The sequence below is a fragment of the Mesorhizobium sp. M1088 genome (assembly GCF_040318575.1).
Classification (GTDB): Bacteria; Pseudomonadota; Alphaproteobacteria; order Rhizobiales; family Rhizobiaceae; genus Mesorhizobium.
Genome location: NZ_JAMYMO010000014.1, coordinates 1 through 104,572 on the forward strand (window position 1 = coordinate 1; position 104,572 = coordinate 104,572).

At 60.4% G+C, this 104,572-nt stretch carries 94 protein-coding genes and 11 pseudogenes; 51 read left to right on the forward strand and 54 right to left on the reverse strand.

The window, feature by feature from the left end; genetic code table 11:
* Positions 1–495: 495 nt before the first annotated feature.
* The 13 genes and pseudogenes from NKH49_RS18190 to NKH49_RS18250 all read right to left on the reverse strand — a co-directional run bounded on the left by NKH49_RS18190 (position 496) and on the right by NKH49_RS18250 (position 14,394).
* Positions 496–852 carry a GYD domain-containing protein gene (locus NKH49_RS18190; protein WP_352473837.1) on the reverse strand — a complete coding sequence of 119 codons (357 nt, stop codon included), beginning with the start codon at positions 850–852 and terminating at the stop codon, positions 496–498.
* A 75-nt stretch (positions 853–927) separates the two neighbouring features.
* Positions 928–3,228: an AGE family epimerase/isomerase gene (locus NKH49_RS18195; RefSeq protein ID WP_352927125.1), complete on the reverse strand. Its 2,301-nt coding sequence runs from the start codon at positions 3,226–3,228 to the stop codon at positions 928–930.
* Between the two features lie 12 nt (positions 3,229–3,240).
* Positions 3,241–3,369, reverse strand: a complete 129-nt coding sequence (locus NKH49_RS18200; protein ID WP_352927129.1) for a hypothetical protein — start codon at positions 3,367–3,369, stop codon at positions 3,241–3,243.
* 683 nt (positions 3,370–4,052) lie between these two features.
* A pseudogene (locus tag NKH49_RS18205) lies at positions 4,053–4,496 on the reverse strand (NAD-dependent epimerase/dehydratase family protein); the annotation flags it as partial.
* Positions 4,497–4,511: 15 nt separating this feature from the next.
* Positions 4,512–5,582 carry a GDP-mannose 4,6-dehydratase gene (gene gmd / locus NKH49_RS18210; RefSeq protein ID WP_352927132.1) on the reverse strand — a complete coding sequence of 357 codons (1,071 nt, stop codon included), beginning with the start codon at positions 5,580–5,582 and terminating at the stop codon, positions 4,512–4,514.
* A gap of 464 nt (positions 5,583–6,046) precedes the next feature.
* Positions 6,047–6,745: an FkbM family methyltransferase gene (locus NKH49_RS18215; protein ID WP_352927135.1), complete on the reverse strand. Its 699-nt coding sequence runs from the start codon at positions 6,743–6,745 to the stop codon at positions 6,047–6,049.
* A gap of 721 nt (positions 6,746–7,466) precedes the next feature.
* Positions 7,467–8,243: a phosphatase PAP2 family protein gene (locus tag NKH49_RS18220; RefSeq protein ID WP_352927138.1), complete on the reverse strand. Its 777-nt coding sequence runs from the start codon at positions 8,241–8,243 to the stop codon at positions 7,467–7,469.
* A gap of 45 nt (positions 8,244–8,288) precedes the next feature.
* Entirely contained in the window at positions 8,289–9,626 is a 1,338-nt protein-coding gene (locus NKH49_RS18225) for an NAD(P)H-dependent oxidoreductase (RefSeq protein WP_352473830.1), read from the reverse strand.
* 45 nt (positions 9,627–9,671) lie between these two features.
* Positions 9,672–10,205, reverse strand: a complete 534-nt coding sequence (gene rfbC, locus NKH49_RS18230; protein WP_352473828.1) for a dTDP-4-dehydrorhamnose 3,5-epimerase — start codon at positions 10,203–10,205, stop codon at positions 9,672–9,674.
* Between the two features lie 106 nt (positions 10,206–10,311).
* Positions 10,312–11,394 carry a GHMP family kinase ATP-binding protein gene (locus tag NKH49_RS18235; RefSeq protein ID WP_352819748.1) on the reverse strand — a complete coding sequence of 361 codons (1,083 nt, stop codon included), beginning with the start codon at positions 11,392–11,394 and terminating at the stop codon, positions 10,312–10,314.
* A 33-nt stretch (positions 11,395–11,427) separates the two neighbouring features.
* Complete coding sequence (locus NKH49_RS18240) at positions 11,428–12,483, reverse strand: NAD-dependent epimerase/dehydratase family protein (protein ID WP_352927143.1); 1,056 nt, start codon at positions 12,481–12,483, stop codon at positions 11,428–11,430.
* Complete coding sequence (locus NKH49_RS18245) at positions 12,476–13,744, reverse strand: HAD-IIIA family hydrolase (RefSeq protein WP_352473824.1); 1,269 nt, start codon at positions 13,742–13,744, stop codon at positions 12,476–12,478. Before NKH49_RS18245 ends, NKH49_RS18240 begins: the two co-directional genes overlap by 8 nt.
* Positions 13,741–14,394: an SIS domain-containing protein gene (locus tag NKH49_RS18250; RefSeq protein WP_352542506.1), complete on the reverse strand. Its 654-nt coding sequence runs from the start codon at positions 14,392–14,394 to the stop codon at positions 13,741–13,743. The genes NKH49_RS18245 and NKH49_RS18250 overlap by 4 nt, the downstream gene beginning before the upstream one ends.
* 138 nt (positions 14,395–14,532) lie before the next feature.
* Between NKH49_RS18250 and NKH49_RS18255 the strand changes: the two are divergent.
* A pseudogene (locus NKH49_RS18255) lies at positions 14,533–14,652 on the forward strand (bifunctional Delta(1)-pyrroline-2-carboxylate/Delta(1)-piperideine-2-carboxylate reductase); the annotation flags it as partial.
* A 202-nt stretch (positions 14,653–14,854) separates the two neighbouring features.
* On the opposite strand, the pseudogene NKH49_RS18260 reads toward NKH49_RS18255, so the two are convergent.
* Positions 14,855–14,980, reverse strand: a pseudogene (locus tag NKH49_RS18260) (helix-turn-helix domain-containing protein); the annotation flags it as partial.
* 271 nt (positions 14,981–15,251) lie between these two features.
* Between NKH49_RS18260 and NKH49_RS18265 the strand changes: the two are divergent.
* The 8 genes from NKH49_RS18265 to NKH49_RS18300 all read left to right on the forward strand — a co-directional run bounded on the left by NKH49_RS18265 (position 15,252) and on the right by NKH49_RS18300 (position 25,184).
* A complete protein-coding gene (locus NKH49_RS18265) occupies positions 15,252–16,040 on the forward strand; it encodes a WecB/TagA/CpsF family glycosyltransferase (protein ID WP_352473821.1) in 789 nt (262 codons plus the stop codon).
* Positions 16,041–16,202: 162 nt separating this feature from the next.
* On the forward strand, positions 16,203–17,522 hold the full coding sequence (locus tag NKH49_RS18270; protein ID WP_352473820.1) for an oligosaccharide flippase family protein: 1,320 nt from the start codon (positions 16,203–16,205) through the stop codon (positions 17,520–17,522).
* A 10-nt stretch (positions 17,523–17,532) separates the two neighbouring features.
* A complete protein-coding gene (locus NKH49_RS18275) occupies positions 17,533–19,257 on the forward strand; it encodes a GumC family protein (RefSeq protein WP_352927147.1) in 1,725 nt (574 codons plus the stop codon).
* Positions 19,254–20,594, forward strand: coding sequence for a hypothetical protein (locus NKH49_RS18280; RefSeq protein ID WP_352473817.1), 1,341 nt, complete (start codon positions 19,254–19,256; stop codon positions 20,592–20,594). Before NKH49_RS18275 ends, NKH49_RS18280 begins: the two co-directional genes overlap by 4 nt.
* A gap of 274 nt (positions 20,595–20,868) precedes the next feature.
* On the forward strand, positions 20,869–22,167 hold the full coding sequence (locus tag NKH49_RS18285) for a polysaccharide biosynthesis/export family protein (protein ID WP_352927150.1): 1,299 nt from the start codon (positions 20,869–20,871) through the stop codon (positions 22,165–22,167).
* The gene (locus NKH49_RS18290; protein WP_352473815.1) at positions 22,073–23,371 is read left to right on the forward strand and encodes a glycosyltransferase family 4 protein; all 1,299 of its coding nucleotides are present in this window, start codon (positions 22,073–22,075) and stop codon (positions 23,369–23,371) included. Before NKH49_RS18285 ends, NKH49_RS18290 begins: the two co-directional genes overlap by 95 nt.
* Positions 23,372–23,648: 277 nt before the next feature.
* A complete protein-coding gene (locus NKH49_RS18295) occupies positions 23,649–24,674 on the forward strand; it encodes a glycosyltransferase family 4 protein (RefSeq protein ID WP_352542502.1) in 1,026 nt (341 codons plus the stop codon).
* A 105-nt stretch (positions 24,675–24,779) separates the two neighbouring features.
* Positions 24,780–25,184 (forward strand): recombinase family protein, encoded by a 405-nt coding sequence (locus NKH49_RS18300; RefSeq protein WP_352927153.1) that lies wholly within the window; start codon positions 24,780–24,782, stop codon positions 25,182–25,184.
* A 19-nt stretch (positions 25,185–25,203) separates the two neighbouring features.
* Here NKH49_RS18300 and NKH49_RS18305 read toward each other — a convergent pair whose 3' ends face one another.
* Positions 25,204–26,325, reverse strand: coding sequence for a right-handed parallel beta-helix repeat-containing protein (locus NKH49_RS18305; protein WP_352927156.1), 1,122 nt, complete (start codon positions 26,323–26,325; stop codon positions 25,204–25,206).
* 310 nt (positions 26,326–26,635) lie between these two features.
* Here NKH49_RS18305 and NKH49_RS18310 point away from each other — a divergent pair, with 310 nt between their 5' ends.
* The 6 genes from NKH49_RS18310 to NKH49_RS18335 all read left to right on the forward strand — a co-directional run bounded on the left by NKH49_RS18310 (position 26,636) and on the right by NKH49_RS18335 (position 34,287).
* Positions 26,636–28,297 carry a GMC family oxidoreductase gene (locus tag NKH49_RS18310; RefSeq protein WP_352473810.1) on the forward strand — a complete coding sequence of 554 codons (1,662 nt, stop codon included), beginning with the start codon at positions 26,636–26,638 and terminating at the stop codon, positions 28,295–28,297.
* 34 nt (positions 28,298–28,331) lie between these two features.
* Positions 28,332–29,492 (forward strand): glycosyltransferase, encoded by a 1,161-nt coding sequence (locus tag NKH49_RS18315; RefSeq protein WP_352927159.1) that lies wholly within the window; start codon positions 28,332–28,334, stop codon positions 29,490–29,492.
* A 435-nt stretch (positions 29,493–29,927) separates the two neighbouring features.
* Positions 29,928–31,373, forward strand: coding sequence for an undecaprenyl-phosphate glucose phosphotransferase (locus tag NKH49_RS18320; RefSeq protein WP_352542499.1), 1,446 nt, complete (start codon positions 29,928–29,930; stop codon positions 31,371–31,373).
* A gap of 398 nt (positions 31,374–31,771) precedes the next feature.
* Positions 31,772–32,944 carry a PqqD family peptide modification chaperone gene (locus NKH49_RS18325; RefSeq protein WP_352927162.1) on the forward strand — a complete coding sequence of 391 codons (1,173 nt, stop codon included), beginning with the start codon at positions 31,772–31,774 and terminating at the stop codon, positions 32,942–32,944.
* A complete protein-coding gene (locus NKH49_RS18330) occupies positions 32,941–33,942 on the forward strand; it encodes a nucleotidyltransferase family protein (RefSeq protein ID WP_352927165.1) in 1,002 nt (333 codons plus the stop codon). Before NKH49_RS18325 ends, NKH49_RS18330 begins: the two co-directional genes overlap by 4 nt.
* A gap of 105 nt (positions 33,943–34,047) precedes the next feature.
* Entirely contained in the window at positions 34,048–34,287 is a 240-nt protein-coding gene (locus NKH49_RS18335; protein ID WP_352542497.1) for a hypothetical protein, read from the forward strand.
* A 967-nt stretch (positions 34,288–35,254) separates the two neighbouring features.
* Here NKH49_RS18335 and NKH49_RS18340 read toward each other — a convergent pair.
* The 4 genes and pseudogenes from NKH49_RS18340 to istA form a co-directional block, all read right to left on the reverse strand.
* The gene (locus tag NKH49_RS18340) at positions 35,255–35,668 is read right to left on the reverse strand and encodes a hypothetical protein (protein WP_352542519.1); all 414 of its coding nucleotides are present in this window, start codon (positions 35,666–35,668) and stop codon (positions 35,255–35,257) included.
* Positions 35,669–36,059: 391 nt separating this feature from the next.
* On the reverse strand, positions 36,060–37,802 hold the full coding sequence (locus tag NKH49_RS18345) for a right-handed parallel beta-helix repeat-containing protein (protein ID WP_352927168.1): 1,743 nt from the start codon (positions 37,800–37,802) through the stop codon (positions 36,060–36,062).
* 1,058 nt (positions 37,803–38,860) lie between these two features.
* The gene (gene istB, locus NKH49_RS18350) at positions 38,861–39,637 is read right to left on the reverse strand and encodes an IS21-like element helper ATPase IstB (RefSeq protein ID WP_352927171.1); all 777 of its coding nucleotides are present in this window, start codon (positions 39,635–39,637) and stop codon (positions 38,861–38,863) included.
* 16 nt (positions 39,638–39,653) lie between these two features.
* Positions 39,654–41,205 (reverse strand): annotated as a pseudogene (istA, locus tag NKH49_RS18355) (IS21 family transposase).
* A gap of 189 nt (positions 41,206–41,394) precedes the next feature.
* Here istA and NKH49_RS18360 point away from each other — a divergent pair.
* Entirely contained in the window at positions 41,395–42,216 is an 822-nt protein-coding gene (locus tag NKH49_RS18360) for a LuxR C-terminal-related transcriptional regulator (protein WP_352542495.1), read from the forward strand.
* Between the two features lie 205 nt (positions 42,217–42,421).
* On the opposite strand, the gene NKH49_RS18365 is transcribed toward NKH49_RS18360, so the two are convergent.
* The 6 genes and pseudogenes from NKH49_RS18365 to NKH49_RS18395 all read right to left on the reverse strand — a co-directional run bounded on the left by NKH49_RS18365 (position 42,422) and on the right by NKH49_RS18395 (position 48,920).
* A complete protein-coding gene (locus NKH49_RS18365) occupies positions 42,422–43,177 on the reverse strand; it encodes a LuxR C-terminal-related transcriptional regulator (protein ID WP_352818814.1) in 756 nt (251 codons plus the stop codon).
* Positions 43,178–43,904: 727 nt separating this feature from the next.
* On the reverse strand, positions 43,905–44,561 hold the full coding sequence (locus tag NKH49_RS18370; protein ID WP_352473800.1) for a Crp/Fnr family transcriptional regulator: 657 nt from the start codon (positions 44,559–44,561) through the stop codon (positions 43,905–43,907).
* Positions 44,562–45,148: 587 nt separating this feature from the next.
* On the reverse strand, positions 45,149–45,823 hold the full coding sequence (locus tag NKH49_RS18375; RefSeq protein WP_352927252.1) for a protein-L-isoaspartate(D-aspartate) O-methyltransferase: 675 nt from the start codon (positions 45,821–45,823) through the stop codon (positions 45,149–45,151).
* Positions 45,824–46,533: 710 nt separating this feature from the next.
* Positions 46,534–47,306, reverse strand: a pseudogene (locus NKH49_RS18385) (tyrosine-type recombinase/integrase); the annotation flags it as partial.
* A 152-nt stretch (positions 47,307–47,458) separates the two neighbouring features.
* Positions 47,459–48,142: an RES family NAD+ phosphorylase gene (locus NKH49_RS18390; protein WP_352927174.1), complete on the reverse strand. Its 684-nt coding sequence runs from the start codon at positions 48,140–48,142 to the stop codon at positions 47,459–47,461.
* On the reverse strand, positions 48,135–48,920 hold the full coding sequence (locus NKH49_RS18395) for a hypothetical protein (RefSeq protein ID WP_352685452.1): 786 nt from the start codon (positions 48,918–48,920) through the stop codon (positions 48,135–48,137). The genes NKH49_RS18390 and NKH49_RS18395 overlap by 8 nt, the downstream gene beginning before the upstream one ends.
* Between NKH49_RS18395 and NKH49_RS18400 the strand changes: the two genes are divergently transcribed.
* The 3 genes from NKH49_RS18400 (at position 48,895) to NKH49_RS18410 (ending at position 49,879) form a co-directional block, all read left to right on the forward strand.
* The gene (locus tag NKH49_RS18400; protein ID WP_352502796.1) at positions 48,895–49,044 is read left to right on the forward strand and encodes a DUF1612 domain-containing protein; all 150 of its coding nucleotides are present in this window, start codon (positions 48,895–48,897) and stop codon (positions 49,042–49,044) included. The two genes, NKH49_RS18395 and NKH49_RS18400, sit on opposite strands and share 26 nt — an antisense overlap.
* On the forward strand, positions 49,034–49,366 hold the full coding sequence (locus NKH49_RS18405) for a DUF1612 domain-containing protein (RefSeq protein ID WP_352927255.1): 333 nt from the start codon (positions 49,034–49,036) through the stop codon (positions 49,364–49,366). The genes NKH49_RS18400 and NKH49_RS18405 overlap by 11 nt, the downstream gene beginning before the upstream one ends.
* A gap of 261 nt (positions 49,367–49,627) precedes the next feature.
* Positions 49,628–49,879, forward strand: a complete 252-nt coding sequence (locus NKH49_RS18410; protein WP_352927177.1) for a DUF982 domain-containing protein — start codon at positions 49,628–49,630, stop codon at positions 49,877–49,879.
* A 528-nt stretch (positions 49,880–50,407) separates the two neighbouring features.
* On the opposite strand, the gene NKH49_RS18415 is transcribed toward NKH49_RS18410, so the two are convergent.
* A complete protein-coding gene (locus NKH49_RS18415) occupies positions 50,408–50,779 on the reverse strand; it encodes a hypothetical protein (protein WP_352927179.1) in 372 nt (123 codons plus the stop codon).
* Between the two features lie 110 nt (positions 50,780–50,889).
* Here NKH49_RS18415 and NKH49_RS18420 point away from each other — a divergent pair, with 110 nt between their 5' ends.
* Positions 50,890–51,087, forward strand: a complete 198-nt coding sequence (locus NKH49_RS18420) for a hypothetical protein (protein WP_352922085.1) — start codon at positions 50,890–50,892, stop codon at positions 51,085–51,087.
* Between the two features lie 241 nt (positions 51,088–51,328).
* On the opposite strand, the gene NKH49_RS18425 is transcribed toward NKH49_RS18420, so the two are convergent.
* From NKH49_RS18425 to NKH49_RS18450, 6 genes and pseudogenes are all read right to left on the reverse strand, one after another.
* Positions 51,329–51,874 carry a nitrogen regulation protein NR(II) gene (locus tag NKH49_RS18425; RefSeq protein WP_352927182.1) on the reverse strand — a complete coding sequence of 182 codons (546 nt, stop codon included), beginning with the start codon at positions 51,872–51,874 and terminating at the stop codon, positions 51,329–51,331.
* 133 nt (positions 51,875–52,007) lie between these two features.
* Positions 52,008–52,214: pseudogene (locus tag NKH49_RS18430) on the reverse strand (hypothetical protein); the annotation flags it as partial.
* A pseudogene (locus NKH49_RS18435) lies at positions 52,177–52,872 on the reverse strand (ATPase domain-containing protein); the annotation flags it as partial. The pseudogenes NKH49_RS18435 and NKH49_RS18430, both read right to left, overlap by 38 nt.
* A 53-nt stretch (positions 52,873–52,925) precedes the next feature.
* Positions 52,926–53,198, reverse strand: a complete 273-nt coding sequence (locus tag NKH49_RS18440) for a BrnA antitoxin family protein (RefSeq protein ID WP_352474883.1) — start codon at positions 53,196–53,198, stop codon at positions 52,926–52,928.
* The gene (locus NKH49_RS18445; RefSeq protein ID WP_352474884.1) at positions 53,182–53,484 is read right to left on the reverse strand and encodes a BrnT family toxin; all 303 of its coding nucleotides are present in this window, start codon (positions 53,482–53,484) and stop codon (positions 53,182–53,184) included. Before NKH49_RS18445 ends, NKH49_RS18440 begins: the two co-directional genes overlap by 17 nt.
* 370 nt (positions 53,485–53,854) lie before the next feature.
* Complete coding sequence (locus NKH49_RS18450) at positions 53,855–54,220, reverse strand: hypothetical protein (RefSeq protein WP_352474899.1); 366 nt, start codon at positions 54,218–54,220, stop codon at positions 53,855–53,857.
* A 25-nt stretch (positions 54,221–54,245) separates the two neighbouring features.
* Between NKH49_RS18450 and NKH49_RS18455 the strand changes: the two genes are divergently transcribed.
* The 4 genes and pseudogenes from NKH49_RS18455 (at position 54,246) to NKH49_RS34930 (ending at position 57,139) form a co-directional block, all read left to right on the forward strand.
* Positions 54,246–54,908 (forward strand): sensor histidine kinase, encoded by a 663-nt coding sequence (locus NKH49_RS18455; protein WP_352927186.1) that lies wholly within the window; start codon positions 54,246–54,248, stop codon positions 54,906–54,908.
* Positions 54,905–55,027 (forward strand): annotated as a pseudogene (locus NKH49_RS18460) (DNA-binding response regulator); the annotation flags it as partial. The gene NKH49_RS18455 and the pseudogene NKH49_RS18460, both read left to right, overlap by 4 nt.
* Before the next feature lie 615 nt (positions 55,028–55,642).
* The gene (locus NKH49_RS18465; protein WP_352474894.1) at positions 55,643–56,635 is read left to right on the forward strand and encodes a LacI family DNA-binding transcriptional regulator; all 993 of its coding nucleotides are present in this window, start codon (positions 55,643–55,645) and stop codon (positions 56,633–56,635) included.
* Positions 56,636–56,809: 174 nt separating this feature from the next.
* The gene (locus NKH49_RS34930) at positions 56,810–57,139 is read left to right on the forward strand and encodes a hypothetical protein (RefSeq protein WP_502907909.1); all 330 of its coding nucleotides are present in this window, start codon (positions 56,810–56,812) and stop codon (positions 57,137–57,139) included.
* On the opposite strand, the gene NKH49_RS18480 is transcribed toward NKH49_RS34930, so the two are convergent.
* Entirely contained in the window at positions 57,124–58,155 is a 1,032-nt protein-coding gene (locus NKH49_RS18480) for an L-idonate 5-dehydrogenase (protein WP_352618595.1), read from the reverse strand. The two genes, NKH49_RS34930 and NKH49_RS18480, sit on opposite strands and share 16 nt — an antisense overlap.
* Positions 58,156–58,169: 14 nt before the next feature.
* Complete coding sequence (locus NKH49_RS18485) at positions 58,170–59,090, reverse strand: 2-hydroxyacid dehydrogenase (protein WP_352927261.1); 921 nt, start codon at positions 59,088–59,090, stop codon at positions 58,170–58,172.
* A 172-nt stretch (positions 59,091–59,262) separates the two neighbouring features.
* On the opposite strand from NKH49_RS18485, the gene NKH49_RS18490 reads away from it, so the two are divergent.
* The 8 genes from NKH49_RS18490 (at position 59,263) to NKH49_RS18525 (ending at position 66,705) form a co-directional block, all read left to right on the forward strand.
* On the forward strand, positions 59,263–60,000 hold the full coding sequence (locus tag NKH49_RS18490) for an SDR family oxidoreductase (RefSeq protein ID WP_352927264.1): 738 nt from the start codon (positions 59,263–59,265) through the stop codon (positions 59,998–60,000).
* Positions 59,969–60,547 (forward strand): gluconokinase, encoded by a 579-nt coding sequence (locus NKH49_RS18495; protein ID WP_352927189.1) that lies wholly within the window; start codon positions 59,969–59,971, stop codon positions 60,545–60,547. The genes NKH49_RS18490 and NKH49_RS18495 overlap by 32 nt, the downstream gene beginning before the upstream one ends.
* On the forward strand, positions 60,544–61,428 hold the full coding sequence (locus NKH49_RS18500; RefSeq protein WP_352927192.1) for an NAD(P)-dependent oxidoreductase: 885 nt from the start codon (positions 60,544–60,546) through the stop codon (positions 61,426–61,428). Before NKH49_RS18495 ends, NKH49_RS18500 begins: the two co-directional genes overlap by 4 nt.
* 37 nt (positions 61,429–61,465) lie before the next feature.
* Positions 61,466–63,007 carry a sugar ABC transporter ATP-binding protein gene (locus tag NKH49_RS18505; protein WP_502907908.1) on the forward strand — a complete coding sequence of 514 codons (1,542 nt, stop codon included), beginning with the start codon at positions 61,466–61,468 and terminating at the stop codon, positions 63,005–63,007.
* 19 nt (positions 63,008–63,026) lie between these two features.
* Entirely contained in the window at positions 63,027–64,082 is a 1,056-nt protein-coding gene (locus NKH49_RS18510) for an ABC transporter permease (protein ID WP_352927198.1), read from the forward strand.
* 29 nt (positions 64,083–64,111) lie between these two features.
* Entirely contained in the window at positions 64,112–65,047 is a 936-nt protein-coding gene (locus tag NKH49_RS18515; RefSeq protein WP_352927201.1) for an SMP-30/gluconolactonase/LRE family protein, read from the forward strand.
* Between the two features lie 74 nt (positions 65,048–65,121).
* Positions 65,122–66,237 carry an ABC transporter substrate-binding protein gene (locus tag NKH49_RS18520; protein WP_352927204.1) on the forward strand — a complete coding sequence of 372 codons (1,116 nt, stop codon included), beginning with the start codon at positions 65,122–65,124 and terminating at the stop codon, positions 66,235–66,237.
* 132 nt (positions 66,238–66,369) lie between these two features.
* Positions 66,370–66,705, forward strand: a complete 336-nt coding sequence (locus NKH49_RS18525) for a hypothetical protein (protein ID WP_352474892.1) — start codon at positions 66,370–66,372, stop codon at positions 66,703–66,705.
* Positions 66,706–66,769: 64 nt separating this feature from the next.
* Here the strand turns inward: NKH49_RS18525 and NKH49_RS18530 are convergent, their stop codons facing one another.
* The 3 genes from NKH49_RS18530 to NKH49_RS18540 are packed head-to-tail and all read right to left on the reverse strand — an operon-like array spanning position 66,770 to position 68,056.
* Positions 66,770–67,411 carry a sensor histidine kinase gene (locus NKH49_RS18530; protein WP_352927206.1) on the reverse strand — a complete coding sequence of 214 codons (642 nt, stop codon included), beginning with the start codon at positions 67,409–67,411 and terminating at the stop codon, positions 66,770–66,772.
* Positions 67,383–67,811: a type II toxin-antitoxin system VapC family toxin gene (locus NKH49_RS18535; RefSeq protein WP_352927209.1), complete on the reverse strand. Its 429-nt coding sequence runs from the start codon at positions 67,809–67,811 to the stop codon at positions 67,383–67,385. The genes NKH49_RS18530 and NKH49_RS18535 overlap by 29 nt, the downstream gene beginning before the upstream one ends.
* Positions 67,811–68,056, reverse strand: coding sequence for a type II toxin-antitoxin system VapB family antitoxin (locus tag NKH49_RS18540; RefSeq protein WP_352927212.1), 246 nt, complete (start codon positions 68,054–68,056; stop codon positions 67,811–67,813). The genes NKH49_RS18535 and NKH49_RS18540 overlap by 1 nt, the downstream gene beginning before the upstream one ends.
* Before the next feature lie 626 nt (positions 68,057–68,682).
* On the opposite strand from NKH49_RS18540, the gene NKH49_RS18545 reads away from it, so the two are divergent.
* The 5 genes from NKH49_RS18545 to NKH49_RS18570 all read left to right on the forward strand — a co-directional run bounded on the left by NKH49_RS18545 (position 68,683) and on the right by NKH49_RS18570 (position 71,859).
* A complete protein-coding gene (locus NKH49_RS18545; protein ID WP_352474372.1) occupies positions 68,683–69,897 on the forward strand; it encodes a pilus assembly protein TadG-related protein in 1,215 nt (404 codons plus the stop codon).
* 26 nt (positions 69,898–69,923) lie between these two features.
* Positions 69,924–70,343, forward strand: coding sequence for a TadE/TadG family type IV pilus assembly protein (locus tag NKH49_RS18550; protein WP_352474371.1), 420 nt, complete (start codon positions 69,924–69,926; stop codon positions 70,341–70,343).
* On the forward strand, positions 70,333–70,737 hold the full coding sequence (locus NKH49_RS34935; RefSeq protein WP_502898563.1) for a TadE/TadG family type IV pilus assembly protein: 405 nt from the start codon (positions 70,333–70,335) through the stop codon (positions 70,735–70,737). Before NKH49_RS18550 ends, NKH49_RS34935 begins: the two co-directional genes overlap by 11 nt.
* Positions 70,738–71,366: 629 nt before the next feature.
* Positions 71,367–71,654, forward strand: a complete 288-nt coding sequence (locus NKH49_RS18565) for a PilZ domain-containing protein (RefSeq protein ID WP_352474370.1) — start codon at positions 71,367–71,369, stop codon at positions 71,652–71,654.
* A complete protein-coding gene (locus NKH49_RS18570; protein ID WP_352873714.1) occupies positions 71,647–71,859 on the forward strand; it encodes a hypothetical protein in 213 nt (70 codons plus the stop codon). Before NKH49_RS18565 ends, NKH49_RS18570 begins: the two co-directional genes overlap by 8 nt.
* Before the next feature lie 97 nt (positions 71,860–71,956).
* Here the strand turns inward: NKH49_RS18570 and NKH49_RS18575 are convergent, their stop codons facing one another.
* Positions 71,957–72,124, reverse strand: a complete 168-nt coding sequence (locus tag NKH49_RS18575) for a hypothetical protein (RefSeq protein ID WP_352474376.1) — start codon at positions 72,122–72,124, stop codon at positions 71,957–71,959.
* A gap of 368 nt (positions 72,125–72,492) precedes the next feature.
* Here NKH49_RS18575 and ligD point away from each other — a divergent pair, with 368 nt between their 5' ends.
* Complete coding sequence (gene ligD / locus NKH49_RS18580) at positions 72,493–74,271, forward strand: DNA ligase D (protein WP_352927215.1); 1,779 nt, start codon at positions 72,493–72,495, stop codon at positions 74,269–74,271.
* Between the two features lie 74 nt (positions 74,272–74,345).
* Here the strand turns inward: ligD and xth are convergent, their stop codons facing one another.
* From xth to NKH49_RS18595, 3 genes are all read right to left on the reverse strand, one after another.
* Positions 74,346–75,134, reverse strand: coding sequence for an exodeoxyribonuclease III (gene xth / locus NKH49_RS18585; protein WP_352927218.1), 789 nt, complete (start codon positions 75,132–75,134; stop codon positions 74,346–74,348).
* Between the two features lie 603 nt (positions 75,135–75,737).
* Positions 75,738–76,106, reverse strand: a complete 369-nt coding sequence (locus tag NKH49_RS18590; protein WP_352771258.1) for a hypothetical protein — start codon at positions 76,104–76,106, stop codon at positions 75,738–75,740.
* A 968-nt stretch (positions 76,107–77,074) separates the two neighbouring features.
* Positions 77,075–77,497, reverse strand: coding sequence for a KTSC domain-containing protein (locus tag NKH49_RS18595; protein WP_352483816.1), 423 nt, complete (start codon positions 77,495–77,497; stop codon positions 77,075–77,077).
* Between the two features lie 538 nt (positions 77,498–78,035).
* Here NKH49_RS18595 and NKH49_RS18600 point away from each other — a divergent pair.
* Together NKH49_RS18600 and NKH49_RS18605 are read left to right on the forward strand one after the other, a co-directional pair.
* Positions 78,036–78,254, forward strand: a pseudogene (locus tag NKH49_RS18600) (aminoglycoside phosphotransferase); the annotation flags it as partial.
* Between the two features lie 2 nt (positions 78,255–78,256).
* Positions 78,257–78,337, forward strand: a pseudogene (locus tag NKH49_RS18605) (carboxyl transferase domain-containing protein); the annotation flags it as partial.
* A 362-nt stretch (positions 78,338–78,699) separates the two neighbouring features.
* Here NKH49_RS18605 and NKH49_RS18610 read toward each other — a convergent pair.
* Both NKH49_RS18610 and NKH49_RS18615 read right to left on the reverse strand, forming a co-directional pair.
* Entirely contained in the window at positions 78,700–79,926 is a 1,227-nt protein-coding gene (locus NKH49_RS18610) for a pilus assembly protein TadG-related protein (protein ID WP_352927221.1), read from the reverse strand.
* Positions 79,927–80,796: 870 nt separating this feature from the next.
* Complete coding sequence (locus NKH49_RS18615; RefSeq protein WP_352474360.1) at positions 80,797–81,009, reverse strand: hypothetical protein; 213 nt, start codon at positions 81,007–81,009, stop codon at positions 80,797–80,799.
* A 159-nt stretch (positions 81,010–81,168) separates the two neighbouring features.
* Here NKH49_RS18615 and NKH49_RS18620 point away from each other — a divergent pair, with 159 nt between their 5' ends.
* The 5 genes from NKH49_RS18620 to NKH49_RS18640 all read left to right on the forward strand — a co-directional run bounded on the left by NKH49_RS18620 (position 81,169) and on the right by NKH49_RS18640 (position 86,005).
* Entirely contained in the window at positions 81,169–81,630 is a 462-nt protein-coding gene (locus NKH49_RS18620; protein ID WP_352927224.1) for a cupin domain-containing protein, read from the forward strand.
* Positions 81,631–82,463: 833 nt separating this feature from the next.
* A complete protein-coding gene (locus NKH49_RS18625) occupies positions 82,464–83,606 on the forward strand; it encodes a Fic family protein (protein ID WP_352927227.1) in 1,143 nt (380 codons plus the stop codon).
* A 422-nt stretch (positions 83,607–84,028) separates the two neighbouring features.
* Positions 84,029–84,277 (forward strand): plasmid stabilization protein, encoded by a 249-nt coding sequence (locus NKH49_RS18630; RefSeq protein WP_352455498.1) that lies wholly within the window; start codon positions 84,029–84,031, stop codon positions 84,275–84,277.
* Positions 84,274–84,687, forward strand: coding sequence for a type II toxin-antitoxin system VapC family toxin (locus tag NKH49_RS18635; RefSeq protein WP_352541844.1), 414 nt, complete (start codon positions 84,274–84,276; stop codon positions 84,685–84,687). The genes NKH49_RS18630 and NKH49_RS18635 overlap by 4 nt, the downstream gene beginning before the upstream one ends.
* A gap of 226 nt (positions 84,688–84,913) precedes the next feature.
* Positions 84,914–86,005, forward strand: a complete 1,092-nt coding sequence (locus tag NKH49_RS18640; protein WP_352927230.1) for an AI-2E family transporter — start codon at positions 84,914–84,916, stop codon at positions 86,003–86,005.
* Between the two features lie 86 nt (positions 86,006–86,091).
* Here NKH49_RS18640 and NKH49_RS18645 read toward each other — a convergent pair whose 3' ends face one another.
* Entirely contained in the window at positions 86,092–87,081 is a 990-nt protein-coding gene (locus NKH49_RS18645) for a Tim44 domain-containing protein (protein WP_352873736.1), read from the reverse strand.
* A gap of 353 nt (positions 87,082–87,434) precedes the next feature.
* Between NKH49_RS18645 and NKH49_RS18650 the strand changes: the two genes are divergently transcribed.
* The 5 genes from NKH49_RS18650 (at position 87,435) to NKH49_RS18670 (ending at position 92,306) form a co-directional block, all read left to right on the forward strand.
* Positions 87,435–88,154: a FadR/GntR family transcriptional regulator gene (locus NKH49_RS18650; RefSeq protein ID WP_352474355.1), complete on the forward strand. Its 720-nt coding sequence runs from the start codon at positions 87,435–87,437 to the stop codon at positions 88,152–88,154.
* Positions 88,155–88,168: 14 nt separating this feature from the next.
* On the forward strand, positions 88,169–89,374 hold the full coding sequence (locus tag NKH49_RS18655; RefSeq protein ID WP_352503248.1) for a mandelate racemase/muconate lactonizing enzyme family protein: 1,206 nt from the start codon (positions 88,169–88,171) through the stop codon (positions 89,372–89,374).
* A gap of 39 nt (positions 89,375–89,413) precedes the next feature.
* Positions 89,414–90,397 carry a sugar ABC transporter substrate-binding protein gene (locus NKH49_RS18660; protein ID WP_502895713.1) on the forward strand — a complete coding sequence of 328 codons (984 nt, stop codon included), beginning with the start codon at positions 89,414–89,416 and terminating at the stop codon, positions 90,395–90,397.
* A gap of 194 nt (positions 90,398–90,591) precedes the next feature.
* Entirely contained in the window at positions 90,592–91,572 is a 981-nt protein-coding gene (locus tag NKH49_RS18665) for an ABC transporter permease (RefSeq protein WP_352873695.1), read from the forward strand.
* A 2-nt stretch (positions 91,573–91,574) separates the two neighbouring features.
* On the forward strand, positions 91,575–92,306 hold the full coding sequence (locus tag NKH49_RS18670; RefSeq protein ID WP_254819755.1) for an ATP-binding cassette domain-containing protein: 732 nt from the start codon (positions 91,575–91,577) through the stop codon (positions 92,304–92,306).
* A 52-nt stretch (positions 92,307–92,358) separates the two neighbouring features.
* Here NKH49_RS18670 and NKH49_RS18675 read toward each other — a convergent pair whose 3' ends face one another.
* The 8 genes from NKH49_RS18675 to NKH49_RS18710 form a co-directional block, all read right to left on the reverse strand.
* The gene (locus NKH49_RS18675; RefSeq protein WP_352927233.1) at positions 92,359–93,357 is read right to left on the reverse strand and encodes a sugar-binding transcriptional regulator; all 999 of its coding nucleotides are present in this window, start codon (positions 93,355–93,357) and stop codon (positions 92,359–92,361) included.
* 97 nt (positions 93,358–93,454) lie between these two features.
* A complete protein-coding gene (locus NKH49_RS18680) occupies positions 93,455–94,510 on the reverse strand; it encodes a hypothetical protein (RefSeq protein WP_352927236.1) in 1,056 nt (351 codons plus the stop codon).
* Entirely contained in the window at positions 94,511–95,593 is a 1,083-nt protein-coding gene (locus NKH49_RS18685; protein ID WP_352541850.1) for an ABC transporter ATP-binding protein, read from the reverse strand.
* Positions 95,594–95,670: 77 nt separating this feature from the next.
* Entirely contained in the window at positions 95,671–96,996 is a 1,326-nt protein-coding gene (locus NKH49_RS18690) for an iron-containing alcohol dehydrogenase (RefSeq protein WP_352927239.1), read from the reverse strand.
* Positions 96,989–98,518 (reverse strand): xylulokinase, encoded by a 1,530-nt coding sequence (locus NKH49_RS18695; RefSeq protein ID WP_352927242.1) that lies wholly within the window; start codon positions 98,516–98,518, stop codon positions 96,989–96,991. Before NKH49_RS18695 ends, NKH49_RS18690 begins: the two co-directional genes overlap by 8 nt.
* Before the next feature lie 65 nt (positions 98,519–98,583).
* Positions 98,584–100,113, reverse strand: a complete 1,530-nt coding sequence (locus NKH49_RS18700; protein WP_352927245.1) for an ABC transporter substrate-binding protein — start codon at positions 100,111–100,113, stop codon at positions 98,584–98,586.
* 47 nt (positions 100,114–100,160) lie between these two features.
* A complete protein-coding gene (locus NKH49_RS18705) occupies positions 100,161–101,060 on the reverse strand; it encodes a carbohydrate ABC transporter permease (protein ID WP_352771234.1) in 900 nt (299 codons plus the stop codon).
* Positions 101,060–101,971, reverse strand: a complete 912-nt coding sequence (locus NKH49_RS18710) for a carbohydrate ABC transporter permease (protein ID WP_352779654.1) — start codon at positions 101,969–101,971, stop codon at positions 101,060–101,062. Before NKH49_RS18710 ends, NKH49_RS18705 begins: the two co-directional genes overlap by 1 nt.
* A 417-nt stretch (positions 101,972–102,388) precedes the next feature.
* On the opposite strand from NKH49_RS18710, the pseudogene NKH49_RS18715 reads away from it, so the two are divergent.
* Positions 102,389–102,514, forward strand: a pseudogene (locus NKH49_RS18715) (major capsid family protein); the annotation flags it as partial.
* Between the two features lie 45 nt (positions 102,515–102,559).
* Here the strand turns inward: NKH49_RS18715 and NKH49_RS18720 are convergent.
* The gene (locus tag NKH49_RS18720) at positions 102,560–102,769 is read right to left on the reverse strand and encodes a hypothetical protein (RefSeq protein ID WP_352927249.1); all 210 of its coding nucleotides are present in this window, start codon (positions 102,767–102,769) and stop codon (positions 102,560–102,562) included.
* Between the two features lie 708 nt (positions 102,770–103,477).
* The gene (locus NKH49_RS18725; protein WP_353016357.1) at positions 103,478–103,870 is read right to left on the reverse strand and encodes a hypothetical protein; all 393 of its coding nucleotides are present in this window, start codon (positions 103,868–103,870) and stop codon (positions 103,478–103,480) included.
* Positions 103,871–104,572 lie beyond the last annotated feature (702 nt).

The window sequence follows — 104,572 nt, forward strand, 5'->3', positions numbered from 1 at the left end:
TGGCTCATGCTGTGCTGCTAACTTCGCTCGTAAGGGCGACCTTAAGAGCGCAGCCTCGCTACCGTGCCGTCCTCTCGCAAGGCGGCCTTCGCCGGAGGGTATCGGACCATAGGTATCCTGGAAAGTCGTAAAGTCCGAGCACCCTTAGGGACGGTGATCATGAGAACGCCGCCCGAGCGGCCAATTTTTGCTGATGCTGTTCGAGCTACCTGAAACAGATACTGACAATGTGATCTCGATTGACTTGTCGCGCTCCGATTAGAAGCGCTCCGAGAAGAAACCTCTACAAAACCGGACCTCGCCGGTCCGTCAAGCGCACCTTCTAGGGTGTACATTCGTACATTCCAAAATTAACTCGGCATGACCTCCGTTTCTGACCCCTGAGCCGGGCGCGTTCGCTGTCGGCGCGGTATCAAAGCAGAACCAATGCCGCGCCTGCTTCGGCTTTCCGAAACCGCAGCGTGTCTTTCCTTGAGACTTGGCAGCACGGCGCGTTCAACGGAACCGTGCTGCCTTCAATGTACAGCCAGTTATCCAATCAGCCGGCGGGCTTGTAAACGCGGCAGCCTTTTTGGCGGCTGCGAGCGCCGCCTTCATGTCGAGTTCTTCCAGGACAACTAGCTCGTTTATCCAGCCGCTTGCCTGGACCGCCAGTGCTAGGTCCATCCCATCGGCCTGGTCCGGAACCTCAGCATTGATGACAATATCATAGGCGCCGCGAGTAAACATCATACCGGATACCTTGCCACCAACGCTTTCCAAAACCGCCTTGATTGCAGCTTCTCGGTCTGAGCCTTGCATCAATCCCTTGTAGGCATGGGGCGGACAGTTTCCCAGGATTGTCACTTTCATGGGTATTCCTCCCGATCTTGTACTAGTTTCGTTATTGGTCGTTTGACCAACACGGAGCTATGGCGGACGGTTGGGTCAGCCGTAACCCTGCATCGCAACGTTTTTGCTCACATCCAAAGCTGGCAGCGGGAAAGGTTCGACTTGCCCTGCGGTCTTGTCCAGATACTGCATCAACGCCGTCACGAGGTGGTAGAAAATGCTCGCGGGCACCTCCGTCGCCAGTGACCTTCCGCGCTCGTCAATTCTGTCGATCCACAAGCCTAGCGGTGCGGGATCGATATGCCATTTGAAGAGGCGGGCGACACGAGCTTCGATCTCAGGTTTCAGATCAGGCCCGCCGATGCCGTCCAGGGCGACGGCCGCCTTGACGGCTTCGCATTGCGGCCAGCTGCGGGAGAGCCGGTCGAAGGGAATTCCCTGCCGCGACACGGCTGCATAAGCCAGGCCCGTGGACCGGTTCAATCCGCTTGCGATCGCCGACGAATAGAGCTTCCTTGCATAGGCTGCCAAGTCTTTCTGCCCGCTTGCCCGCGCGAAATCGATGAGGAGCGAGGCCCATTCGAAATGGTGCCCTGGTTCGGTCCACTGTCCCTCCTCTCCCGACAACGGTAGCCAATCGACATCGAAATGTTCCCCAAGCGTCCAGCTCTCCTGATCGAAGAAATGGCACCGGAAGAGATCGACGACACGTGCCGCCCGACGGAGATATGCACGCTCGCCGGTGACGCGATGCCAGGCAAGGAAGGATTCCAGCATGTGCATGTGCGGGTTCGAGAACCGCACCCCCTTCCAGCCGGGGGTCTCGAGGAAGCCGTTCAGGCTGACGTCCTCGAGATGGGTGTCGATGAAATGGAACGTCTCTTGTGCCAGCTGCAGGGCATCCTGATGGCCGCATCGGTGAGCATGGGCAAGCGCCAGGAGCACGCAGGAATGGTCGTAGGCGTCCTCCGTCGGGTCAGCCACGCTGCCGTTGGAATTAAGGATGCGCACCCAGCCACCGCGTTCGGTGCGGCCGTGTTTGGCGATAAACTCGATGCCGTGGTCGATGAGCTTGTCGGCCGGTCCAACCCAGCCGCGTTCTTTGGCCACCGCGAACGCGTAAATCTGGCGAGCCATCGTCCGCATGCGCTTGGGTTTGCCCAACGGCCTTGCATCGAAACCGAGCGCCTCGTGGAAGCCGCCATACGCATCGTCGACACCTGCAGTGGACCACAGCGGCAGGGTTTCGTTGAAGAGCCAGTGCTCGACCCGCTTGCGCCATGACCCGCTGATGATGACCCGGTCGTCCGACCCCGTGAACTTCGTTTCAAGGCGTCCGCTCTTCTCGAGTTGTTCGACGACTTTCTTCGCGTTCTGGCTGTGGCTGACAGGAGCGACGAATACCGCGTCCGGTGTCGTCACCACCGCCACATGCTTCATTCCAATGACTGTCAGCAGTCTGCCCTGGCTTCTGAGATAGGAGTTGCCGCAATCCATGGCGACAACGTCGCCCATTACGACATTGCCGTCGCGGTCCGTCGGGCTGGCTTCCAGCAGCGATTGCCACGATCCAAGGTCGTTCCAGCGGAAGGAAGCCGTAACCATCGCAATACCGCGTGCATGCTCCATGACTGCGTAGTCGATCGACGTCGACGGGACAGCCGAATAGAAGCCCTGGGGCAGGTAGATGCCCAAGACGTCGGTCCGTGCAGCCTTATGGGCCCGTTCCGCGGTGTCCCAGATGTCTGGCCGGAACTCGAGAAACGCCTTCCGCATCGTGTCGGCACGAAACAGGAAGATGCCGGCGTTCCAGTAGAATCTTCCCGAAGCCACATATTTGCGGGCCGTCTCGGCATTGGGCTTTTCGACAAAATGTGAAACGGCGGCCCCGCCGTCACCATTTGCCGTAACCTCGATGTAGCCGTACCCGGTTTCGGGATGGGTCGGCCTGATGCCGAATACGACAATGCTTCCTGAATCGGCGGCAGGCATGCCAGCCTCGACGGTTTGCCAGAATTGCATTTCGGTCGATATCTGATGGTCGGAGGGCACCACGAGCACAAGCGCGTCACCGCCATATTCGGAGATCGTCTGCAACGTGGCTATGGCCACTGCAGCGGCGGTATTGCGGCCGACGGGCTCGAAAATCGGTCTGCCGCCGTTCAGGCCGAGCGGACCGATGTCCGAGATAACGCGGTCGGCATGCCGTTCGGATGCTATCAGATAGATCGGCGTCTCGCCGTCCGAGCGCGCCTTGAGGCGCCGGACAGTCTTCGCAAGCATCGAGCCGTCGCCCGAAAGGTCGTGGAATTGCTTGGGATTGTCTTCGCGCGACAGCGGCCACAGCCGCGAGCCGACGCCCCCGCTCATCACAAAACTGACGATCCGCTCCGGCATGATCCAGTCCTCTCAAATTTTCTGGTTGTAGGCTCCGACCTCTGGATTGCGGCGCAGCACGGCATCGACAGCCTCGAACATCTCGCGACGAAGACGAATGTGTTCGGCCTGGCTTGTCCGACTGTGTGCTGGGTCACGCATTTTGCTCGGCTCTCGCGCAGACAGGCGTAGCACGCTGCCGGGCGGGAGGCTCCTTCATGAATTGGGGTAGCCCTAACGCCCCGATTGGCACCCCCTAGTCCAATAGGAGCATGCCTGTCGGCGACCGAAAGGATGTCTCGTGCGTGCTGCTCGGGCTGACGACAAGGGTGGGCTGGGCTGCAACATGCCGGTGACCGCGTTCAAGTTCCGGTTCCGCGAGAATGGCGACGAAAGGCATTTCGGAGGCTGGCTCGCCTTCTCACGCCTTTCAAGGAATCAGCGGAACGTCGTCTGTTCAGAGAAGGAATGACGGATTAGGCCGCGCTCTCATTGGACCGACGCAAACGGCGAGTACCCGAACGCACGTCCGCGAGATCGATACCTCACGCGGAACCTGGCGTTCAACCGCCGATGGCAGGTCTCGCCGGAATGAGAGATGTCATTCGTGGACAGGACGAGAGCGGCTGCCGCCCACTCTGCCAAGGGCGCAGGCCCATAGGTCCAGAATTGGCGGCGTCTATCTTTCGTGAAGTTGCAGGCACGCCTAGGCCGAAATACTCCCAAAGCGAGGTGAAGCAAGCGCTTTTCTGGAGCCGGAGAACTTCAACTGGGGACGCTGACCGGCAACTCCCGGCGTGCCAAGTCGATTTTCCGGAACGGCCCCGAGGGCGGCAAGCGGATCAACCGGCGATCTTGGCGATAGCGTACCACTCGTTGGTGGGTTCCAAGGGGCCTGTGAGAAGCGCGTCTTCCGGGATCGGCTGTGGCGCCAGATTCGGATAGATGCAGGATGAGCCCAAGAACAACAGTCGGCCAACGTCACACTGGAACGCGGCGTGGATGACATTCGTTTCGATCAGCAAGTTGTCTCGCAGGAATTCGGCCGGATAACGATCGTTGGCGAGAATCCCGCCGACCTTTGCGGCTGCAAGGACCACGGCGTCGGGCCTGGTTTCTGTCATCCAGCGATGCACGGCGTCCTGATTTCGAAGGTCGAGAACGTCGCGCGGTGCCATTAGGACCTCGCAGTTTTCCTCCTCCAATCGCCGCGCCACAGCCGAGCCGACCATGCCGCGGTGGCCAGCCACGAATATCCGTTTTGCGTCGAGCCGGTAAGCGTTGTTCATGACCGGTGGCGCTTTCTAGACGCTACTGTCCATATGCCAGCTCTCTCGCTCCAGACGTTTCAGATCGGCGGCCACCATTTCCGCCACGAGGTCGCTGAACGTCGTCTTAGGCGACCAGCCGAGCTTTGAGCGGGCTTTCGCCGGATTTCCCATCAGGAGATCGACCTCCGTTGGACGGAAATGGCGTGGGTCGATTCGGACGAGGATCTCTCCTGTCTTGCCATCCCGGCCGATCTCGTTCACCCCCTTACCTTCCCAGACGATGACACGGCCGACTGCCCGAAAGGCACGCTCTACGAACTCTCGAACCGAGTGGGTTTCGCCCGTGGCGAGGACGAAGTCGTCTGGCTCGGCGTGCTGAAGAATCCGCCACATGCCCTCCACATAGTCGCGAGCATGCCCCCAGTCGCGTTTCGCATCCAGATTTCCAAGATAGAGGGCGGACTGAAAGCCTCGCTCGATACCTGCAACCGCACGTGTGATCTTGCGGGTCACAAACGTCTCGCCGCGCGTGGGGCCTTCATGATTAAACAGTATGCCATTGGAAGCGAACATTCCGTACGCTTCACGGTAGTTGATCGTGATCCAATAGGCATAGAGTTTGGCCGCCGCATAGGGAGAGCGCGGGTAGAACGGCGTCTTCTCCGTCTGGGGCACCTCCTGGACTTTGCCGAACAGCTCGGAGGTTGATGCCTGATAAAAGCGCACCCGCTCTCCCATCTTCAGGATGCGGATGGCTTCAAGCAGCCTGAGTGTGCCAAGGGCATCGGCGTTGCCGGTATATTCAGGCGTCTCGAAGCTTACCTGGACATGGCTTTGGGCCGCCAGATTGTAGATTTCGGTAGGGCGCGTCTCCTGAACGATGCGAATGAGATTGGTCGCATCGGTCAGGTCGGCGTAGTGGAGAAAAAAGCGTGCGCCCGGTTCGTGCTGATCGACGTAGATGTCGTCGATGCGGTCGGTATTGAAGGAGGAGGATCTGCGTTTCAGTCCGTGGACAATATAGCCGTTCTCCAGCAGCAGTCTGGCAAGGTAGGCACCGTCCTGACCGGTCACACCAGTTATGAGCGCAATGCGATCTGTCATCGGGTCCCATCCAATTCTTGAGGGCTGTGGTGGCGCCGTCGACCGACGGTCTGCCCCACACTCCTCTAACGAAAGGCGAAAGTGCCTTGTTCTGCCAGAGTGTCATTGTGGGAGGCACGCCAGCAAAAGGAGGTAATCCCCACCGCTCGATGCCCGTCCCAGCTACTTCCCGTGCGTCCCCTTTCTGGTTGGCTAGCCTCTTCAGCCTATGCTCCTATGGCATGGACGTAGCCGCCCTGCCGCGAGCCGTCACTTCACAAACGCTTGCGCCACCGCTTCTCCGGGAGCTGCATGCCGGCCATGCTGCCGTCGGCAATGCCGAACATGTGGGTCGGCTGATCAGTGCGGCGCGGGCGATGCCTGCCGAGAAACGGTTCTCGGGTCACCTGGCAAGCGTGGCGTCAGGTTGTTGCCGACAATCCCCGCCACCGACGGCGGCTTGTCGAAAGTTCTCGTAAGGCTTGCTATCGCGTCAGCAAAAATGACAATTCGTGGCCCGCAGGAGAAACATGGAACAGGGTGTAACCCTGGCCCTTTATCGCTTCCACTGTTCGGTAGGTTTGCTCCACGGGAGTGCGATGCCACCAGTGGTGAAACTCGACGAGAATCTGTCTCGGTAGGACATCAGATCCAAGCACCTCTGGAAGGACGTCGTGCTCTGCCCCCTCGACGTCGAGTTTCAGCACATCGACAGTTGCCAGTCCGAGCATATCCAGGATAGTAGAATAACGCCTCACGTTGCAGACAATGCTCTTGCCTGTAACCAACTTCGTGGAAAAATTGCTGCGTGTGTCATCTTCGGACACAGCAAACGTTTGCTCCCCGTCGAAATTAGATATTCCCAAGGGGTAGATCCGCACAGTGGGGGGTAATTCCTGAGCGGCAATCCAGTCAAGACTGGCAGGAGTCGGATCAAACCCAAAGACCTTTGCACCGAATACTTTGCTGACTTCCAGATCAAATGAAATATCGTCCCCTAAGCCAAAGGAAAGAACAATAGGGGAGGGAGCAGCTAGAAGAGGCTCGACCGCAACGACCCAACCTCCATATGCGGAGCCGAGTTTTTGTGTAGGAATAGAGCATTCGGGCCGGAGAAGATGATCGAATCCGAAGGCCGCTCTTACAACTCGCTTACAATACCGGAGCCCATCTGGATTGTACATCAATGGTTGCCTTTGGCTTATTCCTAGCAGCTGTTCCGCTTGACTGCGCCGTCCTCACTGTGTCCGCCGTCCTCACTGTGTCCAAAATAGACAACAGCGCCAGATGGGGTTCAGTCTGGCCTAACGCGGAGCGGCTATCGCCCTGTGAATTTTACATCGATTCCCTCCCGCGACCAGAGTGTCATTGTGGCAGGCGCTCCAACAAAAGGAGGTAATCCCGTCGCTCGGCGTTCGTAACAGATGCTGCGGGAGCATCGCCTTGGGCTCGGCCAACGTCGTCGCCCTACCGCGTAGGAAGTAGGAGCCGCCCGCTGCGAGCGCCGGCTCACGAGTCGCCTCGTCCCCGGGGCCGTGCTGGCTACTGCGGAGCCAAAGAAGTGGCAATCCTGTTCGTTGCGGAGCTGAACGCAGGAAGGGCCGGCAGTTCGAATCGGTCTTGGCGGGTTGCAACGAAATTGACCTTGGGTTCGCCGAGCGAAGAGATCGGGCTTGTCGAACAGCGCGGCGCGCGCAGTGTGCTGGCTACCTCAAAATGGCAGAGGTAGTAGGGCCAGTGGAAGCCGTAGAGCGGCCTTATCCAGCTTGCCGGATGCCTAATCCGCTTCATTGAGGTAATCCGCCGCTGTTGCGAACACCTTTCAGCATGATTGTTGTTGTCCGGCCAAGATGACGCTTCAGCGCGGCGATGCACGTCATGTCGTTGGCGGCTTCACACCAGTTCCTATTGCAGAAGCCCTTTGGCAAGTTCTCGCAACGCCTGGAACGCAACAACAAGGTATGAGGCCAGAAAGCTGCACAGATAGAAGCTTGATGGGGCGCCGCGCTCCCACCGGAGAACCAGGGCGCCGAGTTCAAGGCTCGGGTGCGTTTGTGCTACCCATACCAGGGTGGCGGCCAAGGCGAGGCTACCCAGAGCATTGGTCGGGTAATGCAGCCCCAAGTAGACTCGAGCAAGCTCTACCACCAAGGTGCAGGCCAGGGCGAGCAGTCCGAGTTCGAAGCGAACGAGAAGAATGGCGATCGCTAGACCCGCGAACAGAACCGCTCGCTCGCTGGGGAACCCGGGGGTGCCGGCGAAAGGCGCTGAGCGCAGAACGGCAGCGTCGCCCAGAACGTCCGGGATATGAAGTCGAAGTGCGGAGTCAAAAATCGGCTTTGGCGTCGTCGGCAGAGCGCCCTGCAGGAAATGCGCGACGAGCGCCGCGAGGACAGCTGCGCAGACGCCGCTCACCAGCCTTGCCCTCGATTCCGGCCCGTCATGGGCGAACCAGCAATACCAAAGCAAGGACACAACTATAGCGCCCTCGGTTGTTGGGTAGACGGCACCGAAAGCGAGCCGGCTGGCGAAGGGCTGATTGCTCGCTACGGTGTTGACGGCCGTTGCGAGGGGCCTGTCGATCCAATCCGGGTTAAGGGCCAGGAAAGTCGTACCCACAAAGAGGAGGCAAAGCGCGGCGGCCTGTGTCAGGCAATGGAAATCGGACATCGGTTCGGCCATCTCAACTCTAAGGTTCGGGCGGCGGAACAACTGGAGTCCCGCTAACTAGGCGGTTGCAGAAACCTCGCGGCGCAGGGAGGCTACAGAGCGGCCGAAGAAGGCAAGATCCTGCTCCCGGCGCAGTGTGTCGCAAAGCCGCCCGATCGGAGGCTCGATATCGTCATAGCCGAGAACCTCGTCCCGCTTCACGTCGCGCAGCAGCCGGCAGCCCTCGGCGAGCCCGATCGGCACAAGCCGCTCGGCGTTCACCGTTCGCGCGTTCTCGCAGAGCCCGTAGGTCATGTAATGTCCAAGGCCATCGAGGATCTCTCCGGCACTAAGGTCCCGCTTGGCGGCGGCCACCACATCAACGGTCGGCGCGCCCAGGGGCGCAATCGCAGCATCGCGGAATATTGCGGCCCTGGCGACCGTGGAGGGCACCTCGAAATGACACAGATGATAGGGCCAATAGAAACAGTAGAGCGGTCCGGGGCCCATCTTGTAGAGTGAGAGATAGTTCTTCTCGACGGCATCCTCTGTGGTGCCAAGAACGAAGATGCCGGGGTTGGGCATGGCGCCGACACAATAATCAACTATCCCCGGCCCCTCGAGGAGCTGATTGAGCGGATACCACCCGACCGCCCCCTGGATCGGGGTACCAGGCTCGACCACAGGCCCGTACATGCCGCGCTTCGCCACCCGCATGCCTGTGGCGTTGGCGACGATGGCGTTCTCGAACGAGATCTTCGTGCCGTCCGCGAAGGAGGTGACCATTGGGGCCTTCATCCCCCACTTCTTGGCAAAACCCTCCTGAGTCGTCGGATTTCGGTAGGGATCGTGCAGGCCCTTGATGTTCCCGCAAAGCACCGGACGTATGCCCAGGCCCCTGACCCAACGGTAGAGGTTCATGATAACGCCGGGCTGATCCCCCTCCACATTGGTGAGGACCACTCCTGCCCGGTCGGCATACACTTTCAGGATCGGTCCGATCGTGCCGTCGAGTTCGGCGTTCATCAGAGCAACATGCTTGCCGTGCCGGATCGCCCGCATTGTGACGTGAGCAGCGAACTCGATCGCGCCTGTCGCCTCGACGACGACGTCGATGTCGTCGGCCTCGCAAATGTGCATCGGGTCGGCCGTGATCGAGCGGCGACCGCGCGCCACGAGATCCTCAAGCGCTTTGGTGCTGGTCGCCTCGGTCACGTCGTCTTCACCTGCGGCGGCATAGGCATCTCGCGCCTTTTCCACGTGCCTGTTGGAAATCGCCACGAGCTCCATGCCTGGGACATATCGCAGCATCTGCAGCGCGATGCCTTGGGCCATGAAGCCGGCCCCCACCATACCCACGCGAATTGGCCGCCCCTGAGCCTGGAGCCTCTCCAACTCCCTGTCGACAATGAACATTTACGTCTCCCCTGTGCTGCTCCCGAAAGGTCGGGTGGCGAAAGGTTAGCGGTCATAATCGGGCCAGCTTCGGTCCTTTTCAGAAATCAGCGCCGGCGCATCCACCGGCCACTTCACTGCGAAAGCAGGATCGTTCCAGCGAACACCACGCTCGGCCGCCGGTGTGTAGAATTCGGAGACGAGATATGTCGCCTCGGAGTGGTCCTCCATGGTGAGAAAGGCGTTCGCGCAGCCCTTCGGGATGACCAGCATCCGTTGGTTCGCCGCTGACAGTTCCACCGTGAGGTGCTGCTTATAGGTGGGCGATCGGGAACGCAGGTCGATCAGCACGTCGTACAGGCTGCCCCGGATGCAGCGAAGCATCTTGTCCTCGCACTGGGGAGCCAGCTGGTAATGGAAGCCGCGCAGTGTATGCTTGTGCCTGTTGTATGAAATATTCACCTGCACGACACGATCCGGAAGCCCCTGCTCGGCAAACTCCCGCGAACACCAGCCGCGTGCGAAAAAGCCCCGCTCGTCTTCGAATTTCTGCAGTTCCACCAGGGTGGCGCCTGGAATATCGGTCTTTGTGAAAAGCATCGTAGATCCATTGGTCAAATGAGTGTCACGTCGGGTTGCATCTCCGACGACCTCTGCTCAGGGTGGCTCGCGCCGGCGGTCCTCTTGTGCGATCGAAGGACGGCCATCAGACTTGCGCCGGATGCAAGAGGCGCGAGCCGTGGACTTCATAGCCGATAGGCACATAGGCTAGGTGTGAGAGTGCGCGTCTTACACTTTCCCGGCGTTCCGGCTTGACCGCGAACATAAGGAATCCGCCGCCGCCGGCGCCGCACAGCTTGCCGCCTTCCGCACCTGCGTCCCTGGCGAGGTCGTAGTGGCCATTGATCGCCGCGTTGCTCACGCGGGACGCCAAACTCCGCTTCATCTCCCACCCTGCGTGAAGGACGGCACCGAAGCGTTCTACGTCGATGACGGGCTCCGCAAAGATCTCCTGAAGCATGAAGGCATCGTCCCGCATCCGCCTGAGCGTATCGAGATTGCTTGACGTTTTCGCCTTCTGCTCTGCCAGCACGGAACTGGCCGGCCGCTGATGCGACGTCCAGAACATCATCAGGTTGCTGAAGAGATGTTCGATGGCGCCATTGCGCACCCGCTGCGGCTCGACCGTTACCGCGCCGCCCGGCTGGAAGCGGAACAGGTTCATGCCCCCGAACGCGGCGGCATACTGGTCCTGCTTGCCAATCGGCTCCTCGAGGATGTCCATCTCGATGTGACATGCCTCTTCGGCCAGTTGGCCAGGGGTGACACGTTCTCCCCGGAATGCATGCAGGGCGTTGAGCAGTCCCACCGTGAACGAGCTCGACCCCCCCATGCCCGTCGAGGCAGGCATGTCTCCGACCGTCGAGATGTAAATCGGCGGTTCGATCTCCAGGAAACGCAGGCATTCGCGAGCGATGTTGTTCTTGATCTCGCCTATGGTGTTTACCTGCTCCGTCTGTGAATAGTTCAAGCGGATGGGTTCATTAAAGATCTCGCTGTGACGCTTGACGGTGACATAGATGTACTTGTCCACTGCCGCGCTGAAGACCGCGCCGCAATCGAGATTGTAGAAATCGGGCAGATCGGTACCGCCGCCAGCAAAACTGACGCGCAAAGGAGTGCGCGTCAGGACGAGAGACGGTAGACGCTGTGCAGCGCGATCGATGATGGTCGGAAGGTCCAGTCCTGACCGGCGCTCCACCGCTTTGGTCCCGTCTAGCTGTTCCATATTTTGCCCCCTCGAAAATCGACGGAATGAAAATTAGGCAACACGCGGCTGTGCGGTTCGCCAGCGCAGCTGACCATCGAGCATCCCCGCCTTGAGCAAATGATTGAGCCAGCGCAGCCGCGTGAAGCGCTTGTCGGTAAAGTCTTCAAATCTAAGTGCGATCGAGCGGAACGCCTCGCAAAGGTCGTGTGCTCCCTTTCGCGCTGTCCACTGAAACTCGAAATCCGGGAAAGTCCGTGAGAACTTGCTGAAGTCCGCCTTGTAGGTCCTTTGATCCGCGCCCAGCTTCGGTGTCATTGTGAGCTGCGCGCCAGCGACGGCCTCAACGGCGATCTCCGCTATCTCGCGCACCTGAAGATTTAGGCTTTCAACACCCATGTTGAACGCCTCATTGTGGATGTCCTGTAGTGGCGCCTCCAGCATCAATTTGAAATAGCGCGCGACATCCTGGACATGAACCACGGGCCGCCATGGCGTGCCATCGCTATGCACTTCGACACGTCCAGTGGTGAAGGCGCTGCCCACGAAATTGTTCAGCACGGTGTCGAAGCGCATTCGCGGCGACAGACCATAGACGGTGCCGTTGCGGCAATAGACGGGCGAGAACCCGTCGTCCGCCAGCGCGCGCAGCGCTTCTTCGGCAACAACCTTCGATCTTGCGTATTCTGTTTGCGGCGCCAGCGGGGCGGTTTCGTCGACGACGGCGGCTTCCGACATGCCATACATGATGCAAGAGGAGGAAAATAGGAACCGCCGGATGCCCGCCGCCTTGGCCATCGTGGCCAGACGAACTGTTCCTTCCGCATTGATCTGCCTCGTCCAATCCGCGTTGAGATTTCCGATCGGGTCGTTCGAGAGTGCCGCCAGATGGATCACCGCGTCAAAGCCCTGCAGATCCGGGGGTTCGATGGCGCGTAGATCCTTTGTGATCTCGGGCACACTGGTATTGTCGGCTCCCAGGGTGCACGCACGAAAATATCCCATATCCAGCCCGACCACCTCATAGCCCGCCGCCTGCAACACGGGCACCATGACAGAACCGAGATATCCATTGTGTCCGGTGACGAGAACGCGTGTTGGTTCATTCATGTCTGCCCTCGCTCCGCTTCGAAAGGAGTTGACGGGTGAGGTCCAGAAGCGAGCATCGCTCGCTTACTTGCGCATATAGGCAGTCCGCGGCTTCGGCCGCTTGACGGTCACGATCGTCATCGCCGACAAAGAGTGTGCGTGTGAGGTCGAGATCAAAGTCGCGCTGTGCCTGATACAGCATACCGGGTTTGGGCTTGCGGCAGTCGCAGCCGTCGTCCCAGCCGTGTGGGCAGTGGTAGATCTCCGCGATCTTGCCGCCGACGGCTTCGCACTCGGCGCACATGCGCTGGTGAAGCGCCTCGAGATCAGCGGCGGTCATCGCTCCGCGCGCTATCCCTGCCTGGTTGGAGATGATGATTATGCGGTAGCCAGCCTCGTTCAGAAGGGCCAACGCCTGCTTTGCACCCGGAACCCACTCCCACTGGTCCCATGAACACACATATTGAGCCCGTGGCGGTCTGCAGTTGAGTACGCCGTCCCTGTCTACGAGCATGGTTTTTTCGCGGCTAATAAAGCGCTCCGTCGCGGGTAGACGCTCGATCGAGCCCACGCTGTAATAGCGGTGCTCGCTCACGAAGCCGGCGAGGCGATGCTGCGTCGCGAGCGGCGTGTAGATGGCCTCCTCGAAGAGGGTGTCCTCGTCGGGCAGGAGTTCGAGGGCGAGATCGGTTAGTATGGCATAGCTGATCTCGACTCCCTGCAGCCCGGGCGTGGTGCGGAGCCGGTCGAAGACGGTCACATTGTCGTTCGCATCAAGGATCACGCTGCCGCGTGAATAGCCGTCCTTGTTGCTGTAGACCGTAATCATTCCAGGCTTGCCGGCCGCACAGAAGCGTTGCCACAGCCGCTCCATGCGCATCGGCCAGTAATTGTCGCAATACAGCAGCAGGAAGCACGGATCTATGAGGTGACGGGCATTGGATACCCGGCTGCTGGTGAGGTCGTCGGGACGGGTGACGGCATATTCGATACTGACCCCGAACCTGCTGCCGTCGCCGAAATGGTCCATCACCACATGGGGCAAATACCCGAGTAGAAGAAGAACCCTTTCGAACCCCTCCTGCCGCAGCTGTTCGATCTGGTATTCCAAAAAAGGGCGGCCGAGCACCGGCACCATTGGTTTCGGGCGATCGAGTGTGATCGGCCGCATGCGCGTGCCACGCCCGCCGGCCAGGATGACCGCCTGACGCGGCCGGCTGTAGCCGCGGCCTTCGACATCTGCCTTTTGCAGGCAGGGCGAGCTCGGCAGGACAATATTCATTGACCGCGCTCCGGTCGGTCGGCGATGAGGTATCGCGTGATGGCATGACAGATCGCGGCGTGGACGTCCTCGACGAGTTCGTAGGTGCCTTTTTCGGACCGCACCCATACTGGCTGATCGACGAGCTCTTTAAGCGTGCCGCCGTCAAAACCGACAATGCCGATGGTGGCTACCTTCCTTTCGCGAGCGAGTTCGACTGCCCGCACGAGATTAAGCGAGTTCCCGCTGGCTGAAATCACTATGAGCACGTCACCCGGCTTGGCGAAGTTCTCCATCTGGCCGGCAAAGATACGCTCGTAGCCTTCGTCATTGCCGAGTGCCGTCATCCAGGAGACGTTGTCTGTCAGGCCTATGACCCGGATTGGCTGCCTTCCCGAGCGTTTCGTGGCCTTACCGAGGTCATTGACCCAGTGGGAGGCGGTCGCTGCGCTGCCGCCGTTGCCGGCGACGAAGACTGTGCCGCCCGCATCGCGTACGGCGCGCAGCAACTGTATCGCCTCCTGCACGGCGTCCGTATCGATCTGCGCCAATGCGATGCAAAGCGATGCCAGATAATCCTGCGTGAATTCTTTAGGCTGCAACCAGAGGGCATCATCCCGCGAAGATTTGCGACATGCCGTCACTCCCTGATCGATCGCGAGCTCTGTCATGCCACCCTCGATTGCTGCAATGGTGAGCGATCATCACAGCGTGCGAGCACTTCGAGTTCAATTGCTATTCCGAACGGGAAGCTGGCGGGCGGCGCTCATCGGAGGTACTTAAAAGGAATATCCCTTGTTCTCCGTACAGCTGACACGTCGGCACATGGCCATATCGGCGTCAAGATCGTCACGGTGTCGCCCGACAACAATGCCGTAGGCAAACCCGCGGTGATGGGGCTTTACCTCCTGGTCGACGGCGCGACGGGCCGCTCCTTCCATGCGCTCTTTCGGCAGCGCGGAGAGAACAAGTTGATAGATGGGTAACGCTTTGAACCGGATACCCGACGAGACGCTCCAGTTCGCCGATCCGAGCCAATGCCTTCGAAAGCTCGTCAAGCGCTTCCGACGGCAATGCCGGCGCTGCACCGCCCGGGTCGTCCGCCTCACCTAGCCGGCGTACCGCTCGCGGCGGACCCATGCGACCGCGCAGAGCTGCTGGCCCGCCTGCACGAAACTGCTTCTGCCAGCGATAGAGACCCTTGCCAGAGATGCCGAGCTCCCGCGCCAACTTGCTCATATTGGCGCCCGCAGCCATGCGTTACACCGCCGCTCTCTTGAATTCGCCACTGAACCGCCGCCCCGGGTTCTTCTCTCCTCATCAGCTCTCCTTAACGAATGGAGAACTGTTACCCTTTTCGTGTCTCAGAATCGGGGTGCACCACACCGGTTCGGACAGGATATTCGGATATTCCTTTTAAGTACCTCCGATGAGCGCCGCCCGCCAGCTTCCCGTTCGGAATAGCATTTGCACTCGAAGTGCCCGCACGCTGTGATGATGGCTCACCATTGCAGCAATCGAGGGTGGCATGACAGAGCTCGCGATCGATCAGGGAGTGGTGCGCGAGCAAGTGCTTGGGGTACCCGTGCACGCGCTGGGCTTGGCGCAGGCAGTCAACTGCGTCTTCGACTGGGCCCTGCGGCGGGAGAGCCGAACGGTTTTCCTGTGCAATGCCCACAGTGTCGTCACCGCCCGCCGCAATCGCGCCCATGCCGAAGCGATGGATAGCGCCGATCTTGTCGCGCCCGATGGAGCGCCGGTGGCCTGGATGCTGAGACGGCAGGGACACGCGGATCAGCCGCGCATCGCCGGACCGGACCTGATGTGGATTTGTTGCCGGAGGGCATCGGAACTGGGCTCGGCAATGTTCCTGTACGGCGGCAGCCCGGGCACTCTCCAGCGTCTCGAACAGTGCATTCGAACCGAGTTTGCCGGCATAAACATCGTGGGCTCTTACTCACCTCCGCCCCGCCCTCTGTCGGCCGAGGAGGATGAGGCAGTGGTCGGAATGATCAATCAGTCCGGTGCGAGGATCATGTGGGTGGGGCTCGGATGTCCCAAGCAGGAAAGCTGGATGCAGGCGCATCGCGGCCGGATCAATGCGGTCATGTTAGGGGTAGGAGCAGCTTTCGATTTCCACGCCGGAGACGTCAAACGGGCGCCGCAATGGATGCAGAAGAGCGGGCTGGAATGGCTGCACCGGCTCTTCCAGGATCCCCGCCGGCTGGCGAGCAGGTATCTCGTGACGAACAGCCTGTTCATCCTGGCTTTGTTGCAGGCAACGCTGCTTCCCAGGCGCAGACTTCGTGACGGTTAGAGGGAGGCGGAACCAGTGAACACACTTGGACCGCCGTATTGCCGATCTGCGCCAACTTCTTCACGGCCGGCTGTTCTTTGGCGCTGCTTCTGGGAGGCGGCGCTGCCATATCTGGACTGGGTGGTTTGCATTGCCTCGACAGGCACCTGACTGGAGGCTACCATGACCCTGAGCAAACAGGCCGCCAGTCTGGCTGTCCTGCATGTCACCGACGTCCTGCAGCCGCTGATCATCTTGCCCTATGCCGGGCGTGTCCTCGGACCCATGAGTTTCGGGCGCTACGCGTATGCGCTCGCCATCGGACAACTCGCTGCCGTCGTTGTGGCCTATGGATTTCATTGGACGGCGCAGCGCAGGGTAGCTTCCCTCCGATACGAGCCGGCGGCGATCGCGTCCCTGGTTGCTCAGGTCATGGCCACCAAGGCAGTGCTGTTCATTGCCGTATGCCTGGTGGGCCTTGTGCTGGCCGGCGACGTGCTGGCGCTCAGTAGGCCGACATTCCTGTGCGCGATGCTCTCGGCCGCCGGCGGCATTATTTTTCCGGCATGGCTCTTCGTCGGCCTTGAACGCGCCTGGCAGGCGGCCGTCGCCGTGGTTGTTGCTCGCGTTCTGGCGCTCGTCTGTTTCGTCGCCATGGTCGCATCACCTGACCAGGTCGCACTCGCCGTTGCCATCCAGAGCGCAGTTCCCGTCGTCAGTGGCGTCATCTGCTTACCTTTCATCCTTCCCATTGGGTTCGGCGGCTTCAGGTCCGTCACGCTTTCGACGATTGGAATGCAGCTGCGCAATGGCTGGAGGGGATGCCTTTTCATAGCCGTGGAGACTGCCCTCGTCACCCTCCCTGTTGCCCTTGTCCAGCATTTCGCAGGCTATGTCGCAGCCGGGCAATATTCTGTCGCCGAAAAGTTTCTGTTAGCCTCGAGAGTATTTTTCAAGTTGCTTATGGATACTTTCATACCGAGGGTTTCATACTACGCTCATGTCGACCCGGCTGCCGGGGTTCGATTGATAAGAAGATCACTATTCACCGTAGCGGGCGGGGCGGCGATGAGTATTGGAATGTTCTTTATTGCTCCATACATAATTTTGATTCTGTTTGGAGATAAATTTTCAGGAGCGACACCTATAGTGCGTGCGATGGCAATCATACCATTTCTTATGAATATAAATACATTCACATCAAATGTATTTATGTTTAGTTACGGATATGAAAACGAATGGGCGGCCCTTAATGCAGCCGGTCTGCTAGTATTCCTGGTGGCCGCATATTCTTTGTCTTTCGTCATGGCGGAGCAAGCCATTGTTTACGCGATGGTGGCGAAGGAAGTCGTCGTGCTGGTGGTTTCAGCCGGCTTCTTCCTCATTGGCGGAGCGGCAGTCCTTCGCACGGCGGCGGCTTGCGACGCAGGCCGGGTGCGAGCACATCCCCCGGCGTCCCAATCCGCGCCGTTGGAGCACGAGGCCGATCGTTTCCAGTCGTAGGAGAGTCTGTATGTTCGCCACCGATCACTTCGTCGTTCAGCCGTCCGGGTCGCCTCACCAGCAGATACCTCCCAAGGATCGCGACGAGCTGACCGTGAAAGACATCTTGAGATTTATTCGAAGCAGTTGGCGCCTTTGCCTCCTCTGGATGGTTGTAAGCCTTGGTGTCGGCGGCGCATATACAGTCCTTTCGCCTGGATATTACAGCGCTTATGCGACGATCCTCCTTTCATCTCCGCCCGCTCCGCAACCGGGCGAAGCTCAGGCGGATGAGAGGGTCTATGTAGAGAGCCAGATACAGGTCATTCAGTCGGACGAAGTCGTCGGACGTGTTGTTGACCACACTGGCTTAGCGGAAGACGAAGAGTTTGTGACGGACGACAGCTTGCGCACCCGGATATCCAGCTATGTGCAGGGCCAATTGGCGTCTCACTTCGGCACCGAACTGCCGACGGCGGAGCCAAATATTCGGGATGAGGCGATGGTCCTTGTGAGGCGCGCGTTTTCCGTTCTTCAGATGGGTTCCTCCAGCGCCGTCGAGATCGGGGTCACCTCTTCCGATCCTCAGTTCTCCGCCATGCTCGCGAACGCGATCGCCGACGGTTACATCGGAAATCAGCGCGAGCGCAGGCAGGCGGCTGGCGCGGAAGAAGCATCTGATCTGCACAAGCGGCTGGCGGAACTTCGGGAAAAGGCTTTTGTGACCGAATCACTGAAGGAACTCCAATCGGACCCTGAATCTGCGGAGAGGGCAAGAGTCCTTTTCCGCGAGCAGCAGAGCGCGGCCGAGGTTTATCGCTCGCTTTACAATGCCCTTCTGCAGCGGACCCTCTCCGATTTTAGCGCCTCGTCGCTGATCCCGAGCGCAAGGGTCATCACCGCGGCCGAACCGCCTCGCCAACGCAGTTGGCCGCCACCCGTCCTGATGGTAGCCCTCTCCCTTATGGCCGGTGGGGTTGCCGGCGTTGGTCACGCATTGATCAGGCAAGCAATGAACCACCGCCTGATAACGGTCGAGGATGTGCACAGGTCGACCGGCCTTGATCGGATTGTAGGGATACGCAGAATTCCCCGCCGCAGGTGGAATGTTGTGGGGCCATGCGAGCAGTCTTTGCAGCCCGTCTACTCAAAGGACGCTCCCGAGCTTCACAGCTCGCTGAGCAAAATTGCCAGCCGTATGCGCGGAGTTCAGGGCCGCCAAGGCGGATTTGTAATCGGCGTTGCTTCACCCCTCGCGAAGTCCGGAAGCTCCACGGTGGCGGTTCATCTCGCAAGGCTCATTGCGGCGACCGGGCAAAAGACACTGCTCATTGATGCCAATTGGCAAAAGCCATCGATGAACCAGCCAATGGTGAACGCGGAGCCAGGTCGCAAGCTCGCAAGGGCGTTTGCCATCATTCCCGCGCATCAGGGAGGGCTGGAAGTTCTGGTTCTCAGGCCCACCGGGTCAATCTCCGAGTTGAATGCCTCGCTCTCCATCTCCGCTGCACTCCAGCATCTGCAGCAAGAATACAGTTGTATAGTGGTTGATTTTCACAGCACCGATCGCATCGCTGATCTGGAAGCTGCCATGGGCGTCATCAACGAGGTCCTTTTGGTGTTGCAGGCACGCCGCACTTTCGCGGATCACCTCAAGGGAATCCTGCGCATCATCCCTGCAGAGAAACTCTCGGCAGTAATTTTGACCAGGATGAACCGTGCGGCTTTCAGTCCTAACCGGGAATACAGGCCATGACCTCGCCAGCGACATTGTCACGCAGGAAGGGTTCAAAGCCGGTCGACCTCGTTTCCAGCCATTCCCCTGACGTGCTCGACTACACCCTCTTTCTCTCGGGCATTTGGCTGGCCTGCGCCCTCGCAATATCCCTGCGCCTGCTTGGCCTTTTCTTCATAGTGGTCCCGGTCGGTGTCTGTCTGGCCTATGCCTTGCTGCGGCAGACGGTGCCGCCTCGTCTGCTCGCGGTCTACACCGCCTTCTGCCTCTTCATTGCCCTGCTGTCCAGATACAGGCTGATGCCGGATTCCTGGCAGGTTCACTTCCTTCAAGAAGCAGTCACAAGGCAAATCGTCCCGATTGTTGGATTCTTCGCCGTCGCATGGGCGTCCAAGGCTTATTTCCGCCGCAGGCTGATGAGCGGCAATGCCTTTTTTGGTGCACCCGTTTTCCTGTTCCTGTCTCTCGTTGTCGCGCCGGCGGTGATGTTTCAGCAGGACGTGCAATATCCGCGCGCATCTGGGCAAGCCGCGATAGTGATTCTTTATGGTGCGCTGATCAACAACATGGTCATTGCCGTGTTTTTCATTGCAGGCGGTATCTTTCTGACGAACGACTGGCGCCGATACGGCGGCATTTTGCTCCTTTTGGGAATAGCCCTCGCCAGCCCCTTGGCTCAGTTCAAGGTGCTTGCGGTCACGACGATCGTCATTCTGATTGGCGTGCCCGGCCGGTTGATGGCCGCAGCTTTGGCGACCGCACTGACTTCGGCTTATGCCGTCGGGCTCAACTTCATACCTCAAACCTTTGCTCTGGACCCGAACTCCGGGATCCGACTCGCGTTCATTTCGGACGCACTCGTATCCGTTGCGGATACATACGGGTTTGGCATCGGATTTGGGAGGGAATCTGTCCGATGGCGATACGAGTTTCCCGGATTCGAGGATATTACCTTTCTTCCCGACACCCATAATATTACGCATGCCAGAATGCTTGAGGTACTCTCGACAGGAATTCACAATTCGTTCTTTCAAGCCATATTGCGGACGGGGGTCATTGGTTTCATTTTGATCGTGTCTGCCATTTTGGTGGCCTTCCCGCCAAATCGACTGCCACGCGGTGTTCGCAATCATGCGTCCACGGTCTTCATCACGATTTTCCTCGCCATGTTCGTCAATCCGGCCCTGGAGAGCCCTCTACAGATTGTGGGAATTGCTTTCTCATACGGCTATTTGATTGCGCTTCGCGCCAGCGTTCCGGCCTTGGCTGTGGAACTTCCTCCAGTTGAACCGGATCGAACGCAGCATTACGCTTGTTCATACATCGGAACGAACATGGATGCGGCCCTCCCGACATAGGGCAGGCTATCGGTCTCGGTAGAAGGGATCGCGTTGTACGATTTTGGCGCGGCAGGAGCGGGGGAGCCGTCCACTGATGTGCCCGCTCATGCGGCGGCGCCGTGCCGGTCCATCAGGAGTGCCTCGAAAGAGCCAGCGAGCCAGCCATTTTGCCTCGGCCTCGGCTATGCCTCTTCTGGTAGCATAGGGCCATCCACTGCGCAGGTTCGCCCGCGCCGGAGAAACCCGTAATAAGCCGCCCGTAGAGATACGGGGGCAACCCGTTGGGGGACCCATGAAGCTGTTGAGATCCTTGCTGTCGGCGCTGTCGATGACCATGGCTTCGACCCGCCTCGCTTCGTTTGCTGGCGCCATCGCTCTGATTCCGACAGCGGCACTTGCCGACTACAAGCTAAAGCCCGGAGATACGCTGGAAGTATCGGTCCCTGGTATTCCGGATTTCAGGCAGCGATTGCTGATCGGAGTGGACGGCGAGGTGAACTTGGCGCTGGTTGGAGCGGTTCAAATCAGCGGCCTTTCCATTCAACAAGCGCAGGAAATAATCGCTGGCAGTCTCGCCAGCAAGCCGTATCGGCGGGGGACCGAGGACGGCCGTGAAATAACGCAGCTGATCCAGACGGACCAGGTCTTCGTTTCGCTTGCCGAATACCGGCCCATCTATGTTTATGGTGATGTGGCCAGGCCGGGAGAGTACATCTTCCGGCCGGGTATGACCGTCCGACAGTCTGTGGCGGTTGCGGGTGGCTACAGCGCTGCCCAGGTTCGCATCGCCAATCCGCTCATGGAAGCGGCCGATTTCCGTTCCGAGTACAAAGCCCTATGGGCGCAATTCGCAACGGAACAGGTTCGCATTTGGCGGCTTCGCACCGAACTCGGCGAAGAAGTCGAACATGTCGAGAACGCACCGGTGCCTGAGGCGCTCGCCGAACGATTGAAGCAAACGGCAACAGCGCATATCGAAGCTCGTCAGTCAGACAGTGAAAAGGACAAGGAGCTTCTGCGACGTGCTGTCGAGGAGGCTAACATGCAACTGGGGCTCCTGTCTGAAAAGAAGAAGAAGGACGAGGAGGGAAGCCAGGCCGACACCGACGACTACGAGAGAGTCAGGACGCTGTTTCAGAAGGGCCTGGCGGCGACCACGCGCCTATCTGAAGCCCGTCGAGCGGCGCTTATGTCATCAACCCAACTGCTCGATACGATCGTCCAGGCATCGAACATCGAGCGCCAGCGCGGCGAATATGTCAGACAGATGAACAAGATCGACAGTGAACGACGAATCGCGGCCTTGGGAGAGCTACAGGAGGCCTATATGAATCTGGCCCAGACCTCGGCGCGTCTTGAGGGTACTGCGCAGAAGCTGGCGCTTACAGGTCAAGCGCAATCCACCTTGCTGATAGCCGCGGGTCGGCCCGAGATAACAGTGCATAGAAAGCGAGAGCAGGGCGCCGAGACGCTCCCTGGCAGCGAAGATCTCGGGCTTGCGCCCGGCGACGTTGTGGAGGTCGTTTTGCCAAAGGTCGACTTTTCCGGAGCCGTCGCGTCGTCGCCACCGGCGTCCGGGATGCCGAATTGAGATTCGGACGTGGCGGACTGCGATGCGCGTCTTAATGGTTCATAATTTCTACCAGATAAGGGCCGGAGAGGACAGCGTGGTTCGGGAGGAGCTCGCGTGCCTCAAGCAGAATGGGGTCGACGTCGAGCTGTTCTCCGCCACGAATGACGATATCGTGTCGGTCGCGCGGAAGATTTCTAGCGCCGTGGGGGTCATCTACAACCCTCATTCACGGCGGACCCTGTCCCGAAAATTGGCGGAATTTTCACCGGATGTCGTCCATATCCACAATTTCTTTCCTCTCCTGAGCCCCTCCATCCTGGATGCGTGCCGCGAGGCCGGCGTGCCATCAGTGATGACCTTGCACAATTTCAGGATTCTCTGTCCCAGCGCCTTGCTTTATCCCGATGAGAGGCTTCGGGAGCGAAGTCTCCGCCACGCCTGCTGGTGGACTGTTCCGAAGAAGGTCTACAGGAATTCCCTGGCGGGCACGCTCGCCGTCGCCGCAATGGTCGAGTTTCACAAGCGGGCCGGCACCTGGTCCCGCAAGGTCGACCGCTTCATTGCCCTTACCGACTGGGCCAGGCACAAGCTTGTGGAAGGCGGCCTGCCGGCCGAACGCATCGTCGTCAAGCCGAATGCGGTTGCCAGGCCGCCGATCTTCGGTGACCTTCGTCGCAATGGAGGGCTGTTCGTCGGACGACTGGATGAGCACCACAAGGGAGTGGCCACGCTGCTCGAGGCGTGGAAGGAGATCGACTATCCGCTGCGGATCATCGGCGACGGGCCGTTGGCTCCGCTCGTCGAGCAGTCTGCGGGCGAGCGCGTGGAATATCTCGGGCGTCAGTCGCGCGACACGGTGCTGAAGGAGATGCAGGCTGCAGCATTCCTGCTCTTTCCGTCGAAAGGCTATGAATTGTTTCCCATGACCGTCATCGAGGCCTTCGCAAGCCGGCTGCCGGTCATCTGCACGGATTTGCCGTGGATCAAGGGGGTCGTTGAGCCAGACGTCACCGGCCTTGTCGTTCCTGTCGGCAATGCCGGCGCGTTGGCCGATCAGGTGCGCTGGGCGCTTTCAAACCGATCTGCCTTGCAGGAAGTGGCAGGCAGGGCCTATGCCGCCTATCAGGAGCGGTACACGCCCGAAGCAAACTTCAATCGGCTGATGGCCATCTATGAACCCCTGGTCAGGCGCCCGATCCGGGCCTTAGCGGCAGTGTCGTGAGGTGGGCCGGAACATGGGCTGGCAGGAACCGACCAGGGCGGCCCATAGGGCAGACCAAGCTTCACGCGTCAACAAGCGCAGTGCGGGCCGGGGTACTCCCCATTTGCTCGAGGATCGATCCTGCCGCCTCGCATACTTCGGCGAGGTCCTCTTTTGCTTCCATTGCTGAAACACGGTGCCACTGGAGGCTGCGGCCGCCCGCAGGCACCTGTTGTCACGGTTCGATCGAATGCGCATTGTCTTGACCCGGCGCGAACCTTTGGATTCACCTGATGGTGTGAGCATCTTCATTGTGGCACTTGCCCAGGCGTTGCTCGAACTGGGGCACCAGGTGCAGATCGTGGTCGGCACCTTCGAAAGCGCGAAATTCCAGCGACTTCTTTCGCCTCGCCTCAAGTTGCCGATAATCGGATTGAGCCGCACGCGGTTGACCGGACCGGCCTCAGTCGCGGCATGGCTGCGGGCGATCGGTATCATCAATCGGTTCCGGCCGGACCTTGTCATCCACAGCGAGACGGTGCCGCTACCGCTGCGTGGCACGATCGTCCAGGTCGTTCACGATCTCGAGAGGCGGAAAGGGCCGCTTGCGGCAGTATGGCGAGCCATTCGACGCGCGAGCATGCGGCGCTGCCACTACGTCGTCGCCTCCACGACCGAGCTTCAGGAGGAACTGGTGCGAGATCTTGGGCTGCCAAGCGACCAAATCCTGAAAATTCCCAAATGCATCGATCGCCAGTCATATGCGTCTCGTGGGCTGGCAGAGCGCGAGCGGGCAATCCTCCATGCCGGCACGTCGCCCTACAAGGTGCCAGAGGCGACGATCCGGGCATTCGGCGCCCTCAACGACCCTTCCGTACGGCTCTACCTGACGGGTGACATCACACGACCGGTGACGAAGGCGGTCGACGCTCTTCCTGAAGCGATACGGGGGCACGTGGTCCTTCTCGGGATGGCAGAGGGAGCACGCGTTCGCGAACTACACAGCCGCGTTCGCGTCGCCGCTTTCCCCACGCGCTATACGGTCCCTGTCGCCTCGGCAACGGTGATGGAGGCGATCGCCACCGGCACGCCCATCGTCGGGTCTTCAAGGCTCAGCCGGGATCTGCTCGCGGATGGCGTGAATGGGGCAGTGGTCGAACCACAGGCCGAGGCGATGGCCGCAGCGCTGAAGGCTGTGCTGGACGATGATGACCTTTGGTCGCGTTTGTCGGCAGGTGCCGGCCAGTGGGTGGGACGGTTCGATGCACAGGGAGTCGCAAAGCAATATCTCGAGCTCGCGGATCTCTGCGGACATGGGAGATGACAAAGGGACTGCCGAGCCGCAGCGGCATTCAGGCTCGCAGATCGTCAGCGGCTTCCTCGGGCACCTTGGACCCTCGCTGAAAGCTTCTTACGATTGGGGATTGCGATGATCATCGGCTACTGTCGTATCAACACCTTCGAACCCGCTGCCAGGCTGGAGGCGCAAAAGCTTTATCTTGCCCGCTTGGGAGCCGAGAAGTTCTTCTGCGAGAAGACTGGCATATTCGGTTCGACGCCGGAGCTCGAGAGGGCGATCGCATGTGTCAGGAAAGGAGACGTGATTGCGGTCACGAAGCCGTACCGTGTTGCGCGCACAACCCGCGAAGTGCTGGCGCTCATCGAAAGGCTTGGCAGCAAGCAAGTCGGTCTTCGCATCGTCGACACACCTATCGATACGAGCACGACGACGGGACGCATGATTCTTGCATCAGCGCCTCTCTGGACGCTTGGGATGTCGCCGTCGCGGTCAATGCTGTCAGACCTGCTTCTCTTTTGGCGTCGTCGTCGATAGGGCCACATCGGATCTCTGCTCACTGCCAGTTGAAGGCAAGCCGCAATGGCGGTCTGGGATCAAATGGCTTGCGCTCGATGGACCAACCGGCATGCACGGCCGCCCTTTGCCAGATGAGGTTGCGGGGACTGGCGAGCGCGTAGACGCAGCAGTCCCTAACACTGTGCTTTTCAGCGCCTTCTGATATCCGGGTATGGAACGACAGGCCGTTGGATGTCGGGGCGTCCCTGCCGTCCCGTGGCTCATTGTAGGTGTCCCGGCTCCGGCAGCGGTTGAACGAACAACCGCCACTGCCGACCTTGCCCTGCGGAACGGCCGAGAAGGCGCCGTTGCCCTGTTGAACGGCATCGACGTCATCGACCCGGCAATTGAAGCTTCCCTCCAGCATGACGCCAGCGCCCGTGGGACTGTTGTTGTAGAAGACGAGTCCACGTCGAATTGTACAGCGATCCGAGTGAAAGGCGGAAATGTTGTCCTCGGTCCAGGAGGTGGGACCGTTCTCGGCCGAGAATTCTTCCAGGCTCGTATCCGGAGAGCGGTCGAACTGCACATTCTGTCCACGGGGGAACGGCCCGCGCGCGTCGTGGAGTTCGAGGAAGCTCATCTGGGTGCCTGGACAGTCGAAGACATAGATATTGGAGGAGCCGCGGGACGCCTTGACACGGATGATGATCGCATCGGGGCAGCTTTCCAGCTCTATGTTGTTGCGGTTCTGGCTTGGTTCGGTCCCCGGGGGAACGCCGACATGATCGATCTCGAGATCCTGCAAGCGTATTCCGGCGGCTCCGCGGGCGTATATTCCGCTGCCCATGGCATGACGAATGCGGCAGCTGCGTACGATGACGCCCTGATGGAGTGCCGTGATCCCGTTGCCATAGGGGGCGTAAATGTCAAGGTTTTCAATGATCTGCCCATCCGCGCGCGTGAGCACGGGTCCACTTGGACGCGCAAGGGAGACGGCACCCCCGAACCATTTATCGCCCGATCGCCCCTGGGCCAGGGGCACCGCTGCACCGACGGCACCCGAGGCAGGCAGCGCTAGCAGCCCGGCAAGGAGACGGCGCCGATTAAGGCGCCGGGGTTCAAGAGACTGCCGGCCGCGCAACATGAAATTTATCAGCCCGCCCAGTTCGGGTGCCAAACGTCGATTCGGCTTGTGCGGAGACGTCGAGGTGGCCAACGCGATGCAGATAAACCCTACCTCTCGGCAAGGCGGCTTCTTCGGTCAGGTTGTCGTCAGGCATCCCCATTTTTCCCCTGTGCGCCAGCGGCGCAGGTTCGCGAAGAATGCACATCGGCGGCAGGCTTATGCACGCACAGCACTTCGCACACCATCTCTCCATTCTGGCCGCCGCGAAAGCCCTCCATAAGGCTTAACTCCGATGGGCAAAGTGCCATCGGCCGGATTCCCTGCCATTCTCTGAAGCTGGTAATAAGCGGAGCGCGAGGCGATGTCGGTTGAAGCGGACGTCTTTGACTATGTGATCGTCGGAGCCGGGGCGGCAGGCTGCGTCTTGGCCAATCGTCTGGCGGCTGATGGGACCAATATGGTCTGCCTGCTCGAGGCGGGCCCGGCCGACAGCAGCATCCTTCTGCACATTCCGGCGGGACTCTACAAGACATCCTCGAATCCGAAATATGCCTGGCAGTTCGACACGGAGCCTAGTCCGGGGACGGCCAACCGTTCTATTCCGATGTCGCAGGGCAAGACACTAGGCGGTTCGACCGCAATTAACGGGATGAACTACAACCGCGGCGCGGCTGCAGACTTCGACGAGTGGGCCCACCAGGGCAATCGAGGCTGGGGCTACGCCGACGTGCTGTCCTATTTCAAGAGAACCGAGCGGAGGCTTGGGGCATGCGATCCCTTCTACCGCGGGACGGACGGACTGCTTCCAGTTACAGATTGCGATTGGCGACATCCACTGTGTGATGCATTCATCGAGGCCGCGCTCAATGCCGGCATCCCGCGTAATCCCGACTACAATGCGGCAAGCCAGGCCGGTGTGGGCTACTATCAGCGCTATATCGATAACGGATGGCGCGTGAGCGCAGCGCGGGCTTTCCTACGGCCGATCGCCAGAAAGAAGAACTTGGACGTCCGCACGAACGCGCAGGCCACGGCCGTCCTGTTCGAGGGAAAGCGTGCCATCGGCGTTCGATATGGACGAGGGGGGCCGGGTCATCCCACCAGCTGTGTGAAGGCCCGTCGAGAGGTGATCCTCTCCGCTGGCGCGGCGAACTCACCAAAGCTGCTGCAGCTGTCAGGCGTGGGTGCTGCGAGAATGCTCTCCGGCCTTGGAATTCCGGTTGTGCACGAATCCCCCGGTGTCGGTGCAAATGTTCAGGACCACTACATAGTCCACCTGATCGCCCGGGTGGAGGGCATCGAAACGGTCAGCGGACACGGCTTCGCCCTCCTGCGCGAGGCAGCGAAATGGATGCTGGGCCGCCCGAACTTTCTCGCCGTCAGCCCGTCGCTCGTCTACGGGTTCGTCAACTCGCGGGATCTTCACTCCACCCCCGATATCCAGCTTGACCTTGCCCTGGGCAATTATACCGATCACGGTGGCGCGCGGCGGTTGCCGGTCATCAAGCTTGGCTATTATCAGTTGCGACCGAAGAGCGTCGGACATGTTCGGGCGGTCTCGGCAGATCCGTCACAAGCGCCGCTGATCCAGCCCAACTATCTCGCCGATGATCAGGACCGACAGGTCGTCATCAACGGCATGAAGACTGTGCAGCAGCTGTTTCGGGCCCCCGAGCTCAGGCGCTACAACTGCACGGAAGAGCTTCCCGGCCCGAAAACAACGGACGACGCCGACCGGCTGCAGTTTGCCCGCGAAACCGGGCTGACAGCCTATCATTTGTGCGGATCGTGCCGGATGGGCCCATCCGCTAGTGTTGAATCTGTCGTGGACGACCAGTTGCGGGTCCACGGCCTCGAGGGCCTGCGGGTCGTTGATGCTTCCATTATGCCCTCCGTTCCCTCGGCCAACACTTCGGCCGCTGTCTTTATGATCGCGGAAAAGGCAGCAGACATGATCCTGGGTCGGCAACCCCTCCCGGCACTGGAGCACTATGCGCCGGGCCAACCTGCGGCGGCCGAATAGTTGAAAGTCGAATGACAAGTGCCGGGAGAATTCCTTGAAGAGACGTACACTGGTTGCCTCTGAATTCAATGCGAAGGACCGGGCTCACTTTGCGTCGGCGTATGAGTTTTGCCGCATCGTTGCCGAATGCGAGGATGCCGATCTGATCGCCCCTGGCATCGACAATTACCTAACGAGACGCTTTCACGCCATTTTGCCAAAGCACGACCCTCACAACGTCCAGCGTGACTTCAACAGACTGACAAACGCGTTTCGCAAAGGGCTGGGGTTAATGAATGCGCCAAGCATTGAGCATGTTCGGCTCACGCAAGATTATGACCTTTTCTTCTTCGTCGCCTGGAGTCCGCAAAGCCTTGTAGAATTGTCTCGGATCCACGACTGGCGCCGCCGATGCAAGGTTGCTGTCGCGTATCTGTTCGAGCTCTGGTCGAGCACTCTCGAAGAGGACCGCCGATATCTGAAGCTCCTGGACCAGTTCGACCACGTGTTCCTGTTGCACAGCGCGTGCATACCTCGCCTGCCTCAATACACCCGCACGCCCTGTTCCTTCCTTGCCACGGCCGTCGACGGCCTCATTGCAACGCCGTACCTATCGCCGGTCAAACGCGTGATCGACGTATACTCGATCGGGAACCGAGCCGCGAAGATACACCGACAGCTTCTGAAGCTGGCCGAAGAGCGGGACCTCTTCTATCTCTACGACACGCTCGCAAGCACAGATTCCCGGGTGAAGGCGTGGCATGAGCATCGTTTGCTGCTCGCCAATATCATCAGGCGCACGCGCTATTTCATGGCTTTCAGTCCAGCGACGCTTGCAAACTCGAAGGCCGTCACGGTTGCCGGCGAGCAGGTGCTGCCTGCCCGTCTTTTCGAAGGGGCCGCGGGGGGCGCCGTCATGCTTGGGACCGCGCCGCAATGCGCCGAATTCGGCGCGCACTTCGACTGGCCAGACGCAGTGATCGAGATATCACCAGACTCGAGCCATATCGCAGACGTAATTGGCGAACTCGACGCAAACCCCTGCCGTACGGAATTGTTGCGCCGGACAAGTACGGTCCGTTGCCTGGAGATGCACGATTGGGTCTACCGTTGGGATCACATCCTAGCCACGATCGGCATGCAGCCGCTCCCACGCCTCCACGTTCGCAAGCTCCAGCTGCGACGGATCGCCGCCGATGCTATGGCGCTCGCCTAGACGATCAGGCCCTAAAATGAGACCCGGTTTCGGGTTCGGCGCTCAGCGGTGCCCAAAAAAAGAGAAAGAGCGGCAGTTTCGAACCGGTCGCTTCCGTCGGAGCGTCCGCCGCTCCAGGCCTGCGCGCGAGAGCATATCATTTCGAGGTACTCGAAAGACTAACAGGCGCCGGAAGCGGGCAAGGAAGGTCGGTGTGTCCGCCGGCTCTACCCTTTGGGGTTAGAGCTTATGCCGAATTGGATTCGCGCAGTGTCGCTGCCATTCTCTGGCCATTCCCCGTGCTACCGCAGCCACCGCAATCGAACTTCGCGTGAAGGGGCAATGATCGCAGGCGAGGGGTGCCACGTCACGCTGGGCACTCCGGTGGTTTTCAGCAGAGGAGGGGGGTCGTCCGATGTTGGTCGATGAATGCGGCTTCGAACGCAGGTGAACGTCATGGCACTTCTTCATGAAGGCCCCCGTGCGGGCGCCACGTCAAACGCACCGCGGTGGAACGCGCCCCTCAAGGTCAATGTTCTTCTGCAGTCGTCTCCGCTTCTCGAGGCAATGTCCGTCGTGCTGCTCAGCATCGGCTCGGGAATGGTATATGATCTTGTGAGTTTCGGACATTTCGGCGAGTACGGCCGGAACTTCGGGCTCGGTGTTGTTGTAGCCGCCCTTTTTTCGACTTCCGCATATGCGCGCGGCCTGTATCTGAGTTCCGAGCTGCGGTCGCTGGCCTCTCAGATCAAGGAGGTCGCGCTGATCTGGACGGCGGTCTTTCTTTGCCTGTCGGTTGTGGCGCTTGCACTCAAGGTGGGAGACATGTTTTCGCGCCAAGCCCTCATGCTGTTCTTCGTGACGGGACTTGGCGGCATCATCTTCGTGCGCCTTGGCGCCGGACGACTGTTTGCCTCGCTGACCAGGTCGGACATGCTTGCCAAACCGCAAGTAGTGATCGTAACGCAATCGGACGTGCGCGTGCCAAGCGGCGTTGTCCAGGCAATCGAGGCTTCCGGATGCCAGGTCTGCCAAACGATTACATTGCCTGCTGCATCCAGCGAGAGCTCGCTCCTTGAGTGTATGGATAAGCTCATTGAACATGTGCGTCGGCGTTCGGTCGACGAGATAGTCCTTGCTGTCAGTTGGGCTGACATATCCCTGATTGAGAAAATCACGGCCCACCTTTGCGTGGTCGCGGTACCCGTAAGGCTCCTACCGGACCACGTCGTTAGCGCACTCTTGAAGCGACCTGTCGTCAACCTGGGGGGGACGAGGGCGATAGAATTGCAAAGCGCGCCCCTGACGGCGCCTCAGCTCCTGATGAAGCGGCTCTTCGATCTTGTGCTGACCACTGTCGCCCTCCCATTTCTTCTGCCCCCTTTGGCCGTTGTTGCGGCGCTGATTGCGCTCGAATCCAGGGCGCCGGTGCTCTTCTGTCAGCGTCGGGCCGGGTTCAATGGCCGCACGTTCAAGATCTATAAGTTCCGAACGATGACGATCCTGGAGGACGGGCCCATTGTCCATCAAGCCTGCAGGGGCGATCCCCGCGTCACCCGCGTTGGGCGCATATTGAGAAGGTTTAGTATCGACGAGATTCCACAGCTATGGAACGTGCTGAAGGGCGACATGTCGTTGGTAGGCCCACGGCCGCACGCGCTCGCGCATGACAGCGAATACAGCCAGATCATCTCTCTTTATCCGGCTCGGCACAAGGTGAAGCCGGGGGTCACCGGCTGGGCACAAATAAATGGCTGGCGCGGCGCGACGCCTGATGTTTACATGATGATCAAGCGTGTCGAACACGATATGTGGTACGTCAACAACTGGTCGGTCTGGCTCGACGTAAAGATCCTGCTTCTGACCATCCCCCGCATCTGGACGGGGCGAAACGCCGTCTAGCCCAACTTTGCCGATTTATGTGGCAAGTGATTGATTTGCAAGGAGTGGCGGCTGGCCGACGACCCATCGATTAACTGCCAAGCGACACCCCACTCGGAAAAAGCGAACCTCTTCTTCGGTATAAATTGAATACGACTTTGGGTGAGGCTCGACACCATGAGAGGTGCGGCTCTACTACAAAAGGCGCTGTTACAGAACAACTGAATGCAAGCGATGATCAGGGCGAAAAACAGCGACCGCTCAATGCATAACCTGCGACTTCAAGCAAAAGTGCCCGCACGGCAACGGCGTTGGCAAGTTACCGCTTTGGGAGCGGAGGGGGAATGCCATCAAGATCGTGTCTCTCTGGTCGTGAGTTCCACTCGAATCGAACGATCTCCACGCCCAGACAAACGAGGATGACGGCTTCTGTGAGCCCTCAACAAACCCGAACCACTGACCGAACTGCGGGGCCTCCCCTTGTAGAGTACGCTACGGCGAGGTTAGTTCCCCAAGGTCGGCTTGCATGCATCAAAGGGCAAAACATCCTGCTCAGTTCAACGCAGGGGGTAGTCTTTGCGCTCAATGACACTGCGGCGGATATCTGGCGCTCGCTTGAAGAAGGCGTGCCGGTCCAGGCTATCTTGGGCGAGATGGCAGCCCGTGGCGTTGATAGGCAAGAGGCCTATGGCTATGTCGAGGCTGCCCTTCAAGACTGGGAACGGCTCGGCCTAATCCAGCCTGCTCCACCGCCGTGCCCAACCGCAGCTCATCAACATATCTGCCAGGTCGTTGCTGTTCCAGGCGTGTGTGTGCGCATACTGTATCCGGCTGCCGTCGCCTTTCCGGCCGCGACCGTATTTCAGCATCTCGAAGTTCGAAACAGGGCCGTCGACGTCCTATTCCATCTGGTTGAGCGTGGGCAGCGGATCCACCTGTTCCGGGATGGCCACTGGACTAATTCCTGTGGTCGAGACCAGATACCGATTATGGTCAAAGGGCAACTGCTGGCCGAAGTGCTTGGGCACAGTGAATATGAACTCGCCCTGCATGCGGCGGCGCTGTTCAAGAACGGCCGCACGCTCCTCCTTTGTGGTAACCCTGGCTCGGGCAAGACGACCCTGACATTGGCGCTGGTCCACGCGGGGTTTGGCTTCGCGGCAGACGATGTGACACTTCTCGACTCGGCCGGACAGAGTATCGGCCTTGCTTTTGCGCCTTCAGTCAAATCGGGATCATGGTCCATTCTCGGACAATATTTCCCCGAACTCGGCAGGTCTCGGGTTTACCGGCGTCCCGATCGCAGGCGTGTGCGTTTTCTTGTGCCTAGGGATCATGTCCCTACCGTTCCCCGGCCCGTGGGCTGGGTGGTCTTGCTCTGTCGGACACAGGATGCCAAACCTTCCCTGCGCGTGATCGACGCGAGCGAGATCCTGGGTGGCTTGCTGAACGGCGCCTTTGCGCGGAATAAAGAGCTAAGTAGCACTGCATTCGACGCTCTTTGCCAAGTCATCCGCTCGGCAGAGGGCTTTTGCCTGACCTATGCCAAATTGGGTGACGGGTTGGAACTGCTGAAGGCGGCGTGCCGATGAAGCCTACCAGGGATGCGTTCGAGGCCCTGATCGCGGGACTTAACGGGCGCCTGGTGGTAACGGCCGACTGGCTGGCGGTAATTGCACTCGCCAACCACACTCTGCTTACGCCCGTCTTGTGCGCCACTCTTGCGCACACGGGCCAGCTTGACCGGCTCCCCGAGGGGGTGGGCCAGTATCTTCAGTTCATTTACGGCTGCAACCGGGAACGCAATTTGCGCTTGCGCAGGCAGCTGAACGAAGCCGTTGCTGCCCTCAATCAGGGGAGCGTCGTTCCGGTCCTGCTCAAAGGGGCCGTTCCCTTGTTCCTTTCGTCGAGCGGCAGGGTTCCCGACAGAATCATGAGCGATCTCGACTTGGCTGTGGAAACGACAAAAGAAGGGGCTGCCCGGGCTTGTCTTGCCAAGCTTGGCTACGCCGAAGTGACGGTCGCTGGTGGCATGGCGCGCCCGCAAGATGTCGGTCTCCTGGAGCTCCGGCCGTACCGGGAAATTGACCGCGAGCCCCCGAGGCTTGCCCGCCGTAACGGGCTTAGGGCGAAAATCCCCGCCCCACAGTCTAGGGCCCTCCACTGGATCATGCATGATCTCATCAAGGAGGCGGACTACTGGCGCGGAAGGACCGACTTTCGCCACCTTTATGATCTGGCACGGCTGGCGGAGCAGCATAAGCTGGATTGGGCGGAGCTCCGAACATCCTTGCCCGATCAGAATGCGCGGAATGCGTTCGATACTCAACTCTTGGCCTTGAGTCACTTCTTTGGCGTCTTAGCACCGGCGCAATATGTGCGGCGTCCCTTGGTTCGCTTTCAACACTGGCGGCGCGTCTTCCCCTTGTACCATCCCGTCCTCGGCGTTCCATTGCGCCTGGTCGGCAATTCGCTGTGGGGTATGTGGCGACTCCTACATGGCGATGGCTGGGGCCGACGGAGTCCGCTCGACTTTGGACGCCGCGCAACCAGCATCCTCCTTGACGGCGATCTCGGGTCAAAAGTGTAGTAATACTTAATTTCCTGGTTGTATCTTGATGGCGCCTTGTCTGCACAAAAGGCATATGTCAAGTTAGAGCGTTGGAGTTGTTACACAAGGATAGGAGTACTTTCGATGAAGAGCGGGAAGTCTTCCAAAGGAAATACAGACAGCCAGGTGCCGGAAGAACAGGCGCGTCGAGAATTTCTAAAGAACGCCGGGCGTTTTGCTGTTGTAACACCTCCATCCATTGCTCTGTTGCTTGGCACGAGCTTAAACTCGCAAGCTATTGCCGCATCGCATGGCGCGCGTCCCGGGAATGGATTCGGCGACACGGGCCACGTCCACTCTGGTCCTCCTGGGCAAAATCCTTAGAATGGTTGCTTTGGTCGTTCTGACCGTTCCTCGTCTCTGCGGTCTATCCTGATCCCGGCATACCGGGCCTGAGTTTCTCGCGGACCTGTTCGGGGAACTGAGAGACCTGCACGGAACCTTTCAATTCGTAGTAGGGCTCACGCGTCACTTCCTCATGGGGCGCGTCCGCCGGCAACGGTCTGCACCTCGCCGATCGCGACCGGCGTCGAGCGAGCCTTGAACGGAGGCAGTCGCATCTCGGCAGGAAGGCCCTCGGCAACATTGTTGATGAGTTGATGTCGACAGGCGACTCTTCGCCGGACGGTCAAGTGTCGTCATCAGGGATGATCTCCATCAAGGTTTCGCCGGCGCGAACCGACGGCTCCTATCGTGTGTACCTTAAAGCCGACAACGCTCCCGGACCGCGGTGCGCTCGGTCGGTTGAGCACGTCATCTGCAACGTGCAGCTTTTCGCCAGCTTCGGCGAGGTTGGCGACTTGTCTCGGCAATCGTGACTAGTTGCTGCCGTCGCTCGTCGGCCCGAACGTAGCGCCGGCACCGCGGCAGCCCGTCTGGGATGGAGGGCGCGCCGGACGGCCGGCGTCAGAGGCAGGCGTCCGGCAATCGGCGGGTTCTCCTGGAATATGCTTTCCAGGCGCACATGGGCGCTGCGCGCCGACGCGATACTTTTCCATTGCATGATCTCGTCGGGGCAAGCGCCCGACCATAATGAGTGACGCCGCAAACAGGACGCGCCCCGGAGATTTCCTGGTTAATAGCCAGGTACGCACCGACTCCCATTATGGCCGTTTGAATGGCCATGCGCAGAAACTTGGATAACGCAAGAAGAGTGCCGCCGCGCTTGCCCGCGCTGACGGACTAACCGAGCCCTTCCTCGGGGATACCGGTGCACGATGACCGTAACAGCGGGCCTATCCCGAGCCGCCGGCGCTACCGTCGGCCGTTCCCAAAGCGGCCTGACGGCATGTTATTGCCGCGGCGCATATGCGGAATCGGCGGCTCGCTCGCAGTGACGATAGAGCTGTTCCCGACCCGCTACGCAGATCTGAGCCTTTAGCGATCCGACCGGATCGTAATGCCGCATGGATAAACTCGGAATTACACGAACTTGTCTCAGTGCCGAGGCGTCTGCTGCTTCGAGGATCAGAGTATCCGTTCGATGAGAAGCCATGTCGCGCGACGCCGGCGACCCAGGCGCCGGCAATGACGCAGTCGACACGTTATAGCCCGCGGGCAGTCCCAGGATGAAATCGTGAACGCCGGCGAGCGATGCCCGCTCCATGGGGATAGCCGGATCGGCGAGCGCGATGTTCTCGCGAATGGACCGGTTGAAGAGCATGTTCTCTTCAAAACGACGCCGATCTACATCGACCAGCTTCACAGGCCGGCTCGCTTCGACACACCATAGGCCTGCGCCGCAAGGCTTGGGGGAAAGATGTCGCTCGATGGCCGAACGAGCCAGTTCCTCTCGACGCCGGCGTCAGACGGGCATTCTTGTGAATATTGATTTAGTACCCTCCGGTGAGTGCTGAAAGTCTGTAACTCCAGTCTCCTCGGTTCGGTCCGCGTGAACTACGGAAAGCTCACAACTCGAGTCTGTTCCATCCCGATGATATCGGGATGGAACTCCATGAGCGTGATCTTCTCCGAAACCGGGCTCCCCTTTTTGGTACGCTGACCTTCGGTTCGGGATCATGGCTTTGAGGTACTGTGATCCAGTCCCTATTTGCCAGGGTAGCCCCTCGCGGGATATTGGTTCCCCGCGTAGTCCTTCAGGTCACAAAGAACGAGGCTGCGGTGAGCGACAGATGTGGGGAGAGGGTGGCGAACTGCGTTTGAGATGCGCCGCCGGCCCCGTCATCGTCGAAAGATAGAGCCCCGGTTTCACTGTTGTAGATGATATGATCGGAACTGTCATGCGCGGCTGCACCAACAAAGAAAGCTTTGGATGGAAGCCCTCCCGGCTGAAGCCCGGCAAAAACGGTATCGCTGAGATGGAACGTGTCCAGGGAGCGCTTGAAGTCGGTGATCTTGTCGACATTGCCGGCTCCAAGAGCAGTATTGAACGAGAAGGCATCGTGGCCGCCGTGACCGGTCAAGACGTCGGCGCCAAGCCCGCCGTTGATGACATTGTTGCCGGCATTGCCCTCGATGGTCTGGGCGAACTCGTTGCCGGTGAGGCTCATCGTCTTCGTGCCGGACGGGTTGTTGGTGGCGAGATGCTCGATTTCCGAGCCGGCCGAAAGCGCATAGCTCACCGAGGCGATCACACTGTCGTTGCCGCCGCCCACTGCCTCAACCACCTTCTCGTTGGCATTGTCGACATAGTAGGTGTCGTTGCCGCCATAGCCGATCATCGTGTGGCCGCTGGTTCCATGCAATACATCGGCGCCGCTGGTGCCGTACAAGGTCCCATCGCTGGTGTCGCCGGAAGGAGGGACAGTCCAGGTTCCAGATCCAGTGTCAGTCCCGGTCGAGCCAGTGATTGAGGAAGTGACGCTCGCGTCCGTGACAGTGCCGGTCGAGCTATCCGCTGCGTAGTCCCAGGTGAACTGGTTATCGACGTGTGCCACTGGGGTCGCCGTGGGATCCTCGTGCACGTCGGCCACGACCGCCTTTGACGCGTCCCAAATGATGTTGTTGGGATTGCCAGGGTTGGTGTAGCTCGAGTTCAGGATGCTGACCCCACCGGAGCTTACATTCCAGATCAGTCCATTCGACGAGGGAAGCCCGCGGCCTTGATCCTCATCGATACCGTCGAACGACCTCGTGTGATCGAAGGTCACATCGCTCGCGTAGGAAGAGAACGCGCCATTGCCCTGATGGATGGCGTCAACGTGATCCACCCTGCCGCCGGTCGATCCGTTCTCGAACATGACGGCCACTCCGGTCTGAGAGTTGTTACCGTCGATCACCCCATTTGAGATCGTCGTATTCGGGCTGCCATATACCGAGACGATGTCCTCCGGATGCGAACTGCCGGCGTCGTTTACGGCATAGAAGTCGGTTAGCGAACTATTACCCGAGTTGTTGAACTGGACGAACTGACCGCGCGGCATTGGGCCATGGAAGTCGTAGCCATCGACGTGTGAAAGACTCGCGCCGGGCGAGTTCACGAGATAGATGCCAGTCGAGCCTTCCCGCACTGTGGTGTTATGAACGGTCAAGTTCGGGGCGTTCTCTGCATTAATGTTGTTGATGTTCGGGCTCGTCTCGGGGTCGATTCCCGCCGGCGGGTCGGCGTTGATGACTTCGGTGTTCTCGATCGTGACGCCGTTTGCGCCCGATACCACCACCCCGTCACCTTCGACGTGATGAATAAGACAATTGCGCAGGATGACATTGTCGTGCGTAATCGTGACCGCGTCCCCGTTGGTGACGTAGATGTCAAGATTTTCAATCACCTGGCCATCATACTGCGATTGGATCGGTGTCGTGGTGTAGGTAAGACCCTGCGCCGGCTGCGTCGTTGCCGTCGACGCGGAAACGGTGGAAATGGGAGCTTCGGTCGTCACTCGGCTGCCTCCGTCGTCGCGCGTAAGTTGTTCAACCATTCCGAGTGTGTTCGCAGTATTTCCTTGTAGCGACTCATCGATCTCATGTGTTTCTCCAGTTAAGCAGTAATCTCTATAAGTATCTACAAAGACACTCACGGGCAATAAAACGAAGATCTATCGTCTTAACGAAATTCTGACAATACAACCAGAAATTTCATATGGGATATAATGCTAACGTTCATGACCATAATGCGGCCTTGATAAGGCTATACTGAGACTCTCCCGGGCGATTGGCGTTGCGCTCAAGCTTGCGCCTACGTCGAATTGCAAACGTCGTCTAGTATGTCGGATTACGTGTGAACTTACCCCGAGGACAGGAGACAAGGTCATGCACGCATGAACGTTACCGACACGGGTCCGGCACAGCTCGAAACAGGTGATCTACGAGGGCTATCCTGAATCGGCTACAACTACCGACCGACCTGCACGCTGCCATCGGCGTGAGCAACTGCAACGGCTTCCCGCACTCGTCACGTGGCGGCGGTAGCTTGCGGCGCAATTCGGTGCGCGCCTTCGCGACATCGCCGAACTGGAGACACCTACCGAGCCTTGCTGGACTCGCAGCAATTGGCAAAGCTACTGTGTGAAATTCCCCCACTGGTTCGACCAGCGGCCCGTCTGCCTCCGGAAGGGCATGCCCTATTGCGATACCGCGGCGATGCGGGAGCACCTCGCCGAGATCAGTCGGAGCGCCGACGACGGCGCGCATGCGGTGCTGATCCTGATCAGGCCGGATCGCAAGTGACGCGGCCGGACAACATCACTCTGATGTTCGTGCCGCGCGCTCACCGGAACTGAACCCAGTCGAAAACCTGCGGCAATTCATGACAAGGGGCTCTCCAACCGTATATTCAAGGACTACGACGAGATCCTCAATCATTGCTGCGCCGCTAGGAACAAGCTCCTTTTCTGCGCATTTCGCAAAAACGGGACAGTCGTTCCGCTAAATCGCGGACAGCAGTTTCACTAAGTCGCGGACAGCTGGATGTGGTCGGCCCTCGGTTGCCTGGTTGAACTCATTTGCGATTGATTTCGCCGTTTTCGGCGTCGGTCAAGAGCGGCGGTGGTTTCTGTTTTCTCATGCTGTCGCCTTCGAGGGTGACGCGATGGGCGTTGTGGACGATCCGGTCGAGAATGGCGTCGGCGATTGTCGGCTCGCCGATCATGGCATGCCACTGGGCGATTGGCAGTTGCGCGGTGATCAGCGTCGATTTCCGGCGGTAGCGTTCCTCGAAGATTTCCAGCAGATCGAGACGCGGCTGGTCGGTCAGGCTGTGGGTGCCCCAGTCGTCAAGGATGAGCAGTTGCACCCGAGCCAGCTTGTCGATGAGACGGGGAAAGCGGCCGTCCAGACGCGCCAGGGCGAGATCCTCAAACAGACGTGGCGTGCGCAGGTAGAGCACGGAATGATCGAGCCGGGCGGCCTGACGTCCGAAGGCGCAGGCCAGCCAGGTCTTTCCGGTGCCGGTCTGCCCGGTGATGATGAGGTTCTCATGCGCCTTCAGCCAGGCGCCATGGGCGAGCGATAGCGTATTGCGCCGGTCGAGCCCGCGATGTGCGGCGAAGTCGATGTTCTCGATGCAGGCGTCGACAAAGCGCAGCCTGGCAACGGCGAGATGGTTGGTCACACGCTTGTCGGCACGCCTGGCGGCTTCACGATCGAGCATCAGGCCAAGCCACTCGTCGCGACTGAGATCGTCGGCGTTGCTCTGGTCGGCCAGGTCCCGATAGGCGGCGGCCATTCCGCCAAGGCCGAGAGCCTGCATCTGGTCGAGGGTTGGATGTGTCAGCATGGTTGGTTTCCTTCCTTCATTGATAATAGGAGCCGCCGCGGATGTTGGTGTGCGATGGCGTGGGCTTGACCGGCTCGGCCGCGGGCGGCACGCGGTCGAGGCCGGATTTGAGGATGGCGTTGACGGAGGAGTAGGTGATCGCATTGATGGCCAGCGCCCGCTCGCAGGCCGCCTCGAGCCGATCCCGCTCGTAGCGACGGGCCAGCGAGAGGATGCCAAACGCGGAACGGTATCCCTGCTCGGGATGGGGACGGTCGCGCATCATCCGCTCGACCAGGATGGCGGTGTTGGCGCCGATCCCGGCTGCCTGCCGGATCAGGTTCGCCGGCGTCGTGTTGGCATAGCGCTGATGCGCCTTGGGCATGTGCTCGTTGACGGTGACATGGCCGCAGCGCTGCGAGCGGCGGACATGGCTGGCGACGCGCTTGTGATCATGGAAGAGCTCGACCACCCGGTGGGTGAGCCGCACATCCACGCGCCGCCCGATCAGCGCGTGCGGCACCGAGTAGAAGGTCCTGTCGATCTCGACATGGTAGTCGGGATGCACCTTGGCCGATTTCCACTCCGCATATTCGAACGGCGCCGGCGGCAGCGGCGCCAGAGCCGACCGCTCGATCTCCTCGAACAGTTCGCGGCGGCTTTTGCCGACATGGCGCATGGGGCGGTTGTTGAGATCCTCCAGCAACCCCGCGATTGCGGCGTTGAGATCGCCGAGACTGAAGAAGCGCCGGTTGCGCAGCCGGGCCAGGACCCAGCGCTCGACGATCAGCACCGCGCCCCTCGACCTTGCCCTTGTCGAGCGGCTTGCGGCTGCGGGTCGGCAGGATCGTCGTGTCGTAATGTTCGGCCATGGCGGCGAAGGTCTGGTTGAGCGTCGGCTCGAACCACAGCGCCTTGGCGACGCCGGCCTTCAGATTGTCGCAGACGATCGCCTTCGTTACCCCGCCGAAGAAGGCGAGTGCCCGGCACTGGCCCTCGATCCAGTCCGGCAGCTTCTGGCTGAAGCTGGCATGGGCGAAGGTGAAGGACGAGGCGCCCAGCACCGCAACGAAGATCTGAGCCTGGTAGATGACGCCAGTATCGGGATCAACGACGGGCACGGTGTGGCCCGCATAGTCGGTCTGCATCACTGCGCCCGCCTCGTGGCGGTTGCGGAACGTTGCGCTCGCCCGGCGCTGGAAAGCGCCGAACCGGTCGCAAAACCACGTGTAGCCATAACCATCGGGATGCGCCGCACGGTATTCCTGCCACAACAGCGTCAGCGTCACGCCCTTGGGCTTCAACTCGCGCGCGATCATCGCCCAATCGGGCTCGTCCATATCCTGCGGCGGACGGCCAACCCGGCGAAACAGAAGCCTCTCAAGCGATACGTCATTGTCACAGCCCGGCGGAAGCGGCCAGTCCGAGATGCCAGCCTCACGCGCCCGCAACAGATAGGTCCAAACCGAAGTCTTGCTGATCTTCAGCCGTTCCGACACCGCACGCACCGAGAGGCCTTGCTCATGCGTCAGGCGCAGGATTGATCGTAGGTCTTTCACTGTCGTTCGTCTCGCTTGCTTTGAAACCACGAGCTCGGGTTCTTGACCAAAAGCCCCAGGTTGAAGATTCGGGATACGCCTCGATGATGCTGCCCTACGCCTAAAGAGGGTATTTTGGTGTACGGCTTTCCTGGCGTAAGGTTAAAAAAAGAAAACTGTACGGTTGGCGCATGGAGCACCTAATCGACGCGTGTAACCAATCGCGCCGGGTGAGAAGCGATGATGACAAGGCAATCTTTCGTAACCGTGCTTGTCGGGCCAAGCGAGTTACTTCGAGAAGGTGTTAGTCGAATCCTGAATGAAGAAGATTTTCGCGTTCTTTTCTCTACGGTTTCTGTTAACGATCTTCTGCAAAAGCCGTTACCGCATCACCGGTCGATCTTGCTAATCATAGATATCGGCGGTGCTGATGCGGAAGCTGAATTCGCGCAGATTGCTGAGTTTAAGGCGATTTACCCAGCCAGCCATGTCGTTGCGCTAGCTGATCACTGTCGCACGACCGATATAGTCTCAGCCTTTCGTGCGGGGGCTGACGGGTATCTGACAAAGATCGCTGCTTACGACACCTTCATCAAAGCCCTCGAATTGGTTATGGTTGGGCAAACGGTACTACCTGCGGAAACTTCGATGATTATTCAAGATATAAGGCAAGGTTCGAAAGATGAACCGATAGCTTATGAGTTACCAAAGGTGGAAAGTAAAGTGGAGAGTAGCGATCAAGAACTGGTAATTTTGTCGAATCGCGAAAACTGTATTCTGTGCCGCTTGATCCAAGGGGAGTCAAACAAAGCGATCGCGCGCCAAATCAACATTGCCGAAGCTACGGTGAAGGTACACGTCAAAGCCATACTTAGAAAGATTCGAGTCCGCAACCGAACACAGGCTGCAGTTTGGGCGATGAATCATGGTATGCTTACTCCACCGACTGGCAACGGCGCGCCGGGGAACGATACGGTGGTACCTCAGGAATCTCACCATCGGCATGATCTACTTGAAGCAAAAAATGCATACCTCGTTTTCGACAATCGTCCTCCTATCTGACCTGCGACAGAGCTTCGTTTTGGCTGGTGCATTCACTTTCCGAAGCCTCGTTCCCGATCAAGGGCCAGCACAAGATTTTCGATACGATCGAGGTCTGGCTAAACAGCAGTTCAGCTGCCGATTCCGCCCTTGGACGTTCAGCAATAGAATGCGGCTGCGGGACTCACGCAAGTTGGGAAGTGTTACGCTTGGGCGCTTGGGCTCACTACTCAGCCAGAGTTCCTTCTGCGAGAAGGTCGTTGACCTTGCAGGCGACTTCCGTGCGGTTGGTCGCCTTTAGTTTCTTCATGATATTGCGGATGTGGACCTTCACCGTGCTTTCGCGTAAATTCAGTTCGTGGGCGATCATCTTGTTCGCCTTGCCGCGCCGGAGCGCTTGCGCAACCTCGGCCTGCCTAAGCGTGAACATGCCTGCCAAAGGCTGCGTGTCGCGGCTGCCCGAATCTATCAGGTGCCGCATAGCAATGACACTGCTCGCCGGCACGAAGATGCCTCCCGCTGCCGCAAGGTTGATGGCCTCGACGCAGACATTGATTGCAACAGAGGTCGGAATGTAACCGCGTGCACCGCATTCGAGAGCGGTCAGTATCTGGGCAAGGTCTTCGGTGTCGGCCAGGACGACCACAGGGACTGATTTGAACTCGCCCGAAATATGCCTGATCTCGTCAGCGATGCCACGATCGGTGACCTTCCGACTGCCAAGGTTGAAGAGTATGGCTGCAAGGGGAGGGGCCGATCTCTTTCTGACGCGCCATTCCTCGACGGACGCCAAGGCGGCGACATCCATGCCGAGTTCGTGGTCCACGAGAGCCGATGCGAGACACTCGCGGTCCAGAGCCCTTCCGTCCAAGATGAGGAGGCATTCCCTGCCTGTCTGCCCTTGGTCGATTCCCGGCCCGCCGGACGGAACTTCTGACTGACTGGCCGAATTACAATTGTGCAGTCCTGCCGTGGCACCCATGTCAATACTCCCTCTTTCCCACACAAGCCGTCTTGCGCTGGCCGACATGATTTCCGCATTCTCTCGCAGTGAAAGTTTGGTACTGCGCGTTTTGAAGGGTCGAGACTCGATTACCCCATTTGCGTCGTTGTCAGTTCCCCAACCCCCAGTGATACCCAGCGTGGGGTAAGTGTAGGGGTTATTTATAAGCAGTCTCTAACATAGATTGCTTTTTTGGTAATTTTCAGGGAACCGATGCCAAGCTGGACCCAAAGGGCTGGATTCTGTGCGAAAGGCGCATGCATTGGACACCCAGCCATCTTCAGCCCAGCAGACAGCCGAATCAGGATCAGCGTGTGCCTCCGACATTTCATCGGCAGACCAGAACCGCCGAAAGTGCCGTTGACATTGTCGGGGGACAGTGCTGGCAGCATTGGCTCCCCACTTTAATCGAGCAGGCCTTGGTAAGCGGCCCTCTGCGCATAATTTGGCAGCACGCCGCACTCGCGCGATAGGCCGAGTTGCCGCGGCCACGATGATCTCCCTTGTCACACTTGGTCAGCACGAACGGGTTGCGTTCCGCTCGGCCCAACCGTCGACCGCCTCGAGCCGGATACCGCTGTCGTCGAGACGTCAGGCGTCCTGCGCACGACCAGCCCTCCATAAATGTCGTCTCGAACTGTTCCGGCGACGGAACGACCGTTTTCATTTTGGCGTCCATGCGCTGGCGTTCAAAGAGAGATAGCCGCTACCTGAGGTACTCGCTGTCGAATCCGGCTGTTTCGACCAGCTTCTTGCGGTTGATCACCTCTACATGGCCTGACTTGAAAGAGACGAGATCGGCCTTGCGGAGCTCCCTTAACGTTCGGTTGACGTGAACCGTGGTCATTCCGAGGATGTCGGCCAGTTCATGCTGGGCAAGAGGACACTCATATCTTCCATCAACCGACAGCTCAACCATGGAGAGCCTCTCTTCCAACTCGAGCAGGAAATGGGCGGTACGCCTCATCGCGTTCCGCCGCCCGGTATTTATCAGATGTTCGGCAAGGATGGCGTTCAGGCGCGCCAGCGAGGAGGCGATCTTCTTCCCGATTCGGCCGTCCGACAGGATCGCCTCGACCAGTTCCTTACTGGAAATTTCATAGACAGCTAGTTCGGTTATGGACGCCAGCGACGCAAGACGGGGTCCGTCCAAACCACGGTAACCGACAACGTCCCCCTTGAGGGGAGTGTCTATGATCTGCCGCTCTCCGTCTGGCAGCGCGTGATAAAGTATAGCCCAACCCGATTTTACAATGAATATCTCACCGTTGTCGTCTTCCTGGCGGCATATCACCGAATGGGGTTTATAGGTTTTTGCGGTAACACCGAGAAAATCGTTGTTCCCCCACTCGTCCTTCGACAACGTTCCCCCTATGGGATGCGAGCACATGAACTCCAATAGTGTCTGCATGAAGAATCGGCGCGTTTGATTTTATTTCCATACGACTACAATAGTTTCTCCCGGATAAAGTCGGCCGAACGACCTCTTACCGTAGGGGAGGGGTGGCCTAATGTCCTCGTCTGTTTGAATGAGGTAAACTGCGTTTAGATCAAGGTGTTGCAAGCATCAGGTGGTTAAGTCTCCCCGCTTGAGCGAGACGATCCACGGCAAGGCCTGCAGAAGTGTGGTATCGAGGGCCGTATGGCGGGCCTCCTCGACGCGCGTGTCGTCGTGCATAATGACAGATGTCGCGGAATCATTTTGCACCTCGGTCGTGAGGAAATCCCGCGGACAGGCATTCGCCCGCAGGCGAGGCCGCCGAAGACTGCGCTTCCTCAGCAGACTATGCTGGCGCCGTATGTCGCAGTTAACTCAGGCCACGCTGCGGATAAGCGTTCCACAAGTCTGCGACGGTGTTGTTTCTCGCGTTCACAAAGGGCGAAGAAACGCGGAAGGCTGGCATCTGATTGACGGTGGAAAAGCGCGGTCGCGTTAGTTGTCGCACCTCACTAGACGGTTTCGAGCCGGCCGAACCGAACCGGGATGAGTTTCCGGGTCTCGAGCTGCCCTGCCGCATCCTTGTCGATGACAGTCAGAAACTGTGCTTCTTTAGATCCCAAAGGCAGAACCAGCCGTCCCCCCGGCTTGAGTTGCTTCAGAAAAGCCGGCGGTGTCTGCTCAGCCGCCGCCGTGACCAGGATCTTGTCGAATGGGGCGTGCTCGGGCCAGCCGCGAGACCCGTCTCCGACACGAATGCCGACATTGGATAAGCCTAGCTCCTGCAGGAGAGCCTCCGCACGGCTTACGAATTCCTCGATGATTTCTACGCTCCAAACCTGCCCGGCGAGTTCCGCGAGGATTGCGGTTTGATAGCCCAGGCCAGTGCCGATCTCGAGGACCGCCTCGTGCGGTTGGGGAGCGAGGAGATCGGTCATGAGAGCGACGATGAATGGCTGCGAGACGGTTTTATCGAAGCCGATCGGCAGCGGCATGTCCTGGTAGGCATAAGGTGCAACCGAGACTGGCACGAAGCGATGCCGCGGCACTCGCCGCATCGCCGCCATCACCCGCTCATCGAGCGCTGCCTTGCCGAGTTCTTCGCTTGCAAGGTCGGTATGGATTGCAATCATCTCGACCATGTGCCTGCGTAGGACCGCAAGGTGCTCTTCGTTCATTGGCTTCATGACGGTGGGGCCTTCCTCAACCAGCTTGCTGCCGGTGAGCATTATATCCTGTTCGTCACGGTAGCGCCCGCCATCGTTTCCATTACGGGTGCCCACGGCAAGCGTGGGTGACCGTCTTGGCAGGCTATCGCCGGCGGCGACCCTGGAGATTCTGGGCGCTATATCGCATAGCGGCGTGTCCCACATACGGCTATCTCGCGCATCAGCTTCGCCAGCACCGGCCGGGAGGGCGAGGCGCCGGAGCCGTGCTCCTGGTGGGCGAGGCGGCAGCCAGCCACCTTGACCTCGTCGGACGTCGGTCGCCCGATCCTCCGTCGAGACGCGGGGATCGCCAATGGGCGGCCGATCGAGAGAACTGGACGTTGTGCGTGCATTTGGCCGGTTTCGGGGGCGACATTGTCGATCTGAGGACGGCGCAAGGCCAGGCCGACGCTCAGTTCGAAGATATGGCTTGTGCCTGGATGGATTTTCTCGCCGATGGCAAACGGCCGCCGTCATGGAGCATCCACGACCGCTTGGTTGCTGAAGGCAAGTTCGGCATTCTCGTGCCCAGCTTCGCCCCAGGTGCCGGCACATCCGATCAGAACCTCGTGCTATGGAGCTGGGGCGAGGGGCTCCCGCACCAGGTCAAGGTGATCGATCCGGAAGGCCGGCTGCCTCGGAACCAATTGTCTGGAGCTAACGCCGCAAGGGTCGGATCGAATTGCGACTCAGGCGATTATCCGCGCCGCCCGCGAGCGTGCGTTCCGCGTCATTGTAATAGTTTGAGGCCTGCTGCGCGGAGCGATGCTGCGACTGCTGCATGGCTTCGGGCAGCGGAATACCGCGGCGTGCGATTTCGGTGAGATAGCCGGAGCGCAAGCTGTGGGCGGAGAAGGCTTCCGGATCGAGCGCCCGGCCTCGGCGGTGCGCCGCTTCAGGATCAGATTGACGGCCTGCGGCGTCAGGACGCGCGCTTCGAGATTGCCCCAGTGGTCGATGCCGCCAAACACGACGCGGTCGCTGATCCTGGCGCGTTCCAGCCAGTCCTTCAAGACCAGCACAGGCCGGCCGACGAGCAGCACGAAAGCGTCGCTGTCGGCTTGCGTCGTCTCTGTGCGGCCGAGCCGTATCGACAGGCACGGCAATTTATCGCCGCCGGGAGCGTTGGGATCGGCCGGAACCGGGTCTTCGTCGACCAGCTGTTCGACGCGAAGAGCAGAAATTTCGCTGCGACGCCGGCCGCTGCAGGCGAAGGCCGTGATGAGAATCGCGCTATCCCCGACGTCGACGAGACGGTCACCGGCGCATGTTTCAAGAGGGCGGCCAGAATATCGGCGGTCACAGCCTTCCTGCTCTTGCGGCCGCGGACGGGCCTGGCGCGCACCGCCAGTTTGATCGCGCTCTGCAGGCCCCGGGGCTGCAAAATTTCCGCGCAAACCGCGCCATTGAATCACGTCGAACAGCTCGACAGCCGCCAGCGCACGGTGCACGGCGCATACGGACGGCTTTTACCCGCAACCGGCCCTCCGCCTTCGGCGCGGCCATGACCGCAACGGCACACTCTGATCAGACGGTTGCCGGAAGGCGCGGCTGGGGAGGTCAGCGACTACCTCGTTGCTGCCCCCAGAATTGCCATGATCTCCTGTCCCGCCATCAGAAGCTGATGCCTACGATCTTTACGCCGATACGATCGGCGAGTTCGAGCAATTCGGAATAGACGTCAGAATTCCCGGTCAAATCGAGCGACACGCCGGACTGCACCAACGTCCTTGCCGGAATTCGATCGCCAAACAGCATCACGGCGAGAGCCCGGTCGTCCTGCCGAGAAATCCAGCAAAGTCCCTGGATATCTGGGCATTGTACGTGAATGGCTTCAGCCCAGGGGCGTGTTGCTGGGTAGCGGTCCTTCTCGGTGTCGATGATCTGGCTGCGCTTGATGCCGAGTTTCCTCAGGGCTGTGACGCTCAGATCAGCCAAGACCAATTCGCCCTGCGGCCCCACCTGCGAATAGACTTGATCCGCCAGTTTCACCTTGTCGTAGGTCTTCAGGCCCGGCGCGAATGGCACATCGTGGAAGACGGTTTCCATCGCCGCGCAGTCAAAGGTCGTGCCGCCGTACAGAGTTGGGATATTGGGCCCACTTGCATTCTTGATCGGGCTGAATCGGGCATTGCCTTTCAGGCCTGGATTGAACTCGACGCCGGCATAGAGATTCAAATGGATACGATGGATAACTTGGTCCGCCGGCCATATCGTTCGGGTGATGATATCCTGCAAATCGTGCGATGGAACGGGAACGGGAGTCCCAGGTCCCCGTCCAATCTTTGATTTAGCCATGGAGTGCGCCTACCAACTCATCCTCGGCGGCTGCAAGAACGCGCTCGGGTTGCGCAGGGAGCACATCTTGCGGACGCTTGCCCCCAAGGAAGCTATTGACCGATGCAAACCAATAGGCGAGCCCCCAGTCGTCCTTTTTCTCGTGTAAGACGCCCAGAACCTTAGCGAGCGCTTTGATAGGCCGATATCCAGCGGCGGAATCCAGAGCGTACCCAGGGAAATAGTCTACGCCCCGATGCCGAACTGCAAAGATCTGGCCTTCTTTCTTCCACTTGTGTGGCTGCGCACTCGGGTTGCTTGTGCTGAACCCAGCCATTTTGGCGATTTGGGGAGCGGTCAGCCAATCGCCGCTCTCCAGCACTGCCTTTCTCGCCTCGGCCGTCATCCGTGCCTCGACAAGCATGTATTGCGGGGGCGGCACCTGAGGGACCAGGGCCTCGATTATTAAGTTAATGGCTTCACGTTGGCGACTCATCAGGATGGTACGGACCAGAGGCGCGATGCTGACGACCGTGTCCGCAAGGGCGCGAACTGCGGGTTCACTCCCATGCTCGAACGTTAGTGCTATGACTTGCTCCGCAGTCAGCCGATCAAGTTGGTCACCAACCTCCTTCGGAGTTCCGGTGAGCGCGCCAAATCCCGATAGCTCAATGGTGTCATTGGTATGTGCCATAATATTCCACTCAGCTGGGTTGGTGAGGATGATTACATATATAGCACGATAACCGATCTCATCAAGTGGTGTTGCTGCGATGCTCTCGGACGCCTGGGAAGACATCAGTCCACTCCAGCATCAACCCTGGCTCGGCACCCTTCTAGTCGCTCGCATGCTGCGGCAGCGCCGCAAGACCGCGGCCCCACCTGCTGGCGCTCAACAGCGGCCTGCACGTTATCGGCCGTGAGCGCCGGCGTCACCGTGACCGGACCACACGCCTGCTGGCATTTGTCGACGCCTTTACTGAAGCCACCGCGCTCGGCCTAAAGGAACATGACCGGCCGGCGTTGGCGCGGGAACAGATGCTGCGCCGCACCAGGAGCCGGCGCGGCAACTCGAAGCTGCATCCGCATAATCCATTCCAGCAAATCCGCATCGAGCGTCGCGTGCCTCCCGCCGTGCAGATACCTCGATACTGTCGCCTTACTCTTGAGCTGCTCAGACATCGCCGGCGTCAAATTCACCAATGGTGTCGCATAGTCCGCGACACCGGATCACGCGCCGCCTGATCGGCCGCGTCACCCAATTCCGACCATAGCTCCTCGCGAGCCGGCCTCAAGCACAAGAGCCGCTCCGACACGCCTGTCGCCCGAATTGAGAAACTGACCCCCTGACGAAATGAAGAACTGACCCCTCGGTTATGAGAGGAGGCATGAGGGGGTGGACGAAGCCCATCCTCACAATGTTCGCCTACCGGGACAAACGTGACGCAACGGAACGGATGGTTCACCCGTAAAGTCTTGGGGAGGTTTGCGAAAGGAGACCAGCATATGACCTGCGAACGAGATGTCGGCACGTTCGAAGAGCCCGTGACCGTTTTGCTGTCCTCGGACAAAGTCAGTGTTTCGAGCACCCGCGAAGCCGCCGAAATGGTGCTTTACCGCTGGCCCATTGGAGAAACCGCGCGCCGCATCCAGGCTCGTATGGCATGCATGATGGTTCTCGGCGGCGGCAGCTCACCGGATGTAGCGCGCGTGGCATTTCTCAGCGCCGCCAAGGAAGCGAAAATCCTGAACGCCTGACATCGTCAATGCGTGCCCCACCACTGTCCATCATGCACACTCTTGCAGCAAACATCCTGCGTCGATCATGCGGAGACGCCGAATGCTTGCGCGAGAAGGCTGGAGCCGCGGATCTGCACTCTACGTGGACATAGCACCGCTCCGGGCAAAGCGGCCTACGGATCAAAGTTACGTGGAAACCTGCCCCACCAAACTTTGTCTGGCAAACGCATGTCGGCCCTCCCGATTTCGTTGCGGGGGGCGAAGCTGGATCGCGCGCACTCGGTCTTCATCGCGTGTTTTCGAAAGAGTTCGCGAGAAGGCAACGGGTCAAGTAGTTCAGTGTTCGATCTGGAGGAATTGAAGCTGCTCGGCCTCGATCCGACAGGCAATCGATTACGGCCCAGGCGTGACTACCGATAAACCTCATTCCCGTTAATCTCCGGCCCCTGTTTCGAGGCAAGAGAATCGCATGCGCGGCCTCGTCGAGGAATTCCGCACGTATGGGCATGTATGGGGCCCTGTCGGGCCGCGACATCTACTTAATGTCTACTTTAGACAGTCGCCCCGACCATAACTTTTGATACAGGTCAGGGTCGCGGGATGCCGAGCCGCTTGAAATACCGAGTTGTGCGGGTGCTCGCGATCGTCCCGCCTCAACCGCGCAAGTGCGCCATCATCGCCGGCGAGCGCCATAGCCAAACCGGGAGCGCTTATTCTCGACGGAGCACCGGGCATTGTCTGATTGTGAAGACGGTGCTTGATCACCAGCCGCCTGAGTGTGTCGTCGCTTGCGTTGTAGTCGTGCCTGAACAGATCAATGACCCTCTGGACCGTGATCGCCTCTGCCCATGGCAGGTAGAGCGGCCGAAGCCGTTCGCCTGTTTCTGGCGCTGTTTTGACAGGGAGTGCATTGGTCATTCGGCCCATCGCGCTTTTCTGCGGCCCGCTGTTTCGCCCGACATCAGGGAACGATATCGCCCCCCATGTATTAGAAACCCATGGACACTATGGAACCCCACGGCCACGGGATGGCGGCCGATATTTTGACGTCGGAAGTTGCCAATGCCAGGCAGCGCATCCACCGGACCGAGCTCGCGCTTCAACGTACTGAAGAGATGCTGGCCGAAAATCTCGCGCTGTGCAGCAGGATACGAACTGCGGTCGAGGCCGCAGACCGCTTGATGGAGATCGATCCCCCCAGCTTTGAACGACGTCGCGCGGGTTGAACTGGGCCGGCGTTTCATTCGTCGCGGCCTTGCGGCACGCTGCCGCAAGAGCCTGCCCTATCGGCATCACAGCGTGAGCAAACATTGGACAGAAGCATTCCAACGTTCACGATGTGCCACGCGGACGCCAAACCGACACAAATCTTCAGTTCAAAGAGCGAGGATAATGCTGCGGCAAACGAAGGTGACACGGGCGGTCTTCGCGCGAGCCAGTTATGCGATCTCCCGCTCAGAAATCATACTAAATATTCCGACGTCCTGATGGAACCCTTTCGTTGCGGGCGAGTTGCCTGGCGTTGACCGCCAGGTTGAGAATGGCGACGTCGAGCTGATTGGCGTCGATGAGAACCGGACCGAGCGCTGGATCGAGATGACGCTCGATCCTGATGTCGCGGCCGAGGGTCCGCTCCAGCAGAGCGGTGAGCGATCCAATATGTTGGTTGAGATCGACCTTTTCGGGCTCCAGGGACTGACGCCGGGAGAAGGCGAGCAACTGCTGCGTCAGCGCGCCGCCATTTCGCGTGCGCTTCAGCATCTCCTCGATCAGCGTACCGATTTTCGGATCGGCGGGATTCTCCGCAAGCTGCTTTGTCAACTGCCGGAGGCCGGATTCGAAGACGGCGATCAGATTGTTGAAGTCATGAACGATGCCGGCTGCGATGCGACCGATGGCTTCGAGTTTTTGCGACTGCAACTGGCGTTCTTCCTGCGCGCGGCGCGCGGACACGTCGCGAAGGCTGGCGAGCAGGGCAGGTTTGCCATCCCAGGTCACCTCGACGACGCGCATCTCGACCTCGGCCGCCTTGCTGCCCGGACGGGCCACGGTGATTTCTGCGGTTTCTCCCGAGACGACGGCCGCCCGAGGGGACATGAAGAAGCTCTTCGAGCGGATGCCCGAAAATGCGGGCCGCGGCCGGATTCGCGTAGAGAACCGCTCCCGAAAGATCGACGACGAGGACACCGTCGGCCGTGTTCTCGATCAGGAGACGGAAACTGAGCTGGCTGATGCTGGTCAGCTGCGGATCATCGGTCAGGTCGGAAATTTCCGCCGCGCTCCGCGTCATCATTCTGGCCTCCTCACAGGTATGACTATGACGGATCGTTCGTCGCGGAACCGCCGAAGACATCCGGCGCGCCCTCTATCGGCTGGCCGAAATGCATTCCGCCGCCATCGATCGTGAAGCGTCTGATCTGCTTGTCGTGTTCGCTGCCGCGCATCTTCAGCACCATGAGGCCGCGATGGATGAACTGTGCTTTCTGAATGTAGCGCAAAAGGATGATGGAGTCGGTCAGCGTCGAGATGTGCTGTTCGCTCGCCGAATGGCCGCCGACCAGCGACTTGTCCGTCGCGGTGCAAAGTCCAGCGATTTCCCGTTTCTTGACGAAGGATGTGAGGCTGATCAGGAACTCGCGAAAGCCGGTCTCCGGCGCAATGCGTTCGAGCGCGGAAAAGCTGTCGATGGCAAGCCGATCCGGTTTGAATTCCTCGACCAATTGACGGATCATCAGCAGATGGTCGGGAAGGCTTTGCGCCTCCGGACAGAGACACACGACCTTGAGCCCGCCTTCCGCTTCCATCGTCTCGAAATCGACACCCCAACTGCGCGCGTTGCGAATGAGCTGACCGCGGCTTTCTTCGTAGCCAACCAGTAAGGAGCGTTCGCCGGCCGCGACGCCACCGGCCAGGAAATTGGTCACCAGCAGCGTCTTGCCGGTGCCGGTCGCGCCGCTGACCAGCGTAACGCTGTCGCGGAAGAAGCCCCCGCTCGTCATCCTGTCAAGATCGGCATTGCCGCTCGTTACCCGGGAGAGGTAGAGGCGGCTTAAGGCCGGCCTCCTTAGCCTCGAGAGGCGTCAATCTTCTCGGACAGCCAGGTCTTGATAAGGGACTGATAGGGCACGTCGCGCTTGTTCGCCGCGACCTTGATCCGTTCGAGCAGGCTATTGGGCAGCCGCAACGAGATCGAGGTCGACGACGGCTTGAGGTTGGGCAGGCGGACCCGCTCTGCCTTGCTCCAATCGACATGCTCACTGGAGTCGTTGGACTCCCAGAAGGCGCGCTCCTCGGCCTCCGATGCAAAGGTCGGAACCGGCTTAGCTGTCTTGGTCATAGTAGCCTCGCTCCTTGCGGCTCATATCCCGGGCGGAAATCACCCGGATCTTGGTGTCCTTGTCCCGAAGCGTGAAGGTGATGTGCAGCAGCCTTCCATCATCGGTGCGCCCCAGAGCATGAATTCGTTGCTCGATGGCGCTGTGCTTTGCGTCGGGAACGGTCAGCAACGGCTCGTTGAAGAACACCTGTTCCGCCTCGGCCTGGCTGACGTCGTGCTTGTCGATGCTCTTGCGGGCGTTGCCCGCATCCCAGTCGAAGCCGGCAATCCGTTCCCATTCGATCATCAGTGTATATTGCCATAATATACACGGATTTCAAGCTCCGTCAGGCGTGAGCGCTCCGCCCAGCAGATTTGGACAGCGTGGGGAGAGGAAAATGGGGGGCAAGGAAAACCCGCTCGCTGATCGGTCGGACCGGTGGCGCTGACGCTCAACCGCCAGCCTCGCAATCCCGGCCGCGTCGTCCGGCGCAGGGCTGAAAGCCCCGCTTGGCCTGCCGGGCAGGGAAGCTCACCAGGCAGTTGCACCGGCCCGCCCGCTCCGCGGGCCGGGTGATGTCTTCGGAAAGAAGACGAGAAAGGACCGGTGAAAAGGCCGCGTCCGCAACCCTCCAGGAGCATTCCAATGGAACTGAAATTCGTTGATCCGCGCTCGCTCAAGGACAATCCCGACAAGGCGCGCCGTTCCAAGTCCAGCCCGCAGGCCCCCTGCTGCTGGCGACGATCAAGGCTGTTGGCATCGTGCAGCCGCCCGTCGGGTGCGCTCCGGTCGGGACAATCCCGAATACGACATCAGGCTTCTCATGGCTGATGGCAGGATTAAACACGTCAGAGTATTCGGCCGCGTGATAAAGCACGATACCGGTCGACTGGAATGCGTTGGCGCGGTTCAGGACGTGACACAAAGCCGGCTGTTGGCGCAGGCGCACGACAAACTTAGGTCGGAACTCGCCCACCTCACGAGGATAATGAGCCTCGGCGCAATAACGGGCTCGATCGCGCATGAGGTCAATCAGCCTCATTACCAATGCCAGCACGTGCCTTCGCATGCTGGCGGCCGACCCGCCAAACATCGAGGTCGCGCAAGAAGCCGCGCGCCGCACCATCCGCGACGGCAATCGTGCGGCGGACGTGATTGCACGATTGCGCGCGCTTTTCAGCAAACGGCCCCCAACGATCGAACCAATTGATCTGAACGAGGCTGCGCGAGAGGTGATTGCACTGTCGTCCGGCGATCTTCAACGAAACCGGGTGGTGCTGCACACCGAGTTCGCCGACGGGCTTCCGCCGGTCGGCGGTGACCGGGTCCAGCTTCAACAGGTAATCATAAACCTGCTGCGGAACGCTTCCGATGCGATGAGCGGCGTCGATGACCGCCCGAAGCAGCTGGTGATCAGAACCGAATTGGACGAAGACGATCACGTGCACCTCTCCGTACAGGACGCCGGCGTTGGTTTCGGGCCGGAACGAACGGCGCGCCTCTTCGAGGCGTTCTATACAACCAAGAGCGAGGGCATGGGGATCGGGTTGTCCGTCAGCCGCACCATCATGGAGAGCCATAACGGACGCCTGTGGGCTGAACGGAACCGTGGCCCGGGTGCTACGTTCTCATTCTCCATCCCGGAGTACTTCGGGGAAGGGCTTCGCGAGGTCGGCACCGTGCGCGCATCGGCTATGGGCAATGCGCAGAGTCCAGCGGGGATTCGATGAAAGTTGTGCAACCACTCGTGTCTGTCGTCGACGACGATGAATCCGTGCGCGAGTCCCTGCCAGACCTGCTTAGAGCGTTCGGTTTCAACGCGAAGTCGTTCTCCTCGGCGGAAGAGTTCTAACCTCCGACAATTCGGCAGATAGGCCTCGTTATGCCCGCGGGATCCTGGTCGGCGGGGTCATCGCCGCCGCCGTCGGCAACGATCTGGTGCTGGCGCATTCCCATGATCCGCTCGAGACGGCCTAACCTAAGTCCTGATCCTCACTGGCGGACCGGCGATCTATCTGCTCGGGAGCGCCAACTACATGAAGGCGGTCTATCGTGTGGTGCCGGCATCCCGATGGCGGGCGTTCCTGCCCTGCTGCTCCTGGCTGACAGAGCTGGCGCACCCACGCCCGGCAGGCATCGAAGAAACGGTGTCCGGTCCTGTCGGGCGGACCTCATTCGGCAATCGTCGTCGGCAGTAGAGCCAAAGTGTGATCGCGGCCCAAACCGGTGCTCATGACCATGTTTACGCTTGGGACGTATGTGGCTGTTGTCTTTTGATATGGTATCGATAACATGCCTTGCGTGAAGTTGATTCCAACGGGTGGTTCATGAGCGATGCCGGACGCCGCAGAGAGCTTGTGCCCGAGTGTCCAGCGTTTTGCTTGGGCACATCGCTGCCGGCTGGTGGAGCGGCATGATGGCCAAGGCCGCCTCATCGAGACCGGGCGAGAGCCACGCCCCGACGATGGTCGACGTGGCGCGGCGGGCAGGTGTGTCCACCATGACGGTTTCACGCGCCCTGAAAGAGGGCAGCCTCGTTTCCAAGGCCACGCGGGAAAAGATCATGGTCGCGGTCAACGACCTCGGCTACGTGCTCGACCAATCGGCCGGCAGCCTGTCCTCGCGCAAGACTGGATTTGTTGCCGCGATGGTTCCATCACTCAACAATTCCAACTTCGCCGATACGGCGCGCGGCATAACGGATGAACTGGAGAGCACGGGACTCCAGCTTCTGCTCGGCTACACCGACTATACGGTCGAGAAGGAGGAAAAGCTGATCGAAGCGATGCTCCGTCGGCGGCCCGAAGGCATCATTCTGACCGGCGGCGCCCATACGGAGCGCGCCCGCCGGCTTCTTAAAAACGCGGGTATCCCTGTAGTCGAAACCTGGGAGTTGCCGGCGAAACCCATCGATCAGGTGGTCGGATTCTCCAACGAAGAGGCGATGGGGCTTCTCGTCAAGACGCTGGCCAGAAAAGGCTACAATAAATTCGGTTACATCGGTGGCACGACCTCGCGCGACACGCGCGGCAGCCAACGGCGCGAAGGCTTTGTCAGAGCCATTGAGGAACTCGGCCTGCCAACCGGGCGCCTCGTTTCCTTTGGCGTGCCGCCGATATCCATCGAGCAGGGAGGCCAGGCCGTCGTCAGCATGCTGGAGCGCTGGCCGGACACGCAAGCCGTACTCTGCGTTTCGGACCTTTCGGCCTTCGGCGCACTGATGGAATGCAAGCGCCGGGGCATGCGGATCCCGCAGGACATCGCCATTGCCGGCTTCGGCGACTACGAGGTAGCCGCCTTTTGCCATCCCGGCATCACCACCGTGAATGTCGACTGCTACGGCATCGGGCAACAGGCCGCCCGCAGATTGATCCAGGTGATCCGAGGCGACGAGAAACGACACGGCGAAGAAATCGTCCTCACAAGCTATCGCGTCGTCGAGCGCGAAAGCACCTGAGCTCCTGCATCGATTCAAACGCAGCGAAGGGCAGCCCAGCAGCGACGTTTCGCGAGACCATCACCCTCACGCATGACGGTGCCTTGAAAGCCGGAGCAGCGCGCGCCGTCACGATGGGCGTCGCAATCTCTCGTGGTCGTCGATGCGAGCGGCGAAGTCCTCGCCAGTCTGCGCATGGATGGCGCGCGGTTCCTCAGCATGCGTACGGCGCAGGCGAAGGCGCGCACCGCAGCGTCAATAAACGCCGCTACTGGCGGCATGGCGTTCGAAGCGGCGCTCTCAGCCGGTATCGCATCGCAGGGCGGCGTGACCAATTTGCCCCGGGGGCTTGCCGATCCGCTTCGGCGGACGCCTTGCGCGCGGCATCGGCGTCGGGTCGGGAACTGGCGAGCAGGATTTCGATGTGGCACACGCCGCCTTGGCGGCGGTTGGCGCCGACGTGATTTCATGCGATGTGCCGATGCGCCTCCAGCGCAACCGAAGGATCTTCAGAACGCGATCTGAACCTTCATGGATTTGTTTCGGTCACCGGCGATGTCGAAAGCCGCGACCGCCTCGTCGAGAGGATAGATGCCCGTCAGTAGCGGTTTGACATCCACCCGGCGGCGATTGATCAGGTCGACGGCGATCCCAAACTCCTCGTGGAAACGGAAAGTGCCCCGCATCTCGATCTCTTTCGCGACGACGAGGTTCTGCGGGATCGACAGATCGCCGCCGAGACCGAGCTGCACGAGCACGCCGCGCGGCTTCAGGACATCGAGCCCTGCACGCACCGCGCGTTCATTGCCGGAGGCCTCGAACATCACGTCGAAACTACCCTTGTCGACATTGTAGGCGGCGAGCTCTTCGCTGTTTGTCGCGACATTGATCGTCCGGTCGGCACCGATCTCCAGGGCCTTCGCCAGCACGCCCTCCATGACATCGGTGGCGACGATCTCGCGCGCGCCGTGGGCTCGTGCGGCGAGGATGCAAAGCGCGCCGATCGGCCCGCAGCCGGTGACCAGAACCCGCTTGCCGAGCAGCGAGCCGGCGCGGTTCATGGCATGCAGCGTCACCGCGAAGGGCTCGGCGAAAGCGGCTTCGTTGATGGAGATGTGGTCGGCTATTCTGTGGCACTGCCACGCCTCGGCGATCAGGCGCTGGCGGAAGGCGCCCTGGATGTGCGGCATCGGCATGGCGCTGCCATAGAAGCGCATGTCGAGGCACTGGTTCTGCATGCCTTGCAGGCAGTAGCGACAGGCATTGCAGGCTCGGCTGGGCGAGATCGCCACGCGATCGCCGACCGCAAGTGTGGAGATGCCGTCGCCGAGGGCCCGCACCGTGCCCGCAACCTCATGGCCAAGAATCATGGGTTCACGAAGGCGGATCGCGCCGAAGCCGCCATGGTTGTAATAATGCAGGTCCGAGCCGCAGATGCCGCCAGCCTCGACCGCGATCTCGACCTGTCCGGCGCCAGGGGAGCCCGGATCGGTCTCCTCGATCCGCAGGTCTTTTGCCGCGTGGATGACGATCGACTTCATGATGTGATCCCTTCTCAGACGACCGGTGTCAGCAAGGTCTGTCCGCCGAAATGGGCCGCGAGATTATCGCGAACGAGCTGACCCATGGCCTTGCGGGTTTCCACCGTGCCGCTGGCGTGGTGCGGTTGCAGCACGACGTTGGTAAGCTTCAGGAAGCGCTCGTCGATGGTTGGCTCGTTCCAGAACACGTCGAGCCCGGCACCCTTGATGGCACTGGATTCCAGGGCCGCGAGCAACGCGGTCTCGTCGATCGTGCTGCCGCGCGAAATGTTTATGACGATACCGTCTGCTCCGAGCGCTGCCAGGATCGACGCATTAATCATGTGTTTTGTGCTTTCGCCGCCGGCGAGCGTTACGATCAGAAATTCGCTGTCGCGCGCCAGTTCGACCAGATCGCCGACAAAAGTATAAGGAAGATCGTCGCGCTTGCGGTTGTCGAAATAGGAAATCGTGCAGTCGAATGCAGCGGCGCGCTTCGCCACCGCCGCACCGACGCGGCCCATGCCGACAATGCCCAGCCTTTTTCCACAGACACGCGTGACCAGCCCCATATTGCCCTTGCGCCAGCTTCCATCGCGTACATAGGCGTCGGCCTGCGGGATTTTTCGCGCCACGGCGAGCAGCAGCCCGATCCCGATATCGGCTACGTCCTCGGTTAGAACATCAGGTGTATTGGTGACACGAATGCCGTTCGCACTGGCATAGGCAAGGTCGATAGCGTCGGTGCCGACGCCATAGCAGGAAACGATTTCGAGCTGCGGCAGCTTTCCCATCAGCGCAGCACTTGCGCCAAGCTCGCCGCGCGTAGCGATGGCGCGGATCGCGCCGGCGTGGCTTGAGAGCAGCGCGTCCTTGTCCTCGGACTGCCAAAGTTTGTGGACGCGATACTTCGCCTCAAGATCTGCCATGTCCCAATCCGGATAGGGACCTGTCATCAAAATGTCGGTCACGGCATCATCTCCTGTGCGGATTTATTTTTCCGTTGACTATGTTATCGATAACATCCATGTCAATAGGGACTGGCGTCGCTGCGCTGCAAATCGTGGCCGCTCAGGAAACATTGCTCAGGAGGAGCATTTGGGCAGTTCATTGTTCGATTTGACCGGCATGCGGGCGCTGGTCACCGGCTCGGGACAGGGGATCGGCCTGGCGCTGGCCGAGGGGTTGGCGCAGCACGGCGCCGAAATCGTGCTCAACGGACGCAGCGCCGAAAAGGTCAAAACAGCTGCGGATGCACTGACAGCGAAGGGACACAAGGTCCATAGCGCCGTCTTCGACGTCACCGATAATGCTGCGGTGGCGAACGGCGTCGCAGAGATCGAGGCGACGATCGGCGCCATCGATATCCTTATCAACAATGCCGGCATGCAGTTCCGAATGCCGCTCGAGGATTTCCCCGCCGACAAATGGGAGGAACTCTTGCGCACCAACATCTCCAGCGTGTTCTTCGTGGGACAAGCGGTGGCGCGGCACATGATCCCGCGGCGGCGCGGCAAGATCATCAATATCGCCTCGGTGCAGAGCGAACTGGCACGGACGAACATCGCGCCCTATACGGCCACGAAAGGCGCTGTGCGCAACCTGACGCGCGGCATGTGTGCCGATTGGGCGAAGCATGGCTTGCAGATCAATTCCATTGCGCCGGGTTACTTCAAGACGCCGCTCAACCAGGCGCTGGTCGACAATCCCGAGTTTTCGGCGTGGCTGACCAGCCGCACGCCGGCGGGTCGTTGGGGCGATGTCGGCGAACTGGTCGGCGCGGCGGTGTTTCTGGCTGGACCGGCCTCATCCTTTGTCAATGGACACACGCTCTATGTCGATGGCGGCATCACAACCTGCCTCTGAGTCCTGGTCCATCGTCGTGATGGGTGTCAGCGGCTGCGGCAAGACCAGCATTGGCATCGCGATCGCGGCTCGTCTAGGGCTCGCTTTTGTCGAAGGCGACGCGCTGCACCCGCGCGGGAATGTCGAGAAAATGTCGGCGGGCATGCCGCTTACCGACGAGGATCGTTGGCCTTGGCTGGACCTGTTGGGCGCAGCCTTGCGCCATGCACATGAGCAAGGACGCGGGCTCGTCGCGAGTTGCTCGGCGCTGAAGAAATCCTATCGCGATCGTCTTCGCGATGGCGCCATTGGGCCCGTGCTTTTCGTATTTTTGGACGGTTCACGTGCGGTGTTGCAAGCCAGGCTCGCCGAGCGCCGCAGCCACTTCTTTCCGCCGGCGCTGCTCGACAGCCAGTTCGCCACACTGGAGCATCCAGGTGACGAGAAGCTGGTGGTCACAGTGGACATCGAGGCGCCTGTCGACACGATTGCCGATAGAGTGTTGCAGGGTCTGGGTGCACTTGGGGTCAGCCCTGTCAGCATCAAGGAAAAAGGCACGTTGAGATGACGCAACCAGCAAAAGTCGCCGTTGTCGGCGCCGGCATCATGGGGTCGGCGATCGCCACCCGCCTGATCGAGACCGGGCAAGCCGTGACGGTGTTCGATCTGGACAAGGCCAAGGTCGCCGCGCTGACTGCAAGGGGTGCGGTTGCCGCCGCGTCGGCGGCGGAAGCAACGCGGGCGAGCAGCTTCGTCGTCCTCAGTCTCAACCATGCCGATATCGTGCGTTCGGTGGTGTTTGGCGATGGTGGTGTCGCGGCTGCGGCGTCGTCGGAAAAGCTGCTGATCGACATGTCGTCGATCGATCCCGTCGACACCGCGCAGATGGCCAGGAAGCTGTCAGCCGAGACCGGCATGAAATGGCTCGACTGCCCGCTTTCGGGCGGCGTTCCCGGCGCGCTGGCCGGCAGGCTGACAGTCATGGCGGGTGGCGAGGCTGAAGACTTCGAACAGGCGCGCACGGTGATGCGGCATCTCTGCACCAACTACACACTGATGGGGCCGAGTGGGGCGGGGCAGACGACAAAGCTGATCAACCAGCTGTTCTGCGCCGTACTGTTCCAGGCTGTCGCCGAAGCCGTGAAGCTTGCCGAAGCCGGCGGCGTAGACCCGAAGGCAATCCCCGCGGCACTCAAGGGCGGGCGGGCCGATTCCAGCATCATGCAGGAATTCATGGCAAAATTCGCTGCCCGGGATTTTTCAGCCACCGGCCGCATCGACAACATGCTGAAGGATCTGGATTCGCTGCAGGCCTTCGCGCTGAAAACCAAGACGCCGATGCCGATGACCGGGCAGGTGGTCGAGATCCATCGCCTGCTGTGCGCCGCTGGATTGGGGCCGAACGATTCGGCCGAGATGATGCGTCTGCTCGACGGCAAGACCAGCTGATCCGTTGGCCTTATTCTTTGATGCTTGACGCCTAGAAATGTTATCGATAACATCATTTGGGCGATCTCGGGAGGAACGCATTGTGACCGAGCAAAAACTGATCGAGTTCAAGTCAATTACCAAGGAGTTCGGCGGCACCCGCGCGCTCTCCGACGTGACGCTTGATCTGCACAAGGGCGAGATCCTGGCGCTGCTCGGCGAGAATGGCGCCGGCAAGTCGACGCTGATAAAGACGCTCGCCGGCATCTATCGGCCGGATGGCGGCCAAATCCTGTTTCGCGGCGAGCCCTACCATCATCGCCCGCCGTGGCCGAACCAGCGCCAGCCCGTCGCCTTCATTCACCAGGATCTCGGTCTCATCGAATGGATGACGGTCGGCGAGAATGTCGGCTTGGCCCAAGGCTTTTCGCTGCGCTCCGGGCTGATCGACTGGCGATCGACCGAGGCGAGGGCGCATGAGGCGTTAAAGCTGGTCGGCTGTGACTTCGACCCGACGACACGCGTTCAAGATCTGACGCGCACCGAAAAATCGCTGGTCGCCATCGCTCGCGCCTTGGCTACCGAGGCCGATGTGCTGGTGCTCGACGAGCCGACGGCCAGTCTTCCCGCCGACGAGGTCGAGCGGCTGTTCGACGCCATCCGTCCGCTCAAGCAACGCGGCGTCGGCATGATCTATGTCTCGCATCGCCTGGATGAAATTTTCCGCATCGCCGATCGCGTCGCCGTGCTGCGCGACGGCAGGCTGGTCGGCGAGAAGAAGGTCGCCGATACGAAACCGGACGAACTGGTCGAGATGATCGTCGGCCGTCCGGTCAGCCAGGTTTTCAGCAAGGCTCAAACGCAGGCCGGCGAGACGATCTGCGCCGTGCGCGACCTGGTCTGCGCCGGTGCCGGCCCGGTGTCTTTCGACGTGCGCAAGGGTGAGTTGCTCGGCCTGGTCGGCCTGCGCGGCGCCGGGCAGGAACTGGTTGGCCGGGCGCTGTTTGGCTGCCAGGCCTTTTCCGGCACGGTGACGATCCGCGGGGCTGTGCCGGACCTGTCCAGCCCGATCGCGGCGATGTCGTCCGGCATCGGCCTGATCGCGCGTGACAGGACCGAAGAATCAATCGCTGGATCCTTGTCGATGCGTGAGAACAGTTTCCTCAATCCCGGCGCCGGCAAGCGCGGCCTGTTTTCCTTCCTTGCGCCTCACAAGGAGGCTGCGCTGGCGCAGGCGATCGGCAGTTCCGTCGGGCTGCGCCCCAACGATCCGAACCTGCCGATAGAAGCGCTGTCGGGTGGCAACCAGCAAAAGGTGGTCGTCGGGCGCTGGCTGCACACCGGGCGTACGTTGCTGATCGCCGAGGATCCGACGGCCGGCGTCGATGTCGGCGCCAAGGCTGAGGTCTACCGGCTGATCGGCCGCGCGCTTGAAGCCGGCCTCGCCGTCGTCGTGGTGTCGACCGATTTCGAGGAGATTGCCCACATCTGCCACCGCGCTTTGGTGTTTTCGCGAGGACAGATCGTTCGCGAACTCACCGGCAAAGACCTCACCACATCCGCCGTGATCACCGCGGCATCGGCTTCCGAAGCCGCCTGATCTTTCTGGGAGCGAACTCATGCAATCGATCGAATCCAGCGCACTCGAACCGACCCGCGGCGAAATGGCGGGTTTGTCCATGGGGCAGAAGGTCATCCGGCTGCTGCCGGTCTACGGACTGGTGATCCTGACCGTGTTGCTGATCCTGTTGTTTTCGATCCTGCTGCCGAACACGTTCCCGACGCTGCTTAACCTGCGCTCGATCATCTCCGACAAGGCGATTATTGCGCTGTTGTCGCTGGCGGCGATGATCCCGATGGCGTCGGGACGCATCGACCTCACCGTCGGCTACGGCATTGTGCTGTGGCACATCCTGGCCATCAGTCTGCAGACCATGTTCGGCATTCCGTGGCCGCTGGCAGTGACGATAGTGCTGCTTCTCGGCGCCGCGACCGGCTTCCTCAACGGCCTGCTGGTCGAAGTCGCCCGCATCGACTCTTTCATCGCCACGTTGGGCACCGGCACCGTGCTCTATTCCTTGGCGCTTTGGCACACTGGCGGCCGGCAGGTTGTCGGCGTGTTGCCCAACGGCTTCTACGCGCTCAACGGCACGATGGTGTTCGGGCTGCCGATCACCGGCCTCTACGTGCTTGGCATCGCCGTCGCACTGTGGATCATCCTCGAATATCTGCCGATCGGCCGCTACGTTTATGCTATCGGCGCCAACCCGAAGGCGGCTGCTCTCAACGGCATTCCGGTGCGCCGCTTCGTCATCGGGGCGTTCATCTCCTCGGGCTTCCTGACGGCGCTGACAGGCGTGTTGCTCGCCTCCAAGCTTCGCATTGGCCAAGCCAGCGTCGGACTGGAGTATCTGCTGCCGGCTCTCGTCGGCGCCTTTCTCGGCTCGACCACGATCAAGCCTGGACGCGTCAACGTCTGGGGCACGATGACGGGCGTCACCATCCTGGCGGTCGGCATTTCCGGCATCCAGCAGTTCGGCGGCTCGTTCTTCGTCGAGCCATTGTTCAACGGCGTGACGCTGCTCGTCGCCATAGGCATTGCCGGCTACGCCCAGCGCAAGCGCGGCGCAGCGCAAAGAAACAGGACCAAGACCGTCGCGCAGCCCTCGAAGTGACAAATCGAGCCAAACCCGTGGATCATGGAATGAACGACTACGAGGTTCTCGACGATCGGTTCGGCAAGCTGATGATCGGGCATGCCAAGCTCGAACGGCTATGGACCGGTAGCCGTTGGGCGGAAGGACCGGTGTATGTCCCCGCCGCAAGGCATTTGCTGTGGTCGGACATCCCGAACGATCGGCTGCTGCGCTACGACGAAAGCGATGGTTCCGTCAGCATCTTCGAGGCCCATTGTAACTACCAGAACGGCCACACACTCGACCGCGGAGGCCGCGTCGTTGCTTGCGAGCATGGCGGGCGCCGTGTCTCCCGGCTCGAGCATGACGGGCGTTGGAAGACGCTTGTCGAAACCGTTGCAGGCAAGCGGTTCAATTCACCCAATGACGTGGTGGTCAAATCCGACGGTACGATCTGGTTCACCGACCCGGTCTACGGCATCGAAAGCCACTACGAGGGCAAGATCGCCAGAGCGGAGATCGGCGGCTCCCATGTCTACCGGTTCGACGAGCTTTCGGGTGAGGTGAGCGCCGTTGTCACCGACATGGTGCAGCCGAACGGCCTGGCTTTTTCGCCCGACGAGACGATCCTCTATGTCTCGGACAGCGGCGCCAGCCATGTGCCCGGCCTGCCGCGCGCGATCAAGGCCTATGACCTTGCCGCCGATGGCCGCTCGGCGCTTGCAGGCGGCATCTTCGCCGAGTGCGGGGCTGGCCTCTTCGATGGTTTTCGCGTCGATCGCGACGGCAACATCTGGGCCTCCAGCGCCGACTCGGTGCGCGTCCATGCACCGGACGGAACCCTGATCGGCCGTATCCTGGTTCCCGAGCTCGTTTCCAATGTCTGTTTCGGCGGTCCCAAGCGCAACCGCCTCTACATCACCGCTCAGACATCCCTCTACGCCATCTACGTCAACGCACATCCGGCCGGTGTTGGTCCGGTGGCGGGCGACATCAGCCGGTGACATGTCGCCAACTCCAATCGAAAGCCGAGTTTTGAAAGACCATGCAATTTCTTGAAACCAAGGGAGGTACCAACATGCAACGCAGAACATTCCTGAAATCATCCGTCGCCTTGATGGCCATGACAATCGCTGCTCCTGTCCTGTTCGCCGGCCAGGCACGGGCGGACGCCACAGCCGACGCCATGGCGGTGGTCCAGAAATATGCGCAGAAGGTCACGGTCTGGGATGGCCCGACCACCGGTCCGAAGGCGCAGCAAGGCAAGACGATCGTCGTGCTCGCCGGCGACCTCAAGAACGGCGGCATCCTGGGCGTCACCAACGGCGTCGAGGAAGCAGCCAAGGCGATCGGCTGGGACGTCAAGGTGATTGACGGCGCCGGCTCGATCGGCGGCCGCACCGCTGCCTTCGGCCAAGCCATGGCGTTGAAGCCGAATGGCATCGTCATCAACGGTTTTGACGCGGTCGAGCAGGCGCCGGCGCTGGAACAGGCCAAGGCCGCAGGTATCCCGTTGGTCTCCTGGCATGCCGGACCGGTGATCGGGCCCGACGAGAAAAGCGGCGCGTTCGCCAACGTGTCGACGGATGCCATGCAAGTCTCCACGGCCGCGGCCGACTGGGCCTACGCCGATGCCAAGGGCAAGCCCGGCGTCGTCATCTTCACCGATTCGACCTATGCCATCGCCATTGCCAAAGCCGACAAGATGAAGGCGGAGATCGAGCGGCTGGGCGGCAAGGTGCTCGAATATGTCGACACGCCGATCGCCGAGACTTCGCAGCGCATGCCGCAGCTGACCACTTCGCTGCTGCAGAAATACGGCGATGCCTGGACGCATTCGCTGGCGATCAACGATCTCTATTTCGACTTCATGGGACCCTCACTTGCCGCCGCCGGCAAAGCCGGTACCGACGCGCCGATCAATGTCGCCGCCGGCGACGGTTCGGAATCGGCCTATCAGCGCATTCGCGCCGGTCAGTTCCAGAAGGTGACCGTCGCCGAACCGCTCAACTTGCAGGGCTGGCAATTGGTCGACGAGCTGAACCGCGCCATCGCTGGCGAAAAATGGTCGGGCTATCTGTCGCCGCTGCATGTGGTGACGGCCGACAATGTCGAGTTCGACGGTGGGCCGAATAACGCATTCGACCCCGGCAATGGCTACCGCGACGCATACAAGAAGATCTGGGGCAAGTAGGAGCCCGGCGATGCGGGCGCAATACGCGATGCGCCCGCATCTCATTCGCACGACAAATCCACGGATTGCACCGCGACCTGCCCTTGCCGGCCGGCGGCCATCCCAAGCGCAGAAAATCAGGAAACCCTCGCCATGATCATTCGCTACGCCCTGTTCGAAGGCGAAATCCACCCCGGACGCGAGAGCGAATTCCGGCGCTTTGTCAGGGAAAGGCTAGTGCCGTTGTGGACGCAATTCCCTGGAGCCGAGGAGGTGCGCGTTCTGGATGGCACGGCACGGGATGAGGGCGCCCCCGTCTATGCCATGGCGCTCGCCATCCGTTATCCCGACATGGACGCCTGCAACAAGGCGCTGCATTCCGACGTTCGCTTTCAGAGCCGCGATGTGACCGGAGAGCTGCTCAAGATGTTCACCGGCCGTGTGCATCACCATGTTTTCGAGGCCAACGAGTTTCCAACCGCTCGATAGGATCATCAAAAAAGCTTCACACGACATCGCCGACGCACGTCCAAAACTGGACACCAACGGCATCTTAGACGGGTTCACGCGTCGGCGGTGGACCAGTCCCCAGGGCTGCCAGAACTCGCCGCCTTTTCGCTCGTGCCAGCGGCTCGACAGCCGTAACGGTCAATCGAACAATCTGCGCGACGGAGTAGTCCTCGATCGCCAGCGTGAGCTGGCCGGCTTCGATCTTGGAAAGGTCGAGTACGTCGTTGATGAGCCCGAGGAGGTGGCGGCCGTTTGCCTGCACGCGCGCGACGGTCGTCTTCGCCTTGTCCGGGAGTTCGCCGTAGATGCCGTCGACCAGCAGTTCTGTGAAGCCCAAGACCGAATTGAGCGGTGTTCTGAGCTCGTGGCTCATATTCGCGAGGAACTGGGACTTGTGGCGGCTGGCGGTCTCCAGCTCCCGGCCTTTCTCCTCGATCTCGCGGAACAGCATGGCATTCTGGATCGCGAGCACCGATTGGGCTGCGAAGGTCTCCAGCAGGTGGACGACTTGCTCATGGAAGGCACCTGGCTTGTGGCGCCTGACGACCAGTGCACCTACGATCTTGTTGCGTTTAGCCATGAAAGACGACGATTCGCCCAAAGCATGCAAAAGGGGCCCATCGGCTCTCGCGCCGCGATGCAAGGCCAGGAAAGCCTTACGCCAGATCAGTTTGTGAAAAGTCATTGCCCTTGTAAAGCAGGGCAAGCCGATGAGCCTTCGCGCAAGCGTAGGCAAAACAATCGCCGAAATTGAGATCGGCTTTGTCCCCGACTGCTTTGCCGTATTTCATGCTGGCTTCGATCGCCCGGTCGCCGATGTCGCCGGATATCGTGATTTCCTTGCCGGCGATCTCGATCAAAAAGGCGTCGACGGTATCACGGGCTTGCGCCAGCATGTCGGCCGTGGGCTTGGCGTTCTTTTTGATGGCTTCGGCCGACGCTCGCGCGAGTCCCTGGACTGCCTCGAACCGGACGAGCGGGGAGATATACAGCGGCTTGGTCGCGGCCGCGAGCCGCTTTTCCAGTTCTTCCGCGCCAGGTTCCTCGTTCAGGATGGCAACGATCACCGAGGCATCGACGAACATCAGTCGTCGCCCCACATTTGGTCGGTGAATTTCTTCATATCGAAATCAGGGTTGGCTGGCCCGATCCGCCGCGCCATTTCCTTGACTTTGGCAAGTCTCTCGCGCAGCGGGACGCTGCCGCGGTTGCGCTCGATCTCGTGGCGCAAGGCGGTTCTGACGGCCTCGGTCTTGCTGCGCGCCTTGGTAATCTGCTGCAGCTCGACGGCCATGGCGTCGACATCGGGGTCGCGAATGAAGAGCGGCATTTTGTATATCCTCATGAGTGATATATGTATATCATATCGGAGATATACTCGCCAGCGAATTCGCGAGCGGCGGTTTTGATAAGGAGGGAGGGAGGAATCCAGCTCGCGAAAATCCGTCGGGAGGTTCGGTTCTGGTGCTCAGTCCTTGGAATTGCTCGGCGTCTGAAACACGTCGCTCCGGCCATGTCACTGTCAACGCCCACATGCCCAAAGCGTATCGACGCTACGTGCGCCGACGCATGCGCATCCCAACATCCGCGGCAGTAACTATGACCAGTGAAGGAAAGGAAGAAAGAATGCTGAAAACCCAGCACTTGATCAGATGCATGCCCTCGGGTTCGCCGGCATGGCGGCCGCCTGCGGGAGCTTGCCGAGCAGGACAGTGCTGGCGACCTAAGTCGCGACGAGTGGCTCGGCCTGATGCTCGATCGCAGCTCCAACTGATCCGCACGATTAGAAATGCAAATCTGCATTACCATCAATAGCAGAGGCCCGCGTTGTCGAGCAGTTGCCCCGGAGCTCGTGCCGGCCGCCCAAGGAGCGTACCGGTAAAATGGAGTGAAATCCTTAGCCGTTCCTTCATTCATCCCGGCTTTAATACTTCCATGGAATGGGGTGGCCGTATCTTGAGGCGGTTTGTTAGCCGTCAGCGACAAACAGGCGAGAGCGGCAACATTGCTACTATTTTTGCCCTGTCGTTGCCGATTGTCGTCGGCGCAGCGGGTCTCGGTATCGAGACCTCCTACTGGTATTTTAGCAGCCTGAAATTACAGGCGGTGGCGGATGCGGCGGCCTATGCTGGCGCTTTGGAAAAGGTTTCGGGATCTGACAAGCCAACGATTGTCTCCGCCGCGACACTGTCAGCGACGACGAACGGCTGGGACCCGTCAACAGGCACAATCGAAATCTTCACGCCCCCGTCCTCTGGCCCGAATGTCGCCCAAAAGGCCGTCGAGGTCATCGTCCATCAGAACCTCGATCGGTTTTTTACATCGATATTCACGCAAAACCCGGTCGGCGCACGGGCAAGAGCGGTGGCTCTTATCACGGCTGCTTCAAAGGCCTGCCTTACGGCGCTCGATCCTTCCGCTTCGAAAGCGGCGCTGTTTTCCGGCAGTTCCAACCTCAAACTGACCGGCTGCGTCATAATGTCGAATTCGATAGCCGCGGACGCCATCAAGCTTCAGGGATCGGCAAGCCTTCAGGTCGATTGCCTAATATCGGCAGGCGGTGTTTCGTTGAGCAACCCCGTGACGACCGTCTGCGCCAGTCCGATAACCCAAGCGTTGCCCGCTGCCGATCCTTTTGCCGACTTGCCGGCGCCACCGGCCACGAACCCCTGTCAAAACAGCAACCAGTCGACGTTGCAACCTGGAACATACTGCAGGGGGCTCAGCTTGAGCGGCAATGTGACGCTCTCGGCCGGGGTATACGTCATTCAGGGAGGAGATTTCAAAGCGAACTCGAATGCAAATATTTCAGGCGAGGGAGTCATCATCTATCTGGCCGGCAGCGCGGGCGTCAGCATGAACGGCACGGCCACCGTCAAGCTCAGCGCACCGACGTCAGGCACCTATTCGGGAGTGCTGTTTTACGGCGACAAAGCTAACCGGACGGGATCGAACACGTTTAATGGCACGGCAGATTCGCTTTTGACCGGCGCTTTGTATTTTCCAACACAGGATGTCAATTACCTCGGCAATTTCTCGGGCAAAGGTGGTTGCACTCAGGTCGTCGCCAGTTCCGTGCAGTGGTCCGGCAATGCGAACGTCAATCAGGATTGCACGAGCCTTGGAATGCGAGACATTCCGGCCACGCAATCGATAAAGCTTGTCGAGTAATCTTCGTGGCACGGTTACCAGCCCGAATGTTCGGGAGCGATTCGGGTATTGCCTCGGTGGAGTTTGCGCTGGTTGTGCCGATCCTTTGCCTGGTACTTCTTGCCATCATTGACGGCTGGTCTTTTGTATCAAGCGCGTTGTCGATGCGCGCGGGCGTGAAAACGGCGGCCAATCTCGTGATGCAAGGGGCAGCCGACGACGCGGCTACCCAGACCGTCGCCCTTTCGAGCTGGGAAAATCATCCCGATGACGCGCAGGTGACGCTGAGCCGGAAACATATGTGCGGGATCACCGTGGTCGATCCATCTGTGCTGTGCGACAGTTTGAAAGCTTCCGCGGTTTTCGTTGAAATACAGGCGACGGCCACCTGGTCGCCGCCCTTCAGTTTCGGCGAGTTTTCCCTCTCGCGCGAGCTCAGCCACAAACAGGTGATACGTGTTCGCTAAAGGGAGAGCCTTCATACGTGGGGCATCAGGCGGAGCCGCACTGGAGTTCGCGCTGATCGCGCCTATTCTGATAATGCTTTTGATCGGCATCTTCGCATTCGGCTGGGCTCTGAATGCCATGTCAAGTGTTCGCTATACTCTGGAAACGTCCTCACGAGCGCTGCAAATGAAGAATTCGCTGACCGAAGCCGAGATAAAAGCGATCGCCACGGCAAAATTGCTGAGTTTGGGATTAACCGACGTCGACGTAACAATAGCAATCGACGCCCCCAGCGGCGGCTTTCGAATGGCCCATCTGACCGCCAAATATGCGTTCGCGATCGAGTTTCCGTACTTCGACCGATACTCGATAAATTATGCGACAACTGTCACAGTTCCGTTGGTTGCGTCATGAGCGCACCCAATAGTCTCCTTACGCAACATGCGCAGTGATCGGCTTGTTCTTCTTTGCTTGCGTTCAGGTCTGCTTCACCGCCACCAGCCAGAACGTAGGCTTCGGCGCGGGCCTTCATCCTAGATCGGGGACGGCATGTATGATCACGGCCTTTGCCCCGGCAATGCGCGGCTTGCCGTCCCTCACCTCGGCCGCTATTCCCTGCCTAACGCCATCGCCCGCGCGCTGCACAGCGCGGACCGACGGCAGAGACTCCCTGATGGAGATAATCCCGGCCGCCGGCTCCGCGCTCGCTCACGATCTCGCCAGCGGAAAGTCCATGCACAGCGGGCGCTATCGCTTGACGGCGGTCGGCACCGGCCTGGCGACGAAGAACTTGGCGCAACGTCTGAAGGCGGACGTTGGCACCCCCTTCCGGGCGGACCCATCGGCTACCCGGAAGGGCAGCTCAAGAATCCTGACAGGGCGCTGTATCCAGGCCGAGGCAAGGGGCCGAGGCATATGGAAACCCTTTTTGACCCGACTGGACAGCGATCGCAGCTCGACGCGGGTAACAACGCTCCGCGATTTAATCCGGCTCGCGCGTGGGCGGTTGTGATATACAAGTGGGGTGCCTAACGGAGGTCACAATGGTTGAAGAAGGCGACAACCGCCGCGAACGGAGACAGCGCGTCCTGAAGGGTGCCGCGATTATTAACGGCATCAACAACTCCGAAATCACCTGCACCATTCGAAACCAGAACGTCGGCGGAGCCGAACTCAAGGTGCCGGTCGAAGCCCTGGTGCCGGAGCATTTCCTTCTCTACGTGCCGACCGATGGCGTTGCCTATCGGTCTGTGTTGCGCTGGCGCAGGAACGACCGTGTCGGTGTGCAGTTCACCGAAACAGTGCCCAAACCGCGCCTTCACTATGGCTGAAGTTCTCGTTGCACCAGCCGAGCACCACCGGCAGCAACAGTTGGCACTGACCTTCAACACAGCAAAGGAAGCCGCCGTACTGCCATGGGCAAAGGCTCAACTCACACAAGCCGTCGATTGTCTCGTCGACCTTCAGGTTCTGACCGCTCAGCGCGGCATCGCGCCAAAATGTCGCCGCATCACGTTCATCGGGAACGGACAATGATTGGAACCGAACTCGCCAGCGCGGGCTCGCGGCGGTAGACGACCGAGAGGCTCTGCCGCCCCAGAATTTCCCGGTCAACCGCCGCAACCCCGGGTCGCTATGCTATGATGCGGGCCAGCACCGCGAGGCCGGGCCCCGCCACGGCCGCCGCGGCCATGTCGGCCATCACGCGATTGACCAGCACAATGCTGGCGCCTGCCCCGTACTCGGCAATCCATTTCGCGCCGGGCGTGCCGGAAAGCCTTGCATCGAAGTAGATCGACAATTAGGTCGACGTCGTCAGTTGCCCTGACATCCTCGAACGTGACGGCATCGGTGATGAAAAGAGCGGTCGTCCATCCGCCGACGAGTACAAGGGCGCTCGCGCAGGTCGTCGCGTCCGCCAACGGCCGATCAGTTGGCAGGCCGCGGGCGCGGTCCCGGGCCGGGCTCGTAAACACCAACAAGACCTTCGACGTTGTTGCATTGATAGGCAATGCCAGCGCAAGCGACATTCGTAGATAAGAGTTCCCTCAACCACGCCCGGTTCGAGCAAGGATCGGGTAAACCGGCTCGGGACCCTACTGCTCGGCCAGCTCTGTTCCGGAACCTATTCAGCGGCACCAAAGTTGGGGTGGAGGTCAGGAGTGTGCGATGAGTTCCAAAACTGGGGATGGTCGGCTCTCTTTCATTGAGTTTCAGTCGCCCACGCTGGTCGAGAACGCGCCTGAGGACAGCGAATGGCTTCATGAGATCAAGTACGATGGCTACCGCACCGAACTGATCATTGAGGGCGGCAACGCGCGAGCCTTGACGCGCCGTGGCTACGACTGGTCGCACCGATACCGACGAATTGTTCAAGCGGCGGCGGATTTGCCGGTGAAAGCGGCGATCATCGACGGTGAGGCTGTCGTTCTCGGCGACACTGGCCTGCCGGATTACCAAGCGTTGGAACGGGAGTTGGGCAGTCCAGACTCGGCGAGGCTCATCTTCTATGCATTCGATCTGCTGCACCTCAACGGGCGCGATCTGCGGCAGCAGCCGCTGGTGAAGCGCAAGGCAGCCCTTCAGAAGTTGCTGAAGAACTCAGCGCCGACATTGACCTACGCCGAACATTTGGAAGTGGGCGGCACGGACGTGTTTGAACATGCCTGCCGTATGGGGTTGGAGGGCATCGTCTCCAAGCGCCCCAATGCCACCTACCGCTCAGGGGTCCAGACCAGTTGGCTCAAGGTGAAGTGCATCAAGAGCGACACTTTCCCCATCGTGGCATTTGTCGAGAAGCTGGGCGCTCACCCGCGCCGCATTGCATCCCTCTACATCGGTCGCCGCGAGGGCGACCGACTGCTCTATGCCGGGAAGGCTCGCAGCGGCTACACCTTGAGCGCTGCGCACCTGGTTCGAGAGCGGCTCGACCCGCTGATCATCAGCAAGTCGCCTCTGTCAGAGCCCATCGTGAAGCCGAAGGCGACGTGGGTCAGGCCAGAGGTGCTGGCCGAGGTACAGTTCAGCGGCGTCACTGATCGCGGCGTGTTGCGCGAGGCAGTATTCAAGGGTCTGCGCGAAGACCTCGTGCCGATCCCGGCCAAGCCTCCGGCGCCATCAAAGCGACGTGGGCCAGCCCGGAAACATGGCGCTCCCAGCGAGAACATCCTGCAATTGCTGCCTGACGCGGTCTCGCCCTCCAAGGACGAACTTGCGCGCTATTGGCAGAGGGTTGCCGATCACGCACTCGTCCATCTCGGCCACCGACCGCTGAAGCTGGTCCGCCACGCACTCGGCGCAACCTTCTATCACAAGGGCGCGTTGCCGAAGATTCCGGCCGCCGTGCATCAGTTGCGACTCCAGAAGCGTGAGGGTGGCGAAGGTGTGCGCGTGTGGGTGGACGACCTTGCCGGTTTGCTGGGGCTGGTCGAGATGGATGCGGTAGAGCTGCACCCTTGGAATGCCACCGTTGACGACATCGAGCATGCCGACCGCATAGTTCTGGACCTTGATCCGGGCGAGGGGGTCGAGTGGGATGAAGTCATCGAGACCGCGCTAACGCTCCGCGACATCATGGAAGCGGAAGGTCTGCAGAGCTGGCCGAAGGTGACGGGCGGCAAGGGAATTCACCTGATGGCCCCACTTGGGACGAAGATCACGCATGACAATGCCCGGCTCCTTGCCCGATCGTTCGCCAAGCGCCTCGCTGAAGCTCATCCTGATCGCTATCTGCTCTCCGCCGCGCCGGCAGCCCGAAAGGGCCGCATCTTCATCGACTACCTTCGCAATGGGCGCGGCAACACGGCGGTCGGCGCCTTCTCCCCACGGGCGCGACCCGGGTTCCCAATCGCCCGTCCCGTGACCTGGAGCCAGGTTGAGGCAGCCATCCGTCCAGATGCGTTCACCATTGACCGTCCGTTTAGGGCGGCTGCCAGAAAAGCAGCGTGAGCAATCTCGCAGCGCATTCTATTAGCAGTGGGCGAAGACGCCCAGCGATTCCGCCGAACATTCGATCATGTCAACTACTTGCCGGACGGGTCGATCTCTATCCAGGCGGGCACATGATCACTCGGCTTTTCCCAGCCTCGCAGGTCAGCGTCCACGCCCGCGTCACGTAACCTGTTCGAAAGTGATGGGCTGACGAGGAGGTGGTCCATCCGAAGGCCGGAACTCCGATCATAAGCGCCTCGGTAGGAGAAGTTCCAGTACGTGTAGATGCCTTTCTCCGGATGAATGCAGCGGACGGCATCCATCCAGCCACTGTCTAGCATTTCGGCGTAGGCCTGCCTGCTCTCCGGAAAGTAGACTGCGTCGCCCGTCCAACGTCTCGGTACCACGGCATCGATCGGCGTTGGCACGACGTTGTAATCGCCGCACAGAACGCTTGTGATCCCCTCCTTGACCAGTAGCTGGCCGTAGCTGATCAGACGGTCGAACCAGCGGAGCTTATAGTCGAATTTCGGGCCGGGCGCTGGATTGCCGTTGGGCAGGTAGATGCACCCCACGACGATCCCATCCACCTCTGCCTCGATATACCGGCTGTGAGTGTCGTCAGGGTCACCCGGCAGGCCGCGTCGACGCTCCAGGGGCTCCTTTCCCCGTGCGAGTATAGCTACACCGTTGTAGGACTTTTGCCCGTGCCAGATCGCGCCATAACCGGCGTTCCTGACGGCTTCCGCGGGAAATTTCTCATCCGAAGTCTTCAATTCTTGAAGGCACACGATGTCATAGTCGGTCTGACCCAGCCACTTGATGAGCAAGGGCAGGCGACCGTTCACGCCGTTGACGTTAAAGGTTGCGATACGGGTCATCCGAAATTCTCAACATCCCTTGGCGATTCGAGCATGGAAGGCTCAGATGTTGATGCTTGCATCATGCCGGCAAAGGGAGGCCTTGTCAGTCGTCTTTCTAGGCCGGTGATACCACGACATAAACTGATCCGCATGGGCTAGGAGCGCTCCTCGACCTTTGCGTGGCAATGCGCTCGCTATCCACTTCGGCGACCTTCAGCATCGACACCTCGGCGACGCGCAGGCCCGCGCCAGCGCCCGCCGCTTCACCCGCCCAGCAGGGCACAACCCACGCCGGAAACGAACTCAAAACTGGATAGAAACTGGGGGCAACGTCACCGGCCGCAACGATCAGCCCCCACCTACGTTGTCCGATGTAGGGGTTCGTATCTCTGAGCGCGGCCGCAGCTCCCTTCAGGCAAGATGCGCGAGCAGATGGATATCTATCTGACCGAAAGCAAACAGAAGCCCGGCGTGCCCACTGAAAGCACAAGCAAGCGCAAAGGTTCCTCAACTGATGCTCGGCTGGCGGCAATTTGATCGCCAGCCGAGTGATTTTGGCCGGTGGTCGGGGGAGACTGGCCAGCCACACGCTGGTGATTCCAACCTTTGCCGATGTGCTAATCAGCAACCTTCGTCGGTCTTTTTCACCTGGCCCGGCGCGGCGGTCTTGGCTGTCGTGTCCTGCTGACCTGGCGCCGCCTGCTGAGCGCTGCCAGTCTGCTGGCCGGGCGCGCAGTCTCTGGCCGAGTTCGAATTTGTGGTGCCGCTGGTCGTGGTCGTGTCGGTGCCTTGATCGCCGGACATGTTGGTGCCGCTGCTCGTCGTGCCGGTGCCCTGATCCGTCGTGCTGGGCATGGTTGTCGTGGTCGAGGTGCCGGTCATCGAGGTTCCGCTCGTCGACGTTCCGCTCGAAGTTCCACTGGTCGTCTGGGCAACGGAAAGCCCGGCCGACACCGCCAGCACGGCCGAAGCCAAAAGGATGCGTTTCATCTTCTTTCTCCTGTCTGAATGCGCGGGATGCGCCTGGCAAATCGAACAGGCAGACAGAAGGAGTGTTCCCCGATGAAGTTCAACTTTTGTAACTCTGGTCCTAGGTCAGCCTCAGGATGACGGGCGTATATTAGAAGCCTCTTGAAGAAGACGCTGCCCGCACCAGAATCCATGGCATGGCTCGCGAAATAGGCATTGGTGACCAGGTGGCGAGTGCTGCCACGGTTCGAAGGCGGATAACAGAGGACTGCGTAAGCCGTCTCTATCCCAGGTGACGACTTCCCACATCCATCATCGACCACACCAAGGTGAACCGAGGCCAGCAAATCGACCTAAAAGGCGAGGTCACGCGCATCGACGAGGACACCGTGACGATGGACCTCGGGCCGCTGGTCACGGTCGACCGTGACAAGGTCCGGTTGGTAGAGAAATATAGGCCGCCAAACCGACGAAAGGCACTTGTCGTTGCCCCGGATTAGAACCGACAACATCGCGACGGGCTATGAGGGCAGGCCGCATGACGGGCCGGTAGAGGACGAGTCGAAGCACTTGGTCTACTGCCCAGTCTGCGGCCAAACGTTCGACGCGCGCGACCTTGGACAGGTCTTCCACCACGCTGAGTCCCAGCACGAGCCGCTTCCGGTCGAGCAATAGTCCAGCTAGTTGAGCTCCGGCGGCAGACCGACGTCGAGACCCTTCAGCGCGCCACCGCGTACGTTGGATGAGAAAAGGTGCTGCGTGCACCGCGCCTTCCCCGCGCGCCGATGCTCCACCTGGACCGCAAAAAAGTCCCGCCGCACTGCCAGAACGGCGGGACCGATCAAACGCTTTGCACCAGGCGGGGGGATGCGGGGGGTTGGGCTTGCCAGGTGAGCGCGGACCGTAACCAACCCTAAGCGCCACAGCGGCAACGCGTCCACCAACCGCCGGTTGGAGCGATAGGACGACTGAGCCGCCGGCAGGTCAGGTCATCCCGGGTCGCTATCGCTCGCAACCAGACGGTAGCGGAAATTGTTGCGGATGTGGTCGTTGAAATAGCGGCCCTTGGCGAACGCCGCCCGGAACGCGGCAAAGGTTTCTGGCGGTACCCCCTCAAACTCGTACCGCTTGCCGCTGGCGACGAACCACACCGAGAGGGTTCTTCTATCCCGATCATATTCCATCTTGCGGATCGAAGTAGATGGCATGAGCACCACAGCCCCAGGGCCCGCGCCTTGCGGGGAGCGCGGGCCGATCGGAATACCGATCTGCAGCAATACCTGGAGGGGGAGGATTCGCTGCGTGCACCGAACTTTCGCGGCGATCCCGTGTTCCATCGAGATGCACAAAAAGCTAGCTGCACCTTTCGGCATCACGTGGACGTTGGATTTGTGAGAAAGCGCGAGCGTCAATACTGCTTCTGGTGATGGAATTTTCCCGTGAGACAGGCACGCTCCACGGCGAAAGGAGTGCCCCGCTATGACCATCCTCGCCTACAACCTTGCCAATGACATCAAAGGCTCGTGGAGGGGTCGTCTTCCTGCCGAACGAACTGCATCTGTATGTGGATGTATGTGGAATTCAGCCAGCCAGACGCCGATACAAACCCGGCTGATTGGATGAGCGTTGATGATTTCCTTGCATGGCGGCCGAAAGGCGCACTCCACGAGCGAGCGCGCGACAGCTTGGTCTCGCTCATTTGCAAGGCGCTGACAGGCGATGAGACAAGGGAAACCCGCGCCGAGATCGATTGCAAGCGCCATGGGTGGGCGGCTATTCGACGTTCCGAAGGCACCGCGACGATGCCGCCAACGCGATAGCTAAAGCTCTTATCGGTGACGCGCGCGGGCTTGGCTTTGAAGCGTCAGCGGAGCGACATTTGCACCTTTCGCTCGGTGATCGCATTTTCGATGTCAATGTCGCTGACGTAGCTAAGCTTTCTCACGAACCCCACGTACGACAAGGCTGGCGTCGTCAATTGACCTCCTGCAAGCCGAGACCGGAACCGGGATCGACCTTGCCGCGAAGCCGCCCGACGGCGTTGCCCGATGTAGGGCAGCGCGGTCGCGGCTCGTCGCGCACAGGACATGTGTTGTTCATGGCGACCCTAACAATGCGGCTGGTCTCGAAGAAACCGACCATGACATTGCCGCTCAGGCGTCAGCCGCCACTATGGCGGGGCATATGACGTCATGGCTCCCAAGCATATCGGCGCGGACGTCAACTACGCGTGGCCGACAGCCGAGATTGCAACCGGGCATTCGGGCCCACATCCCGGAGCGGCGTCGAGAACGCGCTTCGGCGTCTCTCGCCAGCGTGGGCGAAAGCCCGCTCGACCTCCGGGCGCCAATCGCCCGGTCCGGGCTGTCCCAAGCGCATCACCTCGTACATACGGCGTCTACTCAGTGGGATCGGCACAGTGCTTCACTACCAGGCAGGGACTGACGAGCCGCTTCGCTGCGGGTCAATCAAGCAACCGATACAATCCGCTGATTGACCAAATTCGTTACCACTCGAGGTCCCGCGTTGCCTTCGATATCCGCTCCGTCCAACACGGAAGCAAGCGAACTTCAAATGAGTCTGTACCACAACACCGCGCCGGCTATAGCTAAGTTCAATTCATCAGTCTCGTTGCAGAATTCGTTGTCAATAAGTCACTTGCGCCAGCAAGATAAATTGAGCCATTGCCGTTCATCTCGATCCGGTTGACCACAAAGATGCGAGGCTTACTGTCCGTCGACAATGCACCCACACCTGTAAGAAAAAGCTTTTGTGACGGCAGATAGACTATACCGCCTAGATCTGTATCGCCACCGCCAATGAGCGTGGAGGTTCTCTCCACGCCTTGGGGTTTTTGAGCTAGCGCGATCCCCATCCACGGACCGCTGGTCGGCGCCGTCAGGCGTAGCTTGGCGCCGGCCTGCATTGTAGTGGTGGCCTGATCGTCGAGTAGAACGATGGTGGTACCGTCAGCTGCATCGAGAACCGCGCCAGAGGAGAGCGAAAGCCCTCCCGTCCTGATGACATACGTTCCCGCAGCAAGATTGACCACCGCTCCGACCGACAGGATGAGCCCTCCACAAAAAGTGCCGGGAACGAGATTTGCGGTGGCGTTTTTGATCACCAGGTTATTGTAGGTGCAGACATTGTCTGTTGGCCAGACCACTCGGGAGATAATGGGATCTGCCAGCTCTTTCTGATCGAAAAGCGGTTGAGGGTTGAAGCCGGCAGACGGCCCGCAGGGGCCGACGACTGACGTCACCAATGTCCTGATGGACGATGCGCCATTCGTGGCTAGCGCAGACCCCGATCTTGAATTCACCTGCGCAACGCATTTCTGGCCATTTATCGACGAAGACCCCGAATTCGACCATGCGTTCGAGGCGGACCGATCTAGCACGAGAAGACAGACTGGGTATCGCGGATAGGCAATCGCGGTTGCGCTTCGGCTAATATCAAGTTTAACGACGCCAAGGATTGCCGAGAAGGCCAATTCCTGGGGTTGGTGCAATAGAACCGTCACAATTGTGGGATTGGTTGAACCAACCGTCTGGTGGGCGTCACCACTATAGGGACTTCGCGTGGCCACAAAGGTGGGGCTGGCGAAAGTATCAACGTTCTGCTGACGCTGCTCCGACGTCATATCGCTGCTGTTCGCGCTTGCCACGGCTAACTGAAGGGCCGTGGAGTCGGCTCCCTCCTGCAACTGTTGGGCAGTTCGGCTCACGCGCGCAAAGTCTATCGCCACTCCGACGCCCAACAGCACGACCGGCAAGACCAACGCAAACACCACGGCGAGGTTGCCGCGTTCTGAACGCCAAAATCGTTCGGTCACCCGCATGAAAGCCCCCTTCATTTAGCTGGGACTAACCTAGAGGCAGCATATTGAGGGTCCGTTTCGCCAGCGGGTAAAGTTGTCTCGATCGCAAATCAGCTTGCGGGGAGCAGCTGAAACAGCGTCTCAAATTCACCACGATGACGCCGCCGAGCGCCGGCGACCACGCCCCGCCGTCTGGCGCCGGTCTGGCGATCGTCAAGGCCGGCCCGCGCGCATCATCGCGCGCGGGATGGCGTCTCGCGGTCGCGTACTCGCCATGTCGCCTTGGCGGACTGATCATTTTCGAATTGCTCCTCAGAGATATGCATCGCCGTCGGCGCGGTATTCAAAACAGGACCAATGCGATGGCTGTCTGGACTTGGCAAATCCCCATCCGGCATCCTTGCCGCAGTCGAGATGCTCGCACCTGACGGCGCTCATGGTGAAAAACGCCTGCGCCCGGTAGAGTTCTGCCCGGAAAACGCCAAACTAGAAGAAGGAAATCGGGCGTCAGGTATTCGCAACGTTTGGTCGAAGCAATTGATTGACAAGGCTTCGAGTTGGCACGCCTCGTGTGCTTGGGAGGGGCCGGGCCACAGATGAAAATGACGGATGCCCTTACACAGCGCTTAATTTCTCATTGAGTTCGCCATGGACATTTCCGGCATGCCTTCCGGGGACGAGGTCGACAGCTTCATTATCCCGCCGCCGTCAGGCGCGCGGTCGCAATCGGCCGTGCGCGGGGCTGCATAGCATGTCTGAAACTTGCTCTCGCTCGCTCCAAAGACGTGCTCATCAATCTTCACTTCCCCATCGCAACGCCGGCGGACGTACGGTAGCCAGCGGTCGAAGGCATAGCCGACACGACCACGGATCGTTCCGAAAGCATCCAAGCTAGCCGCTCATCCATTTTGATTGGATAAACCGTGATCGCGCGGCGCCAACCTGGTCGCGATATCTGGCGTTGCCCGCTCTATCGATCTCGACATCCGGGATAGCAACAATCTGAGCTTTCGCGAGGAACCGCATGCGGTCGACGCGGTCGCTGCGGGCCAGGGTATCGCTATCTGCAGCGACGTAATGGTCAGCCACCGGAGCGATGGTCAAGTTATGCGCGCCAAACGCAAGAGTTGTCGCCATTCCCGAAGAACATACCGTTTGTGAATTTTTCGCAACGATTTCGGAGCCGCTTCACGACTTGTCGAAATGGCGAGGGCAACCTGAGCCGGTGCTTGCGGAAGAAGCGCCGAGCCAATGGAGGATCAGATGAGCGTCGCTCCCGTCATTCGCATGCCCGACCAGAATAAGGGGGTCATGCTACGTGGCTATCCGATGGTGTTCCTTGTCACCGGCAAGGATACGAAACACACGAGCATGTTCGACTGGACGATCCCGAGCGGGTTCGCTACCGGCCTTCATGTTCATCGCGTGCAGGAGGAAACCTTCTACCTTCTTGAGGGCGAATGCGTCTGGCATGTTGGGGACAAGACGATCCGCGCGACCGGGGGCACCTACCTGTTCATTCCACCGGGCATTCCGCACAACATCACCAATGTCAGCGAAGAGCCGGCGCGGGTGCTGATGACCGTCTCTCCGCCTGGACACGAACACTATTTTGAAGAGCTTGCCAGGCTCGCTGCGCACGGCCCTCCGGATCCGAAAGCGCTTGCAGACTTGCGGAACCGTTACGACACTGACCAGCTCTCTACCTTGACAACAAGAGCCTAAGGTCGATTTGCGATGTCGGGTGATGGCGCAGCGCCGCTCATGGCGTCGGCACCTGCGATGTCCTCTGTTGTGGCGCGTTGGTCGGGTGCAGTCGTCTGTCCGGCCTGTAGATGCAGCCATTCGACGCTGCTGGCCCTGATGGGGTCGGCGAACTGGGTCCCAATCTGCTTTGCAGACTATGATGCCTTCGACATGGCACGGTCATCCCTGTTCCCGGCCTGACCGGTGTCGCCAACAGCTATGACGACACGCCGGTAGTGTTGGGCTGATAGCCATGGGCGACCAAATCGATAGGTCGCAGCAACAGCAACTTGATCCTGCAGCCGACTGGGAGCTTGCGGCGGACGAAGCCCTCCCGGCCCGTGGTGGGCCAGAGAAGCAGCAAAGGCGCTTCTTGTCGCCAACGCTGCCCTGGAGCGTGAATTGGCCTTGGCGGCCCCCGCTGTGAGCCATGGGTTTAGCCGAAGATGGCACCGCGGGTCTTGCCCGACCGGACGCGCAGCTTGTGCTGGTCGGCATCCTTGCCCAGCCCCGCAGTTCGGCCGGGTTCGTCGCTCGTCGTGCGAAAGGATCGGCAATCGTGCGCGGAGCGAAGAAGCCATTCTCGGAGTACTGGACCAGTGCCATTCTCACTGCCTAATCGCAAAATGCCTCATAACCTGACGAGATATAGCGTCAAAATGGGAGGTCTTTGAGAGAAGAAGCTCACAATGGGGAATAATAAGCCGTGACCATGCGGTGTTTAGCTGGTCTATTCACCGCATAAATTGCGGCAAATGATCTTGCATATACGACGATTGAGGCCCATATTCGACGCAAAAAGTGCGGAGAATATGGCGACCTATATCTACGAGCTTGAAAACTGGCCGCAGTTCGAGTGGCGCAGCCAGGACCTTGCCGATCAACTGGCGACGGTGCGCCATCGGCAGGGCCGGCTGCTGGGGCGGATGGAGGCGCTAGGCTTCGAATTGCGTGCCGAGGCGATGCTTCAGACCCTAACGGAGGACGTTCTCAAATCCAGCGAAATTGAGGGTGAAATTCTCGACAAGGAACAGGTGCGGTCGTCCATCGCCCGCCGACTGGGCATGAATATTGGCGCACTGGCGCCGGTCGACCGCGATGTCGAGGGCGTGGTCGAGATGATGCTCGACGTAACTCAGAACTATCAGGCGCTACTTACGGGTGAGCGGTTGTTCGCCTGGCATGCGGCCCTGTTTCCGACGGGTCGCAGCGGCATGACGAAGATTATCGTCGGTGCGTGGCGGCATGAAGCCTCTGGTCCGATACAGGTCGTCTCAGGTCCCATCGGTCGGGAGAAAGTCCACTATGAAGCTCCAGCAGCGGCCCGGCTTGAGCTTGAAATGGCCTCGTTCATCGACTGGTTCAACGGTTACGCGCCGCTTGATCCCGTTCTGAAGGCGGGGGTCGCCCATCTATGGTTCGTCACCATCCATCCCTTCGAGGATGGCAACGGCCGTATCGCCCGCGCGATCGCCGACATGATGTTGGCGCGATCGGAGGGCAGCGCTCAGCGGTTCTATAGCATGTCCGCGCAAATCCGGGCGGAGCGGAAGGACTACTACGCGATCCTCGAACGGACGCAGAAGGGCAGTCTCGACATCACCCCTTGGCTGCAATGGTTTCTAAGCTGCCTCGACCGCGCCTTCAGCGGGGCCGAGGAGATTTTGGCCAATGTGCTGCGAAAGGCCCGTTTTTGGGAGGAGATGGTCCAACGACCTCTAAGCGAACGCCAGCGCAAAGTCGTCAATCGGCTCCTGGACGGCTTCGAAGGCAAGCTCACCTCCTCGAAATGGGCAGTGCTGACCAAGACCTCACCTGACACGGCCTTGCGCGATATCAATGATCTCCTGGCGCAAGGGATACTCGTGAGAGATGAAGCCGGTGGGCGAAGCACGAGCTATTCGCTGGCAGGATTGGATGACGGGCCGGATCGCGCGCCTCGGCGACATCGTTGAAACAGGAGCGCGAGCCAACAGCGCGCGCCCAAAGCATGATTGGCCCGCTCGATTGGTTCGGAGAATGCGTCTATGCCGTTTGTCGCTCGGCACTGGTCCATCGGGTTCGGTCGCAAGCCGTTAGGGCCAGTCATTGACGAACTTTCCGCCTTGATAGCCGCCATTGAAGCCCCAGCGAGCGGTTTGATAGGCTGCAAAACCCCTGAATCGCGCTTTGGCTTTGCCTAGGCACCCAACGCCTTCTGGTTTCGCCATCCTGACAGCACCACAACCCGTACGGCAACCGACGCTGGGCCTGACATTTTATCTCCTATTTCTGCGCAGCCGCAACTCGCTGCAACATCGGTTTTGACATCAAGCCATCAGATGCCATCTTGCTAGCAGGCGAAATGAGCCTATACATGGGTGCCAAGGAGTGCGATATGGCCGAGCCACAACTCTCAGTCCGCAGCGCCAAGGCGCGTGATCTTGCACACCGGCTTGCCCGTCGTGAAAACCGCTCGATTGCGGAGGTGGTCGAGCGCGCCCTCGAATCTTACGAGGTCCGCGAGGCCGGTCGTGAGCCTGCTTCTGCCTTCTACCCGCGGCTTTCAGCGCAATCCGGCACAGACATCGACCTTGAGGCGGTGATCCGTGAGAGTCGCCGGCCGAATCGAGGCGTCGAGCTTTGATCTTTGTCGATACGAACGTCGTTTCCGAAACGTTGAAAAAGACCCCAGACGAGGCAGTCATTGCCTGGCTGATCCGATACGATGCCGAACTCGCGCTTCCAACCGTGACGATTGCCGAGATCGCGTTCGGCATCCAGAAGATAAGACCGGATCAACGTGCCGAACGGCTGGAGCAAGGGTTGTCGGACTGGCGCCGGCGTTTCGCAGACCGCATCTTCGGTCTGACAGAAGAGGCTGCGCTGGTTTATGGGGAAATTATGGGTGCTGCTGCTCGCCAGGGACGCGGCATGTCGGCACCCGATGGCATGATCGCGGCGATCGCTCGAGTAAACGGGGGCCGCCTCGCCACGCGCAATCTGACTGACTTCGAGACGGCAGGACTCGTTCTGACATCTCCGTGGGAGTTCTGAAGCGTTTTCCTGTCGTCGCTTTTGTTCAAGCCCCCATCTGCCTGTCAAAGACGGGCTGAAAGGCCGTCAAAGCGCAGGCGAGCGATATCAGGTCAATTTGCATGTCGTCAAAATCCCCTGAAGGTCACTCGAAGCGCCTCAGCGGCAGCCTGACCGGGTACGGCAACCGACCTGCCTTTTCTTCGGGAAAACCATTAGGCTCGCTGGGCTTGCGAGACGGCGAGAGATGCCCGATCTGAAACAGATGCCGGATGTGAAACAATTGAAATTGCTCGGCGTCCTGGCAGCGACGGCGATCGGTCTATATGTCTGTTATCTGCTGGCGTGGCCTTTTTTGCCGGCATTGACCTGGGCGCTCGTCCTGGCAATTATTCTGTCTCCGGCTCACCGGTGGGTTGAGAGACGGGTCGGAAATCGAAACCTGGCAGCGCTGATATCGGTAAGCGTCGCGGCGATCGCCGTCGGCCTGCCGCTGGCGCTCGTCGCACAACAGCTCGTTCGCGAGGCGGTAAACGGAGCGACTTATCTGGAGGAGGTCATCCGCGGTTGGGACGCAGTCGGCTTCATGTCTGGCTATCCCACGCTTTCGGCCATTGCCCAATGGATCGAGAACCAATTCGATCCGGCCGGCTCAGTCGCCGCATTCGTGCAATGGCTGACGGGACAAAGCACATCGCTATTGCGTGGCTCCATCTATCAAGTCGCGATGTTCGGCCTGACATTTTATCTTCTGTTCTATTTTCTGCGCGACCGCCAACATGGCCTGCAAGCCGTCGCGGGCCTTTCGCCCCTGCGCGCTCCGGAGACAGCCTACATCTTGTCTCGCTTTGCGGAGACCGTCTATGCAACACTGCTCGGCACCGTGTTCGTCGCCGCCGTCCAGGGAACATTGGGTGGCCTGATGTTCTGGTGGCTCGGCCTGCCGACGCCAGTCTTTTGGGGCCTTGTCATGGGACTTCTTGCCATCGTGCCCGTGCTCGGGGCGTTTGTGATCTGGGTGCCCGCAGCGGTCTATCTCGCACTGGAGGGAGCTTGGGCCAGCGCAGCGATATTGACCGTCTGGGGCGGCGTGATCGTCGGCGGCATCGACAATCTGCTCTATCCGATGCTTGTCGGGAATCGGTTGCGCCTCCACACGGTGGTGGCCTTTATCGGCGCGGTCGGCGGCATCGTCTTGTTCGGAGCATCCGGCCTTGTCCTCGGACCTGCGGTGATCGCCATCACAATCAGCCTCATCGACGTGCTAAAGACTCGATTGACCGACCGGCCGACGCCGGCGCGCGCTGGTGAGCTACCGCATCAGTCCGTGACGGATTGATCAAGCGCGAAAAGGGCGCTGGTCTTCGAGTGGTAGCGCGAAACCTGAACAACCTCTGGGCAGAGATCTCAACGAAGGCAAGCACATCAGCCAGGCTGCTGTATTGCGGCAAGCTTCCAGTCACCGCCGTTCTGCCGCGTAAAGGTCCACAGTTCGGCCGTCTCCGTCGGCTGATCGGCCCCGCCCTCAACGATCTTGCCGCTGATGCGGTCGCGGGTCACGTCGCGAGACTCATAGCGCAAAGCAGCCGTCGCGTAGTCGCGATCACCCTCCCGCCAACTTTCCGCAATATCGGCCTCCAGCAGGCTGACGTCCGACACGTCGTTCCTGACGCCCTTTTTGGCATTGTCGGCAAGTTCCTCGGACAGATAGGACACCATCTCGGGTGTCACCAACCGGCGCAATGCAGCATGATCTTCGCGCCCGAATGCCTCCTGAACTTCCGTCAGCCGTTGCTGGAACGTGTCGAGGTCGGTTTGGGTGAGTGTGATCTCATCGGAAGCGTTGGCTTGGCTCGTTCCGCCAAATCCTGACCCGATGCCGGTAATGGAGGAAGTCGGGCCGTTGCTCGGCTCGTGCCGCGCTGCTGCGTTTCGCGCAAAGGTCCCGGTGCCCCGCGAGGCACCAGCCGTAACGGACGCTGGGCTTTGCGCCGACTGCAAGCGGAAAAAGCGGATCGCCAGCATGATCGCGCCGCCGAACAGCAGTACTTGGAGCAAAAGACCCAACATGCCGGCCAAGCCGCCGAACCCATGACCCAGAAGAACGCCGATCAAACCGCCGAGAAGCAGCCCACGTATCATCGATCCGCCGAGGCCGTTGAAGAAGCCCGGGCCCTGGAATGCCTGCGGCTGACGGGCCGCATTGTTCGCGGCCGCATTGGGCGTCATCGAGCGCTCGACCGGTGCGGCCGGTTGCGGCGCAACTCTGGTCGGCGGGACCGGCTGGAAAGTGCGCATGCCGCGACTGCCGAAGCTGCCGCCACGGCGCGCATCGGCGTGATCCACAGCGACCATGGAAAATGCCAGGAACAACCCCGCAAACAAAACTGCAAACCGTCCCCAACGCGAAATCAGCATAGGCAAGTCCTCAAGTGACACTCTTTCCGCTCATATGGGGTGCGTCGATCGAAATAGCAGTGAATCGTCCGTCGAGATATTTTCGGGCGGCATGGTCGGCCGCCCGCCAGTGTTCACGACGAGAATGTCTGCCCTACCCAAGCGCGATGATCGCTGTTCGACCACGCAGGCTCCCGCACCCGGTCGAGTCAACAGCATCGCTCATGCAAGCCTGTGGTCATCGATCTCCCCGGCGATGATGCCGAGGGTCTCCCGGCGAAGACTCGATTGACTTACAGCTTTCCTGTGTACTATCAACATATCTGGAAAACCTGCCATACAGGTTTGCCCACTCCTGAACTGGAGATTGCGTGAGCACGGCCGTATCCGCAAAACATTCCGACGCAGCGAGCCTGGTCAGCAATACGATCGGCGAGATCACGCGCCATATCCGCGCGCATGAGCTCGGGCCCGGCGACCGGCTGCCCAGCGAGGCCGCGCTTTCGAGACAATTGAGCGTCTCGCGTACCGTGGTTCGCGAGGCCTTCAGCTCGCTCGCCGCCATGCGGCTTATCGACCTGAGGGCGGGCAGACGGGCTACCGTCGCCGAGCTGGATTATGGCGCCATGTCACTGGTGATCGAGCATGGCGTCCACACCGAGCAGATCACGGTGCAGCAAATCTACGACGTGCGCCGCACGATTGAGACCCGCACTGCCATGCTGGCGGCCTTGCGCAGAACCGCCGACGAAGTGGAAAGGATCAGGACGCACGCGCTCGCCATGCGCGAGAATTTCCAGCGGCCGGAACAGGTCATGGAGCACGATCTCGCCTTTCACCTCGAAATCGCCAAGGCTGCGAAGAATCCGGTTTTCAGCCTCATCGTCGGCGCGTTCGAGCGCGTATCGCGCCAGACCTGGCCGATCGGCTGGCGGACCCGCCCTTCGGATGCCGAGCAGTTGGCGATGATCCAGATCCATATCGACCTCGCCGAAGCAATCGAGACCGGTGATCCCCAGTCGGCGCGTGACCTGATGGCGAGGCATTTTGACGAGAGCGTCAAGGCCCTGCTGGCGGCCGGCATCGCCTGAGGAGCAGGGGCGCAATGAAGATCACGAAACTGGAAACGCTGCGGCTGAAGGAGCGGCCGAACCTTCTGTGGGTCCTGGTTCACACGGACGAAGGCCTCGTCGGACTCGGCGAGACCTTTTTCATGGCTGAAACCGTCGAGACCTATCTGCACGAATATGTCGCGCCGTGCGTGATCGGGCGCGACCCCTTGCAGATCGACCTGCTTGCCGCCGACCTCGTCGGCTATCTCGGTTTCCGATCGACGGGCGCGGAAGTCAGGGGCAATTCCGCTTTCGATATCGCGCTTTGGGATCTGTTCGGAAAGGCGACGGGTCAGCCGATCGCACAACTCCTCGGCGGGTTCACCAGGCACGAGATCAGGACCTACAACACCTGTGCCGGAACCGAATACATCAAGAAGGCCACCGGGCAGACGACTGCCAACTACGGGCTCGACAAGCCCGGCGACGCCTATGATGATCTGAACGGCTTCCTTCACCGCGCCGACGAACTGGCGCATTCGTTGTTGGAGGAAGGTATCACGGCCATGAAGATCTGGCCCTTCGACATGGCCGCCGAGAAAACGCGCGGCCAGTATATATCGCAACCCGACTTGAATTCCGCGCTGGCGCCGTTCGAGAAAATCCGCAATGCGGTCGGCGACAAGATGGACATCATGGTTGAATTCCATTCAATGTGGCAGCTGCTGCCGGCCATGCAGATCGCTCGCGAGCTTGCCCCCCACAAGACCTTCTGGCACGAAGATCCAATCAGGATGGACAGCCTGTCCAGCCTGAAACGCTATGCCGAGGCTTCGCTGGCGCCGATATCGGCTTCGGAAACGCTCGGTTCCCGGTGGGCCTTCCGCGACCTTCTCGAAACCGGAGCGGCCGGTGTCATCATGCTTGATATCAGCTGGTGCGGCGGGCTCTCGGAGGCGCGCAAGATCGCTGCCATGGCTGAAGCATGGCACCTGCCGGTCGCGCCACACGACTGCACCGGTCCAGTGGTGCTCGGCGCATCGACCCACCTGTCGCTGAATGCGCCGAACGCGCTTGTCCAGGAGAGTGTCAGGGCCTTTTACAAGACCTGGTACCGCGACCTTGTGACCGCTTTGCCGCAGGTGAAGAACGGCATGATCACCGTGCCCCCCGGACCGGGCCTCGGCATGGAACTGAACCCGGAGATCGATCGCGCCTTCACGGCGCTTCGACGGGTGAGCGACGCATCTACTCTCTGAAAATGAACCTGAAGCAGCTTTCTACGGAGGAGGAGAACCATGAAGAAGCTACTTATCTCGGCAGCCTTGGCAGCAGTACTGGCTGGTGGCTCGGCAATCGGCTCACGCGCACAGGAGCCGATGAACATCGTCTTCACGCATCATTCGTCGGCGTCGAACCCGTTCTGGCAGGCGGTGAAGAAGGGCTTTGACGACGCCTGCGCCAAGATCCAGGCCAATTGCCAGATGGTCTTCACGCAGACCGAAGGCTCGATCGAGCAACAATCGGCCAACATGCAGGCGGCGCTCGCGGCAAAACCGGACGCGCTGATCACCTCGATCGTCGACAACAATGCCTTCGACCAGATCATCGCCGACGCCCGCGCTGCCGGCGTCACGGTCATCGCGTCCAACGTCGACGACACCGAGGGTGCAGCCGGCAATGCCCGCCAGGCTTTCATCGGCCAGGGCTTCATTCCCGCCGGCTACGAACTCGGCAAGAAGATGTCCGAGTTCTTCCCCAAGGAAGGCAAGATCAGGGCGCTCGTCGGCGTCTCCGCGCCCGGTCAGAACTGGTCGGAACAGCGCGCTGCCGGCGTCATGAAGTTCCTTGAGGAATACAAGGCCGCGAATGCCGGACGCGAAGTGGTCATTGAACGGCTCGACACCGGCACAGATGGCGCCGTCGTCGCCGATCGTGTTGGCGCCTATCTGTCTGCCCACCCGGACACCACGGTGTATTTCGACACCGGCCTTTGGCATGCCTACGTGGCCCAGGTCCTGATCGATCGCGGCATCGAGCCGGGCAAGGTGCTGATGGGCGGCTTCGACATCGTCTCGGAAGTCCTGCAACAGATGGAAGCGGGTTACATCCAGGTCCAGGTCGACCAGCAGCCCTACATGCAGGGCTTCATGCCGGTGATGGAAGCCTATCTCGCCAAGAACGTCGGTCTGCTGCCGGCAGACATCGACACCGGCAAGGGCATCATCGTCAAGGAAGACGTGCCAAAGCTTAAGGAACTGGCCGCACAAGGCGTGCGGTAGGCGCGAAGCCGGCGTCCTCTCCTCGTTCTTTACGCGGAGAGGGCAAGGGGAGGACAGGCAGCACGGCCTTGGGCGTCGGCTCCGTCCCATCCTCCAACGGCATCTCCCTTGTCAGGGGCGGTAGCAGACAGACTGCCGCCATCCCCTTGCCGATGCGACAAGCCAGCGCAAACAATCCCAAGCCGGAGCGAATGATGAAGCGCTTGATGAAGATCTATCTGGAGAAGCCGGAGCTTGCGGCGGTCGTGTTCCTGCTCCTCCTCCTCCTCGTCTTTCAGATTCGCTCGAACGGCGTATTTTTGAACGCACAGAACGTGCGCGGAATGCTTGGGCTGCTGCCCGAAATGGGGCTGGTCGCGATCGGCGTGACCCTGCTGATGATATGCGGCGAGTTTGATCTTTCGGTAGGCTCGGTATTTGCGCTGACCCCGATGACCATGGCGGTGATGCTGGCGGCAGGCGTGCCGTTCGCGCCGGCCTTTGCCGCCGGGCTCGCGATCGCCGCCCTGATTGGCTTCTTCAACGGGTTCATAACGATTCGTTTCGCGATACCAAGTTTCATCACCACGCTTGGCATGCTGTTCATCGCGCGTTCGCTGACGGTGGTAATCTCCGGTGGCTTCCCTCCTGTCATCCCGGCCAACGCTCTGCCGAAATGGCTGTTTACGATCTATGTGGGGCCGGGCGACCTCTTTCGCATGTCGTTCTTCTGGTTTCTCGCCGTGGCAATCCTGGTGACGGTGCTTCTGTCGCGCACGAATTTCGGCAACTGGGTGCGCGCCACCGGCGGCTTTCTGCCCGCCGCGCAATCGATGGGCATCCCGACGGCCCGGGTGAAGGTCGCCTGCTTCATGATCTGTTCGGTGCTCGCCGGCTTTGCCGGCACCATTCAGGTGATGCGGCTTGGCGCGCCGCTGCCTTCGATCGGCGAGGGGCTGGAGTTGCAAGCCGTGTCGGCTGCCGTCATCGGTGGCGCCTCGCTGACTGGCGGCATTGGCACTATCTTCGGCGGCATCATCGGGGCTGCCCTGATCCGCGTCATCGACAACGGACTGGTGCTGAGCCAGGTTGACGCCAACTGGTTCAAGATGGCAATCGGCTTCCTGACTATCTTCGCGGTCGTCGTGAACGCCTGGCTTCGAAAGCGGGGCAGGGCAATGAAGGTGGAGACCTGATCATGGCGGCACCCATCATCGCGATCAAGGGGCTCCAGAAATGGTATTCCGGCGTCCACGCCTTGAAGAACGTCACTCTGGACATTTATCCAGACGAGGCGCTGGGCCTTGTCGGCGATAACGGCGCCGGCAAATCGACGCTGATCAACATCCTGTCAGGCACCCAAAAGCCCGATGGCGGCGAGATCAGGATCGAAGGTGAACCGGTCCGCTTCTCGAACCCGCGCGACGCCATGGATCGCGGTATCGAGACGATCTACCAGTACAATTCGATGGTCCCGACCATGACCATCGCACGCAACGTTTTCATCGGACGCGAACCGGTGAAGGGCTCGGTTTTCGGCATCGGCATCCTGGACCAGAAGCGCATGCGTGACGAAAGCGTCAAAGCGATCGCCGACGTCGATCTGCATCTGAGGTCGCCCGACGCGCTGGTCGGCGAACTGTCGGGCGGCCAGCGCCAAGGCGTGGCGATCGCCCGGGCCATGCACTTCAAGTCAAAAGTCATGATCCTCGACGAGCCGACCAATCATCTCTCGGTCAAGGAGACGCGAAAGGTGATCGGCTTCGTTCGCGCCCTCAAGGCCCAGAACATCACCAGCGTCTTCATCAGCCACAACATGCATCATGTTTTCGAATGCTGTGACCGGGTCGTGGCGATGGCGCGCGGCGAGATCGTTCTCGACAAGCGGATCGGCGAGACTTCGATCGAGGAAATCCACGAGGTTCTGTGACGCGAAGAAGCGGTCACTGGCGAGCCGTTCGGCTGGTAGAGGTCAGTCTGCGCTACGGCTTTTCCGCAAGGATCGCCTGGGCGGTTTTCTCGTCGGTGATCAGCACATCGACGACTCCCAGACGCAACACGGCGCGCAGCACCGGAACCTTGTCGAGGCCGCCGGAGGGCAGGATCACAGTGTCGACGTCGCGCAGATGTTCGGGGGCGAGGCCGATGACACGGCTGTTTAGCGGGTGATCGACGAGTTGTCCGTCGGCGCCGATCCAGTGACCGCAGATATCGCCGACGGCTCCGGCTTTTTGGAGCGATCTGAGATCATTGTCTCCTACCAGTCCGATCCGAAAGATGGTGGCGTCTTTGTGCACCGCGCCCACCGAAACGAAAGCGGCGTCAACGTCGCGGGCGTGGGTGAAGGCGTCTTCCAGAATGGACTGGCGCATAAGCAGATCGCGCGTGGCCTCCGTATCCGTGAACACCGGTGCCGCGATGTAGTAGCATTCCGCGTCGAAGAGCGCCGCGAGCCGCGAGGCGATTTCATAGATGTTGATCGCCGATCCACGCGTGAGCCCGCCAAGCAGGGAAACGACCGACATGCCTTTGACGGGGCGCACGGTCACTGAGCGCAGACTAAGCTGGAGCGTGCGTCCCCATCCCACGCCCACCGATATCCCGTCACGGATTCTATGCGACAGGGCTTCACCGGCAGCGGCTGCGATCACCTGTGGCACCAGGGTAGGATCGGGCGGTGTCGGAACCACGATTGGGTCGGAAACGCCATAGGCGTCCCGCAGCCGGTGCTCCAGCTCGATGCAGTTCGCCACCTTGGAATTGATGCGAATCTGAACGATCCCGCGCTGACGGGCATGCGCCAGCATCCGGTTGACGCGAAGGCGGGTCAGGCCAAGAGACTTGGCGATTTGCGCCTGCGTCAGGTCACCGACATAAGCAAGCCAGGCGGCGCGCACGAGCAGCCCTTCCTCGCGATCGGCCGTGACGGAACTCGTTACGGCTTGGCGGCCGTCGCGTTTCTTTCGCGCTGGTTTCTCCATCAGATCATCCTGTCCACTCCGCGGCAGCGGGTCCAGAGCGGCTCGGCGGAGCCATGTGCTCATCGATATGAGGCATCAATCGAGTTTCCCGGCTCCGCTAGCCTCGATGATAGCGGTCGAAGGACAAAACCAGCGGAGCATCATGGCAAATTGCGTCGATGATGGCGCTCGTCAGCGGCAGGCGATCGTGGGGAAGTACACCCCGGGCCATCATATTCTTCAAAGTCGGACCAAGGTCCAGCGCCAGTTGCGCGCCCTCGACCGTGTCTGAACTCATATGTTCGCGCTTCGCCACGGAATAGGGCAGGCCGCGGCCGAGCAGGCGCCCCATGCGACCGTTACGGCCCGCCTGGCAGGTCACGTAAAGATCGCCGGAGCCGGCCAGCCCCAGCACTGTTTCGACCTTTCCACCCAGGGCTTCGACCAGAATCGCCATCTCGGCGAGGGACTGCGAGAATAGCGACGAGGCAAGATTGTGCATCAGTGCGCCATTGGGCGCCTTGCCGTCGCGCTCGAGCAGCCCGACGGGAGCTCCAACGGCGAGTGTGTAGAAATTCTTGAAAGCGGCGCAGATCTCGACGCCGACGAGATCGGATGACGATCGCGCATGATAGAAAGGCGCGCGCAGAATGCGGGACGCCGCGGCCACCTGGTCGGGATCATGCCCGGCCACGATCACTGAGGTGTCGCGCTGCGCCGCCAGTTCGCCGGCAATGCACGGTCCGCCGACGGCCATCACCGGGACCGACAAGCCAGTGCGTTGCTCGATCTCGCGGGCAAGCAGATGTGGCAGGATTTCCGCGCCTTCGTCGCTTGCCGCAAGCCCTTTCGTAATCATCAGTATCGGCACGGGCGACTTGATGCTTTCTGCAATGCGGTCGATCGCCCAAGGAATGCCGGCCGACGAGACGCCGAGTACAAGCAGATCGGGTCCATCGTTCATCGCCGCCCCGAATTCGGTCCAGGAACAGGCGGTTACCACATCAGGCAGATTGATGTTGAGGCGTGGGTGATGACTTGTGCTGGCCACGGAGCCGACGATCTCCTCATCGAGATGGGTCCCGACAAGAGTGATGCGGTTACCAGCGTGAGCGGCCGGAAGCGTCATGGCAGAGCCCATGACGCCGGCGCCGAGGATAACGATCCGCGCCATTCAGCTTCTTCCCTTGTCCAGCCGCTCGCCGCTGCCTTCGTCGAACAGGTGGATTCGCTCAGGCGCCGGCTCCACATGGATCACAGCTCCAGGAGAGACCTCCATGCGGTCATGCAGCACCGAGCAGATCGCGGTGTTGCCCATGCTGGCAAAGATGTGGATTTCGGGGCCAGTCGGCTCGACAACCGTAATCCTCGCTGGAATGCCGCGCCCGTCGGCCACTGGTCGAAGATGTTCGGGGCGAATGCCGTAGATCACCTTTTGGCCGGGCCGGACCGCAGCCCCTGGCGGGAGCGGGAGGGATAGCTCGTCGGTCCGCACCACCCAGGCGTCGCGCTCGGAAGCCACCTCGCCATGGAACATGTTCATTGCGGGCGAGCCGATGAAGGAGGCGACGAAGAGGTTTGCCGGGCGATCGTAGACATCGAGCGGGCGCCCGATCTGCTCGATATGGCCGTCGCGCATAATGACGATGACATCGGCCATGGTCATGGCCTCGATCTGGTCATGCGTGACATAGACGGTGGTGGTCTTCAGCCGCTGGTGGAGCTCCTTGATTTCGGTGCGCATCTGCACCCGCAGCTTGGCATCGAGATTGGACAGCGGTTCGTCGAACAGGAACACAGTTGGGTCCCGCACGATGGCGCGACCCATGGCGACGCGCTGCCGCTGGCCGCCCGAAAGCTGGCGGGGATACCGTTCCAGATAGGGTGTCAGGTTGAGGATCGATGCCGCCCACCCGACCTTCTGTTTGATTTCTTCGTTGGGGCGCTTCTTCAACTGCATGGAAAAGGCCATGTTGTCGAAGACGGTCATGTGCGCGTAAAGCGCGTAATTCTGAAAGACCATCGCGATATTGCGGTCTTTGGGATGGAGCATGTTGACGACCCTGTCACCTATGGCGATCTCACCGGACGTGATGGGCTCGAGACCGGCTATCATGCGCAACAGAGTGGACTTGCCGCAGCCGGACGGCCCCAGCAGAACGACGAACTGGCCATCCTCGATCGAGAGATCGAGTCCGTCGATAATCGAGAGGGCGCCATAGTCCTTCTTTATGTTGCTGATGGTGACAGACGCCATAAATTGCTACCCTTCGATTGCCCTTGCCGGTTGGATCTCATTTTCGCCATGCGAGCGATTGGCGATCGGATGCGCTCTCACCATTCGCTCTCCAGAAACTCTTCCAAGAGTCCCGCATCGGCGGCCAGGTTGACAAAGGACCATCGGCCGCGGATTTCTCGCGAATAGCGAATGGCGTCGTGCCAAAGCGCGCGCGGCAGCTCTAGTTCCGCGCCGGTGACCGGCCCTCCCGCAGCCTTGAGTGCTGCCTCCATGCGGGCGACCGGCATTGCCATGGGCCGAACCTCCTGGCGCAGCGCCGGCCAGATTTCCGCAAGCCTGCGGTTGAAGATTTCCGACTGGCTGGCGTCGAGTGCCGTCTTCTTCATCTCGGCAATGCAAAGTGGTCCAAGCTGCGCGCCATAGCGGGCCAGCATCGCCGCTTCGTCGATGGCGGTCGGCTTCACCTGCGGCGGCTCTTTCATGTCCAGCAGCCGCGCTTGCAGACGCGCCATGACCAGCGAGGCAACCCCGACCTGCTGGCCGTGCGTGGTGCCGGGATGACGCTCTCCCGCGAACATGTCGACCCAATGGGAAATCTGGTGCTCTCCCATGGACCCGGGATGGGAAACGCCGGCAAAGCACACGCCCATCGAGCACAGCGTCAAGACGCGCTGGAGATGCCCGACAGCGGTGACGTCATGCCTGGCAAGGCCAGGCGCATGGGCCAGCATCGGCTCCTCATCGCCCGCCTGCAGCAGGTAGGGCACCTCGGAATAGTAAGTGTCGAACAGCCGATGCGAAGCCCACCAGTCGATCTGGGCCGTGGAGCGGCAGAGGCTGTCGCCAAGCCCGGCGGCGCTGAGCCAGGCGGGCGCTGCGGCCGACACGCCAAGGTCCAGGAAGATGCCCCGGGGCGCGTGTGAAGACAGCGAGATCTTGAGCCCGGAGGCCAAGGTCACCGACGCTGTCGAGGCGCCGTAGCCATTCATCGAGGCGGCCGTGCCGAAGACGGCATAGGGTCGCTCGTCGAGGAAGGTTGCATGCTTGCAGCTGTCATTGAGGACGCCCGACCCGACCGCCACGACCCCTTCGGCGTGACGTGTCTTCTCCCTGACCATCTGGATCGTCGCCTCATCACAGTCGAGGCCGTCAGGCAGCACGATTTCGTCGATGTCGGCGATGGCACGCAGCGCCTTCGCGACGCGCCTGCCCATCACATCGACGGTGTTGATATCGGAGACCACGGCGATGCGGCTGCCTAGCTTCAGCGGCGCAACGAGATCCGCCTCGCGGCCTTCCGTCGTCTCCAGCAATTCGATGGTCTGGAACGGCAGGACCGCGGCCGCGCCTGTCTTGGGATCTGTCCAGCGTCCAGCGACAACGTCCTCGATCAACGCGCTCCAGTTGGTCGCTTCAGCCATGATCGGCCTCCATGAAGGCCGCGAGGCGTTGGTTCCAGGCTGCAAGCGTTGGCCAAAGATCAGCATGGATCGCAAGAAGTTCGGCGTAGAGCGCGGCCCGTTTCGTGTCCGGTTCGAAGGTTTTGGCCGGCTCGCTGGCCATTGCGAGCGACGCTTCGGCGATCGTGGAAAACCAGCCCACCCCCTTTGCCGCCGCCATCGCCGCGCCTAGCGAGGAGGCTTCGACGGTCGTCGAACGCTTTATTGGACGATCGAGTGCATCCGCCAGAATCTGCATCCACAGGTCGGACTTCGCTCCTCCGCCGATGGCTATGAACTGGTCGATGGTCTGGGCGGCAGCCGCAGCCGCCCGCTGACTTGTCGCGGCCTGATGCAGCGCTATGCCTTCGAGCACGGCGCGATAGATGTCGCCGCGGCGGCTCGAGCCCGAAAGCCCGGCAATCACACCACGGGCCGCACTATCCCAGTGCGGGTCCATGACGCCCTGCCAGTAGGGCAGGAGCATTATGCCGCCTGCGCCGATCGGGCTGGCAGCGGCTTCGGCCTCGAGCGCCTCCAGCGCATCGCTTGCGCCATGCAGATCGACCCCAAGCATTTCGCGCGCCATCCAGTCGACAAGAAAAGTGCCGGCGCGAAGGCACGTCTCGTAGATGTAGCCATTATCGGCGACCGCCGTTTCGGTGCGGAAGGCCTGGTCGTGGACGTAGTCCGTGCCGAAGCTGCCGGAGACGACCGCCGTGCCGAGGTTGATGTAAGCGCATCGCGGCTGCAACACACCAGCGCCCGTGCCGGCGCATTGACCGTCGCCGCCGCCGGCGACGATCGGCGTGCCCTCGCGCAGGCCCGTCGAAATGGCCGCTTGCGACGTCAGTTGGCCCAGAACGGTGCCGGGCCGCGCCAGATCCGGCATCATGCGCCGGGCGACGCCCGCTGCCTCCAGTATATCGTTCGACCAGTCCATAGCCCGCATATCGAGTATGCCCATCGGGTCGGCGGATGCGGTGGACGTCACCCACCGGCCGCTCAAGCGAAAGACCAGATAGCCGTGGACTTCGGCCATCCGCTCCACGCGGGCAAAAATCTCGGGCTCTTGCTCGCGGAACCAGATCATGCGGTAAAGGCAAGGAATGACGTCCAGCGGCTTGCCGGATATTGCGTGGACGCGTGCCGCGCCGAAACTCTCGCCGAAGCGGCGTGCTTTGCCACGGGCGCGCTCATCGAGCCAGAGCGTCGCCGGCCCGACCGCTTCGCCTTGCTCGTCGAAAAGTCCGAAGCTCTCGCGCTGGTTGGCAATCGCGAGGGCGGCAATGCGTGCCGGCGAAACCGTTGACGTCACGGCGCGCAGCGCTGCGACCGTCGAGGTCCACCACTCGGCCGGATCCTGCTCGAAATAGCCCGAACGCGGGTTGGACATTGCAAGCGGTGCACGACCTTCGGCCACGGCCAGACCATTGCGGTCCCAGGCGATCGCCTTGGTTGCCGAGGTCGAGGAATCAATGCCGATGACGAGATCAGGAACCATTGCCGCCACGTTGCCAAACGGCGAGGGCGGCCGAAGCCGCCTTCGCCCAAATCACCGACCAGCCGCTAAAGACCGGCGTCCTTGACTTTGCCGTCGACAATGCCGGCAATGGCATCGAGGCACGCCTTGGCATCGCCGCCATAGTCTTGGCCCGTAAGCAACTTGCCGAGCTCAACCGGAATGTCGTTGTTCGACAGATCCGCCCAGATCGGCATGTCCGGCTCAGATCCCATCTGATTGTCGATCGTGTATTTGATCGCGTCGAAATGGCGTGTCGTTCCGGGGCCGACAACAGCCTTCGCCTTGACCCTAGGATCTGTAAAAGAGGAATTGCGCATCGGCGAGGCGCCGCCGCCGAGCGTCGATACCCGCGCCATGACATCCTTCGAGCAGACCCACTGCATGAACAGCCATGCCGCTTCCTTGTTCTTGGAATATTGCGACAGCGAGATCGTCGAGCCGCCCTGGTGGCCGACGGCCGGGATTTCGTTGAAGCCGCAATCGGCAGCGGCGCGACGACCAGGAACTTCCTTGGGCGCGGGCAGGGCCTCGAACAGGCCTTTGACCTTGGAATCCTTGGCATCGAAGCCGGGGAAATCCTCGCCCCAGGTGATTGCCATGGCGGCTTGTCCCTGTGTCAGGGCCTGTCCTTGGCCGTCCCAGGTCCAAGTCGTCGCGGACGGCGGCGAGTTCTTGACCAGCTCCTGATAGAATTTGAGCCCGGCCACGCCGCGCTCGTCATTGCCGACAAACTTCTTGTCCTTGTTGAAGACAGAACCGCCATGGCCCCACAATGCGAAGGTCCAGTCGCATTCCAGCGAATAGTGGCCGGACTTCGCCTGGCACGCGGTGCCGAAGATGCCGTTGCTCTTTTCTGCCTCTGTAAGCGCCTGGACGGCCTTGAGGTAGGCGTCGAGGTCTGTCGGCAGGGCAATGTTGTGTTTGTCGAAAAGATCCTTGCGGTACATCAGGATGAAGATCGGAATATCGAATGGAATTCCGCACTGTTTGCCGTTGTACATGGCGATGCCGTCGACCAGCGGCTTGGAGAAATCGTCCCAGTCGAAGTTGGGCATCGCCAGTTCTTTGTTCTGGTCGTAATACTCGCGCGGATCGACGACATCCTGGGCAAATGTCGCCATCCAGGACTGGTCGAGATAGTAGACGTCGTAGGTGCCAAGCTGGCCCTGTACGTCTTGCGTCGCCTTGGCGAGAACCTGCTCCAGCGGCACGATCTCGACTTCCACCTCAATGCCGGTTGCCTTGGTGAATTCACCCGCGACAAGCTGGTTGGCAACAATCGTTGGCGGCGTCGCTTCCGAAGTGTAGCGGATTTTGGTGCCGGCATATGGTTTGCCGACGTCGGCCAGCCACTTCAGCATATCGGCGTCCTGGGCACGGGCTTCTTCAACCCCGAGGCCCAGCATCCCCCGATTGGTGCGGCCACCACCCAGCATGGCCGATCCGAAGGCGGAAAAGCCGACACCAGCGAGCGCCATCTTCCTCATGAAGTCGCGTTTGGTTATCCGGCGCGCCGTAAAGTCATTGCAGGTATCGGCGACGAATGTCTTCTTGTCGTGTTCACTGAAGCTCATGATGGTTCCTCCATTGCGTTTTTGTCGTCGTTCTTCTCGTCTGTGCCTCACTCCTTCAGCGATCCGAGGGTGAGGCCGCGGACCAGATGCCGTTGAACCAGCAGGATAAAGATGAAGCTGGGTATGATCGCGGACGTGCCGAGCGCTGTGATGTAGCCCCACTCGGTCGCGGTCGAGGTGACAAAGGTCGAGATCTTCACCGGCACAGTGCGGATCGACGTTGTCAGGAACAGTGAGAGCAGGAACTCGGTCCACGAAAAGATGAAACACAGCACCGCCGTCGCAGCGATGCCGCCCTTGACCATGGGAAGGACCACGCGTCGGAACGTCTGCCAGCGCGTCGCGCCGTCAATAAGCGCCGCCTCATCAACCTCGCGCGGAACATCGTCGAAGAACGACTTCAAAAGCAGAACCGCCAGCGGCAGGTTGATCAAACTGTGAACGAGGACGAGGCCCGTATAGGTATCGCGCAAGCCGAGATCGCGGAACATGAAAACGATCGGAATGACGATCGCGATTGGCGGCATGAAGCGCTGCGAGAGAATCCAGAACAGGAAGGACTGCTGGCCGCTGAACTGCATTCGCGACAGGCAATAGGCGGCCAGGGTGGCCAGCAGCAGCGTCAGCGCCGTCGATCCGACGGCTATGATGGCGCTGTCGAGCAACGACTGGCGGGAATCGTAGGAACTCGCGCCCCCCTTGATGACCCCGGCCGCCTCGCCGCCCTGTTCCATGCCGATGTCGACGCGTGAGACGCCAAGCAACGTCACGCGGTAATTGTCCGGCGTCGGCGTGAAACCGGTGTAGACCGGTCCGCTGCGGTCGAAGATCGCCGAATAGGGTTTGACAGACGACAGCGCCCACCACGCGATGGGGAACATGAAGATCGCCACCACCAGGACGGCGAGCACGTCGCGGGCGATCGTTTGGGCGCGCGACGACTCCATCAGAACCTCACCTTGAACAGCCTGACGAAGAGGTTCGACACGACGATCAAGACGACGAGCACGATCAGCGACAGGGTTGCGGCATAGGGGAAGTCTCCGGTGAAGTAGATACGGCCAGCGTAGAACGAAAGCGTCTCGGTGGCCGTGCCTGGCCCGCCGGCGGTGATGATGTAGACGTAGTCGTAGATGCGAAAGAGATCGACGCCGCGGATCAGCACCGCGACCGCTATCACCTTGCGCAGCATCGGCAATGTGAGCCGCAAGAACGTCTGGAAGCCGTTGGCACCGTCGATCGCGGCTGCCTCGAAAGGTTCCTTCGGCAGCGCCCTGAGCCCTGCCAGGATGATGAGCACCATGAACGGCGTCCACTGCCATATGTCTGCCAGCAGGATCGCCGCCAATGCGGTTCCGGGCTGCGTCAGGATCGGCTGTGCCGGCGAGATCAGGTCGAGGGCATACAGGTAGAACGACAGGACGCCGAAAGAGCCGTCCTGCATCAGCAGGAACATCATTCCGGTCACCGCCGGCGGCACCACCAGCGGCAGTGTCATCAGCGCCCGCAGCACCCCGTAACCCTTGCGATCGGTGTCAAGCAGAAGCGCGATGAGGATGCCGAGCGCAAGCTGAACCGCAAGCGCGACGAAGGTGTAGATCAGCGTGGTTTCCAGCGAATGCCACATACGCGCATCCGAGAAGGCGCGCGTCCATTGGTGGAGCCCGGCGAAGTCGAGCTGCCGGGAGACGACATTGCGTTTGTGTAACGACAGCCAGACTGAATAGGCGAGGGGATAGATGCCGAAAACGAGAAGCATCACCGTGATCGGCGCGAGCCAGGGGAAAGGATGCTCGGCCGTCATGAACCGGGGAAGGGCCCATCTGGGCGCTTCGCGGGTCACGGTCACCGTGCTCACGCGCAAATCTCCGCTCGGTCACACAGACGCATCGGCCTTCTCCCTATCGGCCAGATTGTGCCAACTTGAACTTTTGTAAGTTTGTTGTGCCTTTTGTTAAGAACGTGTCGGACGGCCGCCGAATTGTCAAGTCGGTTCCGTCAGCGCTCAAGGGATTTGCTCGTGGTCCCAGAGGATGCCGTGATCGCCGAGTATGGAGTCGTTTTCGAGGAAACGCCGCCGGCAAATGCCGTGCACCAGCCTCAAACGCGCTCAGGGCCGCCGCCAATTTTGGCTGCAACATCCTTGGCCCTCGAACTGCGCAATTAGCGCTAAGATGCGATAAACTGCGCAGTTACAATAAGACCCTTTTCCTTACGAATTTACAAATGCTTAACCCTGATGCCGTTTCGAGCTTAGTTGTCCGCGGACAACTCACCGACGCCCTTCTGGTTCCTGGCCCGCATGGCAGACCCGATCAAGTTCGACGTGCCCGGCATCTTCCGTCTCGGCGTGGTCGATATCCGCCGGCCGAAGTCGATCCGCTATCTCGACGGCATCTAAGGAGGCGATGATGAAACACCAACAACCAGGCAGGCCCGCGCGGTATCAACACCACCAGCGGTCCGGTTTTCCTCGATCCGGCCAGACCGCCGATGTCGACGTGAGCGCAGCCGAAGTGAAAGTTGCCAAGGCAACCGGCTGGTTCCCCTTTGCCGGTAAGAATTCGTCCCAATCCGACGAATTCCTCCAGGCAAGGGCACCGACACGGAACGCGAGGACCTCACCAAGCAGGCGAATCAGCTCGGCATCGACCATGCCAAGAACGTCCCGACCGACAAGCTTAAGGAACTCGTTGACGCGAAGTTGCGCGGCCGCTGATCGATTGCTATCCGCCGGAGGGCCGCGAGACCTATCAGCGCTCCATCACCATCCCGCTGGCGACCGCGCTCGGCCGGGCGCATTAAGAGGCGCGCTTCACCTACACCTGCGTGCAGAAGCTGGCCTTCCCGATCGAGGTGACCGCGCCGACCGTCTATTTCGACATCGTTCCGGCGCCGGCAACGCTGACGCCGCTGACCCCGGAAGCGCCTTAGCAACCCGCGCCCGGCGGTTCCGGGCAATCTCCCAAATAGCAACTCGAAAGGAACGGCCAGGACAGTCACCGTCAAAATCCTTGTGGGCGGCAACTACCGTGCCACAATCAAGCCCGCCATCGACGGTACCGAAGGCAGCGTTCAGATCGGCCCTAAAGAAGAAAAGCCGGTCTGATATTTCTGAGAGTGATTAGAAAATGGTAGTTCAGACCGACGCGGACAATTTGCCCATCATTGCTGAACTTGTAGGTCCCAATTCGCCCTTGCGGGCCACCGACGCGGTAAAGAGCTTGAATATCAAACATTCTTTTTGGTTCAGACTCGTGGGACATTCAGACTCGTGGGACATTCAGACTCGTGGGACATGACCCACACGACGCGCTACCGTGTGTCTCGCCATCACGCCACCGCCATCCGACTTTGAGAAAGATCAGGTAGACCGGTCGAAACGGCCCGATTTGCGAAGCTTCGCAAGCAAGCTCTCTGCCGCGCCGTGGTAGTTGGCAGAGGCCTGCTCGGCCATCGGCAGCGAACTCCACACGGTTAGTTCGGCCACCAGAAAGTCGTTGTCTGCGTCCACCGGCGCGGATCTAAGTTGTCCGTTTTTATCCATCATGATTGCTACCACGGTGTCGTTTGCGCCGTACCCAATCGCCGCCATCCTCTGAATGCGAGAATCGCCGTCCACGCGAACGTCGAACAAGACGGATCCGCCAGTTTTCTCCGCGATGTCATCCACTCGGTCGGAAAACGCCCGATTCATACCGCCTGTATTGGCAAGTGATTGCTCCAGCAAAACCAGTTCAACATACTCCGCCTTCATGCCGTGACTATGGGCGCACAGGCCCAATCGGCAATCCTACCCGCATCTTTTCACACAGGAATCCCAATGACATCCTCCAACGCGCCGCGGCGTGCGCGGCGAGATCAAGGTGAGACCGAACCAAGCACGAGACAGATGATATTGGTGATGATTGCGATTTCGACGCTGTTCCAGGTGGCTGCGATCAAGCGGTCGTTCTGCCACAACGAAGCGTAGCACTCCGTCGTCCCTGATTGTCCTGACCCAAAAGCTCCTCCCCAGGAAGAAACTAAGCCTTGAGCGGGCGCGTGGGCGGCTGCAGCATCCGCAGACAACCCTCCGATCTCTTTCCGCTTCCTCGCAGGAGCGCCAGCTCCATGTTCGGCGTTTGCGCCGATTGCTGAGGGACGGACACAAAGAACGCGACTGCCTCTCCACTCGTTGACCGTCTCGACCCGAGTTGCCGTCATGCCCTCCACCTCCATACGCAAAACGGGGTCTGATCCGGAAAGAAGAATCCTCTCGGTCTGGTTTGTAGCCAGTGCCAAGGCATACCGAGTTTGAGAGCGTTCCGCCGGAGACCTTTGCCGCGTTCCGGGCCGCATCCGCCAGGGTCGCTAGATAGTGTGCTGAAGGTTCTGCAAAAAGTTTTGGAGAGAGAACGGGGCTTGCTCTGAGGGGCGAGCGGCCATGGCACGGTGGTGACGTTGCGATCACCGATTC

Bases quoted from the DNA above. Each gene is read 5' to 3' on its own strand.
- NKH49_RS18665 (WP_352873695.1), top strand. From the start codon at position 90,592: ATGAAGCGCTTGATGAAGATCTATCTGGAGAAGCCGGAGCTTGCGGCG.
- NKH49_RS18680 (WP_352927236.1), bottom strand. From the start codon at position 94,510: ATGGCGCGGATCGTTATCCTCGGCGCCGGCGTCATGGGCTCTGCCATG.
- NKH49_RS18365 (WP_352818814.1), bottom strand. From the start codon at position 43,177: ATGGGTGCCACGGCAGGACTGCACAATTGTAATTCGGCCAGTCAGTCA.
- gmd (WP_352927132.1), bottom strand. From the start codon at position 5,582: ATGACAGATCGCATTGCGCTCATAACTGGTGTGACCGGTCAGGACGGT.
- NKH49_RS18225 (WP_352473830.1), bottom strand. From the start codon at position 9,626: ATGTTCATTGTCGACAGGGAGTTGGAGAGGCTCCAGGCTCAGGGGCGG.
- NKH49_RS18240 (WP_352927143.1), bottom strand. From the start codon at position 12,483: ATGAATGAACCAACACGCGTTCTCGTCACCGGACACAATGGATATCTC.
- NKH49_RS18465 (WP_352474894.1), top strand. From the start codon at position 55,643: ATGGTCGACGTGGCGCGGCGGGCAGGTGTGTCCACCATGACGGTTTCA.
- NKH49_RS18235 (WP_352819748.1), bottom strand. From the start codon at position 11,394: ATGGAACAGCTAGACGGGACCAAAGCGGTGGAGCGCCGGTCAGGACTG.
- NKH49_RS18625 (WP_352927227.1), top strand. From the start codon at position 82,464: ATGGCGACCTATATCTACGAGCTTGAAAACTGGCCGCAGTTCGAGTGG.
- NKH49_RS18270 (WP_352473820.1), top strand. From the start codon at position 16,203: ATGACCCTGAGCAAACAGGCCGCCAGTCTGGCTGTCCTGCATGTCACC.
- NKH49_RS18395 (WP_352685452.1), bottom strand. From the start codon at position 48,920: ATGTCTTCCCAGGCGTCCGAGAGCATCGCAGCAACACCACTTGATGAG.
- NKH49_RS18655 (WP_352503248.1), top strand. From the start codon at position 88,169: ATGAAGATCACGAAACTGGAAACGCTGCGGCTGAAGGAGCGGCCGAAC.
- NKH49_RS18415 (WP_352927179.1), bottom strand. From the start codon at position 50,779: ATGACCAATGCACTCCCTGTCAAAACAGCGCCAGAAACAGGCGAACGG.
- NKH49_RS18500 (WP_352927192.1), top strand. From the start codon at position 60,544: ATGACGCAACCAGCAAAAGTCGCCGTTGTCGGCGCCGGCATCATGGGG.
- NKH49_RS18300 (WP_352927153.1), top strand. From the start codon at position 24,780: ATGATCATCGGCTACTGTCGTATCAACACCTTCGAACCCGCTGCCAGG.
- NKH49_RS18705 (WP_352771234.1), bottom strand. From the start codon at position 101,060: ATGGAGTCGTCGCGCGCCCAAACGATCGCCCGCGACGTGCTCGCCGTC.
- NKH49_RS18250 (WP_352542506.1), bottom strand. From the start codon at position 14,394: ATGACAGAGCTCGCGATCGATCAGGGAGTGACGGCATGTCGCAAATCT.
- NKH49_RS18275 (WP_352927147.1), top strand. From the start codon at position 17,533: ATGTTCGCCACCGATCACTTCGTCGTTCAGCCGTCCGGGTCGCCTCAC.
- NKH49_RS18675 (WP_352927233.1), bottom strand. From the start codon at position 93,357: ATGGAGAAACCAGCGCGAAAGAAACGCGACGGCCGCCAAGCCGTAACG.
- NKH49_RS18495 (WP_352927189.1), top strand. From the start codon at position 59,969: ATGTCGATGGCGGCATCACAACCTGCCTCTGAGTCCTGGTCCATCGTC.
- NKH49_RS18610 (WP_352927221.1), bottom strand. From the start codon at position 79,926: ATGCGGGTGACCGAACGATTTTGGCGTTCAGAACGCGGCAACCTCGCC.
- xth (WP_352927218.1), bottom strand. From the start codon at position 75,134: ATGACCCGTATCGCAACCTTTAACGTCAACGGCGTGAACGGTCGCCTG.
- NKH49_RS18320 (WP_352542499.1), top strand. From the start codon at position 29,928: ATGGCACTTCTTCATGAAGGCCCCCGTGCGGGCGCCACGTCAAACGCA.
- NKH49_RS18640 (WP_352927230.1), top strand. From the start codon at position 84,914: ATGCCCGATCTGAAACAGATGCCGGATGTGAAACAATTGAAATTGCTC.
- NKH49_RS18410 (WP_352927177.1), top strand. From the start codon at position 49,628: ATGACCTGCGAACGAGATGTCGGCACGTTCGAAGAGCCCGTGACCGTT.
- NKH49_RS18565 (WP_352474370.1), top strand. From the start codon at position 71,367: ATGGTTGAAGAAGGCGACAACCGCCGCGAACGGAGACAGCGCGTCCTG.
- NKH49_RS18725 (WP_353016357.1), bottom strand. From the start codon at position 103,870: ATGAAGGCGGAGTATGTTGAACTGGTTTTGCTGGAGCAATCACTTGCC.
- NKH49_RS18525 (WP_352474892.1), top strand. From the start codon at position 66,370: ATGATCATTCGCTACGCCCTGTTCGAAGGCGAAATCCACCCCGGACGC.
- NKH49_RS18700 (WP_352927245.1), bottom strand. From the start codon at position 100,113: ATGAGCTTCAGTGAACACGACAAGAAGACATTCGTCGCCGATACCTGC.
- NKH49_RS18440 (WP_352474883.1), bottom strand. From the start codon at position 53,198: ATGACCAAGACAGCTAAGCCGGTTCCGACCTTTGCATCGGAGGCCGAG.
- NKH49_RS18510 (WP_352927198.1), top strand. From the start codon at position 63,027: ATGCAATCGATCGAATCCAGCGCACTCGAACCGACCCGCGGCGAAATG.
- NKH49_RS18280 (WP_352473817.1), top strand. From the start codon at position 19,254: ATGACCTCGCCAGCGACATTGTCACGCAGGAAGGGTTCAAAGCCGGTC.
- NKH49_RS18480 (WP_352618595.1), bottom strand. From the start codon at position 58,155: ATGAAGTCGATCGTCATCCACGCGGCAAAAGACCTGCGGATCGAGGAG.
- NKH49_RS18265 (WP_352473821.1), top strand. From the start codon at position 15,252: ATGACAGAGCTCGCGATCGATCAGGGAGTGGTGCGCGAGCAAGTGCTT.
- NKH49_RS18390 (WP_352927174.1), bottom strand. From the start codon at position 48,142: ATGGCTAAATCAAAGATTGGACGGGGACCTGGGACTCCCGTTCCCGTT.
- NKH49_RS18695 (WP_352927242.1), bottom strand. From the start codon at position 98,518: ATGGTTCCTGATCTCGTCATCGGCATTGATTCCTCGACCTCGGCAACC.
- NKH49_RS18570 (WP_352873714.1), top strand. From the start codon at position 71,647: ATGGCTGAAGTTCTCGTTGCACCAGCCGAGCACCACCGGCAGCAACAG.
- istB (WP_352927171.1), bottom strand. From the start codon at position 39,637: ATGCTGACACATCCAACCCTCGACCAGATGCAGGCTCTCGGCCTTGGC.
- NKH49_RS18535 (WP_352927209.1), bottom strand. From the start codon at position 67,811: ATGTTCGTCGATGCCTCGGTGATCGTTGCCATCCTGAACGAGGAACCT.
- NKH49_RS18455 (WP_352927186.1), top strand. From the start codon at position 54,246: ATGCTGGCGGCCGACCCGCCAAACATCGAGGTCGCGCAAGAAGCCGCG.
- NKH49_RS18220 (WP_352927138.1), bottom strand. From the start codon at position 8,243: ATGGCCGAACCGATGTCCGATTTCCATTGCCTGACACAGGCCGCCGCG.
- NKH49_RS18310 (WP_352473810.1), top strand. From the start codon at position 26,636: ATGTCGGTTGAAGCGGACGTCTTTGACTATGTGATCGTCGGAGCCGGG.
- NKH49_RS18685 (WP_352541850.1), bottom strand. From the start codon at position 95,593: ATGGCGTCTGTCACCATCAGCAACATAAAGAAGGACTATGGCGCCCTC.
- NKH49_RS18360 (WP_352542495.1), top strand. From the start codon at position 41,395: ATGATGACAAGGCAATCTTTCGTAACCGTGCTTGTCGGGCCAAGCGAG.
- NKH49_RS18540 (WP_352927212.1), bottom strand. From the start codon at position 68,056: ATGCCGCTCTTCATTCGCGACCCCGATGTCGACGCCATGGCCGTCGAG.
- NKH49_RS18590 (WP_352771258.1), bottom strand. From the start codon at position 76,106: ATGAAACGCATCCTTTTGGCTTCGGCCGTGCTGGCGGTGTCGGCCGGG.
- NKH49_RS18215 (WP_352927135.1), bottom strand. From the start codon at position 6,745: ATGTACAATCCAGATGGGCTCCGGTATTGTAAGCGAGTTGTAAGAGCG.
- NKH49_RS18670 (WP_254819755.1), top strand. From the start codon at position 91,575: ATGGCGGCACCCATCATCGCGATCAAGGGGCTCCAGAAATGGTATTCC.
- NKH49_RS18335 (WP_352542497.1), top strand. From the start codon at position 34,048: ATGAAGAGCGGGAAGTCTTCCAAAGGAAATACAGACAGCCAGGTGCCG.
- NKH49_RS18515 (WP_352927201.1), top strand. From the start codon at position 64,112: ATGAACGACTACGAGGTTCTCGACGATCGGTTCGGCAAGCTGATGATC.
- NKH49_RS18375 (WP_352927252.1), bottom strand. From the start codon at position 45,823: ATGAAGCCAATGAACGAAGAGCACCTTGCGGTCCTACGCAGGCACATG.
- NKH49_RS18330 (WP_352927165.1), top strand. From the start codon at position 32,941: ATGAAGCCTACCAGGGATGCGTTCGAGGCCCTGATCGCGGGACTTAAC.
- NKH49_RS18485 (WP_352927261.1), bottom strand. From the start codon at position 59,090: ATGACAGGTCCCTATCCGGATTGGGACATGGCAGATCTTGAGGCGAAG.
- ligD (WP_352927215.1), top strand. From the start codon at position 72,493: ATGAGTTCCAAAACTGGGGATGGTCGGCTCTCTTTCATTGAGTTTCAG.
- rfbC (WP_352473828.1), bottom strand. From the start codon at position 10,205: ATGCTTTTCACAAAGACCGATATTCCAGGCGCCACCCTGGTGGAACTG.
- NKH49_RS18450 (WP_352474899.1), bottom strand. From the start codon at position 54,220: ATGAGGCTGATTGACCTCATGCGCGATCGAGCCCGTTATTGCGCCGAG.
- NKH49_RS18200 (WP_352927129.1), bottom strand. From the start codon at position 3,369: ATGCGTGACCCAGCACACAGTCGGACAAGCCAGGCCGAACACATTCGT.
- NKH49_RS18505 (WP_502907908.1), top strand. From the start codon at position 61,466: ATGTTATCGATAACATCATTTGGGCGATCTCGGGAGGAACGCATTGTG.
- NKH49_RS18245 (WP_352473824.1), bottom strand. From the start codon at position 13,744: ATGAATATTGTCCTGCCGAGCTCGCCCTGCCTGCAAAAGGCAGATGTC.
- NKH49_RS18190 (WP_352473837.1), bottom strand. From the start codon at position 852: ATGAAAGTGACAATCCTGGGAAACTGTCCGCCCCATGCCTACAAGGGA.
- NKH49_RS34930 (WP_502907909.1), top strand. From the start codon at position 56,810: ATGGATGGCGCGCGGTTCCTCAGCATGCGTACGGCGCAGGCGAAGGCG.
- NKH49_RS18325 (WP_352927162.1), top strand. From the start codon at position 31,772: ATGACGGCTTCTGTGAGCCCTCAACAAACCCGAACCACTGACCGAACT.
- NKH49_RS18630 (WP_352455498.1), top strand. From the start codon at position 84,029: ATGGCCGAGCCACAACTCTCAGTCCGCAGCGCCAAGGCGCGTGATCTT.
- NKH49_RS18620 (WP_352927224.1), top strand. From the start codon at position 81,169: ATGAGCGTCGCTCCCGTCATTCGCATGCCCGACCAGAATAAGGGGGTC.
- NKH49_RS18530 (WP_352927206.1), bottom strand. From the start codon at position 67,411: ATGACTTTTCACAAACTGATCTGGCGTAAGGCTTTCCTGGCCTTGCAT.
- NKH49_RS18520 (WP_352927204.1), top strand. From the start codon at position 65,122: ATGCAACGCAGAACATTCCTGAAATCATCCGTCGCCTTGATGGCCATG.
- NKH49_RS18660 (WP_502895713.1), top strand. From the start codon at position 89,414: ATGAAGAAGCTACTTATCTCGGCAGCCTTGGCAGCAGTACTGGCTGGT.
- NKH49_RS18490 (WP_352927264.1), top strand. From the start codon at position 59,263: ATGCGGGCGCTGGTCACCGGCTCGGGACAGGGGATCGGCCTGGCGCTG.
- NKH49_RS18445 (WP_352474884.1), bottom strand. From the start codon at position 53,484: ATGATCGAATGGGAACGGATTGCCGGCTTCGACTGGGATGCGGGCAAC.
- NKH49_RS18425 (WP_352927182.1), bottom strand. From the start codon at position 51,874: ATGCGCGTCGTCGAGGTGACCTGGGATGGCAAACCTGCCCTGCTCGCC.
- NKH49_RS18720 (WP_352927249.1), bottom strand. From the start codon at position 102,769: ATGGTCGATGCCGAGCTGATTCGCCTGCTTGGTGAGGTCCTCGCGTTC.
- NKH49_RS18285 (WP_352927150.1), top strand. From the start codon at position 20,869: ATGAAGCTGTTGAGATCCTTGCTGTCGGCGCTGTCGATGACCATGGCT.
- NKH49_RS18550 (WP_352474371.1), top strand. From the start codon at position 69,924: ATGTTCGGGAGCGATTCGGGTATTGCCTCGGTGGAGTTTGCGCTGGTT.
- NKH49_RS18690 (WP_352927239.1), bottom strand. From the start codon at position 96,996: ATGGCTGAAGCGACCAACTGGAGCGCGTTGATCGAGGACGTTGTCGCT.
- NKH49_RS18195 (WP_352927125.1), bottom strand. From the start codon at position 3,228: ATGCCGGAGCGGATCGTCAGTTTTGTGATGAGCGGGGGCGTCGGCTCG.
- NKH49_RS18400 (WP_352502796.1), top strand. From the start codon at position 48,895: ATGCTCTCGGACGCCTGGGAAGACATCAGTCCACTCCAGCATCAACCC.
- NKH49_RS18420 (WP_352922085.1), top strand. From the start codon at position 50,890: ATGGCGGCCGATATTTTGACGTCGGAAGTTGCCAATGCCAGGCAGCGC.